The sequence below is a fragment of the Azorhizobium doebereinerae UFLA1-100 genome, assembly GCF_000473085.1.
Classification (GTDB): Bacteria; Pseudomonadota; Alphaproteobacteria; order Rhizobiales; family Xanthobacteraceae; genus Azorhizobium; species Azorhizobium doebereinerae.
Window position 1 is genome coordinate 55,908 of record NZ_AXBA01000016.1, and the last position, 97,832, is coordinate 153,739.

The 97,832-nt window shown below is 69.7% G+C and carries 81 protein-coding genes and 4 tRNA genes (1 of these 85 only partly in view); 28 read left to right on the forward strand and 57 right to left on the reverse strand.

All coding sequences use genetic code 11. The features are described from left to right. On the reverse strand, positions 1–1,437 hold the 5' portion of the coding sequence (locus YU1_RS0113600; protein ID WP_035715341.1) for an aldehyde dehydrogenase family protein. The gene continues 99 nt to the left of window position 1, outside the view; the window shows 1,437 of its 1,536 coding nt (coding positions 1–1,437); its start codon is at positions 1,435–1,437; its stop codon lies beyond the left edge, outside the window. Continuing rightward, the gene (locus YU1_RS0113605; RefSeq protein ID WP_084539860.1) at positions 1,437–2,552 is read right to left on the reverse strand and encodes an NAD(P)-dependent oxidoreductase; all 1,116 of its coding nucleotides are present in this window, start codon (positions 2,550–2,552) and stop codon (positions 1,437–1,439) included. Before YU1_RS0113605 ends, YU1_RS0113600 begins: the two co-directional genes overlap by 1 nt. Here YU1_RS0113605 and YU1_RS0113610 point away from each other — a divergent pair. From YU1_RS0113610 to YU1_RS0113630, 4 genes are all read left to right on the forward strand, one after another. Further along, the gene (locus YU1_RS0113610; RefSeq protein WP_029004550.1) at positions 2,546–3,478 is read left to right on the forward strand and encodes a LysR family transcriptional regulator; all 933 of its coding nucleotides are present in this window, start codon (positions 2,546–2,548) and stop codon (positions 3,476–3,478) included. The two genes, YU1_RS0113605 and YU1_RS0113610, sit on opposite strands and share 7 nt — an antisense overlap. Before the next feature lie 386 nt (positions 3,479–3,864). Then, positions 3,865–9,699, forward strand: a complete 5,835-nt coding sequence (locus YU1_RS34750; protein ID WP_051356847.1) for an autotransporter domain-containing protein — start codon at positions 3,865–3,867, stop codon at positions 9,697–9,699. A gap of 333 nt (positions 9,700–10,032) precedes the next feature. Then, on the forward strand, positions 10,033–11,031 hold the full coding sequence (gene dusA / locus YU1_RS0113625; protein ID WP_029004551.1) for a tRNA dihydrouridine(20/20a) synthase DusA: 999 nt from the start codon (positions 10,033–10,035) through the stop codon (positions 11,029–11,031). Positions 11,032–11,179: 148 nt separating this feature from the next. Further along, positions 11,180–12,016, forward strand: coding sequence for a sulfite exporter TauE/SafE family protein (locus tag YU1_RS0113630; protein WP_029004552.1), 837 nt, complete (start codon positions 11,180–11,182; stop codon positions 12,014–12,016). 1 nt (position 12,017) lies between these two features. Here YU1_RS0113630 and YU1_RS0113635 read toward each other — a convergent pair whose 3' ends face one another. After that, a complete protein-coding gene (locus YU1_RS0113635; RefSeq protein WP_156922120.1) occupies positions 12,018–12,710 on the reverse strand; it encodes a hypothetical protein in 693 nt (230 codons plus the stop codon). Between the two features lie 236 nt (positions 12,711–12,946). On the opposite strand from YU1_RS0113635, the gene YU1_RS0113640 reads away from it, so the two are divergent. Continuing rightward, positions 12,947–13,843 (forward strand): ATP-binding protein, encoded by an 897-nt coding sequence (locus YU1_RS0113640; protein ID WP_051356849.1) that lies wholly within the window; start codon positions 12,947–12,949, stop codon positions 13,841–13,843. A gap of 16 nt (positions 13,844–13,859) precedes the next feature. Here the strand turns inward: YU1_RS0113640 and YU1_RS0113645 are convergent, their stop codons facing one another. Further along, positions 13,860–14,762 carry a helix-turn-helix transcriptional regulator gene (locus tag YU1_RS0113645; RefSeq protein ID WP_029004555.1) on the reverse strand — a complete coding sequence of 301 codons (903 nt, stop codon included), beginning with the start codon at positions 14,760–14,762 and terminating at the stop codon, positions 13,860–13,862. A gap of 268 nt (positions 14,763–15,030) precedes the next feature. Between YU1_RS0113645 and YU1_RS0113650 the strand changes: the two genes are divergently transcribed. The 8 genes from YU1_RS0113650 (at position 15,031) to YU1_RS0113685 (ending at position 25,405) form a co-directional block, all read left to right on the forward strand. Next, positions 15,031–17,178, forward strand: a complete 2,148-nt coding sequence (locus tag YU1_RS0113650; protein WP_035715343.1) for a TonB-dependent siderophore receptor — start codon at positions 15,031–15,033, stop codon at positions 17,176–17,178. After that, entirely contained in the window at positions 17,175–17,987 is an 813-nt protein-coding gene (locus YU1_RS0113655; RefSeq protein ID WP_029004557.1) for an ABC transporter ATP-binding protein, read from the forward strand. Before YU1_RS0113650 ends, YU1_RS0113655 begins: the two co-directional genes overlap by 4 nt. After that, positions 17,984–18,880, forward strand: coding sequence for an ABC transporter substrate-binding protein (locus YU1_RS0113660; protein WP_029004558.1), 897 nt, complete (start codon positions 17,984–17,986; stop codon positions 18,878–18,880). Before YU1_RS0113655 ends, YU1_RS0113660 begins: the two co-directional genes overlap by 4 nt. Before the next feature lie 10 nt (positions 18,881–18,890). Further along, positions 18,891–20,876 carry a Fe(3+)-hydroxamate ABC transporter permease FhuB gene (gene fhuB / locus YU1_RS0113665; protein WP_029004559.1) on the forward strand — a complete coding sequence of 662 codons (1,986 nt, stop codon included), beginning with the start codon at positions 18,891–18,893 and terminating at the stop codon, positions 20,874–20,876. A 3-nt stretch (positions 20,877–20,879) separates the two neighbouring features. Further along, positions 20,880–21,971, forward strand: coding sequence for a siderophore-interacting protein (locus YU1_RS0113670; protein WP_051356850.1), 1,092 nt, complete (start codon positions 20,880–20,882; stop codon positions 21,969–21,971). Positions 21,972–22,036: 65 nt separating this feature from the next. Then, complete coding sequence (locus YU1_RS0113675) at positions 22,037–23,764, forward strand: ABC transporter ATP-binding protein (protein WP_035715347.1); 1,728 nt, start codon at positions 22,037–22,039, stop codon at positions 23,762–23,764. Positions 23,765–23,878: 114 nt separating this feature from the next. Beyond that, on the forward strand, positions 23,879–24,271 hold the full coding sequence (locus tag YU1_RS0113680) for an acyl-CoA thioesterase (RefSeq protein WP_029004562.1): 393 nt from the start codon (positions 23,879–23,881) through the stop codon (positions 24,269–24,271). Between the two features lie 54 nt (positions 24,272–24,325). Next, positions 24,326–25,405, forward strand: a complete 1,080-nt coding sequence (locus tag YU1_RS0113685) for an alpha-hydroxy acid oxidase (RefSeq protein WP_029004563.1) — start codon at positions 24,326–24,328, stop codon at positions 25,403–25,405. Positions 25,406–25,577: 172 nt separating this feature from the next. On the opposite strand, the gene YU1_RS0113690 is transcribed toward YU1_RS0113685, so the two are convergent. Further along, complete coding sequence (locus YU1_RS0113690; RefSeq protein ID WP_029004564.1) at positions 25,578–26,252, reverse strand: outer membrane protein; 675 nt, start codon at positions 26,250–26,252, stop codon at positions 25,578–25,580. Positions 26,253–26,862: 610 nt separating this feature from the next. On the opposite strand from YU1_RS0113690, the gene YU1_RS33450 reads away from it, so the two are divergent. Beyond that, positions 26,863–27,018 (forward strand): hypothetical protein, encoded by a 156-nt coding sequence (locus YU1_RS33450; protein ID WP_156922124.1) that lies wholly within the window; start codon positions 26,863–26,865, stop codon positions 27,016–27,018. Positions 27,019–27,103: 85 nt separating this feature from the next. Here the strand turns inward: YU1_RS33450 and YU1_RS0113700 are convergent. Together YU1_RS0113700 and YU1_RS34000 are read right to left on the reverse strand one after the other, a co-directional pair. Next, positions 27,104–27,180: transfer RNA gene (locus YU1_RS0113700), tRNA-Asp, on the reverse strand. Positions 27,181–27,643: 463 nt separating this feature from the next. Further along, a complete protein-coding gene (locus YU1_RS34000) occupies positions 27,644–27,964 on the reverse strand; it encodes a PilZ domain-containing protein (protein WP_035715348.1) in 321 nt (106 codons plus the stop codon). A gap of 63 nt (positions 27,965–28,027) precedes the next feature. Here YU1_RS34000 and YU1_RS34005 point away from each other — a divergent pair, with 63 nt between their 5' ends. Then, positions 28,028–28,180, forward strand: a complete 153-nt coding sequence (locus YU1_RS34005; protein ID WP_198018921.1) for a hypothetical protein — start codon at positions 28,028–28,030, stop codon at positions 28,178–28,180. A 239-nt stretch (positions 28,181–28,419) separates the two neighbouring features. Here YU1_RS34005 and YU1_RS0113710 read toward each other — a convergent pair. The 9 genes from YU1_RS0113710 to YU1_RS0113750 form a co-directional block, all read right to left on the reverse strand. After that, positions 28,420–28,495 (reverse strand) — tRNA-Val (locus tag YU1_RS0113710). Positions 28,496–28,691: 196 nt separating this feature from the next. Continuing rightward, a complete protein-coding gene (locus YU1_RS0113715; protein ID WP_029004565.1) occupies positions 28,692–29,009 on the reverse strand; it encodes a PilZ domain-containing protein in 318 nt (105 codons plus the stop codon). 489 nt (positions 29,010–29,498) lie between these two features. After that, positions 29,499–29,777 (reverse strand): HU family DNA-binding protein, encoded by a 279-nt coding sequence (locus YU1_RS0113720; RefSeq protein WP_029004566.1) that lies wholly within the window; start codon positions 29,775–29,777, stop codon positions 29,499–29,501. A 427-nt stretch (positions 29,778–30,204) separates the two neighbouring features. Beyond that, positions 30,205–32,616, reverse strand: a complete 2,412-nt coding sequence (gene lon, locus YU1_RS0113725) for an endopeptidase La (RefSeq protein WP_029004567.1) — start codon at positions 32,614–32,616, stop codon at positions 30,205–30,207. Positions 32,617–32,919: 303 nt separating this feature from the next. Continuing rightward, positions 32,920–34,188 (reverse strand): ATP-dependent Clp protease ATP-binding subunit ClpX, encoded by a 1,269-nt coding sequence (clpX, locus tag YU1_RS0113730; RefSeq protein WP_029004568.1) that lies wholly within the window; start codon positions 34,186–34,188, stop codon positions 32,920–32,922. Between the two features lie 606 nt (positions 34,189–34,794). Further along, positions 34,795–35,427, reverse strand: coding sequence for an ATP-dependent Clp endopeptidase proteolytic subunit ClpP (gene clpP / locus YU1_RS0113735; protein WP_029004569.1), 633 nt, complete (start codon positions 35,425–35,427; stop codon positions 34,795–34,797). A 68-nt stretch (positions 35,428–35,495) separates the two neighbouring features. Continuing rightward, the gene (gene tig, locus YU1_RS0113740) at positions 35,496–36,845 is read right to left on the reverse strand and encodes a trigger factor (RefSeq protein WP_029004570.1); all 1,350 of its coding nucleotides are present in this window, start codon (positions 36,843–36,845) and stop codon (positions 35,496–35,498) included. 104 nt (positions 36,846–36,949) lie between these two features. Continuing rightward, positions 36,950–37,034 (reverse strand) — tRNA-Leu (locus tag YU1_RS0113745). Between the two features lie 193 nt (positions 37,035–37,227). Next, complete coding sequence (locus tag YU1_RS0113750) at positions 37,228–38,133, reverse strand: LysR family transcriptional regulator (RefSeq protein WP_029004571.1); 906 nt, start codon at positions 38,131–38,133, stop codon at positions 37,228–37,230. Positions 38,134–38,234: 101 nt separating this feature from the next. Here YU1_RS0113750 and YU1_RS0113755 point away from each other — a divergent pair, with 101 nt between their 5' ends. Next, positions 38,235–39,113, forward strand: coding sequence for an aldo/keto reductase family oxidoreductase (locus tag YU1_RS0113755; protein WP_029004572.1), 879 nt, complete (start codon positions 38,235–38,237; stop codon positions 39,111–39,113). Between the two features lie 159 nt (positions 39,114–39,272). After that, positions 39,273–40,505: a multicopper oxidase family protein gene (locus YU1_RS0113760; protein WP_029004573.1), complete on the forward strand. Its 1,233-nt coding sequence runs from the start codon at positions 39,273–39,275 to the stop codon at positions 40,503–40,505. 50 nt (positions 40,506–40,555) lie between these two features. Here the strand turns inward: YU1_RS0113760 and YU1_RS0113765 are convergent, their stop codons facing one another. Then, on the reverse strand, positions 40,556–42,040 hold the full coding sequence (locus tag YU1_RS0113765) for an NAD(P)H-hydrate dehydratase (protein ID WP_198018923.1): 1,485 nt from the start codon (positions 42,038–42,040) through the stop codon (positions 40,556–40,558). 217 nt (positions 42,041–42,257) lie between these two features. On the opposite strand from YU1_RS0113765, the gene YU1_RS0113770 reads away from it, so the two are divergent. Both YU1_RS0113770 and glnA read left to right on the forward strand, forming a co-directional pair. Continuing rightward, positions 42,258–42,596, forward strand: a complete 339-nt coding sequence (locus YU1_RS0113770; protein ID WP_012170130.1) for a P-II family nitrogen regulator — start codon at positions 42,258–42,260, stop codon at positions 42,594–42,596. A gap of 46 nt (positions 42,597–42,642) precedes the next feature. Then, the gene (glnA, locus tag YU1_RS0113775) at positions 42,643–44,052 is read left to right on the forward strand and encodes a type I glutamate--ammonia ligase (protein ID WP_029004575.1); all 1,410 of its coding nucleotides are present in this window, start codon (positions 42,643–42,645) and stop codon (positions 44,050–44,052) included. Between the two features lie 125 nt (positions 44,053–44,177). On the opposite strand, the gene YU1_RS0113780 is transcribed toward glnA, so the two are convergent. Both YU1_RS0113780 and YU1_RS0113785 read right to left on the reverse strand, forming a co-directional pair. Further along, entirely contained in the window at positions 44,178–44,525 is a 348-nt protein-coding gene (locus YU1_RS0113780) for an AzlD domain-containing protein (protein WP_051356851.1), read from the reverse strand. Beyond that, a complete protein-coding gene (locus YU1_RS0113785; RefSeq protein ID WP_245263323.1) occupies positions 44,522–45,172 on the reverse strand; it encodes an AzlC family ABC transporter permease in 651 nt (216 codons plus the stop codon). The genes YU1_RS0113780 and YU1_RS0113785 overlap by 4 nt, the downstream gene beginning before the upstream one ends. Before the next feature lie 360 nt (positions 45,173–45,532). Between YU1_RS0113785 and pabB the strand changes: the two genes are divergently transcribed. From pabB to YU1_RS29405, 3 genes are read left to right on the forward strand one after another with little or no spacing between them, the layout of a single operon-like run. Then, a complete protein-coding gene (pabB, locus tag YU1_RS0113790; protein ID WP_029004578.1) occupies positions 45,533–46,933 on the forward strand; it encodes an aminodeoxychorismate synthase component I in 1,401 nt (466 codons plus the stop codon). Next, on the forward strand, positions 46,918–47,706 hold the full coding sequence (locus YU1_RS29400) for an aminotransferase class IV (protein ID WP_035715349.1): 789 nt from the start codon (positions 46,918–46,920) through the stop codon (positions 47,704–47,706). The genes pabB and YU1_RS29400 overlap by 16 nt, the downstream gene beginning before the upstream one ends. Beyond that, positions 47,703–48,317 (forward strand): GNAT family N-acetyltransferase, encoded by a 615-nt coding sequence (locus tag YU1_RS29405; protein WP_084539856.1) that lies wholly within the window; start codon positions 47,703–47,705, stop codon positions 48,315–48,317. Before YU1_RS29400 ends, YU1_RS29405 begins: the two co-directional genes overlap by 4 nt. 14 nt (positions 48,318–48,331) lie before the next feature. Here YU1_RS29405 and YU1_RS0113805 read toward each other — a convergent pair whose 3' ends face one another. The 4 genes from YU1_RS0113805 to YU1_RS0113825 form a co-directional block, all read right to left on the reverse strand. Beyond that, positions 48,332–48,928 (reverse strand): hypothetical protein, encoded by a 597-nt coding sequence (locus YU1_RS0113805; RefSeq protein WP_029004579.1) that lies wholly within the window; start codon positions 48,926–48,928, stop codon positions 48,332–48,334. A 175-nt stretch (positions 48,929–49,103) separates the two neighbouring features. Continuing rightward, entirely contained in the window at positions 49,104–51,569 is a 2,466-nt protein-coding gene (gene clpA / locus YU1_RS0113810) for an ATP-dependent Clp protease ATP-binding subunit ClpA (RefSeq protein ID WP_029004580.1), read from the reverse strand. A gap of 167 nt (positions 51,570–51,736) precedes the next feature. Then, positions 51,737–52,087: an ATP-dependent Clp protease adapter ClpS gene (gene clpS, locus YU1_RS0113815; RefSeq protein WP_029004581.1), complete on the reverse strand. Its 351-nt coding sequence runs from the start codon at positions 52,085–52,087 to the stop codon at positions 51,737–51,739. Positions 52,088–52,328: 241 nt separating this feature from the next. Beyond that, positions 52,329–52,661, reverse strand: a complete 333-nt coding sequence (locus tag YU1_RS0113825; RefSeq protein WP_029004582.1) for a phasin family protein — start codon at positions 52,659–52,661, stop codon at positions 52,329–52,331. A 300-nt stretch (positions 52,662–52,961) separates the two neighbouring features. Here YU1_RS0113825 and YU1_RS0113830 point away from each other — a divergent pair, with 300 nt between their 5' ends. Continuing rightward, a complete protein-coding gene (locus YU1_RS0113830; protein WP_051356854.1) occupies positions 52,962–54,641 on the forward strand; it encodes a D-alanyl-D-alanine carboxypeptidase in 1,680 nt (559 codons plus the stop codon). Between the two features lie 13 nt (positions 54,642–54,654). Here the strand turns inward: YU1_RS0113830 and YU1_RS0113835 are convergent, their stop codons facing one another. Together YU1_RS0113835 and YU1_RS0113840 are read right to left on the reverse strand one after the other, a co-directional pair. Further along, positions 54,655–55,395 (reverse strand): DnaJ domain-containing protein, encoded by a 741-nt coding sequence (locus YU1_RS0113835; RefSeq protein ID WP_029004584.1) that lies wholly within the window; start codon positions 55,393–55,395, stop codon positions 54,655–54,657. A gap of 53 nt (positions 55,396–55,448) precedes the next feature. Beyond that, complete coding sequence (locus YU1_RS0113840; protein ID WP_051356855.1) at positions 55,449–56,159, reverse strand: hypothetical protein; 711 nt, start codon at positions 56,157–56,159, stop codon at positions 55,449–55,451. Between the two features lie 304 nt (positions 56,160–56,463). Between YU1_RS0113840 and panC the strand changes: the two genes are divergently transcribed. After that, positions 56,464–57,336 (forward strand): pantoate--beta-alanine ligase, encoded by an 873-nt coding sequence (gene panC, locus YU1_RS0113845; protein WP_425339152.1) that lies wholly within the window; start codon positions 56,464–56,466, stop codon positions 57,334–57,336. 35 nt (positions 57,337–57,371) lie between these two features. Here the strand turns inward: panC and YU1_RS0113850 are convergent, their stop codons facing one another. The 5 genes from YU1_RS0113850 to YU1_RS0113870 all read right to left on the reverse strand — a co-directional run bounded on the left by YU1_RS0113850 (position 57,372) and on the right by YU1_RS0113870 (position 62,422). Beyond that, positions 57,372–57,566 (reverse strand): hypothetical protein, encoded by a 195-nt coding sequence (locus YU1_RS0113850; protein ID WP_029004587.1) that lies wholly within the window; start codon positions 57,564–57,566, stop codon positions 57,372–57,374. A gap of 106 nt (positions 57,567–57,672) precedes the next feature. Further along, positions 57,673–58,449 (reverse strand): amino acid ABC transporter ATP-binding protein, encoded by a 777-nt coding sequence (locus YU1_RS0113855; RefSeq protein ID WP_029004588.1) that lies wholly within the window; start codon positions 58,447–58,449, stop codon positions 57,673–57,675. Positions 58,450–58,460: 11 nt separating this feature from the next. Next, positions 58,461–59,861: an amino acid ABC transporter permease gene (locus tag YU1_RS0113860; protein WP_029004589.1), complete on the reverse strand. Its 1,401-nt coding sequence runs from the start codon at positions 59,859–59,861 to the stop codon at positions 58,461–58,463. Between the two features lie 10 nt (positions 59,862–59,871). After that, positions 59,872–61,161 carry an amino acid ABC transporter permease gene (locus YU1_RS0113865; protein WP_029004590.1) on the reverse strand — a complete coding sequence of 430 codons (1,290 nt, stop codon included), beginning with the start codon at positions 61,159–61,161 and terminating at the stop codon, positions 59,872–59,874. Positions 61,162–61,411: 250 nt separating this feature from the next. Then, the gene (locus YU1_RS0113870; RefSeq protein WP_029004591.1) at positions 61,412–62,422 is read right to left on the reverse strand and encodes an amino acid ABC transporter substrate-binding protein; all 1,011 of its coding nucleotides are present in this window, start codon (positions 62,420–62,422) and stop codon (positions 61,412–61,414) included. A 194-nt stretch (positions 62,423–62,616) separates the two neighbouring features. Between YU1_RS0113870 and metC the strand changes: the two genes are divergently transcribed. Next, a complete protein-coding gene (metC, locus tag YU1_RS0113875) occupies positions 62,617–63,822 on the forward strand; it encodes a cystathionine beta-lyase (protein WP_029004592.1) in 1,206 nt (401 codons plus the stop codon). Positions 63,823–63,868: 46 nt separating this feature from the next. Here the strand turns inward: metC and YU1_RS0113880 are convergent, their stop codons facing one another. The 9 genes from YU1_RS0113880 to YU1_RS0113920 all read right to left on the reverse strand — a co-directional run bounded on the left by YU1_RS0113880 (position 63,869) and on the right by YU1_RS0113920 (position 74,972). Further along, positions 63,869–64,204, reverse strand: a complete 336-nt coding sequence (locus YU1_RS0113880) for a lipid-A-disaccharide synthase N-terminal domain-containing protein (RefSeq protein ID WP_035715352.1) — start codon at positions 64,202–64,204, stop codon at positions 63,869–63,871. Between the two features lie 7 nt (positions 64,205–64,211). After that, the gene (locus tag YU1_RS0113885) at positions 64,212–64,949 is read right to left on the reverse strand and encodes a glycosyltransferase (RefSeq protein WP_029004594.1); all 738 of its coding nucleotides are present in this window, start codon (positions 64,947–64,949) and stop codon (positions 64,212–64,214) included. After that, on the reverse strand, positions 64,946–65,854 hold the full coding sequence (locus YU1_RS32015; RefSeq protein ID WP_051356856.1) for a phosphatase PAP2 family protein: 909 nt from the start codon (positions 65,852–65,854) through the stop codon (positions 64,946–64,948). The genes YU1_RS0113885 and YU1_RS32015 overlap by 4 nt, the downstream gene beginning before the upstream one ends. Beyond that, positions 65,851–67,539 (reverse strand): ArnT family glycosyltransferase, encoded by a 1,689-nt coding sequence (locus YU1_RS0113895; protein WP_210163763.1) that lies wholly within the window; start codon positions 67,537–67,539, stop codon positions 65,851–65,853. Before YU1_RS0113895 ends, YU1_RS32015 begins: the two co-directional genes overlap by 4 nt. 245 nt (positions 67,540–67,784) lie before the next feature. Continuing rightward, the gene (locus YU1_RS0113900) at positions 67,785–68,537 is read right to left on the reverse strand and encodes a hypothetical protein (RefSeq protein WP_156922128.1); all 753 of its coding nucleotides are present in this window, start codon (positions 68,535–68,537) and stop codon (positions 67,785–67,787) included. A gap of 320 nt (positions 68,538–68,857) precedes the next feature. After that, positions 68,858–68,989 carry a hemin uptake protein HemP gene (gene hemP / locus YU1_RS0113905; protein WP_342446997.1) on the reverse strand — a complete coding sequence of 44 codons (132 nt, stop codon included), beginning with the start codon at positions 68,987–68,989 and terminating at the stop codon, positions 68,858–68,860. A gap of 292 nt (positions 68,990–69,281) precedes the next feature. Then, complete coding sequence (locus tag YU1_RS0113910) at positions 69,282–72,398, reverse strand: efflux RND transporter permease subunit (RefSeq protein WP_029004598.1); 3,117 nt, start codon at positions 72,396–72,398, stop codon at positions 69,282–69,284. Between the two features lie 3 nt (positions 72,399–72,401). Continuing rightward, positions 72,402–73,562: an efflux RND transporter periplasmic adaptor subunit gene (locus YU1_RS0113915; RefSeq protein ID WP_051356857.1), complete on the reverse strand. Its 1,161-nt coding sequence runs from the start codon at positions 73,560–73,562 to the stop codon at positions 72,402–72,404. A gap of 198 nt (positions 73,563–73,760) precedes the next feature. Next, complete coding sequence (locus YU1_RS0113920; RefSeq protein ID WP_425339153.1) at positions 73,761–74,972, reverse strand: aminotransferase; 1,212 nt, start codon at positions 74,970–74,972, stop codon at positions 73,761–73,763. A gap of 224 nt (positions 74,973–75,196) precedes the next feature. Between YU1_RS0113920 and YU1_RS0113925 the strand changes: the two genes are divergently transcribed. After that, on the forward strand, positions 75,197–75,613 hold the full coding sequence (locus YU1_RS0113925) for a VOC family protein (protein WP_029004601.1): 417 nt from the start codon (positions 75,197–75,199) through the stop codon (positions 75,611–75,613). A gap of 30 nt (positions 75,614–75,643) precedes the next feature. Here YU1_RS0113925 and YU1_RS0113930 read toward each other — a convergent pair whose 3' ends face one another. After that, positions 75,644–75,946, reverse strand: coding sequence for a hypothetical protein (locus tag YU1_RS0113930; RefSeq protein ID WP_029004602.1), 303 nt, complete (start codon positions 75,944–75,946; stop codon positions 75,644–75,646). Positions 75,947–76,115: 169 nt separating this feature from the next. Beyond that, positions 76,116–77,909, reverse strand: a complete 1,794-nt coding sequence (locus YU1_RS0113935; protein ID WP_029004603.1) for a potassium/proton antiporter — start codon at positions 77,907–77,909, stop codon at positions 76,116–76,118. A gap of 140 nt (positions 77,910–78,049) precedes the next feature. Here YU1_RS0113935 and YU1_RS0113940 point away from each other — a divergent pair, with 140 nt between their 5' ends. Continuing rightward, positions 78,050–78,331 carry a hypothetical protein gene (locus YU1_RS0113940; protein WP_029004604.1) on the forward strand — a complete coding sequence of 94 codons (282 nt, stop codon included), beginning with the start codon at positions 78,050–78,052 and terminating at the stop codon, positions 78,329–78,331. Between the two features lie 265 nt (positions 78,332–78,596). Here the strand turns inward: YU1_RS0113940 and YU1_RS0113945 are convergent, their stop codons facing one another. From YU1_RS0113945 to YU1_RS29420, 11 genes are all read right to left on the reverse strand, one after another. After that, a complete protein-coding gene (locus YU1_RS0113945; protein ID WP_245263324.1) occupies positions 78,597–79,598 on the reverse strand; it encodes a UDP-glucuronic acid decarboxylase family protein in 1,002 nt (333 codons plus the stop codon). Positions 79,599–79,711: 113 nt separating this feature from the next. Beyond that, on the reverse strand, positions 79,712–80,782 hold the full coding sequence (locus tag YU1_RS29415; protein WP_035715356.1) for an ROK family protein: 1,071 nt from the start codon (positions 80,780–80,782) through the stop codon (positions 79,712–79,714). A 111-nt stretch (positions 80,783–80,893) separates the two neighbouring features. Then, positions 80,894–81,091, reverse strand: a complete 198-nt coding sequence (locus tag YU1_RS0113955; RefSeq protein ID WP_051356858.1) for a hypothetical protein — start codon at positions 81,089–81,091, stop codon at positions 80,894–80,896. Positions 81,092–81,145: 54 nt separating this feature from the next. Beyond that, on the reverse strand, positions 81,146–81,832 hold the full coding sequence (locus YU1_RS0113960) for a response regulator (RefSeq protein WP_029004607.1): 687 nt from the start codon (positions 81,830–81,832) through the stop codon (positions 81,146–81,148). Further along, the gene (locus YU1_RS0113965) at positions 81,829–84,513 is read right to left on the reverse strand and encodes a sensor histidine kinase (protein ID WP_029004608.1); all 2,685 of its coding nucleotides are present in this window, start codon (positions 84,511–84,513) and stop codon (positions 81,829–81,831) included. The genes YU1_RS0113960 and YU1_RS0113965 overlap by 4 nt, the downstream gene beginning before the upstream one ends. A 141-nt stretch (positions 84,514–84,654) precedes the next feature. Beyond that, entirely contained in the window at positions 84,655–85,221 is a 567-nt protein-coding gene (gene kdpC / locus YU1_RS0113970) for a potassium-transporting ATPase subunit KdpC (protein WP_029004609.1), read from the reverse strand. Positions 85,222–85,242: 21 nt separating this feature from the next. Then, positions 85,243–87,309 (reverse strand): potassium-transporting ATPase subunit KdpB, encoded by a 2,067-nt coding sequence (gene kdpB, locus YU1_RS0113975; RefSeq protein ID WP_029004610.1) that lies wholly within the window; start codon positions 87,307–87,309, stop codon positions 85,243–85,245. 22 nt (positions 87,310–87,331) lie between these two features. Beyond that, the gene (gene kdpA, locus YU1_RS0113980; RefSeq protein ID WP_029004611.1) at positions 87,332–89,041 is read right to left on the reverse strand and encodes a potassium-transporting ATPase subunit KdpA; all 1,710 of its coding nucleotides are present in this window, start codon (positions 89,039–89,041) and stop codon (positions 87,332–87,334) included. Between the two features lie 60 nt (positions 89,042–89,101). Next, complete coding sequence (gene kdpF / locus YU1_RS34900) at positions 89,102–89,413, reverse strand: K(+)-transporting ATPase subunit F (protein ID WP_084539858.1); 312 nt, start codon at positions 89,411–89,413, stop codon at positions 89,102–89,104. 150 nt (positions 89,414–89,563) lie between these two features. After that, positions 89,564–92,764, reverse strand: coding sequence for an efflux RND transporter permease subunit (locus YU1_RS0113995; protein ID WP_029004612.1), 3,201 nt, complete (start codon positions 92,762–92,764; stop codon positions 89,564–89,566). 7 nt (positions 92,765–92,771) lie between these two features. Beyond that, entirely contained in the window at positions 92,772–93,998 is a 1,227-nt protein-coding gene (locus YU1_RS29420) for an efflux RND transporter periplasmic adaptor subunit (RefSeq protein ID WP_051356862.1), read from the reverse strand. 336 nt (positions 93,999–94,334) lie between these two features. Between YU1_RS29420 and YU1_RS0114005 the strand changes: the two genes are divergently transcribed. Continuing rightward, the gene (locus YU1_RS0114005; RefSeq protein WP_029004613.1) at positions 94,335–95,453 is read left to right on the forward strand and encodes an FAD binding domain-containing protein; all 1,119 of its coding nucleotides are present in this window, start codon (positions 94,335–94,337) and stop codon (positions 95,451–95,453) included. 22 nt (positions 95,454–95,475) lie between these two features. Here the strand turns inward: YU1_RS0114005 and YU1_RS0114010 are convergent, their stop codons facing one another. The 5 genes from YU1_RS0114010 to YU1_RS0114030 form a co-directional block, all read right to left on the reverse strand. Beyond that, positions 95,476–96,285, reverse strand: a complete 810-nt coding sequence (locus tag YU1_RS0114010; RefSeq protein WP_029004614.1) for a phosphodiesterase — start codon at positions 96,283–96,285, stop codon at positions 95,476–95,478. 153 nt (positions 96,286–96,438) lie between these two features. Continuing rightward, a tRNA-Arg gene (locus YU1_RS0114015) sits at positions 96,439–96,515 on the reverse strand. A 146-nt stretch (positions 96,516–96,661) separates the two neighbouring features. After that, positions 96,662–96,967, reverse strand: coding sequence for an ETC complex I subunit (locus tag YU1_RS0114020; protein WP_029004615.1), 306 nt, complete (start codon positions 96,965–96,967; stop codon positions 96,662–96,664). Between the two features lie 120 nt (positions 96,968–97,087). Continuing rightward, entirely contained in the window at positions 97,088–97,366 is a 279-nt protein-coding gene (locus tag YU1_RS29425; RefSeq protein WP_051356860.1) for a hypothetical protein, read from the reverse strand. A gap of 229 nt (positions 97,367–97,595) precedes the next feature. Beyond that, the coding region (locus YU1_RS0114030; protein WP_029004616.1) for an IS5/IS1182 family transposase at positions 97,596–97,832 on the reverse strand (237 nt) is incomplete at its 5' end.

A 97,832-nucleotide genomic window follows, 5' to 3' on the forward strand; every position in this document is an offset into this window, starting at 1 on the left:
GACGCCGCTGGAGCGCCCGTGCCCCGAGTGGTTGAAGCCGCCGAAGGGCGAAGCGACGTTGATGGTCTTGTAGGAATTGATCCAGAAGGTGCCGGCCTTCACCGCCGCCGCGACGCGGTGGGCGCGGGCGACATCCTGCGTCCACACCGCGCCGGCGAGGCCGAAGTCGCTGTCATTGGCGATGGCGACGGCCTCCGCCTCGTCCTCGAACGGGATGGCGACGACCACCGGGCCGAACACCTCCTTGCGGGCGATGCCCATGGCGTTGGTCACGTTCTTCAGCACGGTGGGGGCGACGAAATAGCCGCCCTCCTTGGCTTCGCCGGTCTCACCCGTGACGATCTCCGCGCCCTCCCCCGCGCCCTCGCGGATCAGCGCGAGCACGTGGTTGTACTGCTTGGCGTTGTTGATGGGGCCGACCTCGCTCTCGGTGGAGGCCGGGTCGCCGACGCGGATCTTCGCCGCGCCCTTGGCCACCATGTCCACGAAGCGGTCATAGACCTGACGCTGCACCAGCAGGCGCGAGCCGGAGACGCAGCTCTGCCCGGCACCGGAGAAGATCGCCGCCTGGGCGCCGACGGCGGCGCGCTCCAGATCGGCATCGGCGAACACGATGTTGGCGGACTTGCCGCCCAGCTCCAGCACGCAGGGCAGCAGCAGGCGGGCGGCGGCCTCGGCGATGAGGCGGCCGGTGGGCACCGAGCCCACGAACACCACCTTCTTCACCGCCGGCTGCGCCATGGCCGCCTGGCCGGTGGTGTGACCGAAGCCGGACAGCACGTTGACCACGCCCTTGGGCAGGCCGGCGCGCTCGGCCAGCAGGGCCAGCGCCAGCGAGGTGAGCGGGGTCAGTTCGGACGGCTTCAGCAGCACCGCATTGCCCATGGCGATGGCCGGCGCGATCTGCCAGCCGGCGGTGAAGATGGGCGCGTTCCAGGGGGTGATCTGGAGCACCACGCCCATGGGCTCGCGGCGGGTATAATTGAGGTGGCTCGACGGGACGGGGATCACCTCGCCGTGGAACTTGTCCGCCCAGCCGGCATAATATTCGAACATCTCCACGACCTTGCCGACCTCGGCGCGGGCGTCGCGGATGGGCTTGCCGGCCATCAGGCTCTCCACCTGGGCCAGCTGTTCCACCTGGGCCAGCACCTCGCGGGCGATCGCCTGCATGACGCGGCCGCGCCCGGCGGCGGTGAGCTTGGCCCAGGCGGCCTGCCCCGCGGCGGCGGCCACGGCGGCCTTGGCGGCGACGGCCACGCCCGCATCCGGATAGGCGAACAGCGGCTTGCCGGTGGCCGGGTCGCGCACCTCGACGAACGGGCCGTCACCGACGAGGAGTTCGCCGCCCACGTAGGAGCCGATGGTCTCCAGGCCGGGCCAGAAGGGAGCGAGCGCCTGTTGCAGGCGGGGATCGATGAAAGCGGTCACGGGCATCAGCTCTTCTTGCCGGGGAAAGTGGTCTCGACGATGCGGTTGAAGTCCTCGCCGTCGGCGATGGTGGCGGCGCTGTCGGCCCAGATGCCGGCGGCGTCCGCGAACATGGGCAGGTCGAGCCCCAGGCTCGCCACGAGATCGGTGCCGAGCTTCACGTCCTTGCGCATCAGCTTCATGGTGAAGCCGGAATTGAAGGCGCCGTTGAGGATCCAGGTGCCGGCGTTCACCTGCGTCACGCCGGAGCGGCCGGAGCCGGCATTGATGCCCTCCAGCATGCGCGCGGGCTCGACGCCCGCCTCCTGCGCGAGGCGCAGCGCCTCGCCGGCGGTGAGCAGATGCGCCGCGCAGAGCAGATTGTTGATGATCTTGGTCACGTGCCCGGCGCCCACCGGGCCCACATGCACGCGGGTGGCGCTCATGGCCTCCAGCACCGGCATGGCGCGCGCCACATCGGCCTCGCTGCCGCCGATCACCATGGTCATGGTGCCGGTGAGCGCGCCCTTCGGCCCGCCGCTGACCGGCGCGTCGATCATCGCCATGCCCGCCGCCTGAAGCGCGGCCGCCAGCTTGCGGGTGGTGTCGGGATGGGAGGTGGAGGTGTCCACCACCAGCAGGCCGGGCTTTGCCGCTTCGAGGATGCCGCCGGGCCCGGCGACCACCTCCTCCACGATGGCGGCGGTGGGCAAAGAGAGGATGACCACATCCGCCTTCGCGCACACGGCGGCGAGATCCGCCAGCGTCGCCACGCCCTCCGCCGCCAGGGCGGCGCGGGTGGCGTCCAGGGCGTCATAGCCCACCACGTCCACGCCGGCGCGCTTGAGGGACAGCGCCATGCCGCGCCCCATGTTGCCGAGACCGATCACGCGAACGCTTGTCACGCGCTTCTCCTCAAACCGGAACGCGCTCCGGGGGAAACGGTGCGTTCCCCCTGCGGCTTGGCGCGTTCGCACACGGTGGACCGAAGGCGGCGCGCGGGCGGAATCGGGTTGCCATTCCGCCGGCGCGTGTCCGGCCCTCTTGCCCAGGAAAGCTACGGGCTCAATTTGCGGGCAGACAGCACGGGTCCGGTCGCTTAGTGTTGACCTGAAGGCAACGGAGATCTGGAATCGTGGCATCGCCGCTGGACGACCACCGGCTGGGCTATCTCTATGAAGCCATCCGCCTCGGCTCGGTGCGCGCGGCGGCCGACCACCTGGCGGTGAACGCCTCCGTCGTCTCGCGCCAGATCGCCCATCTGGAGAAGGACCTCGGCCTGCTGCTGATCGAGCGCCTGGGGCGCGGCGTGCGCGCCACCGAGGCCGGCGACCTGCTGGCCCAGCGCTTCCGCCAATGGTCCGCCGACCGGGCCGACACCCTGGCCAAGCTCCAGGAGATCCAGGGCCTGAAGCGCGGCCATGTGGACATCATCTCCGGCGAGGGCTTCGTCAGCGACCTGATTTCCGGCCCGCTGAACCGCTTCTGGCAGCGCCATCCCAACCTCACCATGTCGGTGGAGGTGGCCGGCACCAACGACGTGATCCGCGGCGTGGCCGAGGACCGCTACCATATCGGCCTCGTCTACAATGCCCCGCCCGACCCGCGCCTGCGCACGGCGGCGGCGAGCCGCCAGCCGATCTGCCTCGTGGCCGCGCCCGGCCACGCCCTCGCCCGGCGCGGCGGCGCGGTGACGCTGAAGGACGCCGCCGACGCGCCGGTGGCGCAACTGCACACCCGCTACGGCGTGCGGCAGATCGTGGCCATGGCGGAAATGGCGGAGAAGGTGAGCCTGATGCCCGCGCTCACCACCGGCTCGATCTATGTGCTGCGGGAATTCGCCAAGACCGGACGCGGGATCACCTTCCTGCCCGCCTTCTCGGTGGCCGCCGACATCGCCGACGGCTCGCTGGTGGCGGTGCCGGTGGACAATCCTCTGCTGTCCACGGTGGAGGCGAAGGTCATCACCCGGCTCGGCCGCCAGCTGCCCAGCGCCGCCGCCCAGCTGCTGCGCGCGCTGATCGCGCAGATGAAGGCGTTCCATACGGGCCAGGTGCCGGGCGCCTGACCAATAGCCGGAAACCTGCCCCTCCGGCCTGACACCGCGCGACCGCCCGGCTCGCCGTGCTCAAAGTCGATCACCGCCAAAACGTCGGATGTTCTCTGCAACGACTGTATCAAGGCCGCCCGCGGCGAATATCGCCGTGAACATCAGCGCCATGGCCCCCGTCAGGGAGAACATCCCGGCGCGACTGATGTGGCATTTTCATCACATTCTTCGGCCGAGCCACGGGAAGGCACCGCGGTACGGTTGCGTTACGGCACCTGCTCCTGTCTTGTTTAACGAAAGGTGACGACTGGTTTTTTTTCCGGTCGCGCACGGGGTTGTCGCCCAGCCTTTCCCAACACAAGCGGAGAGGATGCGGGCCGGCGCCGTGATGGGGGGGCGTTTCATTGCTGGATGAACTTTCGCGCCGCGCGGGCGGCACCCGTGCGTTTGCCCGTTCCGAGCTGCGCTTCGGCGCCTCGCTCACCGCGCTGGGTCTCGCGATGTCAGGGGTGGCGCTGCTGCCGCAGCGCGCGGAAGCCGGCTGCTCGACCACCGGATCCCTGATCATCTATCAGTGCGATACGGGCGGGGTGAACATCCAGCCCAATGCCAGCGGCGCCAGCAGCCTCGGCGTCTCGGACATGACCATCCCCAGCGGATGGATCAACTATTCGGTCTCGCCGTCCACGGCGTCCGGTCCCATCTCGATGCTGCTGACCGTCAGCAACACGTCCGTCACCGCGTCCGGCAACGGCGCCATCAATGTCTCGTCCCAGGCCTTGCCGGCCACCATCACGGTGAACCTCGGTTCCGACGTCACCCTCCAGAACACCGGCGGCTCGGGCGGCCTGTGGGTGCGCAACGAGATCGGCGGCGACATCGTCGTCACCAGCGGCGCGTCCATCATCTCCACCGGCTCCGACGCGCTGACGGCGACAAGCAACGCCGGCTCGGTCAGCATCACCAACACCGGCACGGTCACCTCCACCGACAATCGCGGCATCTATGCCGACGGCAGCCCCACCGGCGGCACCACGGCGGTTCCTGTCTCGGTGAACAACAGCGGGATCGTGAACGCCTATCTCGCGGGCATCCGCGTCATCGATTATCTCGGCACCGCGAGCATCCAGAACTCCGGCACGGCCACCTCCACCACCCGCCAGGGGCTGATCGCCTGGTCGCAGTCCGGCGACGCGTCCATCGACAATTCCGGCTCGGTCCTGGCCCGCAACTATATCGGCGTGCAGGCGATGACCGACGCCGGCAACGTCACCGTGGTCAACAGCGGCTATATCGAGGCGCAGCGGGACGTGAGCCTTGGCGCGTCCACGACCAATCAGGCCATCTCCGCGACCGCCACCGCGAACGTCACCGTCACCAACACCGCGACCGGCCAGGTGATCGCGGGGTCGGACACCGGCATCTACACGACGACGGACAACGGCGTCATCTCCGTGACCAATGCCGGCCGGGTGACCGGCACCAACGGCGTGACCGCCAACGCCACCATCGGCACGGTCTCCGTTTCCAACACCGGCACCATCACCGGCACCAGCGGCCTGGGCGTCAGCCTGGCCAGCGGCAATGGCGACGTGACCTTCACCAATGGCGGCCGCGTGACCGCCACGGGTCTCGCCGTCTCGCTGGACGGCACCACCAACCGCCTGGAAAACACCGGCACCCTCACCACCACCGGCACCACGGCGGTGCAGACCGGCAACGGCAACAGCACCGTTGTGGTGAGCGGGCGCATCGCGGCGGCCTCCGCGTCCGACACCGCCATCGCCATGGGCTCCGGCAGCAACCGGCTGGTGCTCGCGGATACGGCGACGCTGGTCGGCAAGGTCACCAACGCCAGCAGCAACAACATGCTGGAACTGACCGGCTCGGCCACCGGCACGCTGGACCTCGGGTCGGTCGGGGCCACGGGCAACTACCAGGGCTTCGCCAATCTGACGAAGTCCGGCACGGGCACCTGGACCCTCACCGGCAGCGGCAGCAGCCTGAGCGGCACCGCCGACATCAACACGGGCACGCTCGTGCTCACCGGCACGCTCGGCGTGGGCACGATGACCATCGGCAACACCACGCAGGGGACGCTCCAGGTCAATGCGGGCGGAGCGCTGACCAGCGGTCACGCCACCATCGGCACCAATTCCGGCGGCGACGGACGGGTGACGGTCTCCGGTGCCGGCAGCACCTGGACCAGCACCGGCAACATCTATGTGGGCAACGGCGGCAACGGTGCCCTCACGGTCGAGACCGGCGCCGTTGTCTCCGCCGTCGATGGCTATGTCTCCACGCTGACCGGCTCCAATTCCAGCCTCACCGTCACCGGCGCGAATTCCGCGGTGAACCTCTCCGGCGTGTTCATCGCCGGCTACAGCAGCGGCACCACCGCCACGGTCACCTTGAGCAATGGGGGCCAGATCCGGGGATTGCAGGGGACCCTCGGCGATCTTGCGGGGTCGTCGGGAACCATGAGCATTTCCGGCAGCGGCTCGAAATGGTCCGCGTTCGTCGACAACAGCGTCACCTATTCCGGCTACATGAACGTGGGCCGGCTGGGCACCGGCGGCCTCTCCGTCACCGACGGGGGCAATGTGACCGGCTATCGGCTCTATATCGGCAACGAGGTCGGGTCCGTGGGCACGGTGACGCTGAGCGGCGCCGGCTCCCTGATCCAGATGACCAGCAACCTCTATGTGGGCAGCGAGGGCACCGGCACGCTGACCCTGTCCGATGGCGCGCAGGTCAGCGCCGTCGCCATCAAGGTGGGCTATCTCGCCGGCGCGGTCGGCACCCTCAATGTCGGTGCCGCCGCCGGCCAGACCGCCGCCGCCGCGGGGACGATCGATGCCACCGAGATCGTCCTCGGTGACGGCGACAGCCGGCTCGTGCTCAATCACACCGCCACCAATTACGGCATCGCCGCCAACATCACCGGCACCGGACAGGTGATCGTCCTCAACGGCACCACCGTGCTGACCGGCACCAACACCTACACCGGCGCCACCACCATCTCCGGCGGAACGCTCCAGATCGGCGACGGCGGCACCTCCGGCTCGATCGTCGGCAACATCACCGACAATGCGAGCCTGGTCTTCAACCGCTCGGACACGCTGACCTATGCCGGCGTCGTTTCCGGGACCGGCTCCCTGACCAAGACCGGCACCGGCACCCTGACGCTGACCGGCGCCAACACCTATACCGGCGGCACCACCGTCTCGGCGGGTCGCCTTGCGGTCAACGGCAGCCTTGCCGGCAATGTCGGCCTCGCCACCGGCGCCACGCTGTCCGGCAGCGGCAGCATCGCCGGGCTGGTGCAGGTGAATGGCGGCACGCTGGCGGGCGCGCAGACGGCACCGCTCACCATGGGCGCGCTCACCCTTGCGTCGGCGTCCAACGTCAATGTCACGCTCGGCGCGCCCAGCGCGAACGCGGCCTTCATTGTCCTCGGCAACCTCACGCTCGACGGCACCTTGAACGTGACCGCCAATGCCGGCTTCGGCAGCGGCGTCTATCGCATCATCAATTACGGCGGCGTGCTGACCGACAACGGCCTTGATGTGGCGGCCGTGAGCGGCCTTGCGGCCACCGTGCAGACGGCGGTGGCCGGACAGGTAAACCTGCTCGTGTCCGATCCCGGCCAGACCATCCTGTTCTGGAACGGCACCACCATCACGCCGACCGGCACCGTGGTCGGCGGCAACGGCACCTGGACCGCGTCCCCGCAGACCAACTGGACCGATTCCAGCGGCACGGTCCCGCAGGCCTGGAACAGCGGCTTTGCCGTGTTCCAGGGCACGGCCGGCACCGTGACCGTGGATACCAGCGCCGGCGCGGTCTCCACCACCGGCATGCAGTTCGTCACCAGCGGCTATCTGGTCACGGGCGACGCCCTGACCCTGGCCGGCACGGCCCAGGCGACCATCCGGGTGGGCGACGGCACCTCCGCCGGATCGAGCACGGTGGCGACCATCGCCAGCGCGCTGACCGGCACCGGCGGGATCAACAAGTCCGACCTCGGCACCTTGATCCTGAGCGGAACCAACACTTATACCGGCGGCACCACCATCACGGCGGGCACGCTCCAGATCGGCGCCGGCGGCACCTCCGGCTCCATCGCCGGCGACGTGGCCGACAATGGCAGCCTCGTCTTCAACCGCTCGGACGCGCTGACCTTCGCCGGCGCCATCTCCGGCACCGGCTCCCTCACCAAGACCGGCGCGGGCACGCTGACGCTGACCGGCGCCAACACCTATACCGGCGGCACCACCGTCGCCTCCGGCACGCTGGTGGGCAACACCACCAGCCTCACCGGCAACATCGTGGACAACACCACGCTGGTCTTCAACCAGACCAGCACCGGCACCTATTCGGGCGTGATCTCCGGCACCGGCTCGCTCACCAAGACCGGGACCGGCACGCTGGTCCTCACCGGCGAGAACACCTATACGGGCGGCACGCTCATCTCGCAGGGCACGCTCCAGATCGGCAACGGCGGCACCACCGGCTCCATCGCCGGCGACGTGGTGAACAACGCCACATTGGTGTTCAACCGCTCAGGCACCTACAATTTCCCCGGCACCATCACCGGCTCGGGCGCGGTCATCATCGTCGGCGGCTCCACGGTCAACTTCACCGGCGCCAGCGGCTACAATGGCGCCATCACCATCGCCGATTCCAGCTTCGTGCTGGCCAGCGGCGCGGTGTCCAACTCCAGCTACACCATCGGCAGCGGCGGCACGATCTCCGGCACCGGCACCATCGCCGGCCTTACCGTGGCCTCGGGCGGCACGGCGGCGCCGGGCTATTCGCCGGGCACGCTCACGGTGGCGGGGAATGTCACCTTCAATGCCGGCTCCACCTACGCCGTGGACGTGACGCCCACGGGCGCCCACGACCTCATCACCGCCACCGGCACCGCGACGATCCTCGGCGGCACGGTGGCGGTGAACGCGACGGCGGGCGGCTACGGCCCCACCAGCACCCTCACCATCCTGCAAGCGGCGGGCGGCGTCACCGGCACCTTCGCCAGCGTCACCTCCAACCTCGCCTTCCTGACGCCATTGCTCAGCTATGACGCCAACGACGTCTACCTGACGCTGCGGCGCAACGACATCAGCTTCGCCAGCCAGGCGCTCACCGCCAATGAGCGGGCGGTGGCTGCGGCGGCGGACGGGCTCGGCTGGAGCAATCCGGTCTATTACGCCCTGGCCAACCTCGCCGTGGGCGCGGCGCCCGCCGCCTTCGACAGCCTGTCGGGCGAGGCCTATGCCTCCGCCGGCACGGTGATGCTGCAACAGTCGCTCTATCTGCGCGAGGCGGTGGGCGCGCGGCTCGGCCAGGCGCTTTCGCCGGCCACGGCGGCGGCCGGGCCGGCCACGGCGGCGCTGGCGCCGGGCCTCACCCCGACGCTGTGGATGCAGGGCTTCGGCGCCTGGGGCAATGCCTGGGGCGACGGCAATGCCGCCACCGTCTCCAGCGACATCGCCGGCGTCTTCGCCGGCGCCGACGTGGCGCTGGGCGACACCTGGCGCGTCGGCCTCATGGGCGGCTACAGCCGCACCACGCTGGATGTGGATGCGCGCGCCTCCTCCGGCACCATCGACAATTACGACATCGGCCTTTATGCCGGCGCCCGCTACGGCGACCTCGGCCTGAAGGCCGGCCTGAGCTACACATGGCACGATGCCGCCATGAGCCGCACGGTGGTCTTCACCGGCTACAGCGGCACCAACACCTCCGGATACGACGCCGGCACGACGCAGCTGTTCGGCGAGGCGGGCTATACGGTCCGCCTCAACGGCGCCACGCTGGAGCCGTTCGCGGGCCTGGCCTATGTCCATCTCTCCACCGACGGCCTGACCGAGACCGGGTCCAGCTCGGCCCTGGCGGTCAGCACGGGCGACATGGACACGGTGTTCTCCAGCCTCGGCCTGCGGGTCGGCACCAATGTCACGCTGGCGCCGGGGGTGACGGTCACGCCCAGCCTCAGCCTCGCCTGGCTGCATGCGTTCGGCGACGTCGCCCCCGCCGCGACCATGGCCTTCGCCAGCGGCTCGCAGCCCTTCGCCGTGACCGGCGTGCCGCTCGCCCGCGACAGCGCGCTGATCGGCGCGGCGCTCGACTACCGCCTCACCGCCAATGCGGTGCTGTCCGCCAGCTACAGCGGCCAGATCGCCTCCGGCATCCAGGACAACGCCTTCAAGGGCGCGCTCACGGTCAGCTTCTGAGCCATTCCGGCCGACCTTCGCCGCCGCCGGCTCCGGCCGGCGGCGGCGTCCCTCCGGCCGGGCGACCTCCCCCACATCGCGCGGCCAAGCCGCCGGTGCGCGTTGCTTCGCGAACGCCAGGCCTCCTGCATCCTCGCGGCGCGGGACCTCCCATCGATGTGCGGTCCATGCCGGCGGATCGGGGCTCTGCTGGATCCGGATTTTAGTTTAATAAACGGGACGATCCCTGTCGGCGCCGGATGCACGGACGGCTCCGGGAGACGGAAAATCGACTTTATCGGACCGCAAGGTCCGGGCCACACACGGTGACTCATTTCCCTTAAGTTACGAAAAATGTCGGAACATCAATCGTTTAGATTCTCCATCGCGCCGATGATGGAATGGACGGACAGGCACTGCCGCGCCTTCCACCGCACGCTGTCGCGCCGCGCCTGGCTCTATACGGAGATGGTCACCGCCCCCGCCATCATCCATGGCGACCGCCAGCGGCTGCTGGGCTTCTCCCCGGCCGAGCACCCCGTGGTGGTGCAGCTCGGCGGCAGCGATCCGGGGCTGCTGGCGGAAGCGGCGCGCATCTGCGCCGACTTCGGCTATGACGAGATCAACCTCAATGTGGGCTGCCCCTCCGACCGGGTGAAGGGCGGCAATTTCGGCGCCTGCCTCATGCGCGATCCGGCGCTGGTTGCCACCTGCATCGCGGCCATGAAGGCGGCGGTGCGGATCCCGGTCACCGTCAAGTGCCGCATCGGCGTGGACGAGCAGGACGTGGAGCAGGCGCTCGACGCATTGGCGGACGCCGTGCTGGCGGCCGGGGCCGACCGGCTCATCGTCCATGCCCGCAAGGCCTGGCTGAAGGGCCTTTCGCCCAAGGAGAACCGCGAGATCCCGCCGCTCGACTATGCCCGGGTCGCGCGCCTCAAGGCCCGCCTGCCGCATGTGCCCATCGAGCTGAACGGCGGGCTCGCCACGCTGGACGACGCCTTGCGCGCCGGCGCCGGGCTCGACGGCGTGATGCTGGGCCGCGCCGCCTACCAGGACCCCGATCTGCTGCTGGAGGTGGACGCGCGGGTGCATGGCGAAGCCGCCCCGCACGCGGACGCCTTCGCCGCGATCGCGGCCTTCGAGCCCTATGTCGCCGCGCATCTGGAAGCCGGCGGGCGGCTGCACGACATCACCCGCCACATGCTCGGCCTGTTCGGCGGGCGGCCGGGCGCGCGCACCTATCGCCGCACGCTCGCCACCGAGGCGCTGGTGCCCGGCGCCGGCCTGGAGGTACTGCACCGCGCCGCCGGCGCCATCCGCAACCGGCACGTGCGGTCCGACGCCGCCTGAGGCCCCCCGGACGGCGGCGGCCGTACCGCTGCCCCAAGGTGACGCGGGCGGTGACGAAGGGCTGTGACGAAGGACGGGCCGTCCGGGCACTGGACAAGGGCGGGCGCGGCGCGGCAGATGGGGCGTCCTCCGGCCGGTCCCCTCCCCCATGCTCTCCGCAATCCCCTGGTCCGAAGTCGCCGTGCTGATCGGCGCGCTGCTCGCCGGCGGCGTCGCCTCCGGCATCCTGGCCGGCCTGCTGGGGGTCGGCGGCGGCGGCATCATCGTGCCGGTGCTCTACGAGGTGTTCCGCATCATCGGCGTGTCGGACGACGTGCGCATGCAATTGTGCATCGGCACCTCGCTCGCCATCATCATCCCCACCTCCATCCGCTCCTTCCAGGCGCACAAGGCGCGGGGCCTGGTGGTGCCGGGCCTGATGAAGGCGCTGGGCGTGCCGGCGGTGCTGGGCGTCATCGCCGGCAGCGCGCTCGCCGGCGTGGTGCCGGGCGCGGTGCTCCAGGGCGTGTTCATCGTCGTGGCGGTGATCCTCGCCGCCAAGAGCATCGCCGGGCGCGCCGACTGGCGGCTGGGCGACACCTTGCCCGGCCCGGCCGTGCTGCGCATCTGCGGCTTCGTCATCGGCATGGCCTCGTCGATGATCGGCATCGCCGGCGGCGGCCTCGCCACCATCCTGCTGACGCTCTACGGCGTGCCGATCCACGCGGCGGTGGCGACCTCGGCCGGCATCGGCATCTTCATCCCGATCCCGGGGGTGATCGGCTATGCCGTCACCGGCTGGCCGCACCTGGCGGAGCTGCCGCCGCTCTCCATCGGCTACGTCTCGGTGCTGGGCTTCCTGTGCATGGCGCCGGTGAGCACGCTGGTGGCGCCGCTCGGCGCGCGGCTCGCCCACGCCTTGCCGCGCCGGGCGCTGGAGGTGGGCTTCGGCCTGTTCCTGCTGGCGGTCGCCGCCCGCTTCCTGGCGGCGATCCTCTGGGGCTGAGCTACCAGTTGTGCTTGAAGCCGGCGGTGATGCTCTTGCTGATCTCGGTGCCGGTATTCTCCACCGTGGTGGTGAGGTTCAGCGGCCCGATCAGCTTCTGCTCGGCGCTGGCCGAGGGCAGCCACGCGCGCTCGCCGCTGGTATTGGTGGCGCCGACCGAGAAGGTGGTGCCGGTGTCCGGCAGCTTGACGCTCACCGACTTGCCCAGCTCCCAGCCGCTGCTGGCGTCCGCGCTGTGGACCAGGGCATAGCTGTCGTTGATGCTGGCGGTCATGTGGTCCGTCAGCTTCATCTCGCGGGAGAAGGTAGTGCCCACCTTGCCGGCATTCTGGGTGGGATCGACGCGCATCTCCAGCGTGGTCTGCTGCCAGGGCAGCCACTGCGCCTCCGTGGGCAGGCTCATCTTCGCCCAGGCGGCGGCCGCCGAGGTGTCGGAGACGTCCCACGGCAGGGCGCGGTTCGGCTGCACCGTATTGACGGTGGCCGCCGACAGCGAGAGATCGACGCCGAACTTGGCGCCGTCCAGCCAGGCGGGCGTGTTGGTCACATAGACGGCGGAGCTGCCGTCGGAATTCACGTCGCGGGTGATCGTGGTCTTCACGTCCTCGGCGCGCGCGCCGCCGGCGGCCACCGCCAGCACCGCAAGGCCGAGGAAACGGGACGCCGTCCCGGCCGATAAACAGTTCGGTCGCATCTGGTGCTCCGTTGATGATCGCCATCAGCGGACGAACCCGAAGGTTCCATCCAATTCGACCCAGCCCACCCCTTTTGTGCCCGGCCGCAGGTTAAGAGTTTCTTGCCGCAGCGCAACAACCCCAGGGTGCCTCCATTCGCCTGCGCCGGGCGCATGGCTTGCGCGGGTCGCCCGCTCGACGCGCCGCTTGCCGTGGCGCGCGGTGCACCGTATCCCCCGCCGCCAGGGAGATGCACATGCCGCAAGAACCAAGAGACGCCGACTACGCCACCCTGACCGCTCTGCTCGCCCGCATCGCCGACGCGCTGGAGCGCACCGCCCCGCCCCGCGCCGGGACGGTGGATTTCGACGCCGCCGACGCCTTCGTCTGGGCGACCGAGCCCACCCGCTTCGAGCCGGTGCCGCGCGTCAACCGGGTGGAGATGGACCTGTTGCAGGGCATTGACCGGGTGCGCGACCAATTGGTGGAGAACACCACGCGCTTCGCCCGCGGCCTTGCCGCCAACAACGCCTTGCTGTGGGGCGCGCGCGGCATGGGCAAGAGCTCGCTGGTGAAAGCCGCCCACGCGCATGTGAACCACGGCCTCGCCGATCCCGCCGGGCCGCGCCTCAAGCTGGTGGAGATCCACCGCGAGGACATCGAGACCCTGCCGGCGCTGATGGCTGAGGTGCGCGTCTCGCGCCACCGCTTCATCGTGTTCTGCGACGATCTCTCGTTCGATTCCGACGACACCTCCTACAAGTCGCTGAAGGCGGTGCTGGAGGGCGGCATCGAGGGACGGCCGGACAATGTGATCTTCTACGCCACCTCCAACCGCCGCCACCTGCTGCCGCGCGACATGATGGAGAACGAGCGCTCCACCGCCATCAATCCCGGCGAGGCGGTGGAGGAGAAGGTCTCACTCTCCGATCGCTTCGGCCTGTGGCTCGGCTTCCACAAGTGCAGCCAGGACGAGTATCTCGCCATGGTGGAAGGCTATGTGACCCACCACGGCATTCCGGTGGAGGAGCGCGTGTGGCGCCCCGAGGCGCTGGAATGGGCCACCACCCGCGGCGCGCGCTCCGGCCGCACCGCCTGGCAATATGTGCAGGACCTCGCCGGCCGCCTCGGCGTGCACCTGAAGCCCGCCTGAGGCCCACCGGCCCGGATCAGGCCACCGCGACCCGGGCGCGCCGCCAGGCGCCCGGCGTCTGGCCGAGGGCGCGGCGGAACACCCGCGTCAGGTGCGCCTGGTCGGCGAAGCCCGCCACCACCGCGATCTCGGTCAGCGTCATCTCGCCGGCCGCCAGCATCTCCTGCACCTTCCTGAGCCGCGCCTGCATGTGCCACTGGTAGGGCGCAAGGCCGGTGGCCGCCTTGAAGGCGTGGCTGAAATAGGATTGCGACAGCTCGGCCAGCTCCGCCAGTTCCTGGAGCCGGACGCTGCGCAGGCAATTGGCCTCGATGAAGTCCGTCACCCGCTTGACCTGCCAGGGCGCCAGCGCTCCGCGCTTGCGCGCCTGGGCGTGGCCGAGGCCGGTGCGGCCGAGCTGCATCAGGTCGATGAACAGCGCCAGCATCAGGCCGTCGCCATAGAGATCGTGATGGGCGTTATGGTCGAGGCATTCGGCGGCGATCAGCCGGGCGATGCCCATCAGCCGCTCGTCGGCGAAGCGCAGGCGCGGCGTGGCGAGCCGCTCCAGGTCCACGTCCTCCCCGAGGCGCCCGGCCAGCGCCTTCGCGTCGAAATGGATGTCCAGGTGGCGGATGGTCATGGGCTCGTCGATGCGCGACCACAGCGGCATGCCGGCAGGAATGAAGCTCAGGTGCTCCGGTGCCCGGCTGCCCACCGCCTCGGTGGCGCTGGGGCTGAGCTTGAGGTCGGAATGCCCGCCCTCCCGCTCCAGCACCACGAACAGGCGGGCATCCTGCGAGACATATTCCCCGTGCGCCCCGGCCGCGCAGGCGGCGTGCCAGACGTCCGCCACCGCCCCGTTCCAGCGCCGCCAGCGCAGGTCCTCCAGTACGGTGATGCCCTCGCGGTACGAGGTCATGCGGGGGCGGAAAGTCATGGGTGAAAGGTCATGGGCGGATCCTCGGCAAGGTATCCATGATGCGACTGACAGTTTGTAAAGGCTATAAACCAAAGCCTGCAAAGACTGATCGCGACACCCCCATCGCGACGACAGACCAAGAAGGTTCTATGCGCAACAGGAAGCGACAATCAAGACTGGACTTCGGTTGATATGAGCCGTTTATCGAACCAATTGATCCCGCTGGTCAGACTTACATTTGAATACTTCTGAACTGCGCCGGGATCGAGCACTTTGGCAGGCTCTGATGTGGCACCCCCAGTCTCTCCGTTCCCTTCTCCTGCTCGGCGTCGCCGCCTCCGGCCTGATGTCCGGTGCGGCGCACGCGCAGCAGGCGGCGGCCCCCTCGTCCCTCGTCATCCTGGATACCGTCAACGTCGAGACCGACAAGGAAACCCCGACCGGACCGGTGGAAGGCTATGTGGCCCACCAGACCGTGACCGGCAGCAAGACCGCCACGCCCATCGTCGAGGTGCCGCAGTCGATCTCCGTCGTCACCCGCGACCAGATGGACGACCGCGCGGTGCAGAATCTCGGCCAGGCGCTGGATTATTCCGCCGGCGTGGTGTCCCAGCCGTTCGGCACCGACCCGCGCTTCGATTCGCCCATCATCCGCGGCTTCTCGGCGGCCAACAGCCAGTATCTCAACGGCCTGAAGCTCATGCGCGACCAGGGCATGACCTCCATCGACCCCTATGCGCTGGAGCGCATCGACGTGCTGCGCGGCCCCTCCTCGGTGCTCTACGGCCAGGGCAATCCGGGCGGCCTCATCAACATGGTGTCGAAGCGGCCCACCTGGACCAATTTCGGCGAGTTCAACCTGGAGGCCGCCACCTACGACCGCTACACGGCGAGCTTCGACTTCGGCGGGCCGACCGCCAAGGATTCCAACGTCGCCTATCGCATCACCGGCCTCGGCCGCCTCGCCGACACGCAGACCGACTATGTGGAGAACGACCGCTTCCTGTTCGCCCCGTCCCTCACCTTCCGGCCCGACGCCAGCACCGAGCTGACCGTGCTGGCGATGGTGCAGTATGACACGCCCGATTCCACCGTCGGCCTGCCGAACCAGTACACACTGCAATCGCTGAACGGCCTGCGCGCCTCGCGCAGCCTCTATCTCGGCGACCCGGACTTCAATGCGTCCAGCCGCACGCTGTCCACCCTCGGCTACGAGTTCAGCCACACCTTCGACAACAACGTCACCTTCCGCCAGAACGCCCGCTACCTGAAGCTGAACTGGGACTATTCGAGCCTGTATTATTCCGGGCTCGACAGCACCAATGCGCTGATCGCCAACCGCGGCACGCAGTACAATACCGAGGATCTGGGCACCTTCACCATCGACAACCAGCTGGAGGCCCACCTCAACACCGGGCCGCTGAGCCACGACATCCTCGTCGGCCTCGACTTCCGCAGCCACGATGCCGACACCTACACCGCCTTCGGCACTGCGCCGTCGATCAACATCTTCGCCCCGGTCTACGGCATGACCATCCCCAACACCGTGTGGTACGCCTCCAAGGTGGACGGCACGGTGGACCAGCTCGGCCTCTACGCGCAGGACCAGATCAAGCTGGAGAAGTGGCTGCTCACGCTCGGCATCCGGCAGGACTGGGCCAGCGTCAATTCCACCACGGTGACCAATTACGGCACCACCACGCAGGACCAGGACGACAGCGCCACCACCGGCCGCATCGGCCTGACCTATCTGTTCGACAACGGCATCGCGCCCTATGTCAGCTATTCCACCTCTTTTGAGCCGGTGATCGGCAACATGCCGACCCAGCTCGGCGGCGCCGCCTTCCAGCCCTCCGAGGGCAAGCAGTACGAGGCCGGCGTCAAGTACCAGCCGGTGGGCTGGGACGGCTTCTTCACCGCCGCCGTCTACGACCTCAAGCAGAGCAACGTCTCCTCCACCGACGTGATCGGCGGGGTCAGCTACGCGGTGCAGAACGGCGAGGTGCATGTGAAGGGGGTGGAGCTCTCCGCCACCATGAGCATCACCCAGGGGCTGAAGCTCATCGCCAACTACACCTACATGAATGCGGAGATCACGCAGGGCCAGTATGCCGGCAACCGCCCGTCCAACGTGCCGGAGAACTCCGCCAACGCCTGGCTGGACTACACCTGGCAGGACGGCCCGCTGAAGGGCTTCGGCCTCGGCGGCGGCGTGCGCTACGTGGGCGAGCGCTACGACCTCGACAGCAACGCCAATCTGCTGCCGGCCAACACCCTGTTCGACGCCGCCATCCATTACGAGAAGGGGCCCTACAAGGCCCAGCTCAACATCGCCAACATCGCCGACGAGACCTATGTGGCCACCTGCGGCTCGTTCGGCTGCTATTATGGCGACGGGCGGACGATCACCGGAAAGGTTACCTACAGATGGTGAGCCCGCCGCTCTGGCACTTGGAGGACGTGCGGTTCGCGGTGCCGGGTCGCGAGATCCTGGCCCAGCTTTCCCTGTCGCTCGCGCCGGGGCGCGTCTATGGCCTGATCGGCCCCAACGGGTCGGGCAAGAGCACGCTGCTGAAGCTGCTGGCCCGGCAGGTGTCGTCCACCGGCGGCACCATCGCCTTCGAGGGCAAGCCGCTGGCGCGGTGGCATGACCGCGACTTCGCCCGCGCGGTCGCCTACATGCCGCAATTCACCCCGGCCACCGACGGCATGAGCGTGCGCGAGCTGGTGGCGCTCGGGCGCTTTCCCTGGCACGGCACCCTCGGCCGCTTTACGGCGGAGGATGCCGCCAAGGTGGAGCGGGCCATCGCCCGCACCGACCTTGCCGCGCTCGCCGGACGCACCGTGGACAGCCTGTCCGGCGGCGAGCGGCAGCGCGCCTGGGTGGCGCTGATGCTGGCGCAGGACCCGCGCTGCCTGCTGCTGGACGAGCCCACCTCCGCCCTCGACATCGCCCACCAGAGCGAGGTGCTGGACCTCGTCCGCCGCCTCTCGCGCGAGAGCGGCGCCGCGACGGGCGCCTCGGATGGGGGACCCGGCATGGCGGTGGTGGTGGTGCTGCACGACATCAACCTCGCCATGCGCACCTGCGACGAGCTGATCGCCCTGCGCGGCGGGCGGGTGCTGGAGCACGGCCCCGCCCGCGAGCTGATGCGGCCGGACCTGCTGGCGGCGCTGTACGGCCTGCCCATGGGCGTGCTCACCCATCCGGTGCGCGACGAGCCTTTGGGCTACGTGCTGTGAGCGCGCGCCTCTCCCGCCGCCGTCTGCTGGCGGGCCTCGCTGCCGCCGCGCTGGTGCCGGCCGCCGCCCGCGCCGCCGCGCCGGCCGTGCGGGTGGCGACGCTGGACTGGGCGCTGCTGGAGACGCTGCTGGCCATCGGCGTCACGCCGGTCGCCGCCGCCGAGCTGGTGCTCTACCGCCAGGTGGTGGTGGAGCCGGAACTGCCCGCCGCCGTGGCCGACCTCGGCCTGCGCGGCACGCCCAATTACGAGGCCCTGCGGCTCCTGAGGCCGGACCTCATCTTCGGCTCCAACTACACCTCCTGGGCCGACCCCAAGCTGCGCCTGATCGCGCCGGTGGAGAACATCTCCATCTACGGCCCCGGCGCCCGGCCCTATGCCGCCGCCGAGGCCGCCACGCTGGCGGTCGGCGCCCGCACCGGCCGCACCGGCGCGGCCGAGGCGCTGGTGGCCGGCGCCCGCGCGCGCCTCGCGGCGCTGAAGGCGCGCCTCGCCGGCGGCGACGGGCGGCCGGTGCTGGTGATCAACCTGGGCGACGACCGGCATTTCCGGGTGTTCGGCGCCGACAGCATGTTCGGCGAGGTGCTGGAGCGCCTCGGCCTCGCCAATGCCTGGACCGCCGGCACGCGCTATTCCGCCACCGCGCCCATGGGGCTGGAGGTCCTGGCGCAGATCGGCGAGGCCTGGATCGCGGTCCTGCCCCCCGTGCCCGCGCCCGCCCGGAAGATGCTGGCGGGCGGCGGCTTCTGGCATGCGCTGCCCAACGTGCGCGCCGGCCGGGTGGTTGAGCTCGCCCCGGTGGACCCGTTCGGCGCCCTGCCCGCCGGCCTGCGCTTCGCGCGCCTGCTCGCCGAGGCGCTGCCCTTCGCCGGAAAGGCCGGGTCGCTTGGCTGACGTCGCCCGCATGCCCCGCGCCCGGCGCGCCCCGCCGCTGCTGTGGACCGGCCTCGCCGGCCTTGCCGCCGCCCTGTTCGCGCTCGCCCTGCTGCTGCGCGCGCCCATTCCCGGCGATCCGGCCACCGCGCGGGCGCTGGAGCAGGTGGTGCTGTGGCAGAGCCTGCTGCCGCGCGCCGCCGTGGCGCTGCTGGCGGGCGCCGCCCTCGGGCTCGCCGGGGCGCTGCTCCAGCGGGTGCTGCGCAATCCCATCGCCGATCCTTCCACCCTCGGCATCGCCTCCGGCGCGCAGCTGGCGCTGACCCTGTCGGCTATCTACGCCCCGCTGCTGGGCGGGCTGGTGGGCGCCGTGCCGCGCGAGATGGTGGCGCTGGCCGGCGGGCTGGCGGCGGTGACGCTGGTGCTGGCGCTGGGCTGGAAGCGCGGCCTGGAGCCGGTGACGGTGGCGCTCTCGGGCATGACCGTCTCGCTCATCGCCTCGGCGCTCAGCGCGGCTCTGGTGCTCAGCCATGGCGAATACGTCATGTCGCTGTTCATCTGGGGCGCCGGCTCGCTGCACCAGCAGGGCTGGGGCGGCGCCATCACCCTGCTCTGGCGCCTCGTGCTTGGCGGCGCCGCCGCTTTGCTGCTGCTGCGCCCGCTCACCGTGCTGGCGCTGGACGATGCCAGCGCCCGCAGCCTGGGCATGGCGGTGCACGGCGCGCGGCTGCTGATCATCGCGGTGGCGGTGTGGCTGGCGGCGAGCGTGACGGCGGAGGTGGGCGTCATCGGCTTCATCGGCCTCGCCGCCCCGGCCTTCGCCCGGCTGGGCGGCGTGCGCGCGCCGCGCGCCATGCTGATCGCCGCGCCCGCCCTCGGCGCCATATTGCTGTGGCTCACCGACGGGGTGGTGCAGGTGACCGCCGCCGGCGGCGCGGACGCCATCCCCACCGGCGCGGCCACCGGGCTGCTGGGCGGGCCGCTGCTGCTCTGGCTGCTGCCGAAGCTCGCCGTCGTCGAGCGTCCCGGCCTGGCCGCCCCCGCCGCGCGCCGCCTCCGCCGGCCGCTGGCGGGCCTCGCGCTGCTGGTGGTCGCGCTCGCCGCCGTCGCCGCGCTCGCCCTCCTCCTCGGCCCGTCCTATGACGGCTGGTCGCTGGCCACCGGCGATCTGCTGGCCGACCTGTGGCCGTTCCGCGCCCCGCGCGTGGCGGCCGCCGCCGCCGCGGGCGCTCTGCTCGGCGCGTCCGGCACGCTGATGCAGCGCCTCACCGGCAACCCGCTGGCCGGGCCGGAAGTGCTCGGCGTCAGCGCCGGGGCCGGCGTCGGCCTCGCCGCCGTGCTGCTCACGGTGGCCGCCCCCTCGGTGGCGATGATGATGGGCGGCAGCGCCGTCGGCGCGCTCATCGCGCTGCTGCTGATCCTCGCCTTCGCCGCCGCCACCGGCTTCGGCCCGGAACGGCTGCTGCTGGGCGGCATCGCCATGGGCGCCACCGGCCTTGCCATCCTCTCCGCCGTGCTCGCCTTGGGCGACCGGCGCGCCTTCCTGCTGCTCGGCTGGATGTCCGGTTCCACCGACCGGGTGGACGGCGCGCAGAGCCTGGCCGCGCTCGCCGTAGCGGTGCTGCTCATCGCCCCCTGCCTGCTGCTGGGGCGCTGGCTCGACATCCTGTCGCTGGGCGGGCCGGTGGCCGGCGCCCTCGGCCTGCCGGTCACCCGCACCCGCCTGGTGCTGGCCGCCGGCGCGGCGCTGATGACGGCGGTGGCCACCTTCTTCGTCGGGCCGCTCAGCCTGATCGGGCTGATCGGGCCGCATCTGGCGCGCCTCATGGGCTTCGCGCGCGGCGCCGCGCAGGTGCTCGCCGCCGCGCTGATCAGCGCCGCCCTCATGGTGCTGGCCGACTGGCTCGGGCGGACGGTGGCCTTCCCCTACCAGATCCCCGTCGGGCTGTTCGCGGCGCTGGTGGGCGGTCCCTATCTCGTCTGGCTGCTGCGACGCGGCCCCGCCAAAGGCGCCTGACCCATGCCGCAGACCGCATCCCCGACGCAAGCCCCCCTGCGCGCCGACGCGCTGATCCCGCTCGCCGATCCCCCCGGCATGCTGGAGAAGCTCGCCGCCCATTTCGAGGGCCACGGCACGGTGACGCGCGCGGAGGCCCGCGCCACCATCCTCGGCAGCTTCGGCCGCGCCGATCTCGTCGCCGAGGGCACGGGCCTGCGCTGCCGGGTGGAGAGCCCCAACGCCGCCGGCCTGTCGGTGTCCAAGATGGTGCTGGCCGAGCATCTGTTCGCCTTCGCCGGCGACGAGCGGCCGGAGTTCGCCTGGACCGGCGACGGCGCGACCGCCGGCCGCCTGCCCTATCTGCACGAGCTGACCGTCCGCGACGCCTTCCAGGTCACCCCGCGCATGCGGCGGGTCATCGTGGGCGGCGACGTGTCGGGCCTCGCGGCGGACAGCCTGCATGTGCGCCTGCTGATCCCGCCCAAGGACCGCGCCCCCCGCTGGCCCACGGCGCGGGCGGACGGGCGCGTGCTGTGGCCGGAGGGGGCGGACACGCTGACCCCGCGCGTCTACACGCTGCGCGCGGTGGACGTGGCGGCGGGCGAGGCGGCGCTCGACATCGCCCTGCACGCGGGCGACGCGCCCGGCTCCGACTGGGCGCGCGCCGCCGCCCCCGGCATGCCCGCCGCCCTCCTCGGCCCCGGCGGCGGCGGCCTGCCGGCGGCGGACCTCTACCTGCTGGCCGGCGACGAGACCGCCCTGCCCGCCATCGCCCGCTGGCTGGAGCGCCTGCCGGCGACGGCGCGGGCCATCGTGCGCATCGAGGTGGCCGACGCCGCCGAGGAGCAGCCCTTGCCCACGGCGGCCAGCCTCGACCTGGAATGGCTCTACCGCGACGGCGCGCCGGCCGGCACCACCACCCTGCTGGAGGATGCGGTCAAGGCCGTGCCCCTGCCGCCGGACGCCAAGGATGCCTATCTATGGGCCGGCTGCGAGCAAACGGCGGCCCGCGCGCTGCGCGCCCATGCGGCGCGGATCGGGCTGGCCAAGAGCCGCCGCTCCATTGCCGCCTACTGGCGGCGGGGCTACCAGGGCGTGGATCTCGGCGAATGACGCGCGAGACGCCCCCGCGCGCCGCCCCGTCCCCCTCACGGGCGCCACGCCCCCACGGACACGTCATGCAGCTGCTGCGCGCCTTCTTCGCCTATTACCGCCCCTACCGGGGGCTGTTCCTGCTGGATTTCACCTGCGCGGTGGTCTCCGGCCTGCTGGAACTCGGCTTCCCCATGGCGGTGAAGCTGTTCGTGGACGATCTGCTGCCGGCGCAGAACTGGGGCCTCATCGCCGCCGCCGCCGCCGCGCTGGTGGGCATCTACGTGATCAACGCCGGTCTCATGGCGGTGGTGACCTATTGGGGGCACATGCTCGGCATCAATATCGAGACCGAGATGCGCCGCCGCGCCTTCGACCATCTCCAGAAGCTGTCGTTCCGCTTCTTCGACAACCAGAAGACCGGCCACCTCGTCGCCCGCATCACCAAGGACCTGGAGGAGGTCGGCGAAGTCGCCCACCACGGGCCGGAGGACGTGTTCATCGCCATCATGACCTTCATCGGCGCCTTCGTGCTGATGACCATGGTCAATGTCCACCTCGCCCTCATCACCGGCGCGGTGGTGCCGGTGGTGGCCTTCGTCTCCAGCCGCTACAGCGGCCGCATGACGGAGAATTTCCGCACCCTGTTCGGCCGGGTGGGCGATTTCAACGCCCGCATCGAGGAGAATGTGGGCGGCATCCGCGTGGTGCAGGCCTTCGCCAACGAGGACCACGAGCGGGCGCTGTTCGCCCGCGACAATGCCAATTACCGCACCACCAAGCTGTCCGCCTACCGCATCATGGCGGCGAACATGACGCTGAGCTATCTCGGCATGCGCCTCACCCAGGTGCTGGTGATGATCGCCGGCACCTGGTTCGTCATCAAGGGCGACCTTTCCAACGGCGGCTTCGTCTCCTTCCTGCTGCTGGTGGGCGTGTTCTTCCGGCCGATCGAGAAGATCAACGCGGTGCTGGAGATCTACCCCAAGGGCGTGGCCGGCTTCCGCCGCTATCTCGACCTGCTGGCGGTGCGCCCGGACATCGCAGACCGGCCGGGAGCGCAGCCCTTCACCGGGCTCAAGGACGCCATCCGCTACGAGGGCGTGAGCTTCGGCTACGGTTCGGGCGCCAGCGTGCTGAACGACCTGTCGCTGACCATCAAAGCGGGGGAGACGGTGGCCTTCGTCGGCCCCTCGGGCGCGGGCAAGACCACCATCTGCTCGCTGCTGCCGCGCTTCTACGAGCCCACCGCCGGGCGCATCACCATCGACGGCACGGACATCCGCGACTTCACCCTGGCCAGCCTGCGCGCCCATATCGGCATCGTGCAGCAGGACGTGTTCCTGTTCGCCGGCACGCTGCGCGAGAACATCGCCTACGGCCGGCTCGGCGCCGGCGACGCGGAGATCCTGGAGGCGGCGCGGCGGGCGCGGCTCGACGAGCTCATCGCCGGCCTGCCCGCCGGGCTCGACACCGTGGTGGGCGAGCGCGGGGTCAAGCTCTCCGGCGGGCAGAAGCAGCGCGTCGCCATCGCCCGCATCTTCCTGAAGGACCCGCCCATCCTGATCCTGGACGAGGCCACCTCGGCGCTGGACACCGAGACCGAGATGGAGATCCGCCAGTCGCTCGCCGCTCTGTCCGAGGGGCGCACCACGCTGACCATCGCCCATCGCCTCAGCACCATCCGCAATGCCGGCCACATCATCGTGGTCGGCCCGGACGGCATCGCCGAGCAGGGCCGCCACGGCGAACTGGTGGCGCTCGACGGCCTCTACCGCCGGCTGCACGACACCCAGTTCGCCGACATGGTCTGAGCCGCGCCGCGCCCCGCGTGGGTCCGCCGCCCGCGGCGCGGCCTTGCCTCCGGGCGCGCTGCGGGTCTACCCAGCGGGGGACAGGCGGCGACCCCGCCCCCCGAAGGAGCCCCCATGACCGACACCACCGAGCCGACCGGCGAACTCACCCTGCGCACCCTCGCCATGCCGGCGGACGCCAATCCCTCGGGCGACATCTTCGGCGGCTGGGTGATGGCGCAGATGGACCTTGCCGCCGGCATGCGCGCCGCCGAGCAGGCCGCCGGGCGCGTGGTCACCGCCGGGGTCAAGGAGATCAACTTCCGCCTGCCGGTGAAGGTGGGCGACACGCTGTGCATCTACACCGACCTGCTGAACGTGGGCCGCACCTCCATGACGCTGGACGTGCAGGTGTGGGCGCGCCGCGAGCATTCCGCGCTGCGCGAGAAGGTGACCGAGGCGGTGTTCATCATGGTGGCGCTGGACAAGGACGGGCGGCCGCGCCCGGTGGGCCAGGCGGCGGCCTGAACCGGCGCGACAGGCGGCGGCGGCGCAGGCATATTGAGGCGGGGGCACGCGCACATGCAGATCCATCTTCCCGACGCCTACGATCTGTCCGACTACGAGACGCTGGCGCGCAAGCAGCTGCCGCCCAACGCCTGGGCCTATCTCGCCGCCGCCGCCGGCGACGGGCTGACGGCGCGCTGGAACAAGGAGGCCTACGACCGGCTGCGGCTGCTGCCGCACGTGCTGTGCGACCTCACCAAGGCCAGCACCCGCACCCAGCTGCTCGGCCTTGAGATCGACCATCCCATCCTGCTGGCGCCGGTGGCCTACCACCGGCTGTTCCATATGGAAGGCGAGATCGCCACCGCCCAGGGCGCCGGCGCCGCCAAGGCGCCCATGGTGGTGAGCACCCAGGCCTCCACCGCTTTGGAGGACATCCGCGCGGCCGGAACCGGCCAGCTCTGGTTCCAGCTCTACGTGCAGAACGACTGGGACTTCACCGTGAAGCTGCTGCGCCGGGCGGAGGCGGCCGGCTATACCGCGCTGGTGGTGACGGTGGACGCCCCGGTGAGCCTGCGCACGCAGGAGCGGCGGGCCGGCTTCACGCTGCCGCGCGGCGTGGACGCGGTGAACCTGCGCGGCCTCTCGACCGCCACGTTCCAGGCCTCCGGCATCGGCGACAGCCCGCTGTTCGGCGGCGCCCTGCCCGTCACCCCGCTATGGGGCGAGGTGGCGCGGCTGCGCGCGCTGACCCATCTGCCGATCCTGCTGAAGGGCGTGCAGGCGCCCGACGACGCCGCCCGGGCGCTGGCGGAAGGGGCGGACGGCATCATCGTCTCGAACCACGGCGGCCGGGTGCTGGACGGCATCCCCGCCAGCATCGACCTCCTGCCGCGGGTGGTCGATGCGCTGGAGGGGCGCATACCCGTCCTGGTGGACGGCGGCATCCGCCGCGGCACCGACGTGCTCAAGGCGCTGGCGCTGGGCGCCTCGGCGGTGATGATCGGCCGGCCCTACATCCACGGCCTGGCGGTGGCGGGGGCGGTGGGCGTCGCCCATGCGGTGCACCTGCTGCGCGCCGAGCTGGAGGTGGCCATGGCGCTCACCGGCCGGGCCACGCTGGACGCGGTGACCCGCGACGTGCTCGTGCCCTAAGGGGCCGCGCACGCCCCATGAAAAGGCCGCGCAGGCGGGCACCGGAGCAGGCTCCAGCGCCGGCCGGCGCGGCTGGAAGTGTCTTCTGGTCTTCGTCGAAAGAGCCAAAGCCACGGCCCGGATGCGGGCCGGCGGCTCCGGCGGGGCCGCGCGATATGCGGCTTCGGGCCGATCAGAACTTGTAGTTCAGGCCGGCCTTCACAGTGTGGTACTTGTTGTCCACGCTGAGCGAGCTGGACGTGCCGGAGATGGCATAGTCGTTGCTGCCGAGATCCACATAGAGATACTCGGTCTTGAACGTCCAGTTGTTGGTGATCGCATACTCAAGGCCGCCGCCGAGCGTCCAGCCGGTGCCGGTGGAGGAATCGTCGCCGGTGAGGCTGGCGGTTTCCACCGAGGTCTTGGACTTGCCGTAGGCGAAGCCGCCGGTCACGTAGGGCAGGATGCGGTCGAAGGCATAGCCGACGCGGGCGCGGACCGTGCCGAAATAGTCCAGCGAGGTCTTCAGCGAGGTGCCGTTGACGTTCATGTCGCCCTGGATGCCGGACCACTGGATGTCGGTCTCGACGCCCAGCACCACATTGTTGGCGAACTGGTAGTTGTAGCCGAGCTGGCCGCCGGCGATGAAGCCGCTGGCGTCGGACGAGGCGGTGGCGCTGCCGAAGGTGTAGTCGTAGGAGCCGCCGCCGTAGCCGACGTTGCCGCCGATGTAGAAGCCGGTCCAGGAGAACACCGGGGCCACGGGAACCACCGCGGCCTTCACCGGATAACGGGTGGCGAGATCCGCCGCCGAGGCGGGCGCCGCGACCGCCAGAGCGAGGGCGGACGCAAGGAGGATACGCTTCATAATCATGACCTTTTATAACCACCCCACCTCCACTCCTTGTAGCAAAACCCGGACAGTGCGGTGTGTTAGTTGTGCAACTCAAAATTCATCGCCAGTATTTTTTGGTTGCATCTCCATGCGATGACGCACGCATTAAGCGAAAATAGGTATTTGAATAGCGCATTGCAGTGATTGATATTGCTGGCGTATAATTTTTTATTACATTCGGATAATCCGTATTACATTCGGAAACGGACCGCCGGGGATATGTCCGGCGAACACCACCATTCCGCCACAGGCCCGACGCCGGCGCCCCGCATTTCGCCCGCCGCCGGGCCGGCGCCGCTCCGCCCCTCCCCCACCTCCTTCTTGCGCTCCCTGCCCCGCCTCCCGCCCGCGCGGCGGCGGGCCGGAGCGCGCCTGCACGCGGGCCGCGCGGAACAAATGCCCAGCAACCGCGTTTGACCGGCAGGCGGGGCCATGGTCCGCCGGCGATGCCCGGCGCTCCGCGCGGCGGCAGGCCGGGGCGCGGAACTGGAGCCGCCGCGGACCGGCGCGCACGCGGCGGGTGCCGAGGATGGAGCATGTCTTGCTGAGGGGATGGCGGCGCAATCGGACCGGCGCGGGCTCCATGGACGCACCGGCGGCGGAGCCGGGCGCCGCGCCGGACGCACCCGCCGAATGGGACACGCTCGACCGGCGCCGGCTGCCGCGCGTGCTGCTCCTGCTGCTGGCCAGCCTGCTGCTGAGCACGCTCTATTTCTGGTTCGTCCACACCGCGCGCTGAGACCTCGGCCGTCCGGCGCGACGCCGCACGGGACCGGCGCACGCAAGGCGCGGGGAACGGCGATGAAATGTCCGGGAAGGATGAGTGGCGGGAGTGACGGGGCTCGAACCCGCGACCTCCGGCGTGACAGGCCGGCGCTCTAACCAACTGAGCTACACCCCCGAAGCGGCCGCCGCTGAAGCGGTCAGCGCGTCGAGTGCCGGGGTGATACGGCGCCCCTCACATCAAGTCAAGCGAGCCCGGCATGTTTTCATGACACCTGTGCAAAACCCCCCGCCGGGGACGCTGCCGGGCACGGGCGCTCTGGTCGGAGACGGCGATGTCCACCGCCCTCTGCGCACGCCGCAGGGAAGCAGACGCCCTCGTGGAACACCGGCTGATCGGGATAATTGCGGCAGGTCGCAATCCGCTCCACCGCCTCCGTCAGCCGGCCGGGGGCAGCCTTCCGCACGGATGGCCACGCCCGCGTTGCACAGTATGACGAGGGCGCCGCCGCGCGCGCAATACACGGCGGTCCGGTGCCGCGGAAGCCGGCGTCGGAGCCCGTGACGGGCGGCGTGGGAAAGGCGGTCGGGAACCGCCGGGCGCGCCGGCACAAGGGCCCGGCGCGCAGGGCCTCAGCGCCTCAGAGCACCACGCCGAGCGAGCGGAAGAACACCCCCATCCGGCCGCCGCCGCGCCAGCGCACCGCCACCGGGACCGACTTCATGTAGGTGTCGGTCACGATCAGGAGGTTGAACTCCTCCGGAAAGCGATCCTCGCGCACCACCTTGATCTGCGCGCCCGTCCCCGACATGTCGACGATCTCGCAGAAGCACAGCTTCTCCCCGCCGCTGACAATCCAGGCGCGCTGGGAGGTCGGAAACCGCTTGGCCTTCCGCCGATTGTGCCGGCGGGCATCCGCCGCCGCCGACCACGCGCTCACATGGACAATCTGGCGATTCATCAAAGGTGCCACCATGAAATGAGGACTCACAATGATTGGCATTCGGGCTCGGCGAGCGGCGAGATGAACACCACTTTCTTCGCCCCTGCAACATTTAATACCAAAATGGACCATCCTGACGGACGGGAAATTGCCCGCCGCCGCCCCTTGCGGCCGGCAAAATTGCGCCGCCGCCATTTCCGCCGACAGATTGATTTGCCTTATATGACAAGGTGATGACACGCCCCGCCCCGGACGATGCGGCGCCGGGGCCGTTTCCCGCCATCTCTCCCACGCAGAGCTGCGACCTGCCGCCGCGTCCGCAAGGTTAATGGTTCATCCATTTTGGAAGAAACGCGCGGCGCCCGGTCCGGCGGCGCGGCCGGGCCGCTTCCGGGCCGCCGGGAAGCCGCAGCCGCCACAGGTCCGGCCGGCGTCTTGCGGCGGGACATCACGGAAATGGCGAAGGGAAGGGATGGTGGGCGGTGACGGGCTCGAACCGCCGACCCTCTCGGTGTAAACGAGATGCTCTACCAACTGAGCTAACCGCCCATCCGCAGCAGCGGAGCGGCGGTTTAACCACCCGCCCGCAGCGGGCGCAAGAGGCCGCGCGCCGGTGTCCAGAGAGACGCGGTTCGGGCGGGCCCGGCCAGGAGAACCCCGCGCACAGGCGGCCCGCGACGGCCCGCCGGCGGGACGGCGCGCCCGGCCCGGCGGCTGGCCGCCGGGCGCCGGCGGCGCGCGCCACTCAGTAGACGACGCCCTGCGACAGGAACCGCACGCCCAGGCGCCCGTTGCCGCGCCACTGCACGGACACGGGAATGTCCTTCATGTAGGTCTCGCCGAGGATCAGCACGTTGACGTCGTCAGGGATCGCGTCCTCGCGCACCACCTTGATCTGCGCGCCGCCGGACGACATGTCGACGATCTCGCCGGTACAGAGCTGCTGGGCGTCGTGCATGATCCAGGCGCGCTGCGAGGTGGGAAAGCGCTTGGCCGCGCGGCGATTGGCCTGCGCCGGGGCCGCGAGCGGCCGGGCATGCACATGATAGATTTGGGGCTTCATCAGCTGATCCACCGCATGTGAGAGCAACACCGCCGAAACAACGTGGGCGGCACCGCATGGCGACTGGCGAGACCTTCGCCAATGCCTAGCCGAGCTACGCCTTTTACCTAGCAGACCGCGACAGGCTGGCGTGAAGCTGACATGTCGAGCTTCCGCTTGCGGTAGTCCGCAACGGCGGCCGGGGCGTGCGGGGCGAGAGAGGGAGAGGCATCGGGCGACCGGGCGCCGCCAGGCTTGCCGCCGCTGGGGGCCGCCCGGGTGCCCCGGGAGGGGCCGCCAGGCGCCGGCGGCGCGAGAGGGGGCAGCCGTGGGGCCGGATCGCCGGAGGGCGAGGCGGTGGCGGCTCGGGCGGGAAAAGGGGGATCGGAGCCTGCCGCTGGCAAGGCCCCGCCCCGGAGGGCGCACGGCGGAACGGACCGCCGGATGCGCCCGGAGCGTCGCCGGGGCGCTCCGCCCGCACGAGGCGGGGGGAGCGCCGCACGGAACGGATCAGCCGTTGACGGCTTCCTTCAGGCCCTTGCCGGGCGTGAACTTGGGGGCCTTGGAGGCGCTGATCTTCACCGGCTTGCCGGTGCGCGGGTTGCGGCCTTCGCGGGCGGCGCGGGAGACAACCGAGAAGGAGCCGAAGCCGATCAGCTTCACTTCTTCGCCGTCCTTCAGCGCCTTGGCGATGATGTCGAACGTGGCATCCACGGCGGCCGCCGCAGCCGCCTTCGTGAGCTTGGCCTCTTCGGCCACCGCGGCGATCAGTTCGTTCTTGGTGGTCATGTGACCGTTCCTTCCGTTGTGTCTCTTCGAATCGCGAGGCTTTGGCCTCAACGATGCGCGGGAAGCTTTACGGAAAATGTGGCTTTTGCAAGCGGGAAGCGCCACAAACCCGCATCAGCTAACGATTTCGCGGCAGTGGGACGCCAAAATACAACGCCCGGCGCGATCCGCGCGACGCCCGTCCGCATGAGCTAAGCCTCTGATTTCGTTGAAGCCATTCCGCCTGAGGCGCGCCTCTCTCCCGGCGACGGCCGAGCTGTCGCGGGGCGGCTGGCAAAAGCGGGGGAAAACCACTGCGAAAAATGCGCGCCGGTCCAATGCCTGCGCCGTTTCGCGCCCGGTTCGAGGGTCCTGACATGACGAACCCGGCGGGCGCGGGGCGCCCACCGGGTCGGATCATGCTTCAGCCTTGCGATGCGAAGGCGGCTCAGTGGGCGACGACGCCCGCCGCATCCTCATCCGGCACCACCGTGACCGGCTGCTCGGTCCAGGAGATGGCCTCCGGCCGGCGCACCAGCGCGTGGGTGAGCACCTCGTCCATGCGGGAGACCGGGATGATCTCCAGCGCGTTCTTCACATTGTCCGGGATGTCCGCCAGATCCTTGGCATTCTCCTCGGGAATGAGCACGCGCTTGATGCCGCCGCGCAGGGCGGCCAGCAGCTTCTCCTTGAGGCCGCCGATGGGCAGCACCCGGCCGCGCAGGGTGATCTCGCCGGTCATCGCCACGTCATGGCGCACCGGGATGCCGGTGAGCACGGAGACGATGGTGGTGACCATGGCGATGCCCGCCGACGGGCCGTCCTTCGGGGTTGCCCCCTCGGGAACGTGGACGTGGATGTCACGACGCTCGAACAGCGGCGGCTCGATGCCGAAGTCCACCGCGCGGGACCGCACATAGGAGGCGGCGGCGGAGATGGACTCCTTCATCACTTCCTTGAGGTTGCCGGTGACGGTCATGCGGCCCTTGCCCGGCATCATGACGCCTTCGATGGTCAGCAGTTCGCCGCCCACCTCGGTCCAGGCCAGGCCCGTGACGACGCCCACCTGGTCATCGCCCTCGATCTCGCCATAGCGGAAGCGCGGCACCCCGAGGAAATCCTCGAGATTCTTCATCGTCACCTTCACCGTCTTCTTCTTGGAGATGACGAGCTCCTTCACCGCCTTGCGGGCGAGGGTGGACATCTCGCGCTCCAGGTTGCGCACGCCGGCTTCCCGGGTGTAGCGCCGGATCACCTGCAGCAGGGCCGCGTCGTCGATGGACCATTCCTTCGCCGCCAGGCCATGCTTCTGGATGGTGTTGGGGATCAGGTGCTTGCGCGCGATCTCCAGCTTCTCATCCTCGGTGTAGCCGGCGATGCGGATCACCTCCATGCGGTCGAGCAGCGCCGGCGGGATGTTCAGCGTGTTCGCGGTGGTCACGAACATCACGCTCGAAAGGTCGTAATCGACCTCCAGATAGTGATCGGCGAACGTGCCGTTCTGCGCCGGGTCCAGCACCTCGAGCAAAGCCGCCGACGGATCGCCACGGAAATCGGCGCCCATCTTGTCGATCTCGTCCAGCAGGAAGAGCGGGTTCGACTTCTTGGCCTTGCGCATGGACTGGATGATCTTGCCCGGCATGGACCCGATATAGGTCCGCCGGTGACCCCGGATCTCCGCCTCGTCCCGCACGCCGCCCAGCGACACGCGCACGAACTCGCGGCCCGTCGCCTTGGCGATGGAGCGGCCGAGCGAGGTCTTGCCGACGCCCGGGGGGCCGACGAGGCACAGGATCGGCCCCGACAGCTTGTTGGCGCGGCTCTGCACGGCCAGATACTCGACGATGCGCTCCTTGACCTTGTCCAGGCCATGGTGGTCGGCATCGAGGATCGACTGGGCGAAGGGCAGGTCCTTCTTGACCTTGCTCTTCACGCTCCACGGGATCGACAGCAGCCAGTCCAGATAGTTGCGCACCACGGTGGCTTCCGCCGACATGGGCGACATCTGGCGGAGCTTCTTCAGCTCGTGCGTGGCCTTCTCGCGCGCTTCCTTGGTCAGCTTGGTGCGCTTGATCCGGTCTTCCAGCTCCTGGAGGTCGTCCTTCCCGTCCTCGTCGCCGAGTTCCTTCTGGATCGCCTTCATCTGCTCGTTGAGATAGTATTCGCGCTGGGTCTTCTCCATCTGGCGCTTCACCCGCGTGCGGATGCGCTTCTCCACCTGGAGCACGGAGATTTCGCTCTCCATCAGGCCCAGCACCTTCTCCAGCCGGTCGGCGACCTTCACGGTCTCCAGCACGGCCTGCTTCTCGGGAATCTTCACCGCGAGATGGGAGGCGATGGTGTCGGCGAGCTTGGCGTGGTCGTCGATCTGGCCGACGACGCCCACCACCTCGGGCGACACCTTCTTGTTGAGCTTCACATAGTTCTCGAACTCGTTGACCACCGAGCGGGCGAGGGCTTCCGCCTCCACCACGTCGCCGACCTCGTCGGGCAGGGTGATCGCCTCGGCCTCATAGAGGTCCGAGCGGTCGGTGTACTGCACCACCTGGGCGCGGGTGACGCCTTCCACCAGCACCTTGACGGTGCCGTCGGGCAGCTTGAGCAGCTGCAGGACGGTGGCCAGCGTGCCGACGCGATAGATGGCGTCGGTGGCCGGATCATCGTCCGAGGCGTTCTCCTGGGTCGCGAGGAGGATGTAGGTGTCGCCGCGCATCACCTCTTCCAGGGCGCGGATCGACTTCTCCCGCCCCACGAACAGGGGAACGATCATATGCGGGAAGACCACGATGTCCCGCAGGGGGAGCACCGGGAATGTCTGTGCGACGCCGGGAACGAGAGGGGGGCGCTGCTTCGGGCTCATGACCCAATCCTTTCAGTAGGCGCCAACGCGGGCGGACAAAAGGGTTCGCCTGCGCGGGTCGCAGCCGGGACGGGAACGGGATTTCGATGCAGAAGCGGCGAACCGCCGCGAGAGGCACAGGAACCGAGCCCGGGAACCGGATTCTTCACCACAGACATGGAGAGCGTGCCGCGGGCTTTCAAGACCGCCCGGACCGCTCGGAACTCAGTTAGTTCGAGCGTCTTTTCGGAAGCGACTTCGTGGGCGAATTCAGGCACTTCCCCCGCTCCGGCGGCGCGGGGGAAGAAGGCGGGGATGCCCCCGTCAGGCGCTCGCGCCGGCGTCGCCGACACGGTCCGCATAGATGTAGAGCGGGCGTGCATTCTGCTCGACCACTTCCTTGCTGATGACCACCTCTTCCACGCCTTCCAGGCCCGGAAGATCGAACATGGTATCCAGCAGGATTCCTTCCATGATCGAGCGCAACCCGCGGGCGCCGGTCTTGCGTTCGATCGCCTTGCGGGCGATGGCGCCCAGCGCCTCCTCGTGGATGGTCAGGTCCACGTTCTCCATCTCGAACAGGCGCTGATACTGCTTCACCAGCGCGTTCTTCGGCTCGGAGAGGATCTGCTTCAGCGCCGCCTCGTCGAGATCGCCCAGCGTCGCCAGCACCGGCAGACGGCCGATGAACTCGGGGATGAGGCCGTACTTCAGCAGGTCCTCGGGCTCCACCTCGCGGAACACCTCGCCGGGGCGGCGGTCCTCGACCGAGGCCACCTTTGCGCCGAAGCCGATGGAGGTGCCGCCCTTGCCGCGCGAAGCGATGATCTTGTCCAGCCCGGCGAACGCGCCGCCGCAGATGAACAGGATGTTGGTGGTGTCCACCTGCAGGAACTCCTGCTGCGGGTGCTTGCGGCCGCCCTGCGGGGGCACGGAGGCCACCGTGCCTTCCATGATCTTCAGCAGGGCCTGCTGCACGCCCTCGCCCGACACGTCGCGGGTGATGGACGGGTTGTCCGACTTGCGGCTGATCTTGTCGATCTCGTCGATATAGACGATGCCGCGCTGCGCCCGCTCCACATTGTAGTCGGCGGCCTGGAGCAGCTTGAGGATGATGTTCTCCACATCCTCGCCCACGTAGCCGGCTTCCGTCAGCGTGGTGGCGTCGGCCATGGTGAACGGCACGTCCAGGATGCGCGCCAGCGTCTGGGCCAGCAGCGTCTTGCCCGAGCCCGTGGGGCCGATGAGCATGATGTTGGACTTGGCCAGCTCCACATCGCCATGCTTGGTGGCGTGGTTCAGGCGCTTGTAGTGGTTGTGCACCGCCACCGAGAGGACCTTCTTCGCATGGTCCTGGCCGATGACATAGTCATCGAGAACCTTGCGGATTTCCTTCGGGGTCGGGATGCCGTCCCGCGACTTCACCAGCGAGGACTTCGATTCCTCGCGAATGATGTCCATGCACAGTTCGACACACTCGTCGCAAATGAAGACCGTTGGTCCTGCGATGAGCTTGCGGACCTCGTGCTGGCTTTTGCCGCAGAACGAGCAGTAAAGCGTGTTCTTGCTGTCGCTGCCGCCGGTCTTGCTCATCTTCATCTCCGTGCGGTCCGCCCGATCGGACGAGGCGCTCCTGAACAGAGCCCTCCCGCCCGGCTGAGACGGAACCCTTATGGGGCAAAGCGCCGATGCGCCGTGTCCCCGCAGTGGCCTTCCGGCCACCCTCTGGCGGACAATCGCGCCTTCCGGCCCGATCCGCCATCCTCGTCCTGCCGCCACAACTCTGAGTTAACACCTCAGCCTTGCGGCTGCCTTGTCACTCTGTGGGGGTCGTCACTCTATCCGGTCCCAACTCAACGCGGTCCCAACTCGGTGCGGCCCTTCGGCCGAACATCAGCCAATCACCACCGGATCGTCCGATCAAGGCACATGCATATGGCGTGCCTAAATGGACCCTTCCAGGGCAGTCCGGCCTGAACGATGACACTTTTTCATCGCGCACGCCGGATCGTGCGCCGCCATCGGATAGAGATGGCTACGTCGGAAACGCCGAGGCGGATGTTGCCTGCCCCGGCACAACGCCATGTTCTGGCGAAGCTCCGACGCAGCCGGTCCAATGCCGGCTATCGGAGCATGCAAGCGCGATATGGCGGTGCACGCAAGAGCGTTGCGCGCACCGCCCCCGGAAAACGCTCCGGATCAGGACTTGGCGGCGTCTTCCGCCGGGCGCTTGTCGAGCACGGAATCGATCAGGCCGAACTCCTGCGCGACGCCGGCGGTCATGAAGTTGTCGCGCTCCAGGGCGTCCTCGATCTTCTCGATCGGCTGGCCGGTGTGCTTCACGTAGATTTCATTCAGCCGCTTCTTGAGGCTCATGATCTCCTGCGCGTGCAGCATGATGTCCGTCACCTGGCCCTGGAAGCCGCCGGACGGCTGGTGGACCATGATTCGAGCATTCGGCAGCGCGAAACGCAGCCCCTTCTCGCCGGCGGTCAGCAGCAGCGAGCCCATGGAGGCCGCCTGGCCGATGCACAGCGTGGACACCGCCGGGCGGATGAACTGCATGGTGTCGTAGATCGCCAGACCCGACGTCACCACGCCGCCCGGCGAGTTGATGTACATGGAGATTTCCTTCTTGGGGTTTTCGGCCTCAAGAAAGAGCAGCTGAGCCACCGCCAGCGTCGACATCCCGTCTTCCACCGGACCGGTCAGGAAGATGATCCGCTCCTTCAGCAGACGGGAATAGATGTCGTACGCGCGCTCCCCGCGGTTGGTCTGCTCGACCACCATGGGGACGAGGTAGTTCATATAAGTATCAACAGGATCACGCATTTTCAGTCCTCGGCGCGGGGAGAGCGCGCGATATCGTCGCAGGTAGAGAGACTAAAGGAGGCCTGGGATCAGGCCGCCTTCTCCTCTTCTTCCTTATAGAGCTCCTCGCGCGTGACCTGCTTTTCGGTCACGTTGGCGAGCTCCAGCAGGAAGTCGACGACCTTTTCCTCGAACAGGGGCGCACGCAGCGACGCCATCGCCTGCGCATTGCGGCGATAGTAGTCCCACACCTGCTGCTCCTGGCCGGGGAATTGCCGCGCACGCTCCACCACCGCGCGCGTCACCTCGTCGTCGCTGACCTGTATATTGTTGCGCTCCCCGATCTCCGCAAGAACCAGGCCAAGGCGCACGCGGCGCTCGGCGATGCGCTGGTACTCGGCGCGGGCCTCATCCTCCGAGGTGCCCTCGTCGGCGAAGGTGTGCTTCTGCTGCGCCAGGTCGCTCTGGACCTGCTGCCACACGCCGTCGAACTCCTGCGACACCAGGGTCGGGGGCACGTCGAACTTGTGGCTGGCGTCGAGCGCGTCGAGCAGCTGGCGCTTCACCCGCTGGCGGGTGGCGCCCTCGTGCTCCTTGGCGATGCGCTCGCGCACCTGCTGCTTGAGCTGGTCAAGGCTTTCCAGGCCCAGCGACTTGGCGAACTCGTCGTCGATGGTCAGGTCGCCGGGGGCTTCCACGGCCGAAGCCTTCACCGCGAACGAGGCGTCCTTGCCGGCGAGCTGCTCCGACAGATAGTTAGTCGGGAACGTGACATTGATGGTGCGTTCCTCACCGGCCGACATGCCGACCAGCTGGTCCTCGAAGCCGGGGATGAAGCTGTTGGAGCCGATCACCACCGGCACGCCCTCGCCGGCGCCGCCATCGAACGGCACGCCGTCGATGGAGCCCACGAAGTCCACCGTGATGCGGTCGCCGGTGGCGGCGGCGCCGTCCTTGGCGCTGAACGGCCGGTTGGCGTCCACCAGGCGCTTGATGGTGTCGTCCACCTCTTCGTCGGCGACGATGGCCACCGGCTTCTCGATGGAGATCTCCTTGAAGTTGCCCAGCTCGATCTTGGGCAGCACTTCCAGCTCGACCGTGTAGGTGAGGTCGGCGGCGCCGTCGATGACGGCCTTCACCTCGTCCTCGGCCTGGGGCAGCTCCACCTTGGGCGGCAGCGCGAGGCGCAGGCTGTTCTCTTCGATGATCTTGCCGTTGGCCTCGGTGACGGCCTGCTCGATCACCTCGGCCATGACGGACTTGCCGTACAGCGCCTTGAGGTGCGCCACCGGCACCTTGCCGGGACGGAAGCCGTTGATCTTCACCTTGTCTTTCAGCTCGACCAGGCGATCCTGGGCCTTGGCATCGAGTTCGGCCGCGGGGAGCACCACAGTATAGGCGCGCTTGAGGCCCTCGGCCTGGGTTTCGGTCACCTGCATCGTCTTGCCTTCATCCATAGGCCGCAAGTCGCGGTCCGGTTCGAAATTCTCCGGCGCCACCAAAGGTGGACGCCTTGCATCCCAACGGAAACGGGTGGTGGACGTGGTGCGGGCGGAGGGGCTCGAACCCCCACGACTTGCGTCACGGGAACCTAAATCCCGCGCGTCTACCAGTTCCGCCACGCCCGCATGCGGGCGGCGATCCGCGCACCTGGGCGCGCACCATCGCCCGCTCGACCGATTGACTCGGGTCCGGCCGGGTTGGCGCTTATATCATGCCGTCTTCCCCGTGCAGCAAGAAAAACAACACCGGGGAAGGCGGCGGGTGTGCATAGCGTGAGCGCCGCCGGGCCCGCCCGCCGAGGGGGTCCGTCGCCTGCCGTCAGCGGCCCGCCGGCGCCCGGATGAAATCGATGAAAGCCCGCAGCGGCGGAGGCACCAGGCGGCGGCCGGGGTAATAGAGGAAGGGGCCGGAGAAGCGCGGCCACCAGGACTCCAGCACCGGCTCCAGCGCGCCGCGATCGAAATGGGGGCGCAGCCAGTCCTCGAACAAATTGACGATGCCGGTGCCGGCGATCGCCGCATCCACCGCCAGGTCGGTGGCGGCGCCGACGCTGACCAGCAACGGCCCGGCGGGATCGATGCGCACCACCTCGCCGTCGCGCTCGAACTCCCAGGCCATCATCGCCCCACTGGAGAAGCGGCCGCTGAGGCAGGCGTGGCCCAGCAGGTCGCGGGGGTGGTCCGGCCGGCCGCGGCGGTCGAGATAGCCGGGCGCGGCGGCGGCCGCGAAGCGCTGGACGCGGGGGCCGATGGGCACCGCGATCATGTCCTGCTCCAGCCGCTCGTCATAGCGGATGCCGGCATCGCACCCGGCCGCCAGCACATCCACGAAGCTGTCGTCCGCCAGCACCTCCAGGCGGACCTCCGGATAGGCGGCGAGGAAGGCCGGGACGATGGCGGGCAGCACGAGGCGGGCGGCGCTCACCGGCACATTCAGCTTCAACGTGCCCGCCGGCCGGTCGCGAAGCCCCTCCACCGCATCGAGCGCCGCCGCCACCTCGCCCAGGGCCGGGCCGAGCCGCTCCAGCAGGCGGCGCCCGGCCTCGGTCGGCGCGACGCTGCGCGTGGTGCGGTGGAGCAGCCGGACGCCGAGCTGCCCCTCCAGGCGGCGCACCGCCTCGCTCAGGCCCGAGGCGCTGCCGCCGCTGGCGCGGGCGCCGTCGCGGAAGCCCCCGGCGCGGGCCACCGCCAGGAAGGCGTTCAGATCGTTCAGATCCGTCTTCATTGTTCGCATTCCCGCACAGCCCGTGCGGATTGTGCCGGATTATCCTGCATTTGGCGACGGGCTAGCTTGCGGCCATCGAGACACCGAGACGGAGTTTCCCCATGTCGCAGCTTCCCGCCGACACCTATCCCCTCGCCGGCCACCCCGTGCGGCGCCTCGGCTATGGCGCCATGCAGCTGGCCGGCCCCGGCGTGTTCGGCCCGCCCAAGGACCCGGCGGCGGCCCTCGCCGTGCTGCGCGCGGCGCTGGCGGGCGGCGTCAACCACATCGACACCAGCGATTTCTACGGCCCGCACGTCACCAACCGGCTGATCCGCGAGGCGCTGGCGCCCTATCCCGAGGACCTCGTCATCGTCACCAAGATCGGCGCCCGGCGCGGCGCCGACGCCTCCTGGCTCCCGGCCTTCGCGCCGGAGGACCTGGAAGCGGCGGTGCAGGACAATCTGCGCAACCTCGGGCGCGAGGTGCTGGACGTGGTGAACCTGCGCATCATGATCGACCCCTACGGCCCCGCCGAAGGCTCCATCGCGGCGCCGCTCGCCGTCCTCGCCGGGATGCAGCGGCGCGGCCTCGTGCGCCACATCGGGCTGAGCAACGTCACCGCCGCCCAGGTGGCGGAGGGGCGCGGCATCTGCGAGATCGTCTGCGTGCAGAACCACTACAATCTCGCCCACCGGGCCGACGACGCGCTGATCGACGACCTGGGGCGCGCCGGCATCGCCTATGTGCCCTTCTTCCCGCTCGGCGGCTTCAGCCCGCTGCAATCCACCGCCTTGTCCGAGGTCGCCGAACGGCTCGGCGCCACGCCCATGCAGGTGGCCCTCGCCTGGCTGCTGCGCCGCGCGCCCAACATCCTGCTGATCCCCGGCACCTCCTCACCGGCGCATCTGCAAGAGAATCTGGCGGCCGCCGCGCTGGAGCTGCCGGAGGAGGCGATGGCGGCGCTGGACGCCATCGCGGCGCCGGCCGGCACGGCCTGAGAGCGGCGGCGGGCGGCGGCCGGACACGGGCGGCGGCGGGATGATAGTGCCGCCAATCGCCACTTGCCCTTTGCCCGCCGACAAGAGAAGGTCGCCCGCCTGCTTCTCAAGTTGCGGAGAGATGTCTTGCGCGTACCGACTATTTCTCGACGCGCGGCCTTGACCGGCGCCGCCGCCTTGACCCTCGCCGGCGCCCTTCCGCGCCGCGCCGGCGCCCAGTCCGCCGCTCTCCCCTCCCCCGTCCCGCTCAAGGCCGCCCCGGCCGAGCGCATCGAGCTGGCCGGTGCCGGCCCGGTGGACCTGTTCGAGGGCGGCCTGCCCGGCCCGGTGCTGAAGGTGAAGCGCGGCCAGCCCGTGGCGGTGGCCGCCGCCAACGGCCTCAAGGCGCCGCTGGACCTCACTTGGCACGGCGTGCGGGTGCCCAATGCGCTCGACGGCGTGCCCGGCCTCACCGGGCCGGCCATCGCGCCGGGCGGCAGCCGCGACATCCGCTTCTTCCCGCCGGACGCCGGCACCTTCTGGTATCACGCCTTCGACCCGGCGCAGGCCCGCCGGGCGCTCGCCGGCGCGCTGATCGTGGAGGAGGACGGCCCCTCCCCGTTCGGTGCCGACCATGTGATGCTGATCCAGACCTGGGCCCCCGACCCCACCATGCAGGTGCCGCTGATCACCGTGAACGGCGTGGTCTCGCCGACGCTGGAGGCGCCCTCCGCCGCCCGCGCCCGGCTGCGCCTCATCAACGCCTCGGCGGACTTCCTGCGCCTGCACGTGGTGGATGCCCAGAGCTGGGTGATCGCCATCGACGGCCAGCCGACCGCCCCGTTCGTCCTGAAGGAAGGCCGGGTGCAGCTGGTGCCCGGCGGGCGCATCGACCTTGCCCTCGACGTCAATCTCAACGGCGGCTCGGCCGATCCCATCGTGCTGGAGATTGAGACCACCAAGGCGCCGGTGCAGCTCGCTTTGATCGCCCCGGTGGGCGCGAGCAACCTGCCCGCCCCCGCCGCCACCCCGGCGGCGCTGCCCGCCAACGCTTTGCCGGCCGAGATCCCGCTCGCCGGGGCGGTGCGCGCCGAGCTGGCCATCGGGCCGGAGGCGGCCGGCCTCGGGAGCTTCCCCACGCTGTGTATGTTGCAAGTGGGGAAGTCTGGGGTCATCGCCCTTACGAACAAGGTGGACGCGCCGGTCGCGGTGCATTTCCACGGTATGCCGGTAAGGGTCCTGGACGGCGCGGACGACGGCTGGAAGCCCTGGTGGCACGACACCGTCCCGGTCCCCGCCAAGACCACCGTGCGGGTGGCGGTGCGGCCCGACACCCCCGGAAAATGGGCCGTCATCGCCCGGAAGGGCGGCACAGGCGAGGTGCTGGCCGCCGCCGCCTATGAGGTGAAATAGCCCCTTCGCCCCGGCTCCGGCTGGGGCGTTTTTCATGTCAGGCCAAGGGGCTAGGGCGTCTCGAACAATGTGGCGTAGACCTTGGGCAGCGCCTCCGGCAGATCGTCGGCGATCAGCCCCGGCCCGGCGACGCGGGCCGCCTCGCCATGCAGCCAGACCGCCGCCGCCGCCGCCTCATAGGGCGCCATGCCCTGCGCCAGCAGCCCGCCGGCGAGGCCCGCCAGCACGTCCCCCGCCCCCGCCGTGGCCAGATAGGGCGGGGCATTCTCGGCGATCGCCGCCCGCCCGTCCGGCGCCGCCACCACAGTGTCGGCACCCTTCAAAATCACAACGCCGCCAAGGGCTTGCGCGGCGGCACGGGCGCGGCGCAGCTTGTCGGCACCGGCCGGGATGAGGCCCGAGCCCTCGAACAGGCGGGCGAACTCGCCCTCGTGCGGCGTCACCACCGCCCCCCGCGCGGTCGCGATCAGAGCCGCCAAGGCCTTGGGATCACCGGCGAAACTGGTCAGCGCATCGGCATCCAGCACGACCGCGCGCCCCGGCCCCGCCGCCGCAGTGGCGAGCGCCCGCGTCTCTTCCCCCACGCCCAGCCCCGGCCCCAGCACGACGGTGGAAAGTCGTGCATCCTCAAGCAGATGCGCCAGCTCCTCGGGGGTGCCGCCGGGCCGGATCATCAGCGCGGCATAGGAGGCCGCATGCAGCGGCAGCGCCGCCTCGGGCGCAGCCACCGTCACCAGCCCCGCCCCGGCCCGCAGGCAGCCGCGGGCGCAGAGCCGCGCGGCGCCGGCGGTCCACGGCCCGCCGCTCACCACCACCGCATGGCCGCGGGCATATTTGTGCCCGGTGGCCGAGGGGATGGGAAAAGCGGCCCGCCACAGGCCCGGCCCGTTCACGCTGGTGGCCGGGCGGATCTCGCCCAGCACCGCCTCGGGGATGCCGATGTCCGCCACCCGCACCTTGCCGCACAAGGCCCGGCCGGGCAGCAGCAGGTGCCCCGGCTTGCGGCGGAAGAAGGTCACCGTCTCCACCGCCTGCGCCGCCGCGCCCCGGACGGCGCCGGTGGCGCCGTCGATGCCGGACGGCAAATCCACCGCGATGATCGGCTTGCCGCTCGCCGCAATGCGCTCCACCAGGGCGCGCGCGGCGCCGTCGAGGTCGCGGGCGAGCCCGGCGCCGAACAGCGCATCGACGATGAGGTCGGCGTCGCCTAATTCGCAGGCAGCAGCCTCCTCCACCGGGCCGGTCCAGCGCGCCGCCGCCAGCGCCGCGTCGCCGGCCAGCCGTTCGCGCTGGCCGAGCAGGGCCAGGCGGACGCGATAGCCGCGCTGCGCCAGAACCCGCGCGGCCACGAAACCGTCGCCGCCATTGTTGCCGGGGCCGCAGAGAATGGTGATTCGCGTAGACAGGGGGCGGCGCGCCACCACATCCGCCACGGCCGCGCCGGCGCGGTCCATCAGAACGATGCCGGCGGTACCCCACTCCACGGCCAGCCGATCGGCCCGCCCCATCTCCTGTGGATCGAGCAGTTCGATCATCCGCGGGCCCTGCCGGCACTGCCTAAATCACACCCAAACACGGGCGATTGCTCAGCAGAAAATTGCATAATTTTTAGCCTTAACGCCTACGGGATAGGCACTTCCAGCCATCCACAGCTGCGGCGAATCCGGCAATGGCGCGGCTGGCATATATCGTGCTTACAAGACTGCGGCTCGGCCGATCGGCGGAGAGGACGGGCCACGGGAGACGGAGCGCATGAAGAAGATCGAGGCGATCATCAAGCCCTTCAAGCTCGATGAAGTGAAGGAGGCCCTCCAGGAAGTCGGCCTCCAGGGTATCACAGTTACCGAGGCGAAAGGGTTCGGGCGCCAGAAGGGCCATACCGAGCTGTATCGTGGCGCCGAGTACGTGGTGGATTTTCTCCCGAAGGTGAAGATCGAGGTCGTGCTCGCCGACGATATGGTCGAGAAAGCAGTGGAGGCCCTGCTCCGCGCTGCCCAGACCGGCCGCATCGGCGATGGAAAGATCTTCGTGTCCAGCATCGAGGAAGCCATCCGCATCCGCACCGGCGAAACCGGCCTCGACGCGATCTAATCTCCGTCAGCCATTACCTTTACCTTCAGGAAAGGCGTTTACCCAAATGAAAACGGCCAAGGAAGTCCTCGACTTCATCAAGTCGAACGACGTGAAATACGTTGACCTGCGCTTCACGGATCCGCGCGGCAAGTGGCAGCACGTGACCTTCGACATCACCATGGTCGACGACGAGTTCTTCGCCGAAGGCCAGGCGTTCGACGGGTCCTCCATCGCCGGCTGGAAGGCGATCAACGAGTCCGACATGTTGCTCATGCCGGACGTCGAGACCGCCACCATCGACCCGTTCTTCTCCGAGACCACCCTCTCGGTGGTGTGCGATGTGCTCGAGCCCACCACGGGCGAACCCTACGGCCGCGACCCGCGCGGCATCGCCAAGAAGGCCCAGGCCTATCTGAAGTCCACCGGCATCGGCGACACCGTGTTCTTCGGCCCCGAGGCCGAGTTCTTCATCTTCGACGACGTGAAGTTCAAGGCCGACCCGTACAACACGGGCTTCAAGCTGGACTCCATCGAGCTGCCGACCAACGGCGACACCGACTATGAAGGCGGCAACCTCGGCCACCGCATCCAGACCAAGGGCGGCTATTTCCCGGTGCCCCCGCTCGACAGCGCCCAGGACATGCGCTCCGAGATGCTCGCTTCCATGGCCAAGATGGGCGCGAAGGTCGAGAAGCACCACCACGAGGTGGCGTCCGCCCAGCACGAGCTCGGCCTGAAGTTCGGCCAGCTCGTCACCATGGCCGACCACCTGCAGGTCTATAAGTACTGCATCCACCAGGTCGCCAACATCTACGGCAAGACCGCCACCTTCATGCCGAAGCCGGTCTATGGCGACAACGGCTCGGGCATGCACGTCCACCAGTCCATCTGGAAGGACGGCAAGCCGCTGTTCGCCGGCGACAAGTATGCCGACCTGTCGCAGGAGTGCCTGTGGTACATCGGCGGCGTCATCAAGCACGCCAAGTCGCTGAACGCCTTCACCAACCCGCTGACCAACTCCTACAAGCGCCTGGTCCCGGGCTATGAGGCCCCGGTGCTGCTGGCCTATTCGGCCCGCAACCGTTCGGCGTCCTGCCGCATCCCGTTCACCAGCAACCCGAAGGCCAAGCGTGTCGAGGTTCGCTTCCCCGATCCAGGCGCGAACCCCTACCTCGCCTTCTCGGCCCTGTTCATGGCCGGCATGGACGGCATCCTGAACAAGATCGATCCCGGCGCGGCCATGGACAAGGATCTGTACGATCTGCCCCCGGCCGAGCTGAAGCAGATCCCGACCGTCTGCGGTTCGCTCCGCGAGGCGCTCGAGTCGCTCGCCAAGGACCACGACTACCTGCTGAAGGGCGACGTGTTCCAGAAGGACTTCATCGAGTCCTACATCGAGCTCAAGATGAAGGAAGTCGCTCGCTTCGAGATGACCCCGCATCCGGTCGAGTTCGAGATGTACTACTCGGTCTGATCCGCCGCGTGCCGGCCTGCGGGCCGGCGCCTCCGGGTTCGACGTTCGGGTTCGACCTTCGGGTTCGACCTTCGGGTCTCTCCCAGACTGGGGCGCCTTCGGGCGCCCCTTTTGTTTTCAGGCGGTCAGCCGATGCCCAGCCACCAGATGCCGCCCAGCAGCACCGCCTGGGTCGCCGCGACGCCCGCCAGCACCGAGCGGCGGATCAGCAGGAAGGCGAGGACGCCCGCCGCCACGGACGCGAGCCGCAGGCCCAGCGGCACGCCCACCAGCGCCCCGGTGGGCACGAACACGAGGCGGCCCACCACGGCGGCCAGCAGCGCCGTCGCCACCGCCTTGATCCAGTTGAACAGTTCGCTGCCCGCCTCCACCCGCCGGCCGGCGAAGACGGCGAGCCAGCGCCAGACCTCGGTGGGCAGGAAGCCGACGAAGATGACGATGAGCGCGGCCACCCAGGCGTTGTCGTAGATCACGCCGCCTTCCTCCGCTTCATGAGGCGCGCGCCCACATAGGCCAGCGTGCCGCCGCCGACGCCGCCGATCATCAGGTCCATGCCGCCGCCGAGCCCCGCCACCAGCGGCGCCGAGACGAGGCCGAAGCCGAGCGCCATCCAGTCCAGCGCCGTGCGCGAGCCGCGCACCATGAGGATGGTGAAGGAGGCCGGCGTCAGGAACAGCAGCGCCCCGGCCAGCGGCGCCGGCAGCCCGCCGGCCAGTTCGAAGCCGATCCAGGTGGAAAGCGTGCTCACCCCCACATAGACATTGCCCATGCCCAGCATGTAGGGCAGCCGCCCCTCCGCCGGCACCTTGGGCAGCAGGCGCATGCCCTCCACCCACATGGTCATGGCCACATAATGGGAAGACCAGATCTCCGCCCAGACGGAACGGTGCCGTCCGCGGGCCACGGGCGCCAGCGCCACCACCATGGGCAGCAGGCGGATGGAGGACAGGCCCACTGCCAGCGCGATGGCCGGCAGGGCGGTGCCCGCCGCCAGTCCGCCGACGAGAATCACCTGGGCCGGCAGGGCCCAGATGAGGATCGTGGAGAGCATGCCGGGCAGCAGCGGAAAGCCGACCCCTTGCAGCAGGCCGCCGAAGCCGATGTAGGAGGCGATGAGCACCAGCAGAGGAACGGAAACCGCCCCCCCGCATGCCCTGGAGCGCCCAATAGGGCCAGCCATGGAGCGCGGGCGGGCTCGGCTCGGAAGTGGTGTCAAGCATGGGCGCGGCTTCGGGGATGGGCGGCGGAGATGCCGCTGGGGGATGCCTCTCCTGTAGCATCCGGGCACCGGCGGCGGGAGCCATCGTGACGCATGGCTCGCGGCCCGGCCTTGCGGCGGGGCCCGAAGGGCGCTCCGGTGTCGCTCGCGGCGCCCAGGGGCATTCCGCGCCGGATCGCCTCAAGGCAGCGCGGTCAGGCGGCCGCCGATATGCTAGGGCACGCGCGGTGCAAATCGCGCTGCTCCGGAGACCCGCCGTCCGTGCATGTGGTGCCCCTCGCCTATGACGACCCCGTCCGGCTGTTCCACGCCTTCGCCGGCGATCCCATGGCGGCGCTGCTGCACAGCGCGGCGGCGGATACCGGGCGCGGGCGCTATTCCTATATCGCCGCCGAGCCGTTCACGGTGCTGCGGGCAGACGCGACGGGCACCACGCGCGACGGACGCCCGGTGGCGGGCGATCCCCTCACCGTTCTGGCGCAGGCGCTCGCCGCCCATGCCCTGCCCGGCGATGCCCCGGTGCCGTTCGCCGGCGGGGCGATCGGCTTCCTGTCCTATGAGATGGGGCGCCACCTGGAGCGGCTGCCCGCGCCGCGCCCGGGCCTGCCGATCCCCGACATGGTGATGGGTCTCTATGATCTGGTGATCGCCTTCGACCATGCCGAGCGGCGGGCCTTTCTGCTCAGTTCCGGCCTGCCGGAGCGCACGGCCGAGGCGCGGGCGCGGCGGGCATCGGAGCGGGCGGACGCGCTGCTGAGGCGCCTCGATGCCCTGCCCGTGGAAGCGCCCCCGCTCGACTGGAGCGCCGTGTCGCGCTGGACGCCGGACCTGCCGCGCGCCGAGGTGGAAGCCCGCATCGCCCGCACGGTGGCCTATATCCATGCCGGCGACGTCTTCCAGGCCAACATCACCCAGCGCTTCAGCGCGCCGCGCCCGCCCGGCCTCTCCGATCTCGACCTCTACCGCCGGCTGTGCGCCCTGAGCCCGGCGCCCTTCTCCGCGCTGCTCGCCTGCGGGCCGGACCTTGCCGTCATCAGCGCCTCGCCGGAGCGCTTCCTGCGGCTGGAGGCGGACGGCACGGTGGAGACGCGGCCCATCAAGGGCACGCGGCCGCGCGGCCGCACGGCTGCGGAGGACGCCGCGCTCGCCGCCGCGCTCCTCGCCAGCGCCAAGGACCGGGCCGAGAATCTGATGATCGTGGACCTGATGCGCAACGACCTCGGCCGTGTGTCACGGCTCGCCAGCGTACGGGTGCCGCAGCTCTGCGCGCTGGAGAGCTTCGCCTCGGTGCATCACCTGGTGTCCGAGGTGCGCGCGCGGCTGCGGCCGGGCCTCGGCGCGGTGGACCTGCTGCGCGCCTGCTTTCCCGGCGGCTCCATCACCGGCGCGCCCAAGGTGCGGGCCATGGAGATCATCCACGAGCTGGAGCCGGAGCCCCGCGGCGTCTATTGCGGCGCCATCGCCTGGATCGGCTTCGACGGCGCCATGGACAGCTCCATCGTCATCCGCACCCTCACCCGCTGCGGCGACACGCTGGTGGCGCAGGCGGGCGGTGGCATCGTCGCGGACAGCGACCCCGCCGCCGAATATGAGGAAAGCCTCACCAAGATCGCGCCGCTGCTCCAGGCTGTAACGGGAGAGAGACCATGCATGTCTGGCTGAACGGCGCCCTGGTGGACGCGGCCGCCGCCCGCATCGCCCCCGGCGACCGGGGCTTCACCTTGGGCGACGGCCTGTTCGAGACGCTGGCCGTGCGGCACGGCGCGCCGCGGCGACTGGAAGCCCATCTGGCCCGGCTGGCGGAGGGTGCGCGGGTGATCGGCCTCCCGCTCCCGGTCTTCGACCTGCCGGCCATCACCGCCGCCCTGCTTGAGGCGAACGGCCTTGCCGACGCCGTGCTGCGCCTCACCGTGACCCGCGGCGAAGGACCGCGCGGCGTGCTGCCACCGGCCGCGCCCGCCCCGACGCTGCTGGTCACCGCCGCCGCCCTCGCCCCGCCCGCCGGCCCGGCGCGGCTGTGCGTGGCGCGCGTCACCCGGCGCAACGAGCACTCCCCGCTCGCTCGCATCAAGTCTTTGAACTATCTGGATAATATCCTCGCCCGCCAAGAGGCGCAGCAGCGCGGGTGCGACGACGCTTTGCTGCTCAACACACGGGGGCGGGTGGCGGAAAGCACCATCGCCAACCTGTTCGTGGTGCACGACGGCGCGTTGCTGACGCCGCCGGTGGCGGATGGCGCCCTGCCCGGCGTGATGCGCGCCGACCTGCTGGCGCGCGGCGCGCGGGAAGCCCCGCTGACGCTGGAGGATCTGGCCCAGGCCAGCGAGATCTTCCTCACCTCCAGCCTCGGCATCCGCCCGGTGGCGGCGGTGGACGACGCCACCTTCGTCGCCCATCCGGTGGCGGACCGGCTGCAAGCGGAGCTGATGCCATGAGCTTTCCCATGCTCGACTTGCCCTATTCGCCGCCGCCCGAGGACCTCGCGGGTCCGCGTGTCCGCCTGCGGCAATGGCGGCCGGAGGATCGCGAGGGCCTGGCCGCCATGCAGGCGGACCCCGTGGTGATGGAGCATCTGATGCCGGTGCCGGACCGCGCCGCCAGCGATGCCGTGGCGGACCGCATCACCCGGCATTTCGCCGAACACGGCTTCGGCCTGTGGGTGATCGAGGTGCCCGGCGTGGCGCCCTTCATCGGCTATACCGGGCTGGTGCACGTGCCTTATGCCGCCGCCTTCACCCCGGCGGTGGAGATCGGCTGGCGCATCCAGAAGCGCTTCTGGGGCCGGGGCTATGTGACCGAGGCCGCCCGCCTCAGCCTGAGGGACGGCTTCGGCCGGCTCGGGCTGGCCGAGGTCATCGCCCTCACCGTGCCCGCCAACGCGCGCTCGCAGGCGGTGATGCGGCGCCTCAACATGACCCACGACCCGCGCGAGAATTTCGACCACCCCCTCGTGCCGGCGGGCCACCGGCTGCGCCGCCACGTCCTCTACCGCCTCACCCGCGCTGCGTTCGAGGGCGGCGCGGAAGAGGCGGCAACAGGCGGCTGACGGGACGCGCCCGCTCAGCCGAACGAGACGGAGAGGATACGCCGCGTATCCGGCGTCACCTGGATGTTGACCCGGTTCGAGCGCCAGTCGAGCGTCAGCGGATCGCCGGGATGGTAAACTCGCAATTCCTTGCCGATCAGCGTGGAAACCGCATCGGCCGGGGACGCGGCGGGACCGGGCGGGAACAGATCCGGCAGGCCGTCCCCCAGATCCGCCAGCGCCAGCGGCCAGGGCACCCAGCGGTCGGACAGCACCTTCGCGTCTCCGGCGCCGCCCCCCTCGAAGGTCGCTTCCAGCGCGTTCATCCGGGCATGGATGCGCACGCCCAGCAAAGGCGCATCCGGGCCCCAATAGGTGGCGGGATCGCGGTCGATCAGCACCTCCGCCGTCACCGGGACGATCACCTGGGAGACGATCCCCACGGGCTCGTCGGCCGTGAAGTCGAAGTCCTGGACCCCGTCCTTAGGCGGGGCGATGTAGAACCACGGATTGAGCGCAGGGTTGCGCCACCCCGACGTCGGCACATGCCCGGTGGCAACGAGATGGATCTTCGGCGGATGGCTCTTCAGGACGGCGAGATGCACGGCCGTCACTTCCAGAATGCGTTGCATGCAAGACCCCCAGGCGGCGGATGCCGGCCGCATGCTGTCACCCTGCCTCAAGGGAAACAATCTCAATCTCAGGGCATCACTATAACTTCACGCAATCCAGGGTGGCGTTCGCGTATATGAAAAGGGCGGCCGAAGCCGCCCCGTTCGATCCCATGGTCCGCATGCCGGATGTGGCTCAGGCCTTCACCAGCGGCACCTTCGGCACATGGCTGCCGCGACGCGGGCCGCCCGAGGGACCGCCCGACTTCGGGCTGCCCTTGGGGCCGGGCTTGCCGTTGTCCTTGGCGGTGCGGGGGGCGGCCCGCTTGCGCGGCGCCCGCTTGACCGCCACCGGCTTGATCTTGTCCGGCTTCGGCGTGATCGGGCCATCCTGATAGTCGAAGCCGAGCTTGCTGTCGCGGCCCTCGCCCTCGACCACCACCAGCACGTGGCCGCCATTCTTCAGCCGGCCGAACAGCACCTCGTCCGCCAGCGGCGTCTTGATGTACTCCTGGATCACCCGGCCCATGGGGCGGGCGCCCATCTGCTCGTCATAGCCCTTCTCCACCAGCCACTGCGTGGCCTCGTCGGACAGGCCGATGGTCACGTTGCGGTCGGCGAGCTGGGCTTCCAGCTGGAGCACGAACTTCTCCACCACCAGGCCGATCACGTCGGTCGAGAGGTGGGCGAAGGTGATGACCGAGTCGAGCCGGTTGCGGAATTCCGGCGCGAAGGTGCGGTTGATGGCCTCGATGTCGTCGCCTTCCCGCTTGTTGCGGGTGAAGCCGTAGGCCGCCTTGGACAGGTCCGCGGCGCCCGCGTTCGTGGTCATGATGAGGATCACGTTGCGGAAATCCACCGACTTGCCGTTGTGGTCGGTGAGCTTCCCGTGGTCCATGACCTGGAGCAGGATGTTGAACAGGTCCGGATGGGCCTTCTCGATCTCGTCCAGCAGCAGCACGCAATGCGGGGTCTGGTCGACGCCGTCGGTCAAAAGGCCGCCCTGGTCGAAGCCCACGTAGCCGGGAGGGGCGCCGATGAGCCGGGAGACCGTGTGGCGCTCCATATATTCCGACATGTCGAAGCGCAGCAGGTTCACCCCCAGGATGGAGGCGAGCTGCTTGGCCACTTCCGTCTTGCCGACGCCGGTGGGGCCGGAGAACAGGTAGGAGCCGATCGGCTTCTCCGGCTCGCGCAGGCCCGCCCGGGCGAGCTTGATGGAGGCCGCCAGCGCCTCGATGGCCTTGTCCTGGCCGTAGACCACCCGCTTCAGGGTCGTCTCCAGGTTGGACAGCATCTCGGTATCGTCCTTGGAGACGGACTTCGGCGGGATCCGCGCCATGGTGGCGACGGTGGCCTCGATCTCCTTGAGGCCGATGGTCTTCTTGCGCCGCGCCTCGGGCAGCAGCATCTGCGCCGCGCCGCTCTCGTCGATCACGTCGATCGCCTTGTCCGGCAGCTTGCGGTCGTGGATGTAGCGGGCGGAGAGTTCCACCGCGGCCTTGATGGCCTCGTTGGTGTAGCGCAGCTTGTGGTAGTCCTCGAAATAGGGCTTGAGCCCCTTCAGGATCTCGATGGTGTCCGGCACGGTCGGCTCGGCCACGTCGATCTTCTGGAAGCGACGGACGAGCGCCCGGTCCTTCTCGAAATACTGGCGGTATTCCTTGTAGGTGGTCGAGCCCATGCAGCGCAGCGTGCCGGAGGCCAGCGCCGGCTTCAGCAGGTTGGAGGCATCCATCGCCCCGCCCGAGGTCGCACCGGCGCCGATCACGGTGTGGATCTCGTCGATGAACATGATGGCGTTGGGATAGGCCTCGATCTCCTTCACCACCTGCTTGAGGCGCTCCTCGAAGTCGCCGCGATAGCGGGTGCCGGCGAGCAGCGCGCCCATGTCGAGCGCGAAGATGGTGGCGGTGGCCAGCACCTCGGGCACGTCGCCATTGATGATGCGGCGCGCGAGCCCTTCCGCGATGGCGGTCTTGCCGACGCCGGGGTCGCCCACGAACAGCGGGTTGTTCTTCTGCCGGCGGCACAGCACCTGGATGGTGCGCTGGATCTCCGCATGGCGGCCGATCAGCGGGTCGATCTTGCCTTCGTGCGCCTTCTTGTTGAGGTTCACGCAATAGGCGTCGAGCGCGTCGGCCTTCTTCTTGGTGTCCTCGCCGGACTTGGTCTCGGTCTCCTCCTCGGCACCGCGGACCGGGCGGCTCTCGGACATGCCGGCACGCTTGGCGATGCCGTGGGAGATGTAGTTGACCGCGTCGTACCGCGTCATGTCCTGCTCCTGCAGGAAATAGGCGGCATGGCTCTCGCGCTCGGCGAAGATGGCGACCAGCACGTTGGCGCCGGTGACCTCCTCGCGGCCGGAGGACTGGACATGGATGACCGCGCGCTGGATCACGCGCTGGAAGCCGGCGGTCGGCTTGGAGTCATCCCCGCCAGTTTGGACCAGATTCTCCAGTTCCGTATCGACATATTCGACGAGATTGCGGCGCAGCTTGTCGAGATCGACGTTGCAGGCGCGCATGACCGCGGCCGCATCCTGATCGTCCACCAGGGACAGCAGCAGATGCTCGAGCGTCGCATATTCGTGATGGCGTTCGTTGGCGAGAGCCAGTGCGCGATGGAGCGACTGTTCGAGGCTGCGGGAAAATGTAGGCATCGACACCTCTATCTCGTGCCTCGCCCGAAATCCCGGCCGGTCCGGGGACGTCGAACGTGCACGCGCTCCGTAAAACTTCGTACCGACCTCCCCCCCGCGCAAGCCCCTTAAGCAACCATAAGCGCCGGGATGAAGCGGCGGGCGTGGAAAATCCACGCACTACCCCCTCATTTTTTCTCCATGACGCACTGAAGAGGATGCTGGTGCTTGCGCGCGAAATCCATCACTTGCGTGACCTTGGTCTCCGCCACTTCGTAGGTGAAGACGCCGCATTCGCCCACGCCGTGGTGGTGGACATGCAGCATGATGGTGTTGGCTTCCTCGCGGTTCTTGGAGAAGAACCGCTCCAGCACATGCACCACAAATTCCATGGGGGTGTAGTCGTCGTTCAGCAGCAGCACGCGATACAGGCTGGGCCGCTTGACCTGCGGCTTGGTGCGCGTGATCACCGCGGTCCCTGGACCGCCGTTGCCGCGACGTGTCTTGTCGTCATCCCCGGCGGCCCGTGGCCGGCGCATGGGAGAAACGGACACGTCGGAAACCATGCTTCGTACTGTCATCATCGGCATCTGCGCCCTATCCGGCCGCCGCGACCGCGAACGGTCTGCCACCATGGCGCTGGCCGAATAATAGGAAGCAGCGACCCCGAGCGCCAGAGCAACCGGGCCCGGAAGGCCGAAAAAGGCCGTCACCGCACGCGCGATGCCAGCCTGGCGAAAGGCCCGCGCGGGGCCCTTCGCTGGTCGTGACGGCGCAGGATCAGCCGCGCACCTTGGCGAACGCCGCCTCGTAAGGCTTGTAGGCCTCCTTCGCGAGGCCGGCATACAGCTCGCCCAGCTTGGAGCTTTCCGCCACCAGCGCCTCGTAGGCGCCCTTGAGGTAGCTCTGCTGGATCTCGGCCGCCTGCTCGAGCGTCTTGGCGCCGAGCAGCTTCTCGAGGGTCGCCGTGCCCAGCTCGAACGAGCTCTTGGTGTAGTCCGCCACCTCGATCGCGATGGCCTGAGCGCCCTTCGACAAGGCGCCGAAGCTGGACATCGCCAGATCCACGTTTTCCTTGCCGAGCTTCTGGAAATCCACAGGTCCCTGAACCATTGAGTGTCTCCATCCTGTTGCCGACGGACGGCCCGACGCGGACCGCCAAGCGGGATTCCCCCCCGCCGCAGGCAATATCGTGCACTGCACCATGAACGTCAAGTTATTTTGTGCAGCGCACAATATGGCATGCAATGCCAGGTTTACGCCTTAGTAACCGCCGCTTCTTAGGCTGTTTCCCCAGTCAATTCCCCTGGCAGGGTCGGCCGGCGGCAAGCGACATGTGGCAGGACACGTGGCTTGAACGTTGCCGCAATGCACCAGAGGCGCCCCCCGCGGGCCGGCAGACGGAACGGTTTCATGAATTTCGCGATCAGCACCCCACTCACCAAGACCCTCGTGGCGGCAACGCTCGTGGCGGCGATGACGGTGATGGCGACAGGTGCGGACGCGAAGCCGAAGAAGTCCCGCGCCGCCCAGGCCAGTTCGCGTTCCACGACCACCGACGAATATGCCGGCTGGCGTCGCGGCACCGCCGCCATCGTGGTGGACGGCAATACCGGCAAGATCCTGTACGAGGAAAATGCCGACGCGCTGCGGCATCCTGCCTCGCTCACCAAGATCATGACGCTCTACATGCTGTTCGAGCAGCTGGAGAACGGTCGGCTCAAGCTCAGCAGCGACATGCCGGTCTCCGCCCGGGCGGCGTCGCAGTCTCCCTCCAAGCTGAACCTGCGGCCCGGCTCCACCATCGAGGTGGAGGACGCCATCAAGGCCATCGTGACCCGCTCCGCCAACGACGTGGCGGTGGTGATCGCCGAAGCGGTGGGCGGCACCGAGCCGGCCTTCGCGGAGATGATGACGCGCAAGGCCCGCGCGCTGGGCATGAGCAACACTACCTTCCGCAACGCCTCCGGCCTGCCCAATCCGGGGCAGATCACCACCGCCCGTGACCTCGCCATCCTCGGCCGCGCGATCCAGGACCGCTTCCCGCGCGAGTATCGCTACTTCTCCACCCGCAGCTTCGTGTATCGCGGCGAGACCATCGGCAACCACAACCGCCTGATGCTGCGCATGGACGGCGTGGACGGCATCAAGACCGGCTATACCAACGCCTCCGGCTTCAACCTCGTCACCTCGCTGCACCGCGACGACCGCTTCCTGGTCGGCGTCGTGCTCGGCGGGTCCAGCGCCTCCTCGCGCGACCAGCGCATGGCCGGCATCCTGTCCAGCAACTTCAACCGCGCTTATGCCGGCGCGCGGACCGCGCCCAAGGTGGTCGAGACCGCCGCCCGCGACGAGGAGCCCGCGCCCCGGCCGATGCCCGCCCCGCCGGTGCGCCAGGCGGAAGCCGCGCCGGCGCCGGTGGCGCCGCTGCCGACGCCGCAGCGCGTCGCCTATGCCGCCGCCGACCCGGTCACCACGGCCAGCGTGCAGCCGAGCCGCCTGCCGACGCCCGGCTCCACCGAACCGATCAAGCCGGTGGCGGTGAAGACCATGACCATCAGCCGCCCGGCCAACAACCCGGCCGCCGCCCAGACCTTCGCCGCCCAGGACAGCCAGGTGCTCGGCTATGTGACGCCGCAGCCCTCCACCCTGACCCCGCCGACCGACATCGAGCTGGCCCCCGCCGCCGCGCCGCAGCCCCAGCGCGTCAGCGCCGGCGTGCGCACCGCCGCCGCCGGCCCGGTCGCGCTGCCCGCCGCAACGGTGGCGAGCGCCACCGCGCCGGCCCCCAAGCCGGTGCGCGTCGCCTCCGCCGCCCCCATCGCCCCCCAGGCCGCCGCCCCGGCCCGCTCCGGCTGGATCATCCAGATCGGCGCCTTCGGCGGCGAGAAGGAGGCCCGCACCCAGCTGGACGCCGCGCGCGGCAAGGCCGCCGGCCCGCTCAAGGGCGCCGATCCCTATACGGAGAAGGTGGAGAAGGGCCGGTCCGACATTTATCGCGCCCGTTTCGCCGGCCTGACGGAAAAGTCCGCCAAGGAGGCCTGCCGTTTACTGGAGCGCAACAAGTTCGACTGCATGACTCTGCGGAACTGATCGGAAGAGAGCTTCAGCGATGTCTGCGCAGGATCACGTCTTTGGCCTGATTGACCCGCGAGGCGAGATAGCCGGAGCCGCCCTGGTCGGGATGGAGTTTCTTCATCAGGTTCCGGTGAGCCGCGCGAACCGCCGTCTCGTCCGCACCCGGCTCAAGCCCCAGAACCTGATAGGCCTCCTCCTCGGTCATCGCGGTGTCGGCCGCGCGGCCGCGTCCACCGCCCATATCCCCGTGACCCGCATCACCCTGAACGTGTTCACGCCAGGCGGGCGCCCGGCGGTCGAGATAAGCTTCGATTAGGCTCAGCGACTGCGGATCGAGCCCGGCGCGCAGCGCCAGCAGGTCCGGCAGGTCGAGGGCATCGAGCGCCATGCCCGCCCGCGGGCCGGCGATGATCTTGCCCGACAGCAGGCCGGACCCATGGTCCAGCTCCATTTCCAGCATCGCCGAGCGCACGCGGGAGACCCGGGGCGCCCGCGCCCCGCCGAACAGGCCGCCGAACATGCCCCCCAGCATGGCCTTCCAATTGCCGCCAGGGCTCACCCGCCCGAGCAGGGCGAGGCCCACGACCGCGAGCGGGATGGCGGCGCCGATGCGCCCGGTGACGAGCGCCCCCACCGCGCCGGTGAGCGCCAGCCAGGCGCCGGTGCGCATGACGAAGAGCGACAGCGCCTTCGCATCCATGCCGGTCCACAGCTTGAGGACGTAGAGGCCGACGCCGAGCAGCGCCAGGCCGGCCAGAAGGCTAACCATTCAAGGCTCCCGAAAGATATATGGCAGGGCGGCCGCGGCCGGGCGTCCACGCCTCATGCCGGGCCGGAGGACATGGCGGCGATGAGCCGGCGCGACCCGGCATCCCTGGCCGCCAGCAGGGCCGCCCGGCCGCCCGCCGCATAGGTGGCGACCGCGCGCAGCAGGGCGCGCAAGTCATCCGCCGCCCCGACATCGAAGCGGCACCACGCGCCGCCGGTCAGGCCGGCCATTTCACGGAACACCCGCTCCACCGCCATATCGTGCCCCTCCTGGAACACGAACAGGCGCACGCCCAGCACGCCCAGGCGCCCGGCGGCCTCCAGCAGCGCGCCGGCATCCTCCTCCATGGCGTCGCCGACGAACACCGCCGCGGCGAGGCCGGAACGCCCCGCCTCGGCCTCCAGGTGGCGCAGCACGCGGCCGATCTGGGTGCGCCCGCCGGCGCAGGCGATGCGGCCCATCAAAGCCGCGAGACGCGGCGCCTCGCGCACATAAGGCGAGGCCCGGCATTCGCCGGCGCCGCGATAGTAGACGAGCTCCACCTCCAGCCCGCCGAGACCGGCCGCCACCGCGAACATCTCCGCCTGCACCTGGCAGGCCAGGTCCCAGGTGGGCTGGCGGGAGGCGGTGGCGTCGAGCGCGAAGGCGAGCCGCCCCGCCCCCGCGCCGGGCCGGGGCGCGCCGACGGCGCGGACGGAGGCGAGGAAGCTGTCGATCTCGCCCGGCGCGGCGGCGCCGGCGGGCAGCGTCGGATCATCGGGCATGGGGGAACCGGCGCCGGGTCGGGGCGCGCACCTCTGCGGCGTATGTCTGGCCGGCGGCAATCCTGGCTGCGTTCATGCAGGCAAAATAGGCGTTCCCGCCGCCGCCACCAAGGGGCCTGCGGGCCCGGCGCGGCGCCTGGGACATTTCCGCATTCCTCCCCTGCCCTTCCCGCGTGCGCCGGGGGATGAATGGCCGATCGGCCGTGATGGCGGCAGGCCGCTTCCATCCCGGCCGATCGCGCTCTAGGGTCCGCCCCCGCGCGAGGGCGGGCGAAGGCCCCCTCGCCGGGACAGGATGCGGGGGATGGCGATGCGAGAACGGGGCGTGACGGGGGCGGGCGGGCCGAAGATCGTGGGCACCCTGGCGGACCTCAGGGATACCGTGGCCGGCTATCGCCGGGCGGGCGAGACGCTGGCGCTGGTGCCCACCATGGGCGCCCTGCATGCGGGGCACATCGCCCTCGTGCAGCAAGCCCAGGCGCTGGCCGACCGGGTGGTGGTGTCCATCTTCGTGAACCCCACCCAGTTCGCCCCGACGGAGGATTTCGGCCGCTATCCGCGCACGTTCGACGACGACGTGGCGAAGCTCGCCGCGGTCGGCTGCGATCTGGTGTGGGAGCCGGACGCGGCCGAGATGTATCCGCCGGGCTTCTCCACCAGCATGGCGCTCACCGGCCCGGCGCTGGGGCTGGAGACCGATTTCCGCCCGCACTTCTTCTCCGGCGTGGCCATCGTCGTGTCGAAGCTGTTCCTCCAGACCGGCGCCGACCACGCGCTGTTCGGCGAGAAGGACTACCAGCAATTACGCGTCGTCACGCAGATGGCGGCGGATCTGAACATTCCGGTCCGCGTCGTCCCCGGCGCCACCGTGCGCGAGGCGGACGGCCTCGCCCTGTCCTCGCGCAACCGCTACCTGAGCCCCGAGGAACGGGCCACCGCCCCGGTGATCCACCGCGCGCTGACTGCGGCGGCGGACGCCATCCGCGCCGGCACTGCGCCGGACGCCGCCATGGCGGACGCCGGCGCGACGGTCACCCGGGCCGGGCTGAAGGTGGATTACATGGCCGCCCGCAACGCCCTGACGCTGGCGCCGCTGGCCGCCTCCGGCGAGCCCGTGCGGCTGCTGGCCGCGGCCTGGCTCGGCACCACGCGGCTCATCGACAATATCGGCGTGTGATCGTCGCCGGCCGGCCGTGTGTCACGACGGCGCGGTCAGACCGCGCCCATATAGGTGACCGCGAAGCCGACGATGACCAGAGCCAGCCCGACGCCGAGCACGGTCAGCACCCGGCCCGAGCCGATGCCCTGGCGCGCCTGCGCGGCCGGCTTGATCGGCTCGCCCGCCGCGCCGTGCGCATCAGGCGTGTGAAAGTCGCGTTCCTCGCGGCGCTCGGCAGCATCCTGCATGTCCGCCTCCTCCTGTGATGTCGGAGGGGAAACGCGGGCCGGCGCCGTTCGGATCCATGCGGGCGGAACGGGCCGGCGGCCCCGGCCATGACCGGGGCCGGCCGGATCAGTGCAGGATCTGCGACAGGAACAGCCGGGTGCGCTCGTGCTGCGGGTTGGAGAAGAAGGCGTTGGGCTCGTTCATCTCGATGATCTGCCCGGCGTCCATGAAGATCACCCGGTCGGCCACCTGACGGGCAAAGCCCATCTCGTGGGTCACGCACAGCATGGTCATGCCGTCCTCGGCCAGGCTCACCATGGTCTCCAGCACTTCCTTCACCATCTCGGGGTCCAGCGCCGAGGTGGGCTCGTCGAACAGCATGATGCGCGGGCGCATGCACAAAGCGCGGGCGATGGCCACGCGCTGCTGCTGGCCGCCGGAGAGCTGGCCGGGATATTTGCCCGCCTGCTCGGGGATCTTCACCTTGGCGAGGAAATGCATGGCCAGATCCTCCGCCTCCTTGCGCGGCATCTTGCGCACCCAGGTGGGGGCGAGGATGCAGTTCTCCAGGATGGTGAGGTGCGGGAACAGGTTGAAGTGCTGGAACACCATGCCCACCTCGCGCCGCACCTCGTCGATGCGCTTGAGGTCGTTGGTCAATTCGATGCCGTCCACCACGATCTTGCCGCGCTGGTGTTCCTCCAGGCGGTTGATGCAGCGGATCATGGTGGACTTGCCCGAGCCGGACGGGCCGCACACGACGATGCGCTCGCCGCGCTTCACCGTGAGGTTGATGTCCCGCAGCACGTGGAAATCGCCATACCACTTGTTGACGCCGATGAGTTCCACGGCGGTGGCGGGGGCCTGGGCCGCGTCGGCGGCGAGGATGGGGTCAGCGCTCATGAATGGGCCCCTCAGTGGCGGCGGTTGCGGTCGAGGCGCTTTTCCAGCGCCATGGAATAACGGGACATGCCGAAGCAGAACACGAAGTAGAACAGCCCGGCGAAGCCGAAGCCGGTCACCACCGTGGTCGGCGTCGCCCAGGCCGGATCGGTGAAGGCCGCGCGCAGCACGCCGAGCAGGTCGAAGATCGAAACGATCAGCACCAGCGTCGTGTCCTTGAACAGGCCGATGAAGTTGTTGACGATGCCGGGGATCACCAGCTTCAGCGCCTGCGGCAGCACCACGAGGCGCATCATCAGGCCGCCCGGCAGGCCGAGCGCCTGGGCGCCCTCATACTGGCCCTTGGGGATGGCCTGGAGACCGCCGCGCACCACCTCCGCCATATAGGCCGAGGCGAACAAGGCGACGCCCACCAGCGCCCGCAGCAGGCCGTCGATGGTGAAGCGGCCGGGCAGGAACAGCGGCAGCATGTAGGTGGCGAAGAACAGCACCGTGATGAGCGGCACGCCGCGCCAGAACTCGATGAACAGTGTCGAGGCGATGCGCACCAGCGGCATCTGCGAGCGCCGGCCGAGCGCCAGCAGGATGCCCAGCGGCAGCGAGGCGACGATGCCGGTCACCGCGATGACCAGGGTGACGAGCATGCCGCCCCACACCCGCGTCTCCACCCAGGGCAGGCCGAAATTGATGTCCACCGCCGCCAGCACCACGCCGAGGATGACGAAGGCGCCGAGCGCGGTCTTCGCGGCCCCCTTGCGGGACCCGGCGAAGACCGGCGCCGCCGCCGCCGCGATGGCGGCGACGAGCAGGGCCGAGATCACATAGTCCGGCCAGAAGCCGGTGCTGAAGCCGATGGCCTGGCCGATCGTGGTGACGAGCGGGCCGAGGCCGACCCAGCTCAGGAGGAAGCCGCGCAGCTGGAGGTTGCCGCCGGTCAGCAGCACATAGGCCGCCACCGGATAGGCGCCGAAGAACAGGAGCGCGTTCAGGCGCTTGTACGGCACCTTCTGGATCATCAGCGGCGCCAGCAGCACCACGCCGATGAGATAGACGAGGTTGACCCGCCAGCGTTCCGCCTCCGGATAGAAGCCGTAGACGATCTGGTTGAACTTGGCGCCGATGAACGGCCAGCAGGCCCCCACCGGACGGCCGATCACCTCCGGCAGGCAGGCGTTGCGGCCGGTGCCGGTGAACACCGCGTCGAAGATGAAGAAGCGCAGCACCGGCGGCACCACCACATAGATCACCGCCAGCCCGAACAGGGTAAGGATGATCTGGAACGGCGAGCCGAACAGGTGCGCCCGCGACCAGGCGATGGGGCCGCGGGTGCTGATGGGGGCGGGCTCCGGCGCGATCATGCCGGGGGAGACGAAGGAGGCCGGGGTGCCGGCCGGGGGAGCGGAAACGTCCATGGCGGCCCCCTCAACGTTCGACCAGCGCGACGCGCCGGTTGTACCAGTTCATGACGATGGTCGTCAGGATGGAGATGGTGAGATAGACCGCCATGGTGATGGCGATGATTTCGATCGCCTGGCCGGTCTGGTTCAGCGTCGTGCCGGCGAAGATGGCGAACAGGTCCGGATAGCCCACCGCGACGCCGAGCGTCGAATTCTTGGTGAGGTTCAGATACTGGCTGGTCAAAGGCGGGATGATCACCCGCATGGCCTGCGGGATCACCACGAGGCGCATGGTGAGGCCCGGCTTCAGCCCCAGCGAGGCCGCCGCCTCGGTCTGGCCCTTCGACACCGAGACGATGCCGGCGCGCACGATCTCGGCGATGAAGCCGGCGGTGTAGATGGACAAAGCCAGCAGCAGCGCGACGAATTCCGGGATCACTCGGATGCCGCCGGCGAAGTTGAAGCCCTTCAGCTCCGGCTTCTCGAACGCCACCGGGAAGCCGGTGGCAGCCCCGGCGATGAGCGGCAGGACGATGAGCAGGGCCAGCGAGGTCCAGAACACCGGGAACTGCTGGCCGGTGGCCACGCGGCGCCGCTTCGCCCAGCGGGCCAGCACGAAGATCAGCACGATGGCCGCGACGAGCGCCAGTCCCACCACATCCGAGCCCGCCTCGAACAGCGGGCGGGGGATGACGAGGCCGCGATTGTTGAGGAACACGCCGGGCGTGCCGAAGCTGGCGGCGAAGCCCTTGAGCGCCGCGCCCAGCGGGGCGAGGCCGATCGCGGCGGCGCCGTCGCCCAGCGCGTTCAGCAGCGGCTGGATGCCGAAGCCGAGGCTCTGGCGCGGGTTCGGCAGGGCTGCCAGCACGGCGATGTACCAGAACATGATCTGGAACAGCGGCGGCAGGTTGCGGGTGACCTCCACATAGGCCGAGGCCAGCGCCTTGATCACCACATTGTCCGACAGCCGCGCCACGCCCACCAGGAAGCCGATGATGGTGGCGATGATGATGCCGAGGAAGGCCACCAGCAGCGTGTTCAGCAGCCCGACCAGGAAGGCGCGGCCATAGCTCATGGATTCCGAATAGGGAATGAGCGTCTGGGAGATGCCGAAGCCGGCCGAATTGTCGAGGAAGCCGAAGCCCGAGGCGATGCCCTGGCGGGCGAGGTTCGCCTGCGCATTGGCGAGGATGGCCCAGGCCATCCCGATCAGGAAGATGCCGAGCAGGCCCTGGAGGACCAGCGAGCGGAGTTTCGGGTCGGTCCACGACCAGCGGCGGGTGGGTTCCCCCCCACGCAGGCTTGCGTCTGTCATGTTACCCCTCGAGTGAAGATCGGCCGGGGACTCTTGTGGTCCGCTCGAACCTTCCGCGGCCCAGGCGCGCGGCAATGATTGGGAGCAATAGGCGCGGCGTGGTGCAATGAGCGCGACTTGGCGGGCGCGGGCAGCAATGCGGCCGGCCCGTCACGGCGGGCCGGCGTCGCGGCACCCGCCTCCCCTGCCGGGAGTGTCAGGCGCCGTCGGCAAAAGGCCGGTGCCCGGCGAACCGGGCACCGGAACAGCGTCAGCGGATCGGCATGCCGTACTGGAGGCCGCCCTGGGTCCACAGCTTGTTGAGGCCGCGCTGGATGCCCAGCGGGGAGTTCGGGCCGACATTGCGGTCGAAGATCTCGCCGTAATTGCCCACCTGCTTCACGGCGCGTAGGGCCCAGTCGTTGCTGAGGCCGATGCCCTCGCCGAACTTGCCGTCGGAGCCGAGCAGGCGCTTCACCTCGGGATTGGCCGAGTTGACCTCCTGGTCGGCATTCTTCTGGGTCACGCCCAGTTCCTCGGCGTTGAGGAGCGCGTAATAGGTCCACTTGATGAGGTCGAACCACTGGTCGTCGCCATGGCGCACCAGCGGGCCGAGCGGCTCCTTGGAGATCACCTCCGGCAGGACGATGTGGTCGCCGGCATTGGTGAGCTTCAGCTTGATGGCGTAGATCTGCGACTGGTCCGAGGTGAACACGTCGCAGCGGCCGGAATCGTAGGCCTTCACCGTCTCGTCGATGGTCGAGAAGGCGATGACCTCATACTTCATGTTGTTGGCGCGGAAGTAGTCGCCGAGGTTCAGCTCGTGGGTGGTGCCCGTCTGCACGCAGATGGAGGCGCCGTTGAGCTCCTTCGCCGACTTGATGTTCAGCGACTTGCGCACCATGAAGCCCTGGCCGTCGTAATACATCACGCCGGCGAAGTTGAAGCCGAGCGTCGTGTCGCGCGACATGGTCCAGGTGGTGTTGCGCGACAGGACATCGATGGCGCCGGACTGCAACGCGGTGAAGCGGTCCTTGGCCGAGAGCGGGGTGAACCGCACCTTGTTGGCGTCGTTGAAGATGGCGGCCGCGACGGCGCGGCAGAAATCCACGTCGATGCCGGTCCAGTTGCCCTTGTCGTCGGGGCTGGAGAAGCCGGGCAGGCCCTGGGTGACGCCGCAGTTCAGGGCGCCCCGCGCCTTCACGTCGTCCAGCGTGGTGGCTTTTGCGACGCCAGCGCTCAGAGCGAGCACGCCCGCCGCTGCGATCAGAATGCGTTTCACGGATGGTCCCTTCTCTTATGGTCCCCCAACCGGGGATGACGGTGGCCAACCCGACCTCCGGCCGGCCGGTCGGAGTCGACGTCCTTTACCTCGACGTCGTATGGAACCATCTCAAACGCTCGCGCCCGCACGGTCAATAGCTGCCGACGGGTTGCGCACGATGCCGTTCTAGGCAATTCGGAGAATTGTGGCCCATGATCCATTCCAGCGACGAGGCAGCGTCCCCTTCCGGCGACAACGGCACCCTGGCCCCGGCAACCCGGGTGGCCCATCTCGGCCTCGATCCCGCCCGCTTCGACGGCTTCGTCAATCCGCCCGTGGTGCGCGGCTCCACCGTGCTGTCGCCGACCTACAAGGATCTCGTGGGCCATACCGGCCGCTACAGCTACGGCCGGCGCGGCAATCCCACCACCGAGGCCCTCCAGACCGCCATCACCGCGCTGGAAGGCGGCGACGGCACGGTGCTGACCCCCTCCGGCCTCTCGGCCATCTCGGTGGCGCTGCTCTCCCTGCTCGGCGCCGGCGACCATCTGCTGATGGTGGACACCACCTACCGGCCGACGCGCAATTTCTGCGACAAGGCGCTGAAGCGGCTCGGCGTGGAGACGACCTATTTCGATCCGCTGGTCGGCGCCGGCATCGCCGAGCTGATCCGCCCGAACACCCGCGCCATCTTCCTCGAATCGCCCGGCTCGCAGAGCTTCGAGATGCAGGACGTGCCGGCGATCACTTCGGTCGCCCGCGCGCGCGGCGTCTTCACCCTGATCGACAACACCTGGGCGACGCCGCTGTTTTTCCGGCCGCACGCCTTCGGGGTGGACGTCTCCATCCAGGCCGGCACCAAGTATCTGGGCGGCCATGCGGACCTCAACCTCGGCACCATCTCGGCCGTGGGCAAGGCCTGGACGCTTGTGCTCGCCACCCATGGCGACATGGGCATCTGCGTCTCGCCGGACGATGCGGCGCTCGGCTCGCGCGGGCTGCGCACGCTGGCGGTGCGGCTGGAGCGCCACCACGCGTCCGGCCTTGAGGTCGCCCGCTGGCTCGCCGCCTCGCCTTATGTCTCGCGGGTGCTGCACCCGGCGCTGGAGAGCGATCCGGGCCACGCCATCTGGAAGCGCGATTTCTCGGGCGCCTGCGGCCTGTTCAGCCTGATCCTCAAGCCGGTGCCGGAGGCGGCGGTGGCCACCTTCTTCGATGCGCTGAAGCTGTTCGGCATGGGCTATTCGTGGGGCGGCTTCGAGAGCCTCGCCATCCCGTTCGACTGCTCGGACTACCGCACCGCCACGCGCTGGCAGGCGGAAGGCCCGGCGGTGCGCCTGCACATCGGCCTGGAAGCCCCGGCGGACATCATCGCCGACCTCGATCAGGCCCTGGCCAAGATGCAGGCGGCCGCCTGACGCGCACTGCGGCCCAAGCCGCCGCCCGGCCCCGGGCGGCGGGCACTCAGGTGACGGCGCGGTTGGCGCGCCGCTCGCGCAGGGCGAACTGCAGGTTGCGGATATAGATGAAGGTGGAGAGCGCCTGGCCGGCGATGAACACCGGATCGCGGCGATAGATCGCATAGATCAGCAGCAGGGTGCCGCCGCCCAGCGAGAAGGTCCAGAAGGCGAACGGCAGCACGGAGCGCCCCGCCCGCTCGCTGGCGATCCATTGCACCACGAACCGTCCCGTGAACATCACCTGCGCGACGAAGCCGAGGACCACCCAGCCATCGAGCTGGGTGATGAAGACGTCGTGCAGATAGTCACCGACCGACTGCACCAGCTGGACCAGCAGCATCTCGTTCTCACTCCACGACCTGCGGCACGCGCCGCCGCCGGATCAGCCACCAGACGCCCAGAAGGTCGGCGATGCCGACCCACAGGCGGTTGAAGAAGCCGTAATTGGACACGCCGTGCCAGCGGGCACGATCCACCACCGGCAGCGTGCGGATCTCATAGCCCTCGCGCTTCACCAGCGCCGGGGTGAAGCGATGGAGCCCGTCGAACACGGGCAGCGTGAGATAGATGCGCCGCCGCACCACCTTCAGGCCGCATCCCGTATCGCGGGTATCGTCATTCAGCAAGGCGCGCCGCACCCGGTTGGCGGTGCGCGACTGCAAGCGCTTGAAGGCCGTGTCCTTGCGCCCCTGGCGCTCGCCCTGCACCATGCCGACGCGCGGACCGCCTTCATCCAGCACGCGAACCATGTCCGGCAGATAGGCCGGATTGTTCTGGCCGTCGCCGTCCAGCATGATCAGGATGTCGCCCTCCGCCGCCCGGGCGCCGGTATCCATGCCCGCCGACTTTCCACAGGAATTGACGTGCGAGAGGACCCGCATGTACGGCCGGGTGCGGGCCGCCTGCGCCAGTTCCAGCGCGGTGCCGTCGGTGGAGCCGTCATTCACGAAGATGAGCTCGAACGGCTCCTGGAAGGCGGCATCGATCTCTTCGATCAGCGGCGTGATGTTGCCCGCCTCGTTCTTGACGGCGATCACGACGGACAGGCGGGGCGTGCCGGCGGCGCCGGCAGGAGTGGAGGTCAAGGTCTAGCCTCTTGGGAAGCGGAGGGAGCACCGGACAGACGGTGCGCGGGCGAGAAAAGCGCGATCAGGCGCCGCATGGAGGGGCCGGGCTTCGGCGACACGGTGCCGTCGGCGGCGATCTGGAACACCAGTCCGCGCGCGGCGAACACCTTGGCCAGCCAGAAGGTGGCGGTGGTGGCGATGGCGGCGGCGGCGATGACGTCGCTGGGATAATGCGAGCCGAGCACCACGCGCGAGGCGGCCACCAGCACGGCGAGCGAGATCAGCCACCAGCGGGCCTTGGGGAACAGCAAGGCCAGCGACACCGCCAGCGCGAACACCACCGTGGCATGGCCGGAGGGAAAGCTGGAATAGCTCGCCTTGAGCTTGAACAGCGAGAACGTCAGGTGGGCATCCGGGCCGGGCAGCAGCAGCGCCTCGTAGGGCCGGGCGCGACCGAGGGCGTATTTCACCACCAGCACCACCAGCGACACGCCGGCCACGCTGGTGAAGACGAAGCCCACGCGCGCCACGACCGACGCCGCCACCCGGCGGTACAAAGGATCGAGATGGGGCATGGCGCCGAGCAGCACCAGCAGCGCGAGGCCCAGCGGCCAGAGCACCACGGAGCCGAGGCCCAGCTCGGTGACGCGCTCGAACAGATGCACCACGCCGATGGGCAGGCGCAGCCGCAGGCCGGGAATGAACGGATCGACCAGGATCATGCTGGCCGCGACCAGCCCGCCCGCCAGCAGGAACAGGCAGGCCATCTCCACCAGCCCGTCCAGCGGCAGGCGCGGCACCGGCCCACGCACCCGGCGGCGGCGCAGCACCGCAAGCGCCGCGAACAGGCCGGTGACGGCGACGCGGGCGTCCTCCGCCAGCCGCAGACGGCGCGCCGGGGGTGTCACCACAGCATCGCTCACCGCGCCGGCTCCGCGCTGCGGAACACGGAAATCTCCTGCATGCGGCCGCCGTTATAGGCGAAGCCGTCGACCCGCTCCACGCGCTCCATCTTCAGCCCCAGCGCGGTGGCGCGGGCCTCGAACAGCGGCAGCATGGGCTTGCCGATGAAGGCGAGCGAACAGCCGCCCTCCTTCAGCAGGTCGGCGGCGGCCATCGGATCGGTGAAGCGGATGTCGGTGCCGGCCAGGAAGGCGAGGCTCGGCTCCTGATAGGGCACGGTGGCGATGCGGTCCGCCGGGCAGCCGCTGTCGCGGGCGATGGCGGCGAGGCGCTGGGAGATCCACACCCCCTTCAGGTGCGGCATCAGCCCCTGGTAGACGCCCCAATAGAGCACCAGCGCGCCGAGCGCGGCCACCAGGAAGGCCGGCTGCGGCCCGGCCGCCGGCGCGGCGAGGGCGGCGAGCACCAGCAGCGCCACGCCCGCCGCCAGCAGCGGCCATGCGGCGAGCGCCAGCCCGTCGCCCAGGTAGAAGAAGCCCGCCGCGAGCGCGAGCGCCAGCAGCGCGCCCATCACCGGCCACAGCCACACCAGCGGCGCCAGGCGCGCGCCCAGCCGGACCATCGCGCCGCGCTGCCAGGCGAGGGCGGCGAGGATGGCGAGCGCCGGATAGAGCGGCAGCACGTAATGGGGCAGCTTGGTGGCGGTGATCTCGAACACCAGCCACGCCGGCACGATCCAGGCCAGCAGGAAGATGACCGGCTTCTCCCGCCGCGCCCGCCACGCGAACGGCAGCGCCATGGCCACCAGCACGACGGCCGGCCAGAAGGTGCCCCAGATCGCCAGCAGATAGGTGCCGGGCGGCGCCCAGTGGCCTTCCTGCCCTTCCGTCACCTTGCCCAGCATGTCGACGCCGACGGCGAGCTTATAGAAGGCGCCGTTGGTGACGTAATAGATCGCCACGAACCAGGGCAGCACCAGCAGCAGGCACCAGGCGATGCCCGGCAGCGGGCGCAGCCGCAGCAGGAAGCGGCCGGAGCGCTCCACCACCGCCAGCACGACGATGGGCAGGCCGACGAACAGGGGCGCCATCGGCCCCTTGATGAGGATGCCGGCGGCAAGCCCGGTCCAGAACACGGCGGCGACGGCGAACGAGCCGCGCCGGTCGAGGGCCGGAGCCAGATAGGCCCGCGCCAGCGCGCCCATGGAGGCCATCACCGTGCACAGCAGCACCGCGTCGGTCTTGGCGAGGCGGGCCTCGATGCCCAGCAGCACGCACGAGGCCATCACCAGCCCGGCGAACAGCGCCCCGCGCCGCGAGGTGAACACCAGCGCGGTCCAATAGGTGAGCAGCACCGCGCCGATGGCGCCGATCAGCGAGGGCAGGCGGTAGAAGGCGATAGTGGTGCGGGCGGACGGGCCGACCACGGCCTCGCCCAGAGCGGCGCTGGCGGCCTGGAGCCAGTGGATGCCCACCGGCTTCTTGTAGCGCACCTCATCCTTGAAGCGGATGTCGATGAAATTGCCGGTCTCCAGCATCTGCTTGCTGGCCTGGGCGAAGCGCGCCTCGTCCCGGTCGATGGGCGAGATGGCGGCGAAGCCCGGCAGGAAGGCGGCGAGCGACACGATGACGAGCAGCAGGCAGGCGCGCGCATGGCTCCCCGCCGCCGCATCGAGGCTGGCGGACAGCCGGTGCGCGAGTTCCACTGCGAAGGACCGGCGTGTCTGGGACGCCGGGGCGGATATGGCCATGCTCGATGAAGATCCGGTCGATTTGGGCGCGGACAATAGCAGAAACGCCCCGCCGGCAAAGGCCGCGCAAAGGTGGCGCAAACAAGGCCCCGGCCGGAGCCAGGCGCCGCATGGGGCGCGAAGCCCGCCAGATGATCGCGCAAAGGCCGTATCCGATGGCGCGGGGCCCCTCCCCTGCCCTACCCCCCTGCCGGCGGGGCTCAGGGCCGTTCGCCCGCTCCCGCCGTCCAGGCGTGCGCGCCGCCCGCGAACGCCAGCGCCCGCGCATTGCCGCCGCACACGGCATCGCGCACGCCCGTCTCGGGCAGCAGGTGCTGAAGCGCGAGGCGGTGCTCGTTGGAGCTATAGGCCCGGCGGCCGGCGTGCGAGCCGCTGCACCAGGCCAGCCGCTGCCCGCCGGCGATCTCCTGGAGCCGGTCCAGCAGGCGCCCGAGGCCGCGCAGGTGCAGGGGCGCCGGCGAGAAGCAGATCCACAGGTCCGGATGGGCGGCATGGCGCTCCAGCATCCGGAACGCCCGCCAGGCGCGGCACAGCCGCTCGGCCGCGCGCGGCAGTTCGAGGCGGACGACGGCGCCATTGCCCAGCACTAGCGGCAGCAGTTCCTCCCAGGCGTCCGGGTCCACATCGAGATGCAGATGCAGCCCGAAGGCCGCCAGCCGGAGCAGGAACGGCCGCCAGGCCTCCCGCGCCGGCAGCCCGGTCGCGTGCGAGACGGTGACGCCGGCCAGACCATGGCCGGCCATCAGGGGCAGAGCGGCCGGCAGGCCGTCCGCCGGCAACGGCAGCACGGCGCGCAGGCGGCCGGGCGCGGCGGCGGCGGTATCGAGGACGGCCCGCCAGCCATCGGGCCGCGCCGGCTGGAGCAGCGCCGCCGTGATCCCCTCGCGGTCGAGATGGGCGAGAACCGGCGTGGCGAGGTGCGACGCGCGTGGATCGGGCCGCGCCTGTGGCACCGGGGGCGTCCATGTGTCCGGAAGATCCGGCCCTGCCCGCCTCTCCGGCGGGTCGTCGCCGCACCGCAGCGCGCGCGGCAGCACCAGTCCGGCATCCACGAAATCGGAGCTGACCCACCTCCCGGGCCCGCCGCCGCGGCCCACGGGGCGAAGGTCGCTCAAAACGCTGGTGTTCATCCTCGCTCCCCGGCCGCCGTCACGCCTGTGACTCGGCACGTGGGGAAAACCTGACAGAACCTTGGCGGGGCATAAAGATGCCGCCGCCCATCACAACTACCGCCGTGGATGCATTGATTTCGAATTACAACCAGATCCCGCGCTCATTTGGTCAGGATCAGCTTGTTCTGCGAGGTCAGCCGCAATTGGTAGGTCTGCGAGCCGTGGGTGATGGTCAGCACCCGCGAGGCGACGAACAGGTCGCGGCTGTCCAGCTTCTCGTCGAAAACCGGCACGGCTCGGGTCCGGGGTTCGGGCTGCCAAGCGGTGGGGGCATGGTCATGCTTGGTCATTTGAACGACTCCAAACTAATGCCGCTCAATTTCGCGCACAGCTCAAGTCTTGCGCTACTTTAGAGCGTTTCAATATTTCGCTCACCTCGATGAAAACGAGTTAATACACGATAACCGATAAATCAATGCAACGGCACGTAGAACAGTTCCATAGAAGGATCTGCCGCGCAGGCATACCGCCAGCACGGGTCACAGGTGCGTGGGATCGCAAGGTGCGGGCGCGGGGCGCCGGCGGCTATTCCGCCGGGGCCGGATGCTCGCTCGGCGCCGGCTTCTCGGTGCCGGAGATGGCGGCGTTGACCTTGTGGTCCAGCCGGTCGAGATAGAGGTAGATCACCGGCGTGATGTAGAGCGTGAGCAACTGCGAGAGCATCAGCCCGCCAACCACCGCCACGCCCAGCGGCTGGCGCAGCTCCGAGCCGGCGCCCGCGCCGATGGCGATGGGCAGCACGCCGAAGATGGCGGCCAGCGTCGTCATCATGATGGGGCGGAACCGCAGCAGCGCCGCCTCGCGGATGGCGTCCAGCGCCTCCACGCCCTGGCGGCGGCGCTCCAGCGCCACGTCGATCATCATGATGGCGTTCTTCTTCACGATGCCCACCAGCATCACGATGCCGATGATGGCGATCACCGACAATTCGATGTCGAAGATCATCAGGGTGAGCAGCGCGCCGATGCCCGCCGAGGGCAGGCCGGACAGGATGGTGATGGGGTGGATGAAGCTCTCGTAGAGCACGCCCAGCACGATGTAGATCACCACCACGGCGGCGAGGATCAGCAGCGCCTGGTTGCCCAGCGCGTCCTGGAACACCTGGGCGGTGCCCTGGAAGCCGGTGGTGACGGTGGCCGGCAGGCCGGCCGCCCGCTCGGCGGCGCCGATCTGCTCCACCGCCTGCCCCAGCGAGGTGCCCGGCGCGAGGTTGAAGGAGATGGTGACCGCCGGCTGCTGCTGGTGGGCGATCTGTAGCGGCCCCACCGTGCGGCTGATGGTGGCCACCGTCTCCAGCGGCACGACGGTGCCGCTGGTGGTGCGCAGATAGACCCGGCTGAGGTCGGACGCCTCACGCTGGAAGCGCGGCTGCGCCTCGGCGATGATCGCGTACTGGTTGGTGCTGGTGTAGAGCGTCGCCACCTGCCGGGTGCCGAACTGGGTGTAGAGGGCGTTGCGGATCTGCTCCTCGGTGATGCCGAGCGCGGCCGCCTTGTCCTTGTTCACGTCGATGGTGAGCTGCGGATTGGAGATCTGCAGGTCCGAGGTCACGTCGCGCAGGCCCGGCAGCTCGGCGAGGCGCCGCTCCAGGTCGGGGGCGGCGGCGTAGAGCGCGGCGGTGTCCGAGCTTTGCAGGGTGTACTGGTACTGGCTCTTGGAGTTCACGCCGCCGATGTTGATGTTCTGCACCGGCTGGTAGAACACGTTGACGCCGGGGATCTGGCCGGTGCGCCGGCGCAGCTGCTGGATGATCTGGAACGCGCTCTGGCTGCGCTCGGCCTTCGGCTTCAGGGCGATGAACATCCGCCCGGTATTGGTGGTGCGGCTCACCCCGGTCGCGCCCGCCGTGGAGATCAGATAGGCGACGTTGGGGTCCTCGCGCACCGCCGCGGCCGCCACCTTCTGGCGCTCCACCATGGCCTCGAACGAGGTGTTGGTGGCCGCCTCCACCGTGGCGGTGATGAAGCCGGTATCCTCGGTGGGGAAGAAGCCCTTGGGAATCACCACATAGAGCGCGGCGGAAATGCCCACGGTGGCCAGCGTCACCAGCAGCATGAAGAAGCGGTGGCGCAGCACGAAGTCCAGGCTGTGGCGATAGCCGGCGAGCCAGGCCTCGAACATGGCCTCGGTGAAGCGGAACACGATGTTCGGCGTCTTGTGGTGGTCGGGGGCCTTCAGCACGCGGGCGCACAGCATGGGCGTCAGCGTCAGCGAGACGAAGCCCGACACCAGGATGGCGATGGAGATGGTGACCGCGAACTCGCGGAACACCCGGCCCACCACGCCGCCCATGAACAGCACCGGGATGAACACCGCCACCAGCGACAGCGTCATGGAGATGATGGTGAAGCCGATCTCGCGCGAGCCGCGGATGGCGGCGGCGAACGGCTTCTCGCCATGCTCGATGTGCCGGTAGATGTTCTCCAGCACGACGATGGCGTCGTCCACCACGAAGCCGACGCACAGGGTCAGCGCCAGCAGCGTCATGTTGTTGATGGAGAAATTCAGCACCCACATGACGCCGAAGGTGGCGACGATGGAGATGGGCAGGGCCAGCGAGGGGATGATGGTGGCGCGGAAGTTGCGCAGGAACAGGAAGATCACCAGCACCACCAGGACGATGGCCTCGAACAGCGTCTTCTGGACGTCGTGCACTGCCTCGCGGATCGACACCGAGCGGTCGTTCAGCACCTCGATGTTCACCGAGCCCGGCACCTGGGCACGGTATTGCGGCAGGTGGGACCGCACCTGGTCCACCACCGCCACGGTGTTGGCGTCCGGCTGGCGCACCACCGCCAGCACGATGGAGCGCTCGTCATTGAACCAGGAGGCGACGCGCTCGTTCTCCACGCCGTTGGTGACGCTGGCGATCTCGTCGAGCCGCACCGGCGCCCCGTTGCGGAACGCCACCACCAGCTTGCGGTAGACGTCCGCATCGGCCCGGGCGAGGCCCATGTCGATGGTCAGGCTCTGCTTCGGCCCGGACAACTGGCCGATGGGCATGTTGGAGGCGCGCGCCTGGATCGCGCCCTGGATATCGGCGGCGGAAATGTTGCGGGCGGCGGCGGCGGCGGGATCGACGCGGATGCGCACGGCGAATTTCTGCGTGCCGAAGATCTGCACCTGGGCGACGCCGGGCAATTGCGAGATCTGCTGGCCGATCAGCGTGTCGGCATATTCGTTCACGGTGGAGAGCGGCAGCGTCGCGGAGGACACCGCCAGCAGGATCACCGGCGCGTCCGCCGGATTGACCTTCCTGAAGCTCGGCGGCGTGGTCATCTCGTCGGGCAGCTGGCGCTGGGCCACGGACAGCGCCGACTGCACGTCGAGCGCGGCGTCGTCGATATTGCGCGACAGGTCGAACTGGATGGTGATGGAGGTCGAGCCCTGGGTGCTCGACGAGGTCAGCGAGGTGATGCCGGAGATGGTGGAGAGCTGGCGCTCGATGGGGGTGGCCACGGCGGTGGCCATGGTTTCCGGGCTGGCGCCGGGCAGGGTCGCGGTGATGGAGATGGTGGGGAAGTCCACCCGGGGCAGCGCCGCCACCGGCAGCAGGCGATAGGCGAACAGGCCGCCGATGATGAGCGACAGCATCATCAGCGTCGTCATCACCGGCCGGCGGATGCACAGCTCCGGAAACATGGCTCAGGTCCCCGTCGCGGGCGCGGGCGCGCTGCCCTTGATGACGACGCGGGCGCCCTCGCGCAGCGAAAGCTGGCCGTCGGTGACCACCACCTCTCCGCCCTTCAGCCCGGCGGTGACCACCGCCTGGCCGTCCACCGTGCGGGCGACGCTGACCGGGCGCACGTGCACCACGTCCTTCTCCACCACGAAGACGAAGGTGCCGCTCTGGCCGCTCTGCACCGCTTCCGCCGGCACCGAGGCGACGCCGCTCTCCATGCGCAGCATCACCGAGACGGCGCCGAGGGTGCCCGGCCACAGCCGCTCGTCGGCATTGTCGAACAGGGCGCGCACCATCAGCGTGCCGGTCTGCGGGTCGATGGTGTTGTCGATGACCGCGATCCTGCCTCCGGTCACGATGTCGTTGCTGCCCTGGAGGGTGATCTGCACCTGCGCGCCGGCCTGCGCCGCCCGCACCTCCTTGAGATAATGCTCGGGCACGCCGAAGGCGACGTAGATGGGCTTGATCTGCCGCACGGTGGCGAGGGTGTCGTCCACCCGGATCACCGCGCCCGGCCGCACCGCGGCGACGCCAATGCGCCCGGTGACCGGCGAGCGGATCTCATAATGGCTGCGCTGCACCTCCAGCGCCTTCAGCGTGGCCTCGTCCTGGTCCACCGTCGCCTTCTGGGCGTCGGCGGTGGTGCGGGCATCGTCCAGCGTCACCTGCGAGACGGCGTTGCGCGCGGCAAGGCCGGAATAGCGCTCCACGTCGCGCAGCGCCTTCTCCAGCTGGGTGCGGTCCTTGGCCAGCGTCGCCTTGGACTGGAGGATCTGCGCGTCCACCTCGCGGGCGTCCAATTGGAACAGCAGGTCGCCTTGGGCGACCACCGCGCCGTCCTCGAACGTCACCTTGACCACCTGGCTCGCCACGCGGGAGCGGATGGTGATGGTGACCAGCGGCTCCACCGTGCCCAGCGCCTCGACGCGCACCGGCATGGGCTTGTCCTGAACGGTCGCGACCACGACCGCCGGCCGGCGCTCCTGCTGGCCCTGCGCATTCGCCGTGGCGCCCCGGCTGCCCCACAGGCCCTGGGACCATGTCCAGCCCGCCCCCGCGACGAGCGCGAGGCAGAAGAAAACCAGATAGACCCGCCAGCGCCCCGCCCGCCTCACGTCACCCATATCCACCTCGCACGACGGCAATGCCCGCAACGCCCTGCCGCTCGCCCGCCCCAGCTTTTTGGAAAGGCTACACTGCGTCAGGTGCCGCTGCGAACAGGTTTTCGATGGTCAGCGGTGGAAATGCGGCCAAAGTGACGAAAAAACGCCGCCAACAGGGCGCGCCACGCGGCTCCGCCGGCGCGGCGCCCCTACGGCAGGTTACATCCCCTTGCGGAATGCACCCGCGAGGCGCTCCAAGGCGGCGTCCAAAGTGGCGTCCTGCTTGGCGAAACAGAAGCGCACCACCGAGCGCACCGCGTCCTGGGCGTAGAAAGCCGAGACCGGGATGGCGGCGACGCCGTGGGTCTTCACAAGATCGAGACAGAAGGCCTCGTCGTCGAGCTTGGGGTCGATGGCGGCGAGGTCCACCGAGAGGAAATAGGTGCCCGCGCTCGGCAGCACCGGGAAGCCCAGGTCCGACAGCCCCTTCGCCAGCCGGTCGCGGGAGCGCTGGAGGCCAGCACGCATGTCCTCGAAATAGGCATCCTCCTTGCCGAGCCCGTAGGCCACGGCGGCCTGGAGGTTGGGCGGCGTGGTGAAGGTGAGGAACTGGTGCGCCTTGCCCAGCACCCGCATCAGCTCCGGCTGGGCGAACACCAGGCCCACCTTCCAGCCGGTCATGCCGAAGATCTTGCCGGCGGAGGAGATCTTCACCGTGCGCTCGCGCATGCCGGGCAGCGCCATCATCGGCAGGTGGCGGCGGCCGTCGAAGATCACGTGCTCCCACACCTCGTCGCACACCGCGATGACGTCGAAGCGCTGGCAGAAATCGGCGACGAGCTGCATCTCCGCGCGCGAATGCACGACGCCGGTGGGGTTCTGCGGATTGTTGAACAGCACCAGCTTGGTGCGCTCGGAGAACACCGCCGCCAGCTTCTCGGTGGTGATGCTCCAGCTCGGAGGCTCCAGGCGCACCAGACGGGGAATGCCGCCGGCCCGCTGCACCAGCGGCAGATAGGCGTCATAGAGCGGCTGGAACAGCACCACCTCATCGCCCGGCTCGATCAGCGAGAACAGCGCGCCGGCCAGCGCCTCGGTGGCGCCGGAGGTGACCATCACCTCGCTCTCGGCATCGAGGGCGAGGCCCTGCCAGTGCTTGTAATGGGCCGCCGCCGCCTGGCGCAGCTCCATGAGGCCCATCATGGGCGGATACTGGTTCCAGCCGTTCACCACCGCGTCCGCCGCCTTCTGGCGCACGTCGAGCGGGCCGGGATCGTCCGGGAAGCCCTGGCCGAGATTCACCGCCTGGTGGCTGCGGGCAAGCCCCGACATCACCTCGAAAATGGTGGTGGGCAGCGCGGAATAGATCGCGTTCAGCGACCGGACGGCGGGCGCGGACGAACGGGGAGCAAAGGTCGCGGACTGGGACATCGTTAAGCCCGGGCCGCCGGACGCTGCATCCGGGAGGGCCCGCCTCACCTGCACGAGAAAGCGAGCGGCCCCACGCGGGAAGCCGCTCCGTTGCGAGGTGCTCTAGATCAAGTCGGGCCGAAGGTGAAGGCCACGCGGTGCACGGCGCCGATGCGCCGGAGGGCTTGAACCGCCGGCGTGGGCCGTCCAGGCTGTGGCGGGCCGGGATGCGGAAGGAGCGCGCGATGTTCAGTCACATCATCGTCGGGGTCAGCGATCTTGCCCGCGCCGGGCGCTTCTATGACGCGGTGCTGGCGCCGCTCGGCCTCGTCCAGCGGCCGAGCGAGCCGGACGGCGGCCCCGCCGGCCTGTGCTGGATCGCCGGAACGCGGCTGCCGGAATTCTTCGCCCAACTGCCCTTCGACGGGCGGCCGCCGAGCGTCGGCAACGGCAGCATGGTGGCCTTCCTCGCCCCGTCCGAGGCGGCGGTGGACGCGGCCCATGCGGCGGGCCTCGCCCATGGCGGCACGGACGAAGGCGCGCCCGGTCCGCGCCCGCACTATGGCGAGGGCTATTACGGCGCCTATCTGCGCGATCCCGACGGCAACAAAATCCACATCGTCCGCCGCGGCGACGTGGCGGATCCGTCTCTCGCACCTTGATCCTTGCGCGGGGCGCGCCCTCGCCCGGCCTCAGCCGCCGGTCCGCACCATCTGCGCCAGAGGCTGCAAGGCGGCGAGCAGGTCGGCCTCGGTGACACGGGCCACCGGCATCAGCACCTTGGCCGCCTGGGTGGGATGGCCGGCGCGCATCACCAGCACCACGGTCTCCGCCCCGCCGCAGGCCGGGTCGCCGCAGGCGATCTCGCTCACCGAGACGGTGGCGGCCTCGTCCAGCTCCAGCACCCGCCGCGCCATGTCGGCCAGCGCGCGGGTGGCGTCGCGCATCTGCGGGCCGGAGCCCTCGCCCCGCCCGCGCATGAACAGGCGCACCATGCTGGCTTCCTCCCGCCGCTCGATCCCCGTGCCCGCCCGGAACCGGGCCGTCGGCGCGGCACGGGGCACCGGAAAAACGTCAGCACGGCGGCAGAGGCGTCGCCGATGCCAGATGCCACCAATCCGGCGCGATTACCCTTCCGCAGGGAAACCGTACCCTGGTCCGGCCTCAGGAAGGCAGCCCGAGGTCCTGCCCCTTGCCGAAGCGGCGTCGCACCTGCTCCCACAGCCGCCGGGGCACGGATACGCCCTCCTCGCCCAGCGCCTCGAAGCGCAGCGCCGCCTGGGTGACCCGCCCCTCCTCCACCGTCACCGCCTCGATCGCCGCCGTGCCCACGGCGAAGCGCATGCCCGGCAACGGCCGGTCGTCGGTGCGGTCGGCGAACGCCTCGGCGATGGTGACGACGCGGTCCTGGTCGCGCACGAACAGGCCGTAGAGGTCCGCCACGTCGCCCAGCTTCACGTTGCCGGCGAAGGGAAAGCCCGCCCCGATCTCGCCGCGCGGGCGCTCCTCCGGCATGAAGAAGGGGTCGAGCCGCTGCACCCGCCGGGGCGGCGCCAGCAGATAGGCATAGTCGCCCGCCCGTAGCACGCCGGCCTCCTGCGGCGAGAGCACTTGGCCCTTGCGCACCACCAGCACCAGCCGCGCCCACAGCGGCAGCAGGCCGGAACTGACGGCGAGCGTGTCGGCGGTGACGGGATAGGCCACCAGTTCGTGCTCGCTCTGCCCCGGCAGGTCGATCTCGAATCGCCGCGCCTCGCGCAGCGGCTCGGCCAGCGCCACGCCGAACCGGCGGGCGGCGAACACGAGGCTCCAGCCGTGCAGGATCAGCGACACCAGCACCACCACGAAGGCGACGTTGAAATAGACGTCGGCACCCGGCAGCTGGGCCAGCATGGGGATGGTCGCAAGGAAGATGGACACCGCCCCGCGCAGCCCCGCCCAGGAGATGAACGCCTTCTCCCGCCAGGAGAATCGGAACGGCCACAGGCACAGGAACACCGCCACCGGCCGGCCGACCAGCAGCAGGAAGGCGGCGATCGCCAGCGCCGGCGGCACGTATTGCGCCATGCGCTGCGGCGACAGCAGCAGCCCCAGCATGACGAACATGACGATCTGGCACAGCCACGTCACCGTGTCGTGGAAGCTGGTGATGGCCGCGATGGAACGCACCGGCCGGTTGCCCAGCACCAGCCCCGCCAGATAGACGGCGAGAAAGCCGGAGCCGTGCATCATGGCGGTGGCGGCATAGATCAGCACCGCCGCCGCCACCACCATGGCCGGATGCAGCCCGCTCGGCAGGTCGAGCCGGTTGACCACGAAGGCGACGCCGAAGCCGCCGGCCACCCCCATGGCGGCGCCCAACACCATCTGCTGGGCCAGCCCGGCGGTGAGCGCCCAGCCGGGATTGGCCGCGCCGGAGGCGATGATCTCCACCAAGGCGACGGTGAGGAAGACGGCGGCGGGATCGTTGGTGGCCGATTCGATCTCGATTACCGCGCCCACCCGGCGGCCGAGCCGCAGGCCCTGGGCGCGCACCAGGAACAGCACCGCCGCCGCGTCCGTGGAGGCGACGATGGCCCCCACCAGCAGGCTCTCCAGCGGCGGCAAACCCAGCAACGGTATGGCCGCGAGCCCCACCAGCCCGGCGGTGAGCAGGACCCCGACGGTGGACAGGAGGACGGCCGGGGCCAGCGCCCCGCGCATGGTGGAGGCGCGCATGCGCAGGCCGCCGTCGAACAGTATTACCGCCAGCGCCGCCGAGCCCACGAGGTAGGTGGCCCAGTAGTCAGAGAAGTGAATCTGGCCGGGCCCCGCTTCACCTGCCAGCACCCCCAGCAGCAGGAAGACGAGGAGGATCGGAGCACCGAAACGGGCAGCGAGCAGACTCGACACCGTGCCCAGCAGAACCAGAGCCGAGCCGACCAGCAGAATGAGGTCCGAGAGGAAAACAGTACCCATCCTTCCCCTTCCACCGTTTGGACTTGATCCGTTTTGATACTGTTTCCCGGTAGCCGGGGTCGGCGGGCACGGCTATGATTCTGACAACTGGTTCATCTAACCGTTCGGGGGAACGCGGTGAGCCAGCCGGGGAACCTATCATGCAACACAACCAAGCGGCGCATGCGTATCTGGTGAAGGCCTATCTGCGCACCTCGTCGGGGGCGCTCCTGGCCGAGCCCGACACCATCTGCTTCGATCTCGACCTGGCTCTGGAAATTGCCGACAACGACCAGCACTACGCCGCCGGTCTTGCGGTCTATGCCCTTGGAGAAGATGGGAATCTGCTCGCGGATTTCCCGCTCGTCAGCCACGGCATGATCGTCCCGGGTCCGGTCATGCAGGCCCAGATGGCCTATATGCCCGGCATCGCCGCGGCCTGATCCCCGCTTCATTTCGCGCATTGTACCGGACGCCCGGCCGCCTGCGGCCGAACGTCCCCGCGTTTGCCGCATTCCCCGACCGTCTGTCCGGCCCGCAACGGCGGACGGCGGGGATGCGGCAATTGGATTCGCGCGCACCGCCATCCACGGCGTGATGCCCGGCACGCCGAACGGCGCAATACCCTGTAAAACCTTGAAACACGGCCTCGGCGCCGGCGCAGCCGCGCGGCGCGATGCGTCCCGCCGCGCAGAATCGCCTATTCGCTTATCGCCCGGCGGCGGTTTTCGGCTCGCCCGCCGCGCCGCCCAGCAAAGCGTCGAAATAGGCGATGGTGCGCTTCAGCCCTTCGTTCAGCTCCACCGTCGGCGCCCAGCCCAGCGTCTCGCGCGCCTGGGTGATGTCGGGCTGGCGCTGCTTGGGGTCGTCCTGCGGCAAGGGCCGCTCGACGATGCGCGAGCGCGCGCCCACCAGGGCGATCACCTGTTCGGCCAGTTGCCGGATGGTGAATTCGGCCGGATTGCCCACGTTGATCGGGCCGGTCACCTCGCGCGGGCTCTCCATCATGGCGATCAGGCCGCGCACCAGATCGTCCACATAGCAGAAGGACCGGGTCTGCGAACCGTCGCCGAAGATGGTGATGTCCTCGCCGCGCAGCGCCTGGACGATGAAGTTGGAGACCACCCGGCCGTCGTTCGGATGCATCCGCGGGCCGTAGGTGTTGAAAATTCGCACCACTTTGATGCCGATCTGGTGCTGCCGGTGATAGTCGAAGAACAGCGTCTCCGCGCAGCGCTTGCCCTCGTCATAGCAGGAGCGCGGGCCGATCGGGTTCACATGGCCCCAATAGTCCTCGGTCTGCGGATGCACCTGGGGATCGCCATACACTTCCGAGGTCGAGGCCTGGAGAATCGGCACCCGCAGCCTCTTGGCCAGGCCCAGCGTGTTGATGGCGCCGATGACGCTGGTCTTCAGCGTCTGCACCGGGTCGAACTGGTAGTGCACCGGGGATGCCGGGCAGGCGAGATTGTAGATCTCGTCCACCTCGATATAGAGCGGGAAGGTGATGTCGTGGCGCATCAGCTCGAAGCGCGGATGGCCGAGCAGGTGCTGCACGTTGGTGCGCGCGCCGGTGTAGAAATTGTCGATGCACAGCACTTCGTGGCCGCGCCCGATCAGCGCCTCGCACAGATGCGAGCCGACGAAGCCGGCGCCGCCGGTGACGGCGATGCGCTTGGGCAGCAGGCCGTTGGGGTTGATGTTGACCACGCCTTGTCCTCGCCGGTGCGGATGTCCGGCGCATGCGGACGGGGGCGCGCCGGGACGGCGGGTGTCCTAGCGCGAAAATGCCGCCGGGGCCATGCCCCCGCCGCCGCCGGGACCTATCCCCGCGTCAGGAAGCAGGCGTTGCCGAGGCCGGTGCCGATGGTCAGCACCGCCCATTTGTCAGTCTCGGTCATCCACGGCCGGGCGCTGAGGCCCTGGATCACGGCGTCATTGTGCATCACCACCATGGTGTCATGGTCGCCGATGGCGGGTATGGCCTCGCGGATGCGCTCGGGCAGGCGGAAGTGCTCGCTGTCCCACTTGCCCGGCAGGTTCTGCGCCCCGCGCGCGATGGTGCCGTCCGCATTGATGAGGCCGGGACAGGCGATGCCGATGAACGGCGCCACGGAGAGCTTGTCGGCCTCCGCCTCGGCGATCAGCCCGCGGATCATCTTCACCAGCCGGTCCACCGCCGCCTCGCGGGAGAGGCCGTCTTCGTCCGCATGGCGCCAGAGGTCGAAGCGGCAGACGTCCGCCTTCTTCAGGTCCGGGTCCTTCTTGGCATTGTGGCGCACCACGCCGCAGCGGATGTTGGAGCCGCCGATGTCCACGGCGATGATCCCGCCGTAGCCGGAGAAGATCCAGGACGGCGCCAGATGCAGGCAGCCGATCAGCCCGCCCTCGTCCGGATGATGGCGCAGCGGCTCCAGCTCCACGTCCACGTCGTCCGCCCGCAACAGCGCGGCGGCGCGGGCGATGGCGAGCTCGCCCACCCGCGCCTCGCTGAGCCCGCCGCCCACCACGATGCGCGACACCCCGTCCCAGGCCTTCTGGGCCAGGAAGCGCTGCACGACGTCGGCGAGATTATGGGCGAAATCCTCGATCGCCCCCTGCACCACGGCGGCGCCGTCCGCATCGCCCTCGGCCAGGAACTTGTCGAGCTTCTTCTTGCTGATGCGGGCGTCGAGGTCCTCCTCGAACGGGTCCTTGCCCAGTTCGCGCAGCTTCACCCGCCAGTCGCGCACGAAGGCACGGAACGCCCGGCCGCTGGCCTTGTCGCCGACGAAGCCGTCCTTGTCCTTCACTTCCAGATTATAGCTGACCACCTCGATGCCCGGCAGCAGCGCGCCGCCATGCACGCCGATGGGGGCCGAAACGTCTGCGGAGGTCTTCTCGGATACGGCCATGGCGGTTCCAGTCATGCGGGGTCGATCCCCAACAACGCCGGAAAGCCGTTTCGGTTGCCACGGTCACGCTGGAAAGGTCACGCTGGAACGGTCACACGGAAACCTTGGCGGTCAGCTCCGCTGGTTGACGAAGCGCAGCGCCTCGATGGGCGAGGGAAAGCGATGGATGCGCACGTTCTTGCTGCCGCAGATGTCGCAGCGCAGCTGCGCGCCCTCGGGCGGCTCGGGGGCGGGCTGGTCGGTGATGGCGACGGGCGGCTTGCCGATGATGGAACGGCGGTGGCAGCGGGGGCATTCGGCGCAGAGCATGGCGCGATCATACAGCAGATCGCGCGGGAAGTGAGGCGCCTCTCTGCCCGCCCCCTATTCGGCCATGCGGTAGCCGATGCCCGGCTCGGTGAGGATCAGCGCCGGGGTGGCCGGCTCGGCCTCCAGGCGCTGGCGCAGCTGGCCCACATAGACGCGCAGATATTGCGTGTCCTCCAGATGCGCCGGCCCCCACACCGCGCCGAGGATCTGCCGGTGCGTCAGCACCTTGCCCGGATGGCGGGCCAGATAGACCAGCAGCTCGAACTCCTTCGGCGTCAGCTTGATCTCCTGTCCGTCCCGCGTCACCCGGTGGCGCGGGCGGTCGATCTCCAGCGGGCCGGCGCGCAGCACCGCGTCGGCCGCATGGGCCTCGCCGCTGCGCTGGCGCAGGGCAGCGCGGATGCGGGCCATCAGCTCGCCCACGCCGAACGGCTTGTTGACGAAATCGTCCGCGCCGAGGTCCAGCGCCTCGATCTTCTCCGCCTCGCGGTCGCGGGCGGACAGCACGATGATCGGCAGCCTGGAGAACTGCCGCACGCGGGCGATCACCTCCTTGCCGTCCATGTCCGGCAGGCCGAGGTCGAGCAGCACCGCGTCCGGCGGGTGGGTGGCGATGGCGCGCAGCGCGCCCGCCCCGTCGTCGGCGCGGGCCACCGCATAGCCTGCGGCGGAGAGCGCGGGGGTGAGGAAGCGGTGGATCGCCGGTTCGTCGTCCACCACGAGGATGCGAAGGTCGTTCATGCGCCGGCGTCCGGTTGAAGCGGCAGGGTGAAGGCGACGCGCAGCCCCTGGGCCTGGCCCGGCGCCGGGCTCTGCGCGCTGATCGTTCCGCCGTGGGCCTCGACGATGCCCTTGGCGATGGCAAGGCCGAGGCCCGCCCCCTCCCCGCCGTCGGCGCGGTCGGTGCCATCGGAGGCGGCACGGACGAATTTCTCGAACACATGGTCGATGAGCGCGGGCGGCACGCCGGGGCCGGTGTCGGTGACCGACACCTCGACGCTGTCCCCCGCCCGCCGCGCGGCCACCGTGATGGTCGCGGCCGGGCCGGCATAGCGCACCGCATTGCCCACCACATTGGCCAGCACCTGGTTGAGCAGGATCTGGTCGGCCCGCACCAAGGGCAGATCGTCCTCCAGGCTGACCACCAGATGCTGGATGGCGCCGCGCCGCCGCGCCGCGGCCACCGCCTGGTTGACCACCTCGCCGATGTCCACCCAGTCGCGGCGCAGGTCGAGGGCGCCGGCCTCCAGCCGGGTCATGGACAGGAGGTTGCGCACCATGCCGTCCAGATGGTCCGCCTCCTCGCGGATCTGGGCCAGCAGGTCGCGGCTCTGCTCGGGGTCGATGCGCCCGCCGTATTCGATCAGGCTGGAGGCGGCGCCGAGGATGGAGGACAAGGGGGTGCGGAAATCGTGGCTGATGGAGGCGAGCAGGATGTTGCGCACCCGCTCGGCCTCCGCCGCGCTGCGCACGTCGGCCATCTCGCCGGCCAGCGCCGCCCGCTCCAGGGCCGAGGCGGTCTGGTCGGCCAGGGTGTCCAGCAGCACGCGGGATTCCGGATCGAGCGGCGCGTTGGGCAGCGCCTCCAGGCCGATGACGCCGATCGGCCCCTGCCGCGCCTTCAACGGCAGGAACAGCCAGGGCACGCTGGGCAGCGTGCCGGTGCGCGCCCCCGCCGGCTCGCCGCGCTCGAACGCCCAGCGGGCGGCGCTGAGCGAGGCGGTGTCCAGCCGGTCCTCCGGCGGCCAGGCGGCGGCGATGGCCAGCTCGCCGGCGCGGACGGCCACCAGCACCACGGCGGCGCGGGACAATATGGCGTGGATCTCGGACGCCGCGCCCTCGGCGATGTCGGAGGTGTCGGCCAGCGCGGAGAGCTTGCGGGTGAACTCATAGAGCCGGCGCCCGGCCCTCACCCTCTGGGCGGAGGCCCTGGCCTGCTCGCGCGCCCGCCCGGCCACCGCCGAGATCAGCACCGCGATGACCAGGAAGACGAGGAGCGCCAGCACCTCGTGCGGCCGGGCGATGGTGAAGGTGTAGACCGGGTCGATGAAGAAGAAATTGTAGGCCAGCGCGGAGAGCACCGAGGCGAACACCGCCGGCCAGACGCCGAAGAACAGCGCCGGGATCAGCACCGCCAGCAGGAAGATCATGGAGACGTTGGGCAGGGCGACGTGCTTGGTCAGCTCCTCGCCCAGCAGCGTGGCGATGGCCACCGCCATGGCCGCCGCCACATAGCCGTCCACCCGCCCCGCCGGCGGCAGGCGGTGGCGCGCCACCGTCTCGTCCGCCTCCGCGAAGGTCAGCACATGGACGGCGATGCCGCTCGCCTCGCGCACCAGCGCATCGGCCAGCGTGCGCACGAACGGCCGCGACAGCCGCGCCGGCCGGGCGCGGGCCACCACGATCTGGGTGACGTTCTCGAACCGGGCGATGCGCAGCAGCTCATCGACGATGTCGCTGCCCACCAGCGCCCGCGTCTCCGCGCCCAGGCTCTCGGCGAGCCGCAGCGCCGCGTCCACGTTCTGCCGCGCCGCCATGTCGAGCGGCGTGCCGGGACGCTCCACGGTGACCGCGAACCACGGCGCGTCGGCGAGGTCGGCGAGGCGCTTGGCCTCGCGCACCACCTTCTGCGCCGAGGCGTCCGGCCCGACGCACACCAGGATGCGCTCGCCCGCCGCCCACGGGCCGTCGATGGCCCCGCCCTGCATGTGCTCCAGGAGGTCGCAGTCCACCCGCGCCGCCACCCGCCGCAGCGCCAGCTCGCGCAGCGCGGTGAGATTGGTGGGCTTGAAGAAGCGCTCGATGGCGCGGGCGGCGGTGTCCTGCACATAGACCTTGCCCTCGCCGAGCCGCTTCAGCAGCTCGTCGGGCGGCAGGTCCACCATCACCACCTCGTCCGCCTCCTGCACGGCGGTGTCCGGCACGGTCTCGCGCACCCGCACGCCGGTGATGCGCTGCACCACCTCGTTGAGGCTCTCCAGATGCTGGATGTTCAGCGTGGTCCACACGTCGATGCCGGCGCCCAGCAGGTCTTCCACGTCCTGCCAGCGCTTGGGGTGGCGGCTGCCGGGCACGTTGGAATGGGCGTATTCGTCCACCAGCAGGAGCTTCGGCCGCCGCGCCAGCGCGCCGTCGAGGTCGAACTCCGGCACCAGCCGGCCGCGATAGGGGATGGAGCGGCGCGGCAGGACGGGCAGGCCCTCCACCATGGTCTCGGTCTCGCGCCGGCCGTGGGTCTCGACGATGCCGACCACCACGTCGGTGCCGTCCGCCAAAGCGGCGCGGGCGGCCTGGAGCATGGCGTAGGTCTTGCCGACGCCGGGCGCCGCGCCGAGGAACACGCGCAGCCGCCCCCTGCCCTCGCGCTCGGCCTTGGCGAGCAGGGCATCGGGTGATGCACGCGGCTTGTCCTCCTGAGCCATCCGGCCCCTCTCCTTCAACGCGGCGACCCTCCCCCGCGTGCGGGAGAGGGCGACACTTTATACGGCAAAGCGGGGATCGAAGCCCTGCTCCTTATCGTCGTGCCCGGACATGCCGCGCTGCCGCGCGGCGTGGCGGAACGACTACTTCGCCGCCCCGTCCAGGGCGAGGTTCAGCTTCAGCACATTGACGCGCGGCTCGCCGAACAGGCCGAGGTCGCGGCCTTCCACGGCGCGGGCCACCAGCTGGCGCACCGTCTCCGCCGGCAGGCCGCGGGCCTGCGCCACCCGGCCCACCTGCTCATAGGCATAGGCCGGCGAGATGTGCGGATCGAGCCCGCTGCCCGAGGTGGTCACCGCATCCGCCGGTACCGCCCCGGAGAGGCCGCCCTCGCGCAGCGCCGCCACGTCGGCGGTGATGCGCTCCTTCAGCTTCTGCGAGGTGGGGGCGAGGTTCGACCCCGACGAGTTGGCCGCGTCATAGCCCTCCCCCGCCGCCGACGGGCGGGGGTGGAAATACTGCGGCTTGTCCGTCTTCTGGCCGATGAGCGCGGAGCCCACCACCGCGCCGTCGCGGGTGAGCAGGCTGCCGTTGGCGGCGGCCGGGAACAGGCCCTGGGCGATGCCGGTGACGGCGAGCGGATAGGCGACGCCGGTGATCAGGGTGAACAGCACCAGCAGCACCAGTGCGGGACGCAAATGAGCGATCATGTCTGCCTCCTTCGGCAGGGATCAGGACAGGCCGATGGCGGTGACGACCATGTCCACCAGCTTGATGCCGATGAACGGGACGATGATGCCGCCGAGGCCATAGATGAGCAGGTTGCGGGAGAGCACGCTCGCCGCGCTGGCCGGAGTGTAGGTGACGCCGCGCAGCGCCAGCGGGATCAGCGCGATGATGATGAGGGCGTTGAAGATCACCGCCGAGAGGATGGCGCTCTGCGGCGTGGACAGCCCCATGACGTTGAGCACGCCAAGCTCCGGGATGGCGACGATGAACAGCGCCGGGAGAATGGCGAAATACTTCGCCACGTCGTTGGCGATGGAGAAGGTGGTGAGCGAGCCGCGCGTCATGAGCAGTTGCTTGCCGATGCCGACGATCTCGATGAGCTTGGTGGGATCCGAGTCCAGATCCACCATGTTGCCCGCCTCGCGGGCGGCCTGGGTGCCGCTCTGCATGGCGACGCCCACGTCCGCCTGGGCCAGCGCCGGGGCGTCGTTGGTGCCGTCGCCGCACATGGCCACCAGCCGGCCCTGGCGCTGCTCGTTGCGGATGTAGTTCAGCTTGTCCTGCGGGGTGGCCTCGGCGATGAAGTCGTCGACGCCGGCCTCGGAGGCGATGGCGGCGGCGGTGACCGGATTGTCGCCGGTGACCATGACGGTGCGGATGCCCATGCGGCGCAGTTCCGCGAAGCGCTCCTTGATGTCGGGCTTCACCACGTCCTTCAGGTGGATGACGCCGAGCAGGCGCCCGTCGGCGGCAAGGCCGAGCGGGGTGCCGCCGGAGCGGGCGATGCGGTCCACGGCGGCATTGTATTCCGCCGGCTCCACCAGGCCGCGCCCGGCGATCTCGGCGGCGAAGCGGCGCACGCTGTCCACCGCGCCCTTGCGCAGCCGGCGGCCGTCCACATCCACGCCCGAGATGCGGGTGGCGGCGGAGAAGGGCACGAAATGCGCCCCCGCCGGCGCCTCGCCCGTGGCGAGGCCGAGTTTGTCGCGCACCAAGGCGACGATGGAGCGGCCTTCCGCCGTCTCGTCCGCCAGCGAGGCGAGCAGCGCCGCCTCAAGCACCTCGCGCTCGGACACGCCCGGCACCGGGATGATCTCGGTGGCCATGCGGTTGCCGAAGGTGATGGTGCCGGTCTTGTCCAGCAGCAGCGTGTCCACGTCGCCCGCCGCCTCCACCGCGCGGCCGGACATGGCGAGCACGTTGTGCCGCACCAGGCGGTCCATGCCGGCGATGCCGATGGCCGAGAGCAGGCCGCCGATGGTGGTGGGGATGAGCGTGACCAGCAGCGCCACCAGCACCGGGACGGACAGTTCCGTGCCGCCATAGAGGCCGAGGCCGTAGAGCGAGACCACGGTGATGAGGAAGATCAGCGTCATGCCCACCAGCAGGATGGTGAGGGCGATCTCGTTGGGCGTCTTCTGCCGCTCGGCGCCTTCCACCAGCGCGATCATGCGGTCGAGGAAGGAGGAGCCGGCGGCGGCGGTGATGCGCACCACGATCTCGTCCGACACCACGGTGGTGCCGCCGGTGACGGCGGAACGGTCGCCGCCGCTCTCGCGGATCACCGGCGCGCTCTCGCCGGTGATGGCCGCCTCATTCACCGAGGCGATGCCGTCGACGATCTCGCCGTCGCCGGGGATCAATTCCCCGGCCGAGACCAGCACCAGGTCGCCCACCTTCAGGTCGAGGGCGGAGACCTTGGCGTAGCGCTCGCGGGTCTTGATGTCGTCGATGCGGCGGGCCACCGCGTCGGTGCGGGCGCGCTTCAGGCTTTCCGCCTGGGCGCGGCCGCGGCCCTCCGCCACGGCTTCCGCGAAATTGGCGAACAGCACGGTGAACCACAGCCAGGCCATGATCTGGCCGGTGAACATCACCGGCTGCCCGGCGGCGAAGTCGCGCAGGAACAGCACGGTGACCAGCGCCGCCACCACCTCGGTGACGAAGATCACCGGGTTCTTGGCCAGCAGGCGCGGATCGAGCTTGCGGACCGCGTCGAGCGCGGCACGCACCAGGATGTCGGGGGGCGCGAGCGATGTCGCGGCTTTGGAAGCGACGGCTTTGGTGGACATGAGTGAACTCCGTATCCCGCGCTCAGAAGGTCTTGCCGGCCAGCATCTGCACCTGCTCGGCAATGGGGCCGAGGGCGAAGGCCGGGAAGAATTGCAGACCGCCGAGGATGACGATGACGCCGATGAGCAGGCCCACGAACAGCGGGCCGTGGGTGGGGAAGGTGCCGCTGGAGGCGGCGAGCCGGGTCTTGGCCACGAGCGAGCCGGCGATGGCCATCATCGGCACGATGTAGGCGAAGCGGCCGGCCAGCATGGCGAGGCCCAGCGTGGTGTTCCACCAGGGGGTGTTGGCGCTGAGCGAGGCGAAGGCCGAGCCGTTGTTGCCGGTGCCGGAGGCATAGGCATAGAGGATCTCGGACAGACCGTGCGGGCCGGCGTTGCCGACACCGGCCAGCGGGCCGGGCAGCACGGCGGCGACCGCCGAGAAGCCGAGCACGAAGATCGGCATCACCAGGGTGGCCAGCACCGCCATCTTCACTTCCTTGGCCTCGATCTTCTTGCCGAGATATTCCGGCGTGCGGCCCACCATGAGGCCGGCGACGAACACCGCGATGATGGCCATGACCAGCATGCCGTAGAGGCCCGAGCCGACGCCGCCCGGCAGGATCTCGCCGAGCTTGATGAGCACGAGCGGAACAAGGCCGCCGATGGGGGTGAAGGAGCCGTGCATGGCGTTCACCGCGCCGCACGACAGGCCGGTGGTGACCGCCGCCCACAGCGCCGAGAGCGCGAGGCCGAAGCGGACCTCCTTGCCCTCCATGTTGCCGCCGGAGGGATCGAGCCCCGCCTGCGCCAGCGTCGGCGTGCCGGCCGCTTCCGCCCAGTAGGCCACGGCGACGCCGACCACCAGCAGGATCATCATGGCGGCGAGGATGGCGTGGCCCTGGCGCTTGTCGCCGATGAGCTGGCCGAAGGCGAACACCACCGCCACCGAAACCACCAGCATCTGCCAGACCTGGAGCATGTTGGCGAGCGCGGTGGGGTTCTCGAACGGGTGCGCGGCATTGGCGTTGAAGAAGCCGCCGCCGTTGGTGCCGAGCTGCTTGATGGCGATCTGCGAGGCCACCGGGCCGATGGAGATGGTCTGCTGCGCGCCGTCGAGCGTGGTCGCCGCCACCGAGCCGTCCAGCGTCTGCGGCATGCCCATCGCCACCAGCGCGAGCGCGGTGACGAAGGCGAGCGGCAGCAGGATGTAGAGGGTGGAGCGGGTGGCATCGACGAAGAAGTTGCCCACCCCCTTGGCGCCCGAGCGGGCGAAGCCCCGCACCAGGGCGATGGCGAGCGCGAGGCCGGTGGCGGCGGACAGGAAGTTCTGCACCGTCAGCCCGACCATCTGGCTGAAGTTGCTCATGGTCGCTTCGCCGGCATAGGCCTGCCAGTTGGTGTTGGTGACGAAGCTCACCGCGGTGTTGAAGGCGAGGTCGGGCGTCAGGCCGGCAAAGCCCTGCGGGTTCCACGGCAGCAGGCCCTGGAGGCGCAGGATGGCGAACAGCAGCAGCACGCCCGCCGCGTTGAACGCCAGCATGGACAGGGTGTAGGCGAGCCAGCCCTGCTCGCGGGCGGGATCGACGCCGGCGAGGCGGTAGAGCCCGCGCTCAACAGGGCCGAGCAGCACGCCGAGGATGGTCCGCTCGCCCGCATAGACGCGGGCCATGAAGCGGCCGAGGGGAATGGCGGAGAGGATCACCACCGCGAAAATGACGATGATCTGGAGCCAGCCGTTCGAGGTCATGGCAGAGGGTCTTTCGGTTGGGTCGTCGGGTTGTCTTGCGATGGCTTGGGGGCGGAGCGGTCAGAACCGCTCGGGCCGCACCAGCGCCGCGAGGAGATAGGCGGCGAGGCCGAGCGTGACGGCGGCGCCGAGGATCAGGTCGAACATGGGTCGCTCCTTCAGGCCTGCGCCACCCAGCGGGTGTAGAGCGCCATGAGGGCGAAGAAGGCGACTGCGATGAGAAGATAAAGGACGTCGGCCATGGGACACCTCTTTTGAGGTGCGGAAGCTACCGCCGGGGCCGGTAAGCATGAGATGCGGAAAGCGCGGCCGGCCCGTAAAAAAGCCATAAGGAACACGCCGCCGGGCAAGGCGCCCCGCCGGTTCCGGCATAAGGACATTGCGGCCACGCCGCCGCGCGCGCCCGGACGGACGCCTTGGACGGGCGCCATGGACGAACGCCCATGGCGCCGACAAAACAAAGCCGGCCGGAAGAGGCTTCCGGCCGGCTTGGATCTTCGCGGATGGCGGGCGGCGGGCGCCTCAGGCGGGCGCCGCCGGGGGGACGGACGGGGCGTCCGCGCCGGGCCCGCCCTCGCCCGGCGAACCCTCGCCGGACGCGCCGTCGGCCGGCGCGTCGCCGGACCCGCGCCGGCGCTGGACCAGCGTGCGCACCGCCACGAACAGGAGCGGCACGAACAGGATGCCGAGCGCGGTGGAGGCGATCATGCCGCCCATCACGCCGATGCCGATGGCGTTCTGCGCGCCCGAGCCCGCCCCGGTCGCCACCGCCAGCGGCAGCACGCCGAGGATGAAGGCGAACGAGGTCATCAGGATCGGCCGCAGCCGCTGGCGGGCCGCCAGCAGGGTCGCCTCCACCAGCTCCATCCCCTCCTTCTGCCGCTCCATGGCGAACTCGACGATGAGGATGGCGTTCTTGGCCGCGAGGCCGATGGTGGTGAGCAGGCCGACCTTGAAGTAGACGTCGTTGGACTGGCCGAACAGCAGCGCGGCGGCGAGCGCGCCGGCGATGCCGATGGGCACCGACAGCATCACCGCGAACGGCACCGACCAGCTCTCATAGAGCGCGGCGAGGCACAGGAACACCACCAGCACCGAGATGGCGTAGAGCGCGGTCGCCTGGCTGCCGGAGAGGCGCTCCTGCTTGGACAGGCCGGCCCATTCGTGGCTGTAGCCCGGCGGCAGCTTGGCCATCAGCTCGTCGATGGCGGTCATGGCGTCGCCCGAGGAGACGCCGGCCGCCGCCTCGCCCTGGATCTCCACCGCCGAGGCGCCGTTGAAGCGCTCCAGCCGCGGCGAGCCGAAGGTCCAGCGGGTGGAGGAGAAGGAGGAGAACGGCACCATGTCGGAGTTGGAATTGCGCACGTACCACTTGCCGAGGTCCCCCGGCTGCATGCGCGCCTCCGCCACCGACTGGAGGTAGACCTTCTTCACCCGGCCGCGGTCGAGGAAGTCGTTCACATAGAGGCTGCCCCAGGCGGTGGAGAGGGTATCGTTGACGTCGCCCAGCCCGACGCTCAGCGCGCTCGCCTTCTCCTGGTCGATGTCCACGTTGAGCTGTGGCTCATCCTCCTGGCCGTTCGGCCGCACGTTGGCGAGGCGCTTGTCGGCGGCGGCCGCCGCCAGCAGCTGGTTGCGCACCGCAATCAGCTTGTCGTGGCCGGCGCCGTTGATGTCCTGGAGGTAGAAGTCGAAGCCGTTGCTCTGGCCCATGCCCTGGATCGCCGGCGGGGCGAGCACGAACACGCTGCCGTCGCGGATCTTGCGGAACGCCGCCATCGCCCGCCCGGCCACCGCCTGGGCGGACATGTTGGCGGCCTTGCGCTGGTCGAAGTCCTTCAGCCGCACGAAGGCCATGGCCACGTTCTGCCCGGAGCCGCCGAAGTTGAAGCCGGAGACCTGGAGCACGCCGTCCACAGCGTCCTTCTCCTCGTTCAGGTAATAGTCCTTTACCTGCTCCAGCACCTTCAGGGCGCGGTCCTGGGTGGCGCCCACCGGCAGCTGGATCGAGGTCATCAGCATGCCCTGGTCTTCCTGCGGCAGGAACGAGCTGGACAGGTGGGAGAACATCCAGCCCATGCCGGCGACGATGATCAGGAAGGCGAGCACGAAGCGGCGCGGCCGGCGGATCATGGTGTGGGCGGCGTTGCCGTAGCCGTTGGTGCTCTTGTCGATCACGCCGTTGAACCAGCGCGACACGCGGTTCTTCGTGCCGTGCGGGTCGTGCGGCTTGAGGATGGTGGCGCACAGCGCCGGGGTGAGCACCAGCGCGACGATCACCGACAGCACCATGGCCGAGACGATGGTGATGGAGAACTGCCGGTAGATCACCCCCACCGAGCCGCCGAAGCAGGCCATGGGCACGAACACGGCGGACAGCACCATGGCGATGCCCACCAGCGCGCCGGTGATCTCGCCCATGGACTTGCGCGTCGCCTCGCGGGGCCCCAGCCCCTCCTCCTGCATCACCCGCTCGACGTTCTCCACCACCACGATGGCGTCGTCCACCAGCAGGCCGATGGCCAGCACCATGGCGAACATGGTCAGCGTGTTGATGGAAAAGCCGAACAGCGCCAGCACGCCGAAGGTGCCGAGCAGCACCACCGGCACGGCGATGGTGGGGATGATGGTGGCCCGCAGGTTCTGCAGGAACACCAGCATCACCACGAACACCAAAGCGATGGCCTCCACCAGCGTGTGCACCACCTTCTCGATGGAGAGCTGGACGAAGGGCGTCGTGTCGTAGGGATAGACCACCTCCAGCCCTTCCGGGAAAGTGGAGGACAGGCGCTGGATGGTGGATTTCACCCCCTGCGCTGTGCTGATGGCATTGGCGCCGGTGGCGAGGCTGATGGCGAGGCCCGAGGCGGGATAGCCGTTATAGAGCGAGGTGGTGGTGTAGCTCTCCGCGCCCAGTTCCACGCTCGCCACGTCGTTGAGCCGCACCAGCGAGCCGGAGCTGGTGCTCTTGAGGATGATGTTGCGGAACTGCTCGGCGGTCTGCAGGCGGCTGCGCGCGGTCACCGTGGCGTTGAGCTGCTGGCCCTTGCGCGCCGGGATGGCGCCCACCGAGCCGGCGGAGACCTGGGTGTTCTGGGCCTCGATGGCGGTCGCCACGTCGCTCGGCATCAGGGCGTATTTCTGCAGCTTGTCCGGATCGAGCCAGATGCGCATGGCGTAGGAGGCGCCGAACAGCTGGGTGTCGCCGACGCCCGAGAGGCGCTTCAGCGTGTCGTCGAGGCTGCTGTCGATGAAGTCGGCGATGTCGTTGGAGGAGAGCTTGCCGTCCTTGGAGACGAAGGCCACCACCATGAGGAAGCCGGTGGACGACTTGGTGACGGTGATGCCGTTGGTCTGCACCACCGTGGGCAGTTGCGAGGTGACCAGTTGCAGCTTGTTCTGCACCTGCATCTGCGCCACGTCCGGGTCGGCCGTGTTGGTGAAGGTGATGGTGATCTGCACCTGGCCGGTCGAGGTCGAGGTGGAGGTCATGTAGTCGAGATTGTCGATCCCGGTCATGCCCTGCTCGATGACCTTGGTCACCGAGTTCTCCACCGTCTGCGCGTCGGCGCCGGCGTAGGTGGCGCTGATGCGCACCGTGGGCGGGGCGATCTGCGGATATTGCGAGACCGGCAGCGTGTTCAGCGCCAGCAGGCCGCCGAGCATGATGGCGATGGCGATGACCCAGGCGAAGATGGGCCGGTCGATGAAGAAGCTGGACATGGCGCCCTCAGTCGGCCGCCGTCAGGCGGGTTGGCCCCTGGGGCTGCTGGGCGGGTGAGAGCGCCCCCTCCTTGTGCTCGCGCACCTCGCCGGTGGTCTCGTCGATGATGACTTCCACCGGGGACACCTCCTGGCCGACACGCACCAGTTGGGTGCCCTCCACGATGATGCGGTCGCCGTCCGCCACGCCGGCATCCACCAGCCAGTTGTTGCCCACGCTGCTGCGCGCGGTGAGCACGCGCTGCTCCACCTTGCCGTCGGCGGTGACGAACATGGCGACGGCCTCGCCCTTGGTGTTGTGGCTGACCGCGCGCTGGGGCACCAGGAAGCTGTTCTCGGCCACGCCCTCCTCGATCACGGCGCGCACGTACATGCCCGGCAGCAGCAGCCGGTCGGGATTGGGAAACTGGGCGCGCAGGCCGTAGGTGCCGGTGGATTCGTCCACGTAGGATTCGCGGAACTCCAGCCGCCCGGGATGGGGGTAGAGCGTGCCGTTCTCCAGCTTCAGCCGCACCGTCACATTGGCCCCCGAGAGCTTCACCCGGCCGGCGGCGATGGCCTGGCGCAGGTTCAGCAGGTTGGTGCTGGACTGGGTGACGTCCACCAGGATGGGATCGAGGGTGCGGATGGTGGTGAGCGCGGTGGTCTGGCTGGAGGTGACCAGCGTGCCGGGGGTGAGCGAGGATTTCTCGATCCGCCCGCCGATGGGCGCGGTGATGGTGGTGTATTCGAGATTGATGCGCGCGGTGTCGAGGCAGGCCTTGGCGGAGGCGACGTCCGCCTTGGCCTCCAGCAGGCTGGCCTCGGCGTCGTCATAGTCCTGCTTGCTGACCGCCGACTGCTTCACCAGCGACTGGTAGCGCTCCAGCTTCGCCTGGGCGCTGGGCACCGCCGCCTCGGCCTTCTTCAGCGCGGCGTCGGCGCTGTCGAGCGAGGCCTGATAGCTGGCCGGGTCGATCTGGTAGAGCGGGTCGCCGGCCTTGACCTCGGACCCTTCGGTGAACAGCCGCTTCTGGATGATGCCGCCGACCTGCGGGCGCACCTCCGCCACCAGGAAGGCCGTGGTGCGGCCGGGCAGTTCGGCGGTGATGGCCACCGACTGCGGGTGGAGCGTGACGATGCTGACCTCGGGCCGGGTGACCGCGGGCGCCTGCGCGCTGGACTTCTGCTCGCATCCAGCCAGCAGCCCGGCAAGCACGAACGCCGCCAGCAGCGGCAGGGCCGGACGGCGGATAGCCCCTTCGGGGGCACGGAAACGCGGCCCGCAGCTTGCGGCCACGCGCCTGGACAGAAGTGAATGCACCACAGCTACCTATTTTTAGTACGCTGCGGTACCGATATTATGGCGCCGCAGCCCCGTCAATGCGCGCGCCTTCCCAAAGCCGCGAGCTTACGGATTATTCATTCAGGCTGGCGTGCAGCTTGCGGTAGCATATGGCGCGCATGCGCGACATGCCTGCATCCCGGCGCGGCCACCGCCGGAACGTCCAAGACCCTGCCTTTCGACAAGACGGCGCGCGGCGGCCGGCCCTAGCTGGCCGCATCGTCGCAGCGGGACAGGGAGGGCCGGATGGCCGGAGCGCGCGTCATCATCGTCGGGGGCTCCATGGGCGGCCTGTTCGCCGGCGTGCTGCTGCACCGGGCGGGGTTCGACGTCACCGTCTACGAGCGCTCCAGCCATGGCCTGGAGGGCCGGGGCGCCGGGCTGGTGGCGCAGCGCGAGGTGTTCGCCATCCTGCGCGAGGTGGGCGTCGAGCACATCGCCCGCATCGGCGTCATCGCCGAGGAGCGCATCTATTTCGACCGCGACGGCGGCATCATCCAGTCGCACCACATGCCGCAGACGCAACTGTCCTGGGACCTGCTGTTCCGCACCTTCCGCGACCTGCTGCCCCCAGGCAGCTATGTGAACGGCGCCCAGGTGACAGGCGCCTCCCAGGCCCCGGGGCACGCCGCCATCCACCTGGCGGACGGCCGCACCCACGAAGCGGATCTGGTGATCGGTGCGGACGGCATCGGCTCGGTGCTGCGGGCGGACGTGGCCGGGCCCGGCGCCGCGCCGCGCTACGTCGGCTATGCCACCTGGCGCGGCCTCGTGCCGGAGGCCTCCCTGCCCCGGGCGGCGGCGGACATGCTCTACGGCCGCTTCGCCTTCTATGAGATGCCGAAATCCCACATCCTCGGCTATCTGGTCACCGGGCCGGACGGCGCCACGCAGGTGGGGCACCGCCGCTACAACTGGGTCTGGTACCGCCCCTATCCGGAGGCGGAGCTGGCCGGGGTGCTCACCGACGCGGCGGGCGCGCGCCATCCCTTCTCGCTGCCGCCCGGCGCGGTGTCGGAGGCGGCGGCCGAACAGCTGCACGCCGATGCCGACGCCGTGCTGCCGCCGGCCTTCGCCGCGGCGGTGCGGGCCGAGCCGCGCCCCTTCGTCAACGCCATCTGCGATTACGCCACCCCCGCCATGGCCAGCGGCCGGCTGGCGCTGCTGGGGGATGCCGCCTTCGTCGCCCGGCCGCACACCGCCATGGGCGTCGCCAAAGCGGCGGGCGACGCCTTCGCCCTGCGCGATGCCCTGGTGGCCGATCCGGACCCGGTGGCCGCGCTCGCCGCCTATGCGCGCGAGCGCCTGCCGGTGGGCCGGTCCATCGTCGCCTACGGCCAGAAGCTCGGCGCCGGCCTCGCCTGAGCGGGGGCCAGGACGGCGGCCTTCAGGCGAAGGGATAGGGGCCGGGAAAGCGGCCGATGGCGAGGCTGTGGGTCAGCAGGCCCTCCGGCCGCCAGTGGTGCAGCAGGAAGCCGGGCGGCTCGGCGAAGGAGGCCGGCGCCGCGTCCGCATAGGGCCGCAGCGCGATGCTGGTGGCGGTGCTGGGCGCGGTCACCAGCAGCGTGCCGCCGAAGCGCATCTGCATCTGGCGATGGACATGGCCGCACAGCACCCGCTCGATGGCCGGATAGCGCGCCACCACCCGCGCCAGCCCGTCCGGCGCCACCCCGTCCGCCATGCGGCAGCGATAGGCGTCGAGATAGGGCACGCCGCAGGCCAAAGGCGGCTGGTGCATCATCAGCACGGTCGGCCGCTCCGGCTCCGCCGCCAGCACCCCATCGAGCCAGGCCAGCGCGTCCGCCGTCACCTCGCCATGGTGGCGGCCCGGCACGGTGACGTCGAGGGCGACGACGCGCACCGGCCCGGCGTCGGCGGCGACGAAATGGATCGGGCCGTCGGCCGGCAGGTGCGCCTGCCCGGCGAAGGCGGCCCGGAAGGCCTCGCGCGCGTCATGGTTGCCGGGGATCGCCAGCAGCGGCGCGCGCAGGGCGGACAGGATCTCGCGGGCGAGCGCATATTCCTCCGGCTGGCCGAGGTCCACCACGTCGCCGGTGAGCAGCACGAGGTCCGGCTGCGGGCTGAGGTCGTTGAGCTGGCGCACGGCGGCGGCGAACGCCGCATTGGTGTCGAACACGCTTTGGTAGAGCACGCCTTCGGGCCGCAGGTGCGGGTCGGACACTTGGGCGATCCACACGGGACGCCTCCCTCGCTCGGGCGGCCGGGCCCTCCCCTCGCCGCGCCGCAGCATCGCCCGGCGGGCGCGGGCGGTCCAGCATGGGCACAGGTCTTGGGGCGGGCGGAGGTCTTAGCGTGAGCGGAGGTTGGCGGCGGCACGCGGCCGGGCCAGTGGCGACCCCGGCAGGGCTCGAACCTGCGACATCCCGCTTAGAAGGCGGGTGCTCTATCCAGCTGAGCTACGGGGCCACGCGGGCGCTGGGCCTGGAATGGCTGCCTTTAGCACAAAGCGGCGGGCCGTGCCCCCGGTCGCGGCGGCGCGCCGGGCGCCGTCCACGCAAAAGCGGACGGCGGGCGAATCGGCAAGGCGGGCCGGCGCGGGCGTCAGCGGTCCCTCAGTGGGTCCACTGGCCGACGCGGCGATAGGAGAAATTGTCGGAATAGGCCATCTTGCGGCGCGCCGGCTCGTGCGGCTCGTAGACCTGGTAGGGGATGCCGCTGCGCTCGGCATAGGCCACCGCTTCCTCATGGGTCTCGAAGGTGAGGCGCACCTGGCTCTCCATGTCGGTGGAGCTGGTGTAGCCCATCAGCGGCTCGACCGCGCGCGGCCGCTCGGGCTCGAACTCCAGCACCCAGTGCTTGGTCTTCGCCACGCCGGACTGCATCGCGTTGCGCGCCGGCTTAAAGATGCGTGCCACCATGGTTCGCTCGCCCGATCGGTCAAAAAAGGCGCGCGGCATGACCCGCGCGCCTCCGTTCTATAATCAGAGCCGCCGCGCCTGACAACGCGGCATCCGTTCCGTTTCGAACCGGTGCGCGGCTCAGGACTTGAGCATGGCGAGGCAGGTGCCGGCCGCCTCGGCGGCGGGCTTGGCCGCGCCGCGGCTGATGCTGCCGCCCATGACCAGGGCCTTGGTCTTGTCGGTCACCACCGCGCGCACGTCGCTCGCCGGGGTGATGAGCGGGGCGCTGGCCTGATAGATGGCCTGGCCGTCGGCGGACAGCTTGACGGCGCACTTGCCGGCGGAGACCTGATCGGCCGACGCGGCGGTGGCGAGCCCGGCCAAGCCGAGCGCGAGGGCGAAAGTGAGCGTCTTCATGGCAATCTCCTGGGCAGGCGATGGAAGAGAGGGCCGCGCGGCGGATATCGGCGCTGGCGCGGCGGACTTCTGAGCAGACTTCGGCGCTGGCGCGGCTGACTTCGGCGCTGGCGCGGCCTGGAACCGGGGGGTGCCCCATGGGTGGACCGGTGCTGACACCCATGGGAGGACATGCGGGCCGGCCCGGACGCGAGTCCCGGCCGGCGCATGCCCTAGGTGGTGTGGACAGTTACCTGATCCACAGGACGATGGCAGCGATTGTGACGATGGCGAGGTAGTTTCGCGCGGTCTTCTCGAAGCGGGTCGCGACACGCCTGAACTGCTTGAGCTTGGAGAAGCAGCATTCGATCAGGTGGCGCTGAGCGTAGAGGTGCCTGTCGAGGCTATGCTTCCTGGCGCGGGATGGATTGGACGGGATGACCGCCTGCGCGTTCCTTGCCGCGATTGTGGCGCGCAGGGCGTCGCT

Excerpts from the sequence above, each read along its gene's own strand:
- YU1_RS0113605 (WP_084539860.1), bottom strand. The coding sequence starts at position 2,552 with ATGCCACGATTCCAGATCTCCGTTGCCTTCAGGTCAACACTAAGCGAC.
- dusA (WP_029004551.1), top strand. The coding sequence starts at position 10,033 with ATGTCGGAACATCAATCGTTTAGATTCTCCATCGCGCCGATGATGGAA.
- YU1_RS0113630 (WP_029004552.1), top strand. The coding sequence starts at position 11,180 with ATGCTCTCCGCAATCCCCTGGTCCGAAGTCGCCGTGCTGATCGGCGCG.
- YU1_RS0113635 (WP_156922120.1), bottom strand. The coding sequence starts at position 12,710 with ATGCGACCGAACTGTTTATCGGCCGGGACGGCGTCCCGTTTCCTCGGC.
- YU1_RS0113640 (WP_051356849.1), top strand. The coding sequence starts at position 12,947 with ATGCCGCAAGAACCAAGAGACGCCGACTACGCCACCCTGACCGCTCTG.
- YU1_RS0113645 (WP_029004555.1), bottom strand. The coding sequence starts at position 14,762 with ATGACTTTCCGCCCCCGCATGACCTCGTACCGCGAGGGCATCACCGTA.
- YU1_RS0113650 (WP_035715343.1), top strand. The coding sequence starts at position 15,031 with ATGTGGCACCCCCAGTCTCTCCGTTCCCTTCTCCTGCTCGGCGTCGCC.
- fhuB (WP_029004559.1), top strand. The coding sequence starts at position 18,891 with ATGCCCCGCGCCCGGCGCGCCCCGCCGCTGCTGTGGACCGGCCTCGCC.
- YU1_RS0113670 (WP_051356850.1), top strand. The coding sequence starts at position 20,880 with ATGCCGCAGACCGCATCCCCGACGCAAGCCCCCCTGCGCGCCGACGCG.
- YU1_RS0113675 (WP_035715347.1), top strand. The coding sequence starts at position 22,037 with ATGCAGCTGCTGCGCGCCTTCTTCGCCTATTACCGCCCCTACCGGGGG.
- YU1_RS0113680 (WP_029004562.1), top strand. The coding sequence starts at position 23,879 with ATGACCGACACCACCGAGCCGACCGGCGAACTCACCCTGCGCACCCTC.
- YU1_RS0113685 (WP_029004563.1), top strand. The coding sequence starts at position 24,326 with ATGCAGATCCATCTTCCCGACGCCTACGATCTGTCCGACTACGAGACG.
- YU1_RS0113690 (WP_029004564.1), bottom strand. The coding sequence starts at position 26,252 with ATGAAGCGTATCCTCCTTGCGTCCGCCCTCGCTCTGGCGGTCGCGGCG.
- YU1_RS33450 (WP_156922124.1), top strand. The coding sequence starts at position 26,863 with ATGGACGCACCGGCGGCGGAGCCGGGCGCCGCGCCGGACGCACCCGCC.
- YU1_RS34000 (WP_035715348.1), bottom strand. The coding sequence starts at position 27,964 with ATGAATCGCCAGATTGTCCATGTGAGCGCGTGGTCGGCGGCGGCGGAT.
- YU1_RS34005 (WP_198018921.1), top strand. The coding sequence starts at position 28,028 with ATGAACACCACTTTCTTCGCCCCTGCAACATTTAATACCAAAATGGAC.
- YU1_RS0113715 (WP_029004565.1), bottom strand. The coding sequence starts at position 29,009 with ATGAAGCCCCAAATCTATCATGTGCATGCCCGGCCGCTCGCGGCCCCG.
- YU1_RS0113720 (WP_029004566.1), bottom strand. The coding sequence starts at position 29,777 with ATGACCACCAAGAACGAACTGATCGCCGCGGTGGCCGAAGAGGCCAAG.
- lon (WP_029004567.1), bottom strand. The coding sequence starts at position 32,616 with ATGAGCCCGAAGCAGCGCCCCCCTCTCGTTCCCGGCGTCGCACAGACA.
- clpX (WP_029004568.1), bottom strand. The coding sequence starts at position 34,188 with ATGAGCAAGACCGGCGGCAGCGACAGCAAGAACACGCTTTACTGCTCG.
- clpP (WP_029004569.1), bottom strand. The coding sequence starts at position 35,427 with ATGCGTGATCCTGTTGATACTTATATGAACTACCTCGTCCCCATGGTG.
- tig (WP_029004570.1), bottom strand. The coding sequence starts at position 36,845 with ATGCAGGTGACCGAAACCCAGGCCGAGGGCCTCAAGCGCGCCTATACT.
- YU1_RS0113750 (WP_029004571.1), bottom strand. The coding sequence starts at position 38,133 with ATGAAGACGGATCTGAACGATCTGAACGCCTTCCTGGCGGTGGCCCGC.
- YU1_RS0113755 (WP_029004572.1), top strand. The coding sequence starts at position 38,235 with ATGTCGCAGCTTCCCGCCGACACCTATCCCCTCGCCGGCCACCCCGTG.
- YU1_RS0113765 (WP_198018923.1), bottom strand. The coding sequence starts at position 42,040 with ATGATCGAACTGCTCGATCCACAGGAGATGGGGCGGGCCGATCGGCTG.
- YU1_RS0113770 (WP_012170130.1), top strand. The coding sequence starts at position 42,258 with ATGAAGAAGATCGAGGCGATCATCAAGCCCTTCAAGCTCGATGAAGTG.
- glnA (WP_029004575.1), top strand. The coding sequence starts at position 42,643 with ATGAAAACGGCCAAGGAAGTCCTCGACTTCATCAAGTCGAACGACGTG.
- YU1_RS29400 (WP_035715349.1), top strand. The coding sequence starts at position 46,918 with ATGCATGTCTGGCTGAACGGCGCCCTGGTGGACGCGGCCGCCGCCCGC.
- YU1_RS29405 (WP_084539856.1), top strand. The coding sequence starts at position 47,703 with ATGAGCTTTCCCATGCTCGACTTGCCCTATTCGCCGCCGCCCGAGGAC.
- YU1_RS0113805 (WP_029004579.1), bottom strand. The coding sequence starts at position 48,928 with ATGCAACGCATTCTGGAAGTGACGGCCGTGCATCTCGCCGTCCTGAAG.
- clpA (WP_029004580.1), bottom strand. The coding sequence starts at position 51,569 with ATGCCTACATTTTCCCGCAGCCTCGAACAGTCGCTCCATCGCGCACTG.
- clpS (WP_029004581.1), bottom strand. The coding sequence starts at position 52,087 with ATGCGCCGGCCACGGGCCGCCGGGGATGACGACAAGACACGTCGCGGC.
- YU1_RS0113825 (WP_029004582.1), bottom strand. The coding sequence starts at position 52,661 with ATGGTTCAGGGACCTGTGGATTTCCAGAAGCTCGGCAAGGAAAACGTG.
- YU1_RS0113830 (WP_051356854.1), top strand. The coding sequence starts at position 52,962 with ATGAATTTCGCGATCAGCACCCCACTCACCAAGACCCTCGTGGCGGCA.
- YU1_RS0113835 (WP_029004584.1), bottom strand. The coding sequence starts at position 55,395 with ATGGTTAGCCTTCTGGCCGGCCTGGCGCTGCTCGGCGTCGGCCTCTAC.
- YU1_RS0113840 (WP_051356855.1), bottom strand. The coding sequence starts at position 56,159 with ATGCCCGATGATCCGACGCTGCCCGCCGGCGCCGCCGCGCCGGGCGAG.
- panC (WP_425339152.1), top strand. The coding sequence starts at position 56,464 with ATGGCGATGCGAGAACGGGGCGTGACGGGGGCGGGCGGGCCGAAGATC.
- YU1_RS0113850 (WP_029004587.1), bottom strand. The coding sequence starts at position 57,566 with ATGCAGGATGCTGCCGAGCGCCGCGAGGAACGCGACTTTCACACGCCT.
- YU1_RS0113855 (WP_029004588.1), bottom strand. The coding sequence starts at position 58,449 with ATGAGCGCTGACCCCATCCTCGCCGCCGACGCGGCCCAGGCCCCCGCC.
- YU1_RS0113860 (WP_029004589.1), bottom strand. The coding sequence starts at position 59,861 with ATGGACGTTTCCGCTCCCCCGGCCGGCACCCCGGCCTCCTTCGTCTCC.
- YU1_RS0113865 (WP_029004590.1), bottom strand. The coding sequence starts at position 61,161 with ATGACAGACGCAAGCCTGCGTGGGGGGGAACCCACCCGCCGCTGGTCG.
- metC (WP_029004592.1), top strand. The coding sequence starts at position 62,617 with ATGATCCATTCCAGCGACGAGGCAGCGTCCCCTTCCGGCGACAACGGC.
- YU1_RS0113880 (WP_035715352.1), bottom strand. The coding sequence starts at position 64,204 with ATGCTGCTGGTCCAGCTGGTGCAGTCGGTCGGTGACTATCTGCACGAC.
- YU1_RS0113910 (WP_029004598.1), bottom strand. The coding sequence starts at position 72,398 with ATGTTTCCGGAGCTGTGCATCCGCCGGCCGGTGATGACGACGCTGATG.
- YU1_RS0113915 (WP_051356857.1), bottom strand. The coding sequence starts at position 73,562 with ATGGGTGACGTGAGGCGGGCGGGGCGCTGGCGGGTCTATCTGGTTTTC.
- YU1_RS0113920 (WP_425339153.1), bottom strand. The coding sequence starts at position 74,972 with ATGTCCCAGTCCGCGACCTTTGCTCCCCGTTCGTCCGCGCCCGCCGTC.
- YU1_RS0113925 (WP_029004601.1), top strand. The coding sequence starts at position 75,197 with ATGTTCAGTCACATCATCGTCGGGGTCAGCGATCTTGCCCGCGCCGGG.
- YU1_RS0113930 (WP_029004602.1), bottom strand. The coding sequence starts at position 75,946 with ATGGTGCGCCTGTTCATGCGCGGGCGGGGCGAGGGCTCCGGCCCGCAG.
- YU1_RS0113935 (WP_029004603.1), bottom strand. The coding sequence starts at position 77,909 with ATGGGTACTGTTTTCCTCTCGGACCTCATTCTGCTGGTCGGCTCGGCT.
- YU1_RS0113940 (WP_029004604.1), top strand. The coding sequence starts at position 78,050 with ATGCAACACAACCAAGCGGCGCATGCGTATCTGGTGAAGGCCTATCTG.
- YU1_RS29415 (WP_035715356.1), bottom strand. The coding sequence starts at position 80,782 with ATGGCCGTATCCGAGAAGACCTCCGCAGACGTTTCGGCCCCCATCGGC.
- YU1_RS0113955 (WP_051356858.1), bottom strand. The coding sequence starts at position 81,091 with ATGCTCTGCGCCGAATGCCCCCGCTGCCACCGCCGTTCCATCATCGGC.
- YU1_RS0113960 (WP_029004607.1), bottom strand. The coding sequence starts at position 81,832 with ATGAACGACCTTCGCATCCTCGTGGTGGACGACGAACCGGCGATCCAC.
- YU1_RS0113965 (WP_029004608.1), bottom strand. The coding sequence starts at position 84,513 with ATGGCTCAGGAGGACAAGCCGCGTGCATCACCCGATGCCCTGCTCGCC.
- kdpC (WP_029004609.1), bottom strand. The coding sequence starts at position 85,221 with ATGATCGCTCATTTGCGTCCCGCACTGGTGCTGCTGGTGCTGTTCACC.
- kdpB (WP_029004610.1), bottom strand. The coding sequence starts at position 87,309 with ATGTCCACCAAAGCCGTCGCTTCCAAAGCCGCGACATCGCTCGCGCCC.
- kdpA (WP_029004611.1), bottom strand. The coding sequence starts at position 89,041 with ATGACCTCGAACGGCTGGCTCCAGATCATCGTCATTTTCGCGGTGGTG.
- kdpF (WP_084539858.1), bottom strand. The coding sequence starts at position 89,413 with ATGCCGGAACCGGCGGGGCGCCTTGCCCGGCGGCGTGTTCCTTATGGC.
- YU1_RS0113995 (WP_029004612.1), bottom strand. The coding sequence starts at position 92,764 with ATGTCCAGCTTCTTCATCGACCGGCCCATCTTCGCCTGGGTCATCGCC.
- YU1_RS0114005 (WP_029004613.1), top strand. The coding sequence starts at position 94,335 with ATGGCCGGAGCGCGCGTCATCATCGTCGGGGGCTCCATGGGCGGCCTG.
- YU1_RS0114020 (WP_029004615.1), bottom strand. The coding sequence starts at position 96,967 with ATGGTGGCACGCATCTTTAAGCCGGCGCGCAACGCGATGCAGTCCGGC.
- YU1_RS29425 (WP_051356860.1), bottom strand. The coding sequence starts at position 97,366 with ATGAAGACGCTCACTTTCGCCCTCGCGCTCGGCTTGGCCGGGCTCGCC.